The following is a 115343-nucleotide window of genomic DNA, read 5'->3' on the forward strand; positions in this document are numbered from 1 at the left end:
CCAGTGATGAACAGAGTACGTACTTTTGTAACCTTACGAAGTGCAACCAAGAGGATGTTGACACCGAAACCGATCAAGAGGGCTGTTGTTGCTGCTGATACGAAATCAGGAAACTCTTCAGCGATTTTTCCGTTTGCTGCTGCAAGACCGAAGTAAGGGTCGATAACTGCCGCATCAATTTGGAACTTGTGGTTCAAGGCTGCCAAGATTGGACGGAAGGTTGTTACCAAGCCACCAGCTGCTACGTTCAAGATCATGTAGCCGACCGTTGCTTTGATAAACCCTGCAAAGACATCATGAGGCTTTTTCTTTAAGAGGGCATAGCCCACCAATACCAAAAGACCTACGAAGAAAGCTGGATTCTGCAAGATGTTTTGCGAGAACCAGTTTAATGGGGTTTGAAGAAAATCCATTTTTCATTCTCCTTTTGAAATGATTTTTATGGTTTTATTATAAATCTTGAAAGCGCAAACAAAAAGACCAAATAAAACACAGGCTTGTGTTCACTCTTGGACTATTTGTCACTTATGTGTCTTTCTAGCTTAGAAATCGAATTAGTTCCTAGAAAAAGAGGAATTATATAGGAACTTAAAAACACCAGCAAAGCCAGTGTTTTCATTCTATATATCTTCTTTCTGAATGCGAGCCAAGAATTGCTTGGTTCGTTCTTCTTTTGGATGGTCAAAAATATCTTCTGGTCGGCCTTCTTCAATAATCTGCCCCCCATCCATAAAAATGACCCGATCAGCCACTGCACGCGCAAAGCCCATTTCATGCGTTACTACTACCATGGTCATGCCTTCCTTAGCCAGCTGCATCATGACAGCCAGAACCTCACCGATTAACTCGGGATCGAGAGCAGAGGTTGGTTCATCAAAGTAAATAACCTCTGGGTTGGTCGCAATGGCTCTAGCGATGCCAACCCGTTGCTGCTGACCTCCTGAAAGCTGGCTTGGGTAAAAATCATATTTGTCCGACAAGCCAACCTTGTCCAAGGCTGCCTTACCAATTATTTCAGCCTCCTGCTTAGCTACTTTCCGAGCCACAATCAGACCTTCCGTCACGTTTTGCAGGGCAGTCTTGTTGGCAAAGAGATTGTAGTTTTGAAAAACAAAGGCTGTTCGTTTGCGAATGGCAGCAATTTCCTTGTGGCTAATCTTAGCCAAGTCATAGCTGTCCTCACCGAAAACCAAGTGACCCGCGTCAGCTTTTTCCAAAAAGTTCAAGGAACGAAGTAGGGTCGTTTTACCTGAGCCAGATGGACCCAAGATGACAACCACCTCTCCAGGATTGACCTGAACATCAATCCCCTTTAAAACCTGCTGACCATGAAAGGCCAGTTCTATTCCACTTGCTTGAATCATCTGAACCTCCTAATAAACCGCCAGCTTCTTCTCACCAAAGGCTTGCAGTTTGGTCAAAATGGTTGAAAAGAGTAGGTAGATAAGGGCAACTTCACAGTAAAGAATAAAAGGCTCGTAGGTTCTAGCCGCAATCTGCTGAGTTGCCATAAACATCTCCAAGACTGTAATGTTGGCTGCTAGTGACGTGTCCTTGACCAAACCAATTAAAGTATTGGACAAAGGTGGAAAGGCCACTCGAAAGGCTTGGGGAAGAATAATACGGCGCATGGTCTGGGCAAAACTCATCCCGACAGAATAACCAGCCTCCAACTGCCCCTTAGGCACGGACTCGATAGAAGCCCGAATAGTTTCCGCAGCATAGGCACCTGTGTTAATAGAAAACACTAAGACTGCCGATGGAAAGGCATCAATGACTAGGCCCAAGCTTGGTAGACCATAAAAAATGACATAGAGCTGAACCAAGAGAGGGGTTCCACGGATAATCCAAATGTAAAAACGAGCCAGTTGTTTGAGTACTGGAAGATTGGCTACCTGTACCAAGGCGGTTCCAATTGCCAACAATAAGCCAAAGGCAAAAGACAGGATTGTCAGTGGAATGGTCACCAACAATCCTGGAACAAGTATCTGCGAAAATGAGTCAATCACTAATTGCCATACTCTATCTGTCATACTTTCTCCTGCTTACTTGGCTTTCGATACGTCTTCGCCAAAGTATTTATTTGAAATTTCAGCTAGTTTACCTTCGCTTGCCAATTCAGCCAAGGCTGCATCAATTTCTTTTACTAGGTCTTCATTTCCTTTAACCACTGGGAAGGCTGTTGTGGAAACATCGTCTGTCAAGGTCACAACCTTAATCGGTGCATCTGCGTGTTGCTTGAGGTAATCCAAGTAAACCAAGTTGTCATTGATGGTCACATCCACACGGTTTGTATTCAACAATTCAACCGCTTGTGAAAATCCATCTACACCGACAACTTCCGCACCGTTTTCACGCGCCAAATCTGCCCAGTTACTAGTCAAACTGTTAGCAGATTTTTTACCTGCCAAGTCAGCAAAACCTGTAATCTCTGTATTATCCTTATGAGCTACCAAGGCTCCATAAATGTAGGTATATGGTGTTGAGAAATCGTATTTTTCTTTGCGCTCGTCTGTCACACCAACCTGGTTGGCAATAGTATCAAAACGTGCTGCATCCAAACCAGCAATCATGGAATCCCACTTGGTTTCAACAAATTCTACCTTAACGCCCAATTTCTCAGCAACGGCTTCGGCTACTTCTACATCATAACCGACCAATTTTCCGCTCTCGTCATGGTAAGAGTAAGGAGCGTAGGCACCTTCTGTACCGATTTGAATGACACCTTCTTCCTTGATTTGTGCCAAGAGAGTTTGGTCTGTGCTGCTGGATGAGCTAGTTGATGTTGATGAGCTGCAGGCTGCCAAGGCAAAGGCTGCTAGGGCTATTGTTGCAAATAAAGCTAGTTTTTTCATGGTAATTACACTCTTTCTTTTTCAATTTGTACCATCATACCATGAAAAAAACTTATCATCCAATATATATTTTCTATCAAGGATATAAAAAATTTATAACGAAAGAATGGTGGTGAAAAAAGGTCTATTTCTAGACCTTTGCATTTTTCAGTTTGTCCTGCCAACTTATTCGTCCAAGCATTCCTCGGAGCGAAATAAGGCCTATCCCTAGACCCCAGCTGGAGGGTAAATATAGCTTACAGTTCCTTCGCTAGTGGTTGTTGGATCAAAGAAGCCACGTACATTGCTTGGGTAGTAGGCTCCGCCATAGTTTGATTCCATTACTTGAATAGTGCCATCGGCCGCTACATCGGTAACATAGGCAACGTGACCATAGCCACCGTCTGTCCAGACAGCGATTGCGCCAACCTTAGGAGTGGTTCCTACTTCATAACCAAGGGCTGCTGCACTGGCTGCCCAGTCGCCACCATTTCCCCAATAGTTGCCAACCCAAGGCGCCATTTCTTTTGCACCCCATGTACATTGACCAGCAGGATAGGTATTGGCTGTGTATTCTACAGCAACCTCTGATACCATATTCGTAGCAAGAGCTGCTTGGGCTGCGGCTTCCGCAGCTGCTTTTTCTGCCGCAGCCTTTTCAGCTGCAGCTTTAGCCTCTGCTTCTTGTTTCAACCGCTCCTCCTGCTCCACCTGAACCGTTAGGACGGATAGACTAGGACTATCTGTCAATTCTGTGTCCGCCATAACAGCTTCTTGCCCCAAAGCTAGCATTCCTCCCAACATGACAGTAGCAAGGGCAACTTTCATTGTTTTGTGAAGTTTGTGTTTATTCATACCTATTCAAATCCTTTCAAATTACTTCTGTATCTATCCTAACCAACTTTTCTTGCACAAGACTTAAAGAAATGTAACAAGTATGACAGCTGTTTTGCAGGTAGTTAACATTTGACTTTCAGCATGCTATAATAGAAATAAATGTCAGGAGTTTGTTTATGAAAGATATTGTGTTAATTCACGGAACCTGGTGTGACGGTTCGGTATGGGGAGATTTCGCTAGTAAGCTAGAAAAAATGGGCATGCGGGTTCATACACCTAGCCTACGCTACCACAACTTGCCCTATGATGAGGTTATGGAAAAGGTCGGTGCGGTTAGTCTGACAGACTATGCCGATGACTTGGTAACCTTGGTTGAAAGTTTGGAAGAGCCACCTTTACTCTTGGGGCATTCTCTGGGCTGTTTACTCGCTCAAATGGTCGCTGAACGCACACAGGTGGCTGGCATGATTCTCATGGGCCCCGCTCCGACAGCAGATATCTTCGCTTTCTACCCTACCATGATTCGTTGCTTCATCCGCCATTTCTTACGCTGGGGATTTTGGAAAAAGCCAATGCCACCTTACAAGGATGAGTTCTTCCGCTACTGCTTAAACGTTCAGGACCCTGCCCTCAAAGAAGATATTTTCAAGACCTTGGTACCTGAGTCTGGCAAGGTCTATACCCAGATGGCCTTTCCTTTCTTTGATAAAAGCAGAGCAGGTTATGTCGATTTCAGCAAGATTACAGGACCTGTTCTAGTCATCACAGGAAGTGAAGACAAGATGACCGTTTCTGCCATTGCTAGAAAAACAGCTAAAAACTACAAGGACTCCGTTCTGGTTTCTCTAACAGGGGCAGACCACATGTACGAGTCCGGTAAATTCCAAGACAAAACCCTCTCTGTTATTCACGCTTGGTTGAGCGAGAAGAAGTATCTATAGACAGCCAAAAACGACCTCCAACACGGAAGTCGTTTTCTTGTAATATCCTACTTTTTCCTACTTCTGAGAACACTGATTAATATTAAAACCAGACCAGAAATAATATTGAAATATTTATTTCCATATAATGGACTGATAGCAATCAGAAAGCAGCCTAGTGCTAGCAAAAACGGAGATTTATTTTTAGAAAACATTACTCCTCACCAGCCTTAACCTTGTTGGCTGCAATGACAAACGGGGTCCAAATCAAGAAGGCAACAAAGAGGTTGAAGAGCGAAACTAGGGCCGCCATAATGTTACCACCTGTTGCTAGATAAGCGTAGAGACCTGGTGGGGTAATCCATGGAACAGCTAGAAAGACTGGAGGTATCAAGCCTGCTGCTGTTGCCAAATATGCAATCGCTGCACAAACTGGTGGCACAATGAGCCACGGAATAACAAAGAGTGGATTCAAGACCATCGGAATACCGAAGGTAATCGGCTCGTTGATATTAAAGACTCCCATCGGAGCTGACAATTTGGCAACCATCTTGTATTCTTCCCGTTTGGAGAAGAGGAAAATTGCAATAATCAGAGCGAGGGTTACACCTGAGCCTCCCATCTGAGCATAGGCATCAAAAGAACCACGCGTCCAGAGCCAAGGGAGGTCTGCAACACTTCTAGTTGCCTCGTAAACCGCTGTATTTTCATTTAGAGCAATGCCGTAAATCCCATCCATGATTGGTGCCAAGACATTGTGACCATGTAGACCAAAGAACCAGAAGAGCTGGACGAGGAAGGTTAACAATACTACCGAACCAATCCCTTGAGAAAGCCCAAGCAACGGCATCTGAATATAGGTTGATACCACATCACTCAAGGACTGACCAGTTACTGAGAATACAAGATAGGCTACAATAGAAGATGCATAAATTGCTGCCGTACCCGGGATGATTGCTGCAAAAGCCTTGTTAACTGCGGGTGGAACCGAATCTGGCAATTTGATAATAATGTTCCGTTTCACCAAACTCGCATAAACAAAGGTTGCCAAGAATCCAATAAACATGGCTGTGAAGAGACCTGTTGCTCCACCATATTTCAGCGCAATCGCTCCCCATTCACTGGTTTCCAATATAGAAACACCGTCTGTGCTAACAATGGTCAAGCCTATTTCTTCTAAAGCAGTGATAACCGATTTATCCACACCTTCTAAAGCAGTTGAAATAGTGAGACTTTGAGGAATGGTTGAAATGAAGGATGCAAAGGAAATCAAGCCGCCTGCAAGTGGATTGACCTTGTACATCAAAGACAAGTTGTAACCAAAGGCAAAGGCAAAGACAAGCGCCATGATTCCAATGGTTCCAAAATAAACATAGCCGTTAATGTTAATAATTGGCTGCATAGCTTCTGCAAAACCTGTCCAACCCATATTGTTAGGAATGTCCCTCAGAAAGACATTCAAAAGAACGGCCACCGTACCTGCCATGGTAATCGGCATCATGGAAATAAAGGAATCACGAATGGCAATCAAATGACGTTGCGAGCCGATTTTTCCTGATATTTCCATAAATTTTTCAGAAATATTTGACATAATCTGTCTCCTTTTCTATTTTTTTATTGTTGTATAAACAAAATCACGATGTCGAAGCACCTTCTTTAGAATACCGAATCAGTGCTTCTAATTGAGCATCTGTCTGCCGTTTCAAACTCTTAGAGAAGACTTTCTCCATTAAAAAGTAGTTACCTCTCATAAATAAGTCTGCTGCTTCCATTTCATAAGAGTATTCAATCTCTGTTTGATTGTCCCCCAAAGCGTGCAAATCATAGCAGATATGCTCTTTTCCTCGATTGGAATGAAAGCAAACAGCATAACGATAGGGGGCAAGAAATTCCTCTACACGCACCTTGACACTATGCTCTCCTTTGTCTCCAAATGTTTTTACATAGGTCAAACCTTCCTGGATATCTTGATCAAGAAGAGGACGTCCAGTATTTTGCTGATAATCCTCTTTCAAGGACCGACCAATCGCAGCAAACAATTGTTCAATTGGAACCTGTCCTATTTTTTTGATTTTCATACCTGTCCTCCTATCTCTGCTATCCAACAAGGTAGCCTAGCCACAATTCTTTTGTTCAGCTAAACGCTTATAGAGCTCCACTACTTCCTTGGCCATATCAATAAATGTCAAGGCATTCATCAAGTGGTCCTGTCCATGCACCATTAGCAAGGACACGTCTACCGTTTGCCCACCAGCCTCTTGGGCTAGTAGACCTGTTTGTGACTTATGGGCAATATTTAGGGAGGTGTTTGCTTCTTGAAGCAAGTGCTCTGCCGTCTGGAAATCCTCCTGCTTGGCCGCTTGAATTGCCTGAACAGCATAGCCCTTTGCCTCTCCCCCATACATAATAAGCCCCATAATCGCTTCTAAGTATTCCGGAGAGTTCATACTAGTCCTCCATTAGTGCCAATGCAGCATCAAGCACCTTGGCACCGTTCATCACTCCATAATCCATCATATTGATTGCATCAACCTTGATCGCAGGCTCGAACTTAGCCTTGTAGTCATTTAGCAAAAATTTAACCTGTGGACCTAGCAAAAGGACATCAATCTCCTTTTGACTAACTTCACTATCAGCTTCTGACACAGGGACTGCCCAAATCGTTGCCTCTATCCCCTTTTCTTCTGCGGCTTTCTGCATCTTGGTCACCAACATACTAGTAGACATACCAGCATTGCACACTAACATAATTTGTTTCATAAAAAAACTCCTCCTACCCCTGTTTTTGAATCAAGGGAATAAATATATCGACTAATTCCTGATAGCTAGGATTTTGAACTAGCCTTTCTTGCAAAGACCTGTCTTGGACAAATTCAACCAGACAAGGAGAAATATACTTCAGATGCGGATTCCGCCCTTTTGACGGGGACAGAAGAAAGACAAACTGCACCTTCTTCCCCTCTTCCCATTCAACTGCTTCCTTACAAACTCCGACCACAATCTGCTCAGAGAAAGTCAGGGGAATAGCTGGATGCGGAAAGGCCAATAGTTCTCCAAAAACGACCGAACTATAGGACTCTCTCACATTTACCTGTTCCCTAAATTGTTCCACAAAGCCTGATTCCTTGGCTTCATCCAAGCACGCTATCAGTTGCAACATGGCCTTATCTCGACTTATCTTTTTTTCCAAAGAGACTATTCTCAAAGGTGAAAATACAGCCTCTGCAATCTGTCTCGCCTGCTCTTCCTCCATAGGTAAAGCCTCGTTCTGCTCAACTCGGACAGGTGTCACTTGTTGGAGATAGGAACGAATTGCCTCGATATCCTGCTCCGACAGAAATACACTGACGGTGATAACAGGTGTCAGGAAAATTAGATTGGACAGGCTAATTGAAGAAATAATCAGGTCTACATCTCTTAAACCTTCTTCCGTTACCTCGTAGTAACTCACAACATCTGCTATTTCCAGGCTTGTTGCAAATTCCTTTTCCAAACGATTTCGCAACATTAAAGCGCTTCCAATTCCAGTCGCACAGACGACCAATACCCGCAACTTTTTCCGACCCTCATACCGTTCAATCGCAGCCAATACATGCAGGGTCAGGTAGGCCCATTCGTCATCCGAAATACTATAGGCCAACAAGGTGGGCATAGAAGCAAAAGCTTGCTTGGTCAGCTCAAATACTTCTATATAATCCCTCTGGATATCAGCCACCAAGGGATTAGCCAACTGAATCTGGTGCTCCAACCGCGTCCGTAAGGGAAGCAAATGAGCGACAATCCCCTTGAAAAGCTGTCGATCTTTTAACAAATCCAGACCAGTCAACTGAGAGAGAGTCTGTAAACAAGTTTCAACTTCTTCCTCCAAACCGTCCTCCAAGTCTGAAATCTGACTGGGATTTCCTGTCAGCTTTACCTTCAGGTGTACGGCGATATAGTTGGCTTCTTCTACAGGAATCGCCACTTGAAACTCTGTTTCAATTCGTTCGATGATTCGTCCAGCAACCTGATACTCCTTGGAAGATTGAATCTGATCAGATATTGGAAATCGCTCTAAACTAGCTCCTCTCTTCATTCGTTGCAAGAGCAGAGCGATATGAAGAACCAGGTTTTGCATAACAAAATCAGACAGGCGAAGTTTGGCATCACGACACTCATCCAAGACAATCAACATCAGGTCCGTAAACCGAATGTCTGGCAGGAGCTGATTTTCCACCAAACCATAAAGAGACTGACCATTCCCTTGTCCAAAAAAGTAATCCATAATGAAGTGCCGAATAGCAGGCTCCTCCCCGCTTAATTCTACACCTCTCCGTGTGAACAACAACTCTAATTGGTAGGAAATAAATAACTTGCGAATATCCGCGATAATAGAATGTAGGGTTGTTTTTCCGATAAACAGCTCTCGTTGCAAACGATCCATGGACTGAATTGGATTTTCAAATAATAACTTACTTAAAACATACCGTTGTCGGTCCGTCGCTTCCTCCAGTTGCCGTAAGTCCGTCACCTGCTTTTTCAACCGTAGCTGTTCTTGCCAAAACATTTCAAATTCAACCGGTCTCTCCACCAGCAAACAGTAACCCTTACTTTGTTTGGACAAAATAGAAGCACCGCTAGCCTCTAGCGAAAGAGAGAGTTGCTGGATATACTTTCTTGCTGTTCGATCACTGACACCCAAAGCCTTTGCCAGTTCTGCACTAGATACAAAGTCCCCTTGTTTTGTCAGTAAATAATCTGCCAGACGAACTTCTTTTTTAGATAGCATACTCCCTCCTCTCCGCAAGATTTATACGAAATATAACAAGACTAGTAAGCTGGAGTCTGTTGATAAAAACATACTTTATATTTCTATTGTAGCATATCCTCAGGCTACAAGGGTTCTCTTTTTTTCCGTATTGTTAATGAAAGGAATCGGACGCAACGATTCGCAATCGAAAGGCTTGCCAAGGCTTGATAAAAACGAGCAAGGGCAGATAGTCAGGGCAAATTCGTCCAACCCGATTCACTTTTGAACTAACTGTAAACTCCCTCAAAGCTATTTGTAACTCTCCCTTGTAACGACCATATAGGTCATTGTCAATCAAGACATCCCCTCGCTGCACAAGTATTTCCCTATCTGTACGTGCCGGAATAGCAGCATCCTTGTAGACAATACGGGGCATAGTAGACCGAAGAAGGTAGGCTGAAATATCCCCACGATAAACATGATCAAACTCAATGATTTCCCGCTCCACAGCTGTCACTTGACCAGTAAGTTCTACAGGTAAACAAACGTCCTCTTCTTCCAAGATAGATTGAATAGACTGTAGCTCCTCCTCCGAGATGAACTGATTGGAAATGAGGATACAATCAATCAAACCTGTCGCCTTGAGCCAGGCAATCTGAAGAGGTAAGGTCTGGTTGCGATGCTCCTCCAAGGTAGGCAGGCCTTCTGATAAAGGCCACGGCCCTTCCGTTGCAGACTGGGCAGTCACAAAAGCTGCCGTCTGTATGCCTTCTTGGTGATAGAAAGAAGACATTTCTAAAAAATGCTCCTCTGATAGTCCTGTATAGGCGTGAGGATAGAAATTATGACAGGCAACAATATTATCCCTATTTGCCTCACTAGCTAGCAGTTTCGTCAGTAAGACCTTATCGGTACTCAGATTTAGTTCAATCTTGAGCCCATAAAGATTCTGTGTCAAGCTGACAATCTCCTCCAAAGGCAGGGCCTCGTCCAGACGAATCCCTGTCAGCCCTAAACCATGGGCTTCTTCAATGAGTGATTTCTGCCAGCCCTGTGCCTCTATAAAACTCGGGCTAAGATCTGCAATCACGACTATCCCCAACTGACGAGCATAGGCAATCAAGTCCCGATAGAGTTGCAAGGCTTCTTGGGTATCTCCCCCAAGTTGCAAGAGACTCATAAACATTCGCCGTGCTCCATAACGCCCCAGCAAGTCTATATAGGCCTTAGACTCTTCCAATGAATAGTTTTCTGGATAGATTGAAAAACCAAATTGAACCATTACTCCTCCTAACGACTGAATCCATTGGCATCACTCAGTGCCTTAAACCAACGACCTGATTTTTTAATCCTACGCTCCTGAGTCTCCAAATCCAATTCGACCAGCCCATAACGATTTTTGTAGGCATTGAGCCAAGACCAACAATCAATAAAGGTCCACAACATATAACCCTTGCAGTTAGCCCCTTCCTCAATAGCCCGATGTAACTCTATCAAGTGATCTTCAATAAATTCAATCCGATAATCATCCTGAATGACCTCATCTTGCCGGAAAGCCACTTCACCCTCTACTCCCATACCATTTTCAGTGACTAACCACTCAATATTGTTGTATTGGTCCCTGATATTGATTGCGATATCGTAGATTCCTTTTTCATAGATTTCCCAACCTCGATGCGGATTGATTTTTTTCCCTGGCATATCGTAAGGGGCGAAGAAGTGCTCTGGAGTCAAAACCTCTCCCTCTTTCCAGACCTTTGTCGGTGCCTGTACACGAAGGGGTTGGTAATAGTTGACACCTAAAAAATCTACCCGATTTTCCCTAATAATCGCCAGCTCTTCCTCGCTGGTTTCAGGACTCAATCCGTATTCCTCAATCAAGTCAACCAAGTCCCTCGGATATTCTCCCAATACAGAAGGATCTAAGAAGCTCTTGGTTTGGAAGAGCTCAGCTATTTTAGCTGCCTTGACATCATCAGGATGCTCACTTCGAGGATAGGCCGGTGTCAGATTCAGGACAATTGCAATTTTCTTCTCCGGATTTACTTCATGACAGGCTTTTACTGCCAAGGAACTCGCCAACTGAGTATGGTAGGCAACAGCAACCGCCGCCTTGGCATCTACCTTACAAGGATAATGATAATCCCCTAGATAACCACACTCAACTGGAACAATCGGCTCATTAAAGGTAATCCAACGATCTACTAGGTCGTCAAACAATTCAAAACAAGTACGAGCATAGGCTTCATATGCCCAAACAATATCCTTGTTCTCCCAGCCCCCTTGCTCCTGTAAAGCATAGGGAAGATCAAAATGATAGAGATTAACAAACAGCTGAATCCCTTTTTCTTTTATCAAAGAAAATACAGAACGATAAAAAGTCACAGCCTCCTGATTGACCTCACCAATGCCTTTGGGCAATAACCGTGACCACTGAATCGAAGTCCTAAATACTGTATGTCCAGTTTCGACCAATAACTCGATATCCTTTTTGAAATTCTTATAGAAAGTGGATGTCCTCTCTGGACCTATTTCCCCATGGAAACGTTCTGGCTCAATGCTGTACCAGTAGTCCCAATTATTCTGTCCTTTTCCATCGCCCAGCTCAGTTCCCTCACTCTGCGGACCCGATGTAGAAGTCCCCCACAAAAAACCTTCTGGAAAATGATAAACCACCTTATCCTCTGTCATAGCCAATTCCTTTCTTCTTTATCTGATCGATGACACTCTTAAATTGTGGCAAGTACGCCTCATGTGCCACTAGTAATTCTTGTAAGACACGCTCTGCCAATTCTCCATTCGGAATCAAAGGATTGAGAGCAAAAGCCTGTAAAGCCAAAGCATAGTCTCCTGTCATTGCAGCCCCAACAGTCGCCAACTCCATTTGCTTCATTTGCTGCAAGTATCCCCTGACCACCATCGGTGTTTTGGGACATACCAAAGGAAGCGCACCCTGGGCAGTAATGACAGACGAGACTTCGACTACGCAGTCCTCTGGTAAATACGGAATCACTCCCCTATTCACCGTCGAAACCGTCATAATTTCCTTGCTGTCGTTGTATATAGCACAAATGAGTTGACAGGCAACATCGCTGTAATAAGCACCACCACGTTGCTCCAGTTGCTTAGGCTTATGGTCCAAATTTGAATCCCTGTAGAGCTCAAACAACTCTTCTTCGACCTCTTGAACAACCTGAGCCCGCACCTTCCCTTGACGATACTGGTCTAAGGCATCTGCCAACATCTCTTTTTCTAAAAAGTAGTAACGGTGGTAATCGCAGGGCAACAAACCAATCGACTGCAAGAAGGGCAATGAAAAATCTAAATTAGTAATATTTTTTACAACCTCCCGATTCTCTCCTGATTCACCATACAAGGCTTCCATGACTTCACCAGTACGATTCTGGCCAGTCTGATCCCAAACTTCATGAAAATGGAAATGGTTTAATCCAACATGATTGGTTTGAATGGACGCCTCAGGAAGATTCAAAAGCTGAGCTGCCGTTTTTTTCTGACCAATCGGAATATTACATAAGCCAATCACCCTGTTCCACTGCAGTTCATTGATAATTGCTTCTGTCACCATACCCGCAGGATTGGTAAAATTGATTAACCAAGCATCTGGACATAGCTCCTTCATATCTGCAACGATATCCTTGTAGACCTCTATAGTCCGAAATGCCTTAAAGATGCCACCTGCCCCATTGGTTTCCTGTCCAAGTAGACCATGACTAAAAGGAATTGTCTCATCGATATAGCGTGCCTGTAACTGACCAACTCGGAACTGAGATGTCACAAAGTCTGCTCTCTTCAAAGCAGCCCTTCGATCCAGTGTCTCCTCTATTTTCCAGTCTAATCCAGCCTTTCTGACCATTCGACGTGCCAAATCAACAACTATCTTCTGCTTCTCAGCCCCGGCTTCAACATCTACAAACCACCATTCCCGAATAGGTAGTTGCTGATGCCGCAAAATCATCCCTTCAACTAGCTCAGGAGTATAGCTCGAGCCGCCACCGAGTGTGACTAATTTGATTGATTTCACGACCTGTTCTCCCTTCTTTGTTCATATATTCTTATTATATTCCTGTTTCTACCTTTTGTAAACGCGTACACTTCCTGTCTTTTTCCGTAATATAAAGGAAATTCCCCTCAAGACAAGCAAAAACGACCTCCAACACGGAAGTCGTTTTCTTATATGCATTATTTCGTAATGCTCTTCATCCAGTTAGCCACAATCGCCTACCTTACTAATCTCACTAACTACTCTTTCGGCTCGAACGCATCCCTCGAATCTGCTTCAAGGTTTCATCCTTCTCGAAAGCTTGGTATTCCTGAGACTCTCTGGGATAGAGAGCTAGTTTCCCTTCACTGTCAAAGTGAATACCCCAGCCATATCGCTTGCTGAGAGCCGAGCTACGCATGCAAGCTTGACCTTTGGAGAAAAATTCTTCCTCAGAGATACCCCTGCGAGCTCCATTGGACTCGTAAATCACTTGGTCGGAAGTATATTGATAGAGGCTGTCTTTGAGGCGGTCATATTGGATACGAACAGCTGATTTCGGCTCCTTCAAAGGAGGTTCTTGACCTATCTCTGCTGGACAATCCTCCGCCACAGCAAGAAAGGCATTATAATAATTAGTTGAATGTTTTTTCATAACCTATCCTGTAGGGAGTTCCTTACTTGGTAACGATGTTCACCAACTTATTCGGAACACTAATCACCTTCACCACTGTTTGACCAGCGATTTCAGCTTGGACTTTTTCGTCTGCCAGAGCTACTTTTTCAAGCTCTGCTGGTGCTAGGTCTTTAGCTACAGTCAAGCGGGCTTTTACTTTGCCTTTGATTTGGACAACGATTTCCACTTCGCTTTCTACCAGCTTGCTTTCGTCATATGTTGGCCATGCGACATAGCTGATTGACTGGCCTGTTGCTGCCAGACCCTGCCAGAGTTCTTCTGCCAAGTGTGGTGCAAATGGGGCAATCAATTGGACAAAGCCTTTGGCGTAGTCAACATAAAGCTTGTCTTCCTTGTTGGCTGCGTTGACAAAAATCATGAGCTGGGCGATAGCCGTGTTGAATTTCAGGTCTTCAATATGCTCTGTCACCGTCTTCACAGTTTCATTGTAAACTTTATCAAGCGCTCCGCTATTGTCCGAAGAAATTTCCTTCGTTGCAATCAAGCGGTAAACGCGGTCAAGGAACTTACGGCTACCTTCAAGGCCTTCTTCTGACCAAGCGATAGAAGCATCAAGTGGGCCCATGAACATCTCGTAAACACGGAGGGTGTCCGCACCGAATTGCTCGACCACATCATCTGGGTTAACCACGTTCTTAAGAGATTTAGACATCTTAGCAGGTGCCTGCTCCAACTCCTCACCAGTTTCGATGTTGAAGAAAGAACCATCACGTTTTTCAACTTTATCTGTCGCTACAAGGGCACCACGGCTGTCGCGGTAGCTAGTTCCCAAAATCATCCCTTGGTTAAAGAGTTTTTGGAAAGGCTCTTTAGTCGGCACAACACCGAGGTCGTAGAGGAACTTATGCCAGAAGCGAGCATAAAGCAAGTGAAGGACTGCGTGCTCGGCACCACCGATGTAGATATCCACTGGCAACCAAGCTTTGAGAAGCTCTTCGTCTGCCAATTTCTCATCATTGTGCGGGTCAATATAGCGGAGGTAGTACCAGCTAGAACCCGCCCATTGTGGCATAGTGTTGGTCTCACGGCGACCTTTGACGCCGTCTTCACGCACCACTTCCAACCAGTCTGTCAAGTTAGCAAGAGGTGACTCGCCTGTACCTGAAGGCTTGATGTCTGAGGTTTTTGGCAATACCAGAGGTAACTCATTTTCTGGGACAGCTGTGGAAGTACCGTCTTCCCAGTGGATGATTGGAATTGGCTCACCCCAATAACGCTGGCGGCTGAAGAGCCAGTCACGGAGACGGTAAGAAATTTTCTCCTGACCAACACCATTTTCTTCCAACCAAGCCACCATTTGGGCAATGGCTTCTTCCTTGTTAAGACCATCTAGGAAGTCTGAATTGATGTGGGCACCGTCCTCTGTATAAGGAGCTTCTTCTACATTGCCACCTTCCAGAACTGGAATGATGTCCAAGTTAAACTGCTTGGCAAATTCCCAGTCACGCTCGTCGTGGGCAGGAACAGCCATGATAGCACCTGTTCCGTAGCTTGCCAGTACATAGTCGGCAATCCAGATTGGAATTTCTTTACCGTTGACAGGGTTGATGGCATAAGCACCAGTCCAAACACCTGTCTTGTCTTTGGCAAGGTCTGTACGGGCAAGGTCTGATTTGAGAGAGGCTTGGCGTTTGTACTCTGCCACAGCTTCTGCTTGTTCTGCTGATGTGATACTATCTACCAAGTCATGCTCAGGAGCAAGAACTGCGTAGGTCGCACCGAAAAGGGTATCAGGACGGGTAGTAAAGACTGTGAAGTCCTTGTCTGTGTCCTTAATTTTGAAAATCACATTGGCACCTGTTGACTTGCCGATCCAGTTGCGTTGCATGTCCTTGATAGACTCTGGCCAATCAACTTCTTCTAGGTCGTTAAGCAGACGCTCTGCATAGGCAGTGATTTTCAACATCCATTGACGCATTGGCTTGCGAACAACTGGGTAGCCACCACGTTCAGACGTTCCGTCAGGAAGGACCTCTTCGTTGGCGATAGCAGTTCCCAATTCCTCTACCCAGTTAACAGGCACTTCTGCCTCATAGGCTAGGCCTTTTTCATACAACTTAGTGAAAATCCACTGAGTCCACTTGTAGTAGTTAGGGTCAGTCGTATTAACCTCGCGGTCCCAGTCGTAAGAAAAGCCAAGGGCGTTAATCTGACGTTTGAAATTGGCGATATTTTCCGCTGTAAAGTCAGCCGGGTCATTTCCCGTGTCCATAGCGTACTGCTCCGCTGGCAGACCGAAGGCATCCCAACCCATTGGGTGAAGAACGTTGTAGCCTTGGGCACGCTTGTAACGGCTGAGAATGTCCGTCGCCGTATAGCCCTCAGGGTGACCAACGTGCAAGCCTGCACCAGACGGATACGGGAACATGTCTAGGGCATAAAAGTTTGGCTTTTCTGCATCTGTTCCCGTCTTAAAAGTATGATTTTTCGCCCAAAATTCCTGCCATTTGGGCTCGATTTCCTTGTGATTGTAGAAGCTCATGTCATTTCTCCATGTCAATAAATTATCTTTACCATTATATCATGAAATCAGGAAAGAAAAAAGCAGGATTGTAAACCCTGCTAAAAATAGCTTTTTCATGTTTATTGAGTATTATTCACCCAGAACCGAATCCACAATGACTTCAAAGTCCGTCCGTTCATCACGCGCCTTGATGCCAGCCTTGACATCAAGAACATAGTCGGTGATAATACCGTCAACTTCCGAATTGACAAAGCGTTGGATGGATTCTTCCGTATTGACTGTCCAGACGATGACTTTCTTGCCTTGGGCTTTTAGGTCAGCAACCTTTTCTGGACTAGCTTCTGCCTCTTCCATAATCAGATAATCGCCCTGCAGGTCTTCTGTCTGACCGATAGAGAAGTAATAGAGATAGCCAGATACCATCTCAGGATAGGTTTCTTCGATGTAGGCAATCAGCTTGTAGTCCAAAGACAGCAGAGCCACTTCCTCTTCAACACCATAGGCCTTGACCATGGCAACAATGTCATCCACCATTTGCTTGTCTGCTGTTTTCCCCTTCAGTTCGATAAAGAGGCCAATTTTGCCTTTACTTGCTTCGATAACCTCCTCAATCGTGGGAACAGGCTGGGCTGGACGGCTACTGTCAAAAGCATCCGCAACCTGCAAGTCCTGGATTTCAGCCAGGGTCATCTCACTGGAACTGCGGCTGTCCCCAGCAACACGCTGGAAATCACCGTCATGGTTGAGGACGTAGTGACCGTCTTTGGTCCGTTGAATATCAATCTCAGACCAAGCCACCCCTTCCTCCGCAGCTGCTAAAATACCTGCAATCGTATTTTCAGCACCTAAGTCACCACCACCACGGTGAGCGACCAAGGCAATCTCACGATTTACACGGAAAATCGTGTCAAAATGCTGCACCAACAAGTAAGCAAAGCCAAAATTTCCTGCCAAGATAAAGAGAATCAATCCGGTCACCAAAAACTTGGTACGCAGACGAATGGTCGGCAAGATGTCCTCCCGCCACTTACTGGCCTTGGTCGAAAGAGTGACTGCAGGAGACCGTCCTTCAGCCGCTTCGTAATCATAGAAGGCATCCGTCACTCGATAAAGCATCATCGGCGGAAAGAGGAAGGTCAGAAAGCTGACAATATCCACGACTACAAGGAGGATAAACAAGAGATACAAACGACTTTGATTTGTCTGCTCTGCCTGACTGGCCAAAACATAGGCAAGCAGGGCTACCAAGGCAACAAAGAGAGGTAAAAAGTAGACAAGGCCATTTTTCACAAAAATCCCGACAAGTCGCTTGATGAGCGCTCGACCGTATTTCTTTGTCAGGTCAAGAGAGGAGCGAATAGCTGAACCAATCGCTTTCCCACCAATGAGAACATAGTGGAAGGTGAACATCAGTCGATAGCTCAGATAGGTCAATAGCAGGAGAACCCCTATATAAAGCGATAGATAAAGAGGGTTGGCATAAATCACCGAAGTGATAAAGTTGGGAATCTGGAACTGCCGCATAGGGCCAATAGTGACACCCAGTCCCAAGAGCGGGAAAATCAAGGATACATAAACCATGAGCAAGAGACCTGCTGGACTAAAGAGCGACTTAAGCGAGGTCAAGCCCAGCCAGAGCATGTGCCGGGCGGTCATTTCAATCTTTTCTTCCTTTACAAGAGCACTGGTCAAGATAAAGGTGTTGACATCTAAACCAATCAAAATCACCATCATGACCAAGGTCGCCAAAAGAAAGCCAAGCCCTTGGAAGCTCAAGAGAAAGGACACATAGTCCCCACTGGAAATCCCTGTCCGCCCTGATAAAGCTAAAAAAGTATCAATGGCAAAGGAATACAAGGGATAAATAACTAGAGCCAATAGTCCCTTACTCAGCAGTTGGTATTTAGTGAAAAGCCAGACGATCCGACCACGAAAGGCCCAGCTGGTTGAAACCTTCTTTCCTGTTTTCATATCTCCTCCGAAAAACATTTTTTGTTATTGTACCATAATTTATATTCTGTAACAATGCCGACTAGAGAGTGCTATTTCCCACAAGAAAAAGGGAGTGGGAAAGAACTCGACTAGTCAAAAAAAGAGTTCGTCTTCCCACCCCCGCACAGTTGATTAGGTCAGATTTGGAGTGTGAAACACGAACAAATCTGCCAATCAACCACTGCGCTGAGATGTTGACACGAACTCTAAGAAGCGAAGCTGGACTTTATGCCCAGCTTCTTTGTCTGTTTTACCAAATAATCACACGGTCTTCTTTTGCTCGCCACATGCCGTCGCCTTCTTGAACGCCAAAGGTTTCATGGAATTCGTCGAAGTTTGGTAGCTGGATGTTGGTGCGTAGGTGACCTGGTGCATGAACATCCACACTAGCCAACATCTGCATGAACTCAGGACGGGCCTTCATTCGCCAGATGCGAGCAAAGTTGGTGAAGAACTCTTCTGCGGAGAAGTCATCTTCTGACTTGGCTGCTTCTAAGGCTGCAGCAATCCCACCAAGATCGGCAATGTTTTCTGACACAGTCAACTTACCATTGATTTTGGCACCGTAAGAATCCTGACCTTCAAACTGGTCGATAACCTGCTGGGTACGAGCTTCAAAAGCTGCATAGTCTTCCTCTGTCCACCAGTTATTAAGGCTACCATGCTCATCGAAGGAAGCACCGTTTGAGTCAAAGGCATGGGAAATCTCGTGGGCAATAACCGCACCGATACCGCCGTAGTTAGCTGATGAAGACTGCTCCAGCGAGTAGAAAGGCGCCTGCAAAATCGCCGCCGGGAAGACAATCAAGTTCTTCTGTGGGTTGTAGTAGGCATTGACCATGTGAGCTGGCATGCCCCATTCCTTCATGTCCACAGGCTTGTTCCACTTGCTCCAACCATGAGCAATGTCAATCTTGTTTAGTTCGATAGCATTTTCCACCAAGGACTTGCCTGGGTCAACAAGCTTCTTGTAATAACGCTCTGGCAAGGCTTCTGGATAGCCTATGTAAGGCTTGATAACATTGAGTTTGACAATGGCCTTGTCACGCGTTTCCTGAGCCAACCAGTCAGCCGTTTCCAAACGAGATTTGTAGACCTCAATCATCTTGGCAACCTTTGCTTCCACATCCGCCTTAGCCTCTGGTGAGAATTTCTCCCCAGCATACCAAAGACCGAGGGCCTGGTTAAAGTAGCCTTGAGCTAGATTGTAGGCTGCTTTTTCTTGGTTTTGAGCCTGCGGCGTACCAGAAAGGGCACGGCTGTAGGCTCCTGCTAGAATACGGATTTCATCCGACAGGAAGGCTGTATAGGCGCCAGCTGCTTTCAAAATCAAGGTCGCCTTCAAAAGCTCCCAATTATCCGTACTGTAAATGTCCTTGGCAGCCTGCCAGAAACGTTCCTCAGGCACGATAATCTTGTCTGGCGTTTGACCTAAAATCGCTGTGAAGAAATCATCCAAAGGCAATTCTGGTGCCAAGGCAGTAAAATCTGCCCACTCGTACGGATGATAGAGTTTGGCGTACTCAGAACCTTCTTCATTTGACAGAACATACTTGGCAATCGTGGCATCTAGTTCCAAACGTTTATCCAAGAGGTCCTTGATTTCCTCATCGCTGAAACCAAACTTAGGTAGGAGGGCTTCTTGGCTTTCACGCCAGATTTTGAGCAATTCTGCTCCTTTTTCATGCCCTTCCTCATAGTAAGTTGTATCTGGCAGGATAATGCCTAGAGAATCTGCCCAGAGGACATTGGTGGTCGCATCCATAAAGTCAGGTGCTACGCCAAATGGCATCAGGTTTGGCTTACCTGCCAACTCGTATTCCGCCAATTTGCTGGTAAATTCTTCGAAAGAGTTGAGTGCCTTGTACTCTGCAATCAAAGCCTGGGCAGGCTCTGCTCCCAAACGGTCACGGGTTTCATAGTCAGCCACTTGCTTGTGGAAGGCTACAAAGTTTTGCAAAACGCTATCTTCTGGGACATTTTCTCCCGCCAACCATGCGTTTGTCGTGTCAATCATGAGTTTTTCAATATCATCCGCCAGGTCTGAAAAACCACCAGTTCTCGGCTTATCATCTGGAATGACGGCTGTTTTTGCCCATTCACCATTGACGTATTCGTAAAAATCATCTTGTAAACGTGTCATTATTTTCTCCTTTGCTTGTGTGATTACTTACTATAATAACAAAAAAGTCTGACAATTTCATTTGCCAAACTAGGTTTTTAGGGCATTTTTTAGGAAAAAGCTGACGCAGACTGTCAGAAGACCCATGACCGAACAGGTGCCAGACATGGTCAGGTCAAGCCAACTGGCAAGCCCAAAGCCTAGAACAATCATCAGAATGGCGCAGCATTGCCCCAAAACTAAAAACTGACAGAAATGCTTCGACCAAGGTAAGGCTGCCATACTGGGTGCTAGTAAGAAAACAATGACCGCCATAGAGCCGACCGCTTCAAAGGACGAGACCGTTGTCAAGGAAACCAGAAAAATCAATCCCAACTCCAGCCTTTTGGTGGCAATCCCTTGGAGTTTAGCCTGCTCCTTGTCCAAGAGATAGAGGGTCAGAGCTTGAAACTTAAAGGAAAAGAAGACCAGCAAGACCAGTAAGAGCCCGACAGACTTGACCAAGGCCAAGGGTAGCGATAGCCCTAAAAAATCCAGCCTGTTAAGAGGGGCAAAGAGCACCTCGCCCATCAGGACCATATCCAAGTCCAGATGGACATTACGGGCAAAGAGGGAGATGAGAATAACAGCTAGGGCAAAGAAAAAGGTAAAGAGCAGGCCCGTCGCCGCATCCTGAGCCAACTTGCGAGTGTGTAGTCCCTCAATCGCTAGAACTGTCAGTAGACCAAAAACCGCCGCCCCAAACAGTAGCAGGGGGGAATCTAGGCTGTGACTGACAAAGAAGCCCAGTACTATCCCCAACAGAACCGAGTGGGACAAGGCATCTGCCAGCATGGCCTGATTGCGCACCACCAAGACAGACCCAATCAAGCCACAAGAAGAACCAACAGCCAGTAAAATCAATAAGACCTCAAGCACCTGCATTCTCCTTTCTGATATAGGTCACATAAGCAAAAGCCACTAAAGAGGACAAACTCAAGCAAACAATAATAGCCGGTCCAGTCGATAAACCTGTCACCACCGAACTCACATAACTTCCAAGTAGGGCTGAAAATCCAGCAATTCCTGCTGCTAATGCCAAGGTCTGGCCATAGGACTTTCCTAGAAGCAAGCCAAAGACAGCCGGTGCTATCAAGAAACTACTCATCAGGATAGCCCCAACCACCTTCAAGCCAACCGTAATCAAACTCATCATCAGAAACAGGGTCATACGGTCAATCTTTTCCACAGGAATACCCACTAGCTTGGCAAACTGTTTATCAAACAGATAAAGCTTAAGTGACTGGTAATGCCAGCCAAATAGGAACAAGGCTAGCACGGCTACTAGGCAAATCAATACAACATCATCCAGTTGCATAAAGGCAGCCTGACCAAAAACATAGTTTTCCAAGCCTGCCTGGGCAGCTCCTTGAAAGGCCTCATTGCCCTGAACATACTGCTTGAGAACCAAGCCCAGTCCAAAAAAAGCTGCCGAAACCAAGGCCAAGGCATTGACACGACTGGTCCGCCCTCCTCGACAGAGCCAGCTGACCAGACCATAGGACAGGTAACCCGAAGCCACCGCTCCAATCAAGAGGAGCAGGGGCTGGCGTGATTGAAAGACCATATAGGACAGGATGATACCTGGATAGGCCGCATGCCCCAAGCTATCCCCGATTAAACTCTGTCTGGTCAAGACGCTAATGGTCCCGATTTGACTAGCCGCCAAGGCTAAAACAAGGGTTCCCAGAGCTACCGTCCAAAAAGAATAGTCCTGCAAGAGATCAAGCATGACCGAGCCCCTCCTTTAGAAACAAGGCTGGTTCCTGACCAAAGGCAGCTTGATAGGCTTGCAGCAAATCCACCTGATCCATAGCCCCCTCTGCCACCAAACGACCATTGAGCCAGAGGACATAATCAAAATACTTTTCCAAGGTCAAAAGGTCATGGTGGATAACCAGGGAGGTCTTGCCTTCTTGCTGGAACTTCTTCAAACAGTCCATGATGACTTGCTCTGTCACCTGATCAATCCCAGCCAAAGGCTCATCCATCATGTAGATTTCAGCTTCCTGGGCCAAGGCCCTAGCTAGAAAGACTCGTTGCCGCTGACCTCCAGATAGCTGGTCAATCTGTCGATTGCGTAAATCACTGATTTTCATCTCTTCCAGAGCCTGCTCTGCCTTTTCCTTATCTAAGGAACTTGGTCGACGGAAGAAACCACTGGTATGGGCAAACCGCCCCATCAGGACAATATCAAGAACCCTTGCAGGAAACTGCCAGTTGACCTGGCTGGCTTGGGGAATATAGGCAACATTTTTTTGAATAACTTGGTCCAGTTTCTCTGACTGACCTAGTAGCGAAACCTTGCCACTTACCCCCTTCTCCAATCCCAAAATCGCCTTAAACAAGCTCGATTTCCCTGCACCATTTGGTCCGACCAGGGCTGCACGACAACCCTTGGGCAGCTGAAAACTGACCCGATCTAGAGCCTTGACCTGTCCTGCACCATAGTGCAAGGACAAGTCTTCAACTCTCAGTATTTCTTCCATTCTTCCAACCTTTCTTACTGCAAATGCTCCACAATTAACTGGACATTGTGCTTGTACATATCGATAAATGTCGCTCCCTCTTCCCCTTCTGGTGCTAGGGAATCTGAGAATAGCTCCTTGCCTTCACCGCTTACAATCGCTACTTGACCACCCTTGGCCTTGACAGCTTCCTGCAATTTTTCCATGCGTTCTGGACTGGTTGTTGACTCGGTAAAGATGGCCTTGATACCATGTTCTAAAATCATATTGACCGTTTCAATCATATCGCTGTTGGCAACTTCAGACTCGGTACTAATGCCCTGCGGTGCATAGAGAGTAAAGTCATAGCTGGCTGCGAAGTAGTTAAAGGCATCATGTGGGGTTACCAGGTAACGGCTCTCAGCAGGCAGGACACTCAGCTCTTTTTCAATCCAAGTATGCAAGTCATCCAACTGAGCTAGGTAATTTTCCGTATTTTTCTGAATCAGCTCTGCTTTTTCCGGAAGAAGTTTTTGCAACTCCTCAGAAGCTACCGCTACCGCTGATTTATAGAGAGGAATAGAAAACCAGAAGTGAGGGTCCACAATCTGCTGACCATCCTCATCCATGGTAGTCAAATCCGACTGGGCAAAGTTCTTAGACACTGCTACCCCTGTCTTTTCCAAGGCTTCCACCATCTTGCCCTCAAAGTGCAAACCATGGTAGAGGACCAAATCTGCCTTCTGCAACTTGGACAGGTCGCTGGCTTTGGCAACATAGAGGTGCGGGTCTTCCCCTGCTGGAATTAGTAGATCTCGCTCCACCTCATCTCCTGCCAGCTGGTAGACCATGTCATTGAGGAAAGAGGTCGTGACCGCCACTCGCGGCTTGCTGGAAGCCTCTGGGCTTTGCGTTGAACGACAGGCTCCTAGTCCGATAAGGGACAATAGCAGAGCCAAACTAAGAATTAGTTTTTTCATGATAGGGTCTCCTTTGTATTTTGTTAGGTATACTTAATTTTAGTTTTAATATATATTAAAAAATTCTTTCTGTCAATGATTTTTATAAAATTTTGGTATAATGTTCTTGATTAGAAAGTGAGAGAATATGACACCAAACAAAGAAGACTACCTGAAAGTCATTTACGAACTAGGGCAGACAGAACAGAAAATCACCAATAAGCAGATTGCTGAAAAGATGAATTTTTCCGCCCCAGCCGTTTCCGAAATGCTGAAAAAAATGGTCACGGAAGAGTTGATTGAAAAAGATAAATCAGCAGGTTACCTCCTCAGCCAAGCTGCCTTGGAAATGGTAGCCAACCTCTACCGCAAGCACCGCCTGATAGAAGTCTTTTTAGTTGAACAGCTGGGCTATTCCCCTGAACAAGTCCATGAAGAAGCTGAAATTTTAGAACACACCGTTTCAGACCATTTCATCAACCGACTAGATAAACTCTTGGGTTATCCCCCAACCTGCCCACACGGTGGTAGCATTCCTAAAGAAAATCAGTTGCTTGTAGAACGCTACCAGACCCGGCTGTCCCAACTGACCGAAACTGGCAGCTACCAACTGGTTCGTATCCATGACTTCTACCAGCTTCTCCAATACCTGGAACAACATGAGTTAACTGTTGGCGATCAACTACTTGTGACAGCCTTCGACCAGTTTGCCCAGACCATTACCATCCAGTACAAGGACAAAGAACTGGCCATACCTGTAATCATCGCCCAAGAATTATTCGTAGAAAAGACTAATCGCCCAGCCTAAACAAGCTGAGCGATTATTTTTTCTTCATGTTACGGAAAATGGATCTGGTTGCAAAAAATAGTTGCCCTAGGATATATACCAAACCCAAAAAAGAACCTAAATAAAAACAACCCAAGAGAAAGAAGGGGTTATAGGTCAAGGGCTGGATGACAAACATGAACACGAGCACCAGGCCCCACCGCATGCCCCAGGTCATCTTTCTCTGAATCAACCATTCCCCAATCTTCTCTGGTTGAACTTCTGGTTTCCAGATATTCTTGATTGTGGTCTTGAAAAAATTTTCTCATATTTCTGCTCCCCTCATCCTATCTTCAAAACATACACTAACACTTTGTGACAAGATTATTATAGCACATTGTTTTCAAATAATAGTCGAATGAAGGGCTTTCAGACAAGGAACTGAGGCGCAGGCTGTACTAGAGTACGGCAAGTCGAAAGTGACGATGCATCAAAGCTAATTCAAATGACTAAACCAACACTGTCGAAAAAACCAGCCTACTCGGGCTGGTCTTCTTGTAGCCGCTCTTTGAGGCGACGACGGTATAAAATCTGCGAGGGAATGAAGTAAAGAAAGCTTGCTAGAATAATCCAGCGTTTATCTAAATCGCTAAGATAGATGGCTACTATCAAAACAAAGGCGAGAATTAAATAAAAGAAATGATTGGTCAATAACTTTTTCATTGGGCACCTCCACAGTTTCTTGATATTAGTATACCAAATTTACATATAGATATATAGAGGTCTAGCGATTTTTCGTATCCAAAACAATGGTCACCGGCCCATCATTGACCAGACTGACCGCCATATCCGCCCCAAAAACGCCCACTTCAACCGGCACAAAGGCTGACAGGGATTGGTTAAAAGCATCGTAGAGTTGGCTGGCTAGGGCAGGAGCTGCTGCTCCTGTAAAGGCAGGGCGATTGCCTTTTTTGGTGTCTGCAAAAAGGGTAAATTGGGAAATGGATAAAATCTTGCCCGCCACATCTTGAACAGACTTGTTCATCTTGCCTGCTTCATCTGAAAATATCCGCATATTGACGATTTTTCGAACAGCATAGTCCAGGTCTTCCTGGCTGTCATCTGGTCCCACACCGACTAGAAGCAAAAGCCCCTGATCAATTTGCCCATGGATACTTCCGTCGATGGTCACACTGGCCTGTGATACACGTTGTAATACAATTTTCATCTTATCCGTTGGTCCTTTTCACTGAGTAAACTTCTGGCACTGATTTGATCTTGTCCACCAGACTGGTCAAGGTTGCTAGGTTAGAAATACCAAAGGAAACGTGGATAGTCGCAAATTTCATATCCTTGGTTGGCTGGGCATTGACCGAAGAAATGTTCTTGCTGGCATTTGTCAAAACCTTGAGAACATCATTGAGGAGACCTGAACGGTTGAGCCCGTAGATGTCAATGTTTGCCATGTATTCCTTGGTCGAATTTTCATCCTCCCAACCGACATCAATCAGACGGACATCGTAGTTTTCCTGGCTCTTGAGGTTCATACAGTCTACACGGTGAACGGCTACCCCACGCCCCTTGGTGATGTAGCCGACAATTTCATCGCCAGGTACTGGATTACAACATTTGGCAATCCGTATCAGCAAGCCTGACGCCCCTTCAATGACCACACCACCTTCGTGACGGATTTTCAAACTATCTTTGTTGTCGTGTTTGACTTCGCCACCGTTGACCAATTCATCCGCAACAGCCTTGGCCTTAGCCCTCTCAGCTTCTCGGCGTTCTTTCTCTGTCAGACGGTTAAAGATTGACACGGCAGAAACTTCTCCAAAACCAACCGCTGCATATAAGGCTTCATCCGTTTTGTAACTAGTCTTTTGCAAGACCTCGTCCATGTGACGACGGTCCAGGTATTGGTTGGGAACGTAGCCATTTTCTTGGAGTAGGTTCTGAAGCATCTCCCGCCCCTTGGAAATAGATAGTTCCTTGTCCTGATTCTTGAAGAACTGCTTGATTTTATTGCGAGCCTTGTGGGTTTTAACCAAGTTGACCCAGTCACGACTGGGACCGAAAGAGTTGGCAGAGGTGATGATTTCCACCTGATCACCTGTCTTAAGCTTGGTCGTCAGAGGCACCATACGGCCGTTAACCTTGGCACCTGTCGCCCGCTCGCCGACCTTGGTATGAATTTCATAGGCGAAGTCAATGGGTACGGAGTCCTTAGGCAATTCACGCACCGCACCATCTGGCGTGAAAACGTAAATACGCTCTGTAAAAATATCGTCCTTAACCGAATCGACGAAGGATTGGGCATCCCCTGCTCCTTCTTGGAGTTCAATCAGGTTGTTAATCCATCGCAATTCTTTTTCGCTGGCAGTTGCCTTTCCGCCACGCTTGTAGGCCCAGTGAGCCGCCACCCCGTACTCTGCCACCTGATGCATTTCCACTGTCCGAATCTGGAACTCAATCGGTCCCTTTGGTCCATAGACTGTCGTATGAATGGACTGGTAGCCATTGGCTTTTGGACTGGCAATGTAGTCCTTGAAACGACCTGGCATGGGCTTCCATAGTTCATGAATGTAGCCTAGCATAGCATAGACATCGCTCGGTGTATCCATCAAGCACCGGATAGCAGTCAAGTCGTACAGCTCATCAAAGCGTTTTTTCTTGTCATGCATCTTCCGATAGATAGAGTAAATATGCTTGGGTCTACCGTAAATCTGACCATGTAGATGGCGCTCCTCTGTATATTCTCGCAACTTGTCAACAACTTCATTGACCAATTCTTCCCGCTCACGACGCTTTTCCCTCATCATTCGAGTTATCTTATAGAATTCAATCTCATTGAGATAGCGGAAGGACATATCTTCCAATTCCCACTTGATAGAAGAAATACCAAGTCGGTGGGCAAGCGGTGCATAGATTTCCATTGTTTCACGTGAAATTCGTTCTTGTTTGTCCTTGCGCAAGTGCTTGAGGGTCCGCATGTTGTGGAGACGGTCTGCCAGTTTAACCAGAATGACCCGCATGTCTTGGGACATGGCAATCAGCATATTGCGGTGGTTTTCAGCTAGTTGCTCCTCATGAGACTTGTACTCTACCTTACCCAGCTTGGTCACACCACCGACTATATGGCGAACCTCTGGTCCAAATTCAGCCTCCATCTCATCCAAGGTAACTTCCGTATCCTCAACCACATCATGCAAGAAGCCACAGGCAACAGTGACAGCATCAAGCTTAAGTCCTGCCAAAATTCCCGCTACTTGGATGGGGTGAACAATATAAGGTTCGCCTGATTTGCGAAATTGTGACTTGTGTGCCTCCGTCGCAAAGTCCAATGCCTTCTGAACAAAGGCAACATCTTCGGCTGGAAGATAGGTGGCAGTTAGCCCAACGACCTCTTCTCCTGTAAAATTAATTTCCTTCATTTACTTCTCTCCCTAACTATTTCCTATTATTTTACCATTTTCACTGAAAAAGAAAAAGGGAAGCGGTAAGAGTTTGCTAAAGTCTGGCTTTTCCAGTATACTACATCCATGAACATCAGCCCTAAACTATTCGACACTATTCCATTTATTGAACATTCAGCGTTTCGATTACGTACCATCCATGAGTCAGACCTCGAGGACCTGTGGGAAATCTATTCCAATCCCGTTCACTTTCAGATGACACCCAACACTTCCACTCAAAACAAAGAAACCCTCCGAAAACGCATTGGGCATTTCCAGAGGGATTTCAATAAGAAGAAATGCTTATTCTTGGGCTTGGAACATCAAGGGAGATTGATTGGCGTTTTGGAAGTTTTCGACCACAAGAAACGGTCTGCGTCGGTAACCATTGGCTATCGGATTCATCATGCCTTCTGGAATCAGGGTCTAGCTAGTCAGGCAGTCAGCCTGCTCTGCCATTTCCTAATAGAAGAATGTCTGATAAAAGCAATCGTTGCCTTTGTCCTGCCAGAAAACAGAGCCTCTCAGAAGGTGCTACTGAAAAATGGTTTTCAACAGAGTGGGCAAATCGAGGAGGTCTGGAAGGGCTTGGGGCAAGTCAGTCTGTTAGAATTTGAACGAAAATAGTAAAAACCAGGAAAATCCTGGTTTTTCTTATGCAAAGCAGCTCCAAACAACCGCGATAAGAATGGCAGGCAGCATATTAGCAACGCGAATCTTTCTGTCCCAGATGATATTGACACCGACACAGAAGATGAGGGCGGAGCCGATAAAGGAGAGATTGGCAAGGGCCTGATCCGTCATCAAAGGTTCAATCAGGCGGGCCAAAAGAGTCACAGAGCCTTGAAAGAGAAAAACGGGTACTGCTGAAAAGCCTGCTCCCTTACCCAAACTCGAGGTCATAATCAAAATGATAATAAAGTCCAAAATACTCTTTACGGCCAACAAACGATAATCACCCGTCAATCCATCTTGGATGGCTCCTAGTATGGCCATGGCACCGATACAAACGGTCAAAGAAGCTGTCAGGAAAGCATCTAAGAATTGCCCATCTTGACTATTTCCCGATTTTTCACGGAGCCAGATACCCAATCGTTCAAACCAGCCTTCAATATGCAGGACTTCTCCTAAGAAAGTACCGAAAGCTAGACTGAGTACAAAAAGCATGGTGTTCTGGGTGACCAGTTGACCATTTTCCACTCGTAAAAGTCCAGTCAGCGTTCCTGAAATCCCTAAAAAGAGAATGGCAACGCCGCTCGCTACCGTTAGTCCTGATTGATGGCGTTCTTTTAGTAAATGCCCAAACCAAGACCCTAGTACACCTGCTAGGGCAATGGCCACCGTATTGATAATGGTTCCTAATGCGAACATGAATCTAACTCAACAATTCCGTCGCGTAGCTAATGGCAGAAAGGGCGTAGAGGGGAGCCGTTTCCGCTCGAAGAATGCGAGGACCAAGGCCTGTCTTGACCGCTCCTGCTCCTTCAAATGCGGCTACTTCCTCAGGCGACACGCCACCTTCTGGACCGACGATGACCAGAACTGATTGGCCGATTTCTAAGCCAGACAAGATTTTCACCAGGTTGGCTTGTTCACCCTCTTTTGCAGCCTCTTCGTAGGCTAAGATAATCCGGTCAAATCCTGCCAGCTGGGATAGGAAATCAGCTTTTTTCTCAAACAAACGAATTGCTGGAATGCGATTGCGTTTGCTTTGCTCGGCTGCTCCTTGGGCGATTTTTTCTAACTTTTCTGCTTTCTTTGCCAGTTTTTTACCGTCCCATTTGACCACAGACCAGTCCGCTGGAAAGGCCCAAAGAGCTGCCATGCCTAACTCCGTTGCCTTTTGGGCGACAAATTCGAGCTTATCTCCCTTTGGAAAGCCCATGGCAATAGTAACGGAAACGGGTAATTCGACATTGTCTGCCAGTTCTTCGATGATTTCAACAGATTGGCTCTGGCTGTCCACTACACGCGCCAAGCGTTTAATCCCGTCGTCAAAGACTAGGACTATCTGGTCATCTGCCTGCAAACGCATAACAGAAAACATATGCTTGGCTGTGTCCTTATCGCTAATCTGGAACACGCCCTGCGGTGCTCTGCCATTGACAAAATACTGCTGCATCCTAGCCTCCAATCACACCTAAGCGGTCAGTCGTCTTCTTAAAGACGCAGCAATTCCACTCGCCCTGGATCATGTGGGTCTCAAGGAAGAAGCCAGCCGCCTCCGCAGATGCTCGCACCATGTCCCACTTGTCCGCGATGATACCGCTCATAATCAGGTAACCCTCGTCCTTGACCAGACGGTAGGCATCCTCGGTCAGATGGATGAGAATGTCCGCCAAGATGTTGGCAACAATGACTTCCGCCTCAATGTCAATGCCACGAAGCAAATCGCCCGCTGCGACATGAATATTGCTAGTATTGGCATTGAGGTCAATGTTTTCCTGGGCCACACGCACCGCCACTTCATCCAAGTCATAGGCGTAAATCTCCTTGGCACCCAAGAGAGAACTTGCAATGGAGAGAACGCCTGAACCTGTACCGACGTCGATGACCGTTTCACCACCACGCAGGACCTGAGAAAGAGCAAAAAGGCTCATCTTAGTGGTCGGGTGGGTTCCTGTACCGAAAGCCATGCCTGGATCCAGACAGATAATCTTCTCACCAGCAGTCGCCTCGTAGTCCGTCCAAGACGGTACAATAGTCAAATCGTGGGTAATGCGGGCTGGTTCATAGTATTTCTTCCAGTTGTCCGCCCAGTCTTCCTCTGCCAATTCCTGACTTTCTAAGCTAATCTGACCTGTCTCCAAGCCAAAACCTGTCAAATCCGCCAAGCGAGTAGCCAAATCTGCCTTAACTTCCTCAATATCCAAAGTGTCAGGATAGTAGGCCGTAATGGCAATCATATCCGACTGCTCCACCTCGGGATAGAGTTCACCGAAACGGTCCTCCTGTCCCACATAGTCAGCCGAGTCGCTAATGGCCACCCCCTGACTGCCCGTTTCAATCATGAGATTTGAAACTGCTTCTTCTGCATCACGATGCACGTGAATCGTTAATTCTTGCCATGAGTTCATGTTTGTTGTTCCTTTTCTTTTCTATGCGTCAATCACTGTATTATTGTACCGATTTCTAGCCCATTTTACAAGTTAATGTTACGCGATGGAGCCCTAATAATACTTTTTCGAAAATTTTCTAATCGTACTGCGAATAAATATGTGTAGGAAAGTTTGAGACGGTGGTTCCAAGTTTCTGAACGGAGGTGATGCCCATGAAAGTGGACAGCAAATCTGCTAGAAAGGAGGAATGCTTTTGTCCGTAGCTGATGGACTGATTGTCATGCTCACATTCGCAAGTCTACTTGTTGAAATACTGAGCTTGATAATCGTCATCATTTTAGCTATTCGAGATAAAAAATAACCGTCAGCAAACTTTGACACAGTTCTGACGGTTATTTAATCTAACGAACTGAACCACCGTTTAGCGGTCCTACTGGGCGTTGAGCTGGAACTCAACGCCTTTTCTATTTTTATAATAGCAAAAGTTTCACCTGCAGTCAAGCAAGAGAGAAAACAGAATGTCAAATAGAATCTATTACCCTCAATTCTATACCCACTGCACCATATTGTTCTAATTGTTCTCGCGAATAGTAAACTTCCATATCTTCTGGTTTCGCCTCTTTGATACTGCTTTGCGTATACCCACAAGACAATAAATCCAGTTCTTTGTATAACTGAGCAAAATTATCAAATATGTGAAGATCTAATACTTGCACCTCGATCGTTTGCGTCTGATTTTCTGTACAATAAAAACGGATAAAATCTCCAATGCGTATATACTTTCGCTTCTCATCATAAAGTCGTAGCTCAATGGTCTTCTGACCAGACTTCATCATTTCAAAAGGTTTTGGAGCCAGTAACATTTCATGAACCATCTCAATACCTCGGATATGGGTAAAATTCCCCTTCCACCAGGTCTACTCTGCCTTTTTCAAAAGCCTCTCCGTCCCAAGCAATCGCAAATTCTTGGGCTTCTGGGTCCGCCAAAAAGTCCATGAGGTCGTCTAAACCTTGGTCGGCGGTATCTTTGAGAAAACCTGCGAAGTAGGCCAGAAATTCTGCTGAAAAGCCCTTCTTGGCGTCAAATGGCAGAGCGACCAGGTAGTCTTCCTCGTCAAAGCGAGACTTGTCCTGATTGTAGAAAAGGACATACTCCTCCAAGAAAATATCATCAGAAGACGCATTGCCTTCGTCGTCCACCGTTTCAATCCCAGCCGCATTTTGTGCTTCCAAGATAAAAGCCAACTCAACAGCGTGGTTCTTCTTGTCCCAGTTGAGTTCATAATCGTAGGTAAAATGTTTGTCCAGTGCTGCTTCCAGCACATCTAAAAAGCCATGTTTTGCCATTCTATTTCCTCTTTTCTATATAGTCTTTTAGTTTACTTTTAGTACTAGGCAACGAGCTGTAGGCTGTACTGAAGTACGGCAAAGCGAGTTAACGACGTAATAAAAGAAAAACTAAATGACGATAAATTCCAATAAATTTATTTCTCGACCATATTTGACGGAAGCCCACTTGTCTTTCTCCAAAATGGACTTGGTTAAATCTAGTTGATTCACCGCTGCTAAGGCTACAGCATAGTGAATAACGTCAGCTAATTCTTCTGCCAGACGAGCAGAGCTGTCGTCTTCGCTATCCATCATCTTGCGGCCTGCACGTTGATTCAGTAGCTCTGCCACTTCACCAATTTCTTCCACTAATTTCATAAAGAGACTTTGCTCGGGAACTGTCGTCCCATAGTGGTCACGCAAGTATTCTTCCAAAACACTCACCGTCAACTCCGCCATCTTCGTTTCTCTCCAAATCCTAAAATTGTAGTATAATGATTATACCATAAATGTACTGAAAGGAAGCCTATGCCAGCCAATCTCGCCCTTCGTATGCGGCCCAAATCCATTGATGACGTCATCGGTCAGGAGCACCTGGTCGGTCCTGGAAAGATTATCCGCCGCATGATTGATGCCAATATGCTGTCGTCCATGATTCTCTACGGTCCGCCTGGGATTGGCAAGACCTCTATCGCCTCTGCCATTGCTGGCACGACCAAGTATGCCTTTCGGACCTTTAATGCCACGACCGACAACCAAAAACGCCTGCAGGAAATCGCTGAGGAGGCTAAATTTTCTGGCGGTCTGGTTCTCATGCTCGATGAAATCCACCGCCTCAACAAGACTAAGCAAGACTTCCTGCTTCCTCTCTTGGAGAATGGCAATATTATCATGATTGGGGCGACAACAGAAAATCCATTTTTCTCAATCCTGCCCGCCATTCGTAGTCGGGTGCAGATTTTTGAATTGCAGCCATTGGAAACCAGCCACATCCGACAGGCCTTGGAGCTGGCTTTGACAGACAGTGAACGTGGTTTTGACTTCCCCATTACCATTGAGCCTGAGGTTCTGGACTTTCTAGCCAATGCGACCAACGGCGATCTCCGTGCCGCCTACAATTCGCTGGAACTAGCTGTACTTTCTACCAAGGAAAGCGACGACGCTAGCCGCCACATTGACCTAGACGCTGTGGAAAATAGCCTGCAAAAGTCCTACATCAGCATGGACAAGAACGGTGATGCCCATTACGACATTCTCTCCGCCCTACAAAAATCCATTCGGGGCAGTGATGTCAATGCCAGCCTCCACTACGCCGCTCGTTTGATTGAGGCGGAAGACCTGCCTAGTCTGGCTCGTCGCTTGACAGTCATCGCCTACGAAGACATCGGCTTGGCCAATCCAGAGGCACAAATTCATACGGTGACCGCCCTTGAAGCTGCCCAGAAACTCGGCTTTCCAGAGGCACGGATTTTGATTGCCAATGTGGTGATTGATCTAGCCCTTTCTCCCAAGTCTAACTCTGCCTATCTGGCTATGGATGCAGCTCTGGCCGATTTGCGAAAAAACGGTCATCTGCCTATCCCAAATCATCTGCGGGACGGTCACTATGCCGGCAGTAAGGAGCTGGGAAATGCCATTGGCTACCAGTATCCCCATGCCTATCCTGAAAAATGGGTGGACCAGCAATACCTGCCCGATAAGTTACTGACTGCGGACTACTTCACCGCCAACGACACCGGCAAATACGAGCGTGCCTTGGGCATGACCCAAGAAAAAATCAACCATCTAAAACAAAACAAGAAAAAAAGTTGATAACGTTTTCATTTTTTGCCGATTTTCTCTTGATTTTTTTAAAAAATGTGGTAATATTAAATCATAAATAAGAACTGCTGTGGTATACGAATTCATACCTATGTGTTGACCGACTATTTTTGTATTACTAGGGAGACAAAGATCTTTTGGCAGTATGCAGGCTGGTACACCCAGAAGCAACTAAGTCAGAAACACGTCACCCACCTGCTTCTAGCGTGCGGGATCAATACAATTCATGAATAACCGGTACCAATACAGCATTTTTATTTTGCCCTTCCTTAGCTCAGCTGGCAGAGCAGCGGACTCTTAATCCGTGGGTCGTAGGTTCGATCCCTACAGGGAGGATTGGTTGATATGAGGAAAGTCTTGATTTATCAAGGCTTTTTCTCGTTTTGTTTATCAATATACTCTAACACAAAGAAAAAGAGGCTGGGCAAAAACTAGCCACTCATATATAAAAAAGCGAGCAATTCCAATTAGAAGGTGCTCGTTTTCCATTTCATGCTTTATAATTATAATAACGACAAAACAACTAGAAAGGCATGAAAATGTATAAACAATAGAGCCCGCATTTATGCCAAATGCAAGGTGGATGTCGAACCTGTATTTGATAGGATGAAGGGTGTTTTTGGCGTGCGCAGAGTGCATGTCAGAGGTCAAAAGGTGGTTGAAACTGAGATAGAATTCCTCCTAATGTGCATGAATTTAACAAAATTGGCTAAGAAATTAGCCCAAGATAATAGAGACAAAAATAAAAAACACAAATAGTTCGGCTAGATTTCATCAAAATTAGCTTGAATCTATCTGTGTTTTTTATTTACTGGCTAGTTTTTGCCCAACCTCTTCAATTTATTAGCTTCCATACCAGGCAATGCCTTCATAACGCCAGCCGCGTGTTGAAAGGATATCTATTTCTACTTCATTTGTGGTGTAGAGGTGTTTCTTAACCCCTTCGTGATAAAGACGATAAATTTCTTTATCCCCTTTGGAACGATAAGCTATACCTTCTTGGTTCCAGCCTCGACTGACTAAAACAGCAAATTCATTCACATCACGTGTGTATAGATGAACTTTTAATCCAGGATGATAGAGACGAAAAACAGGTTCTCCCTCCGTATTGTGTGATAACCATGCAACTCCCTCCTGCTCCCAACCTCGTGTAGCTAATACATTGTATTCATTGCTATCCTGAGTATAAAGATGGACTTTAAGATTTGGATTGTATAGGCGGTAAACCTCTGTACTTAGGGGATTCTCTGTTACTATAATATGAGTCTTAACATAATCAGGTACGACAGTGGGATAAATTCCAGCATTAACACGCACAATTCCATGCTTATCAAGTTCCGCTTCAAATTCTGGGCTTTCATTGTACTCAGATCGACCATGAACCCATAAGGTGACTTGACCAGGTCCGATAGTCTCCCAATTCCCTTTCTCATCTATGCTTATTACACCAAAATCGCTCAACTTATACTTAAAAGCATACTCAAAATCTTTAAATATACTATTTTGATTCGGACGAATCTGTCCTGAATCTCCAACAACTAAATTTCCCTTTGGAATTGTATTCCTATCAAAATATATTTCAGAAGGAAGATAGTCATAGGTCTGTTCATTGGCAAAAATAGATGTTGCATTCATCGGCGATAATCCTACTAAGGAAAAAATTCCTACTAGCAATAAAATAATTGTTCTTAATTTCATATTTATTTCTCCTGCCTTATTCAACATTCCATGCAACGCCTTCTTGCTTCCAACCATGTGTGCTTAAGACATTGTACTCATTTTTATCTGATGTATAGAGGTGAACTTTTAGTCCTGAATTATACAAACGATAAACTGGACGCTTACCAGAAGAATGGAAGATAACACCCTCATATATCCAATCACGGCCACTTAAAATATCTACTTCGTTCTTATCTTTTGTATATAGATGGTATTTCAAACCATCATTATATAGGCGGTATGTTGGTACAGAGGCTGATATACCATCACCAGTCTTTCTATTATGAAGTGCAACATCAATCAAGCGCATCGCATCCTGATCAATTTTTCTACCCGTATTAGCACCATACTTTTGTAAATATTCTTCTGTGTATCCACCTTCTATTTTAGGCTCAGCGACATTGATTGCGACAATTCGATTTTGTCTATCCAGTACTGGACCCCCACTATTTCCAAAGAGCGTATCATTTTGATAACCTATTATCTTTCCATCAATACTTTTAACTTTTCCTCCTGATTTGTGCATAACCACTCCTCTATCCTGAGGATAACCAATAACTGTGATATCATCGTTAATAGCTAAGATAGAGGTTACTGGGAGAAAACCTACAGAAGCAATCGAACTATCCAAAGTCACTACTGCAATATCTTCATTAGCTTTTGTACGTGTATAACCTAATTTAGCATCATCTAAATAACCAGTAAAAAAATGATAGGTAGAACCAGTAAACTTATTGTACGGATATTTATTACCATTTTATGCAGGAGCAACCATTATTTGGTCATACGTCTCATTTGTTCTAAAGTCTCGAACTACATGAGCTGCTGTCAATACCTTGTTTGGAGCAATCATAACACCACTTCCATTCCAAGTGGCCAAACCATTTACTACTTTATATACAGCTACAACTTTTCTATATGGATTTACTGTGGTATTTTCAATAGGAATCATATTATCTGAACCGAAAATCATAGTTGGAGCATTTGAACCGTCAACTTCATTAGTATCAGATACTCTCACAGAAGATTCCATTGAAGAAGGCGTTGTCTCCGAAAGAGATTCTACAGCATCGTTCTCAATCAATGACCTCCTTGAACTTGATTCTAGCCCCTGCTCACTTTCTTCTACTGTAACTTCCCAAACAACTGAAATCTCATTAACATATAGTTCAACTGGATTTATGACTAACTCTTCTTCAAATTCCTTCAAATGTTCACTAGATTCATTAGGAAAACTTGGATAAACCTTCGTTATTCCAGCTTTATGAGCTGTCCAATTACCTTGGCTATCAAACGAAAGAATAGAGGAATCCTCCACTTTCATATCAAAAGAATAGTTGAAATCTTTTAAGGGGGAATCTTGAGGACGACGAATTTGCCCACTTTCGCCAACCTTTAATGTTAGACGAAAAGTACCTTCTTCATACTCTGATCCTCCTTGACTTTCAAACTTAGATATACTCTATGTAGCATAAACTGGCTGACTGCTTGTTAAAGGTGATAAATTTTCCGATTCTACTATGATTGTGCCAATTAACAATATTAAAAACGCAATACTTCTCATTATCTTATAATGCATAGGTACCTCCATGTATCATCCCTTTGTTTATTCAAATGTTTGGTCTGCCAACGTATTTATTTATACTCTATCAATCCACCTCTCGAATCCTTTATAATAACATTATAACATATAAAAAATAAAAAGAAAGCGTTCTCTAATCTCGGTGTGCTTACAAAAGGAGGCTGAACAAATGCCTCCAATCGCCGAAGTAATGAAAGAGAAACTAAATGACAATCAAAACCACTAGTCAAACTGGCGGTTTGTTCTGCGGCTATAAGCCGCTTGATCCGGCCAGGGCCAAAGGCCCACTGAAATAGCTTCCTCGCGCACCACTTTCCCGATCAGGTGCTAAAGCACCATCAGTTTTTTCCTGTTGGTTTCCCCTGTAAATGGGGCAACCGTTTCAAACAAAGTGAGCTGGTCCGCTACCCTATCTTCTTGTAATTGGTTCTGTATGTATTTTGCTATCACTTTTCGATTGCGTCCTACCGTATCCACATAGTAGCCTCTACACCAAAACTTTCTATTCCCATAACTAACATGTGGATGTGATCAGGGCAAGCATTAGCTTCATGGATAGTGACGCCTTTTCATTCACACAAATCTCGGATAATCTTTCCGATACTAGCCTCTTACTTGCCGTAAATGATTTGACGACGATATTTAGGCGCAAAAACTAGATGATATTTACAATTCCAGCGAGTATGTGATAAACTTTCATTATCCTCTCTCATGAGGTACCTCCTATTTGATGTGATGTAGTGGCGGGGAAACCACTTCTATCTTATCACTTTGGGAGGATTTTTTAATACCTCGCTAGAAGCTCTACTGAACCACTAGCATAGCTAGTGGTTTTCAGGGAACAATAAGCCCGTACATGAGAACTGTACGGGTCATTTTTTTAATTTATTCCATAAAATTACTCGATTTTCCTGCAATGACTGCTGCACATCAATAATGCGTTGGTTGGAAGAGCCTCTAAATTGCAACATGAGGTTGCGTTTGCTTTTGTCATAGCGACCATCTACGAGAATGTCTAACTTGCTGAGCAGCTCCAGCTTGTCTGACGTTTCCAACATCAATTCTTCCCATGTGTAGCCTGTCCAGGACCAAATATCCTTGTCTGGCAATTCCGTCCGCACCCGCTTAACGAGAGGGAGGACGGTCCCTGTATTGAGAAAGGGCTCTCCGCCCAAGAGGGTTAGACCCTGCACATAGGGCTGGGCCAGGTCTGCTAAAATGCGGTCTTCCAGCTCCTTGGTGTAGGGAATGCCGGCCTTGAAGGACCAGGTGGCGACATTGTAGCAACCAGGACAGTGAAAGAGGCAGCCGCTGACATAGAGGGAACACCGCACGCCTTCGCCATCCACAAAATTAAAGGCCTTGTAGTCCATAATCCGTCCCTGACTGAGTTCTTCACTCTTCCACTCACCTGGCTTGGGATTGTTCCAAGTCTGTTCACCCATAGCTACCTCCTTTCTCATCCAATCCAGTAACGCTCTACTCCTTCTCGAACATCTTCTAAGCTACCACCACATGCTACAATCGTTTTGCGACTAGCCTCATTGTCTGTCGAGCAGGTCACGAGGACTTTGGAAATATTTTTGGTTGCGGCTTCCTGCAAACCAAGTCGCAGCTGGCCCTTGGCATAGCCCTTTCCTCGCTCGGTTGGGCGAATGGAATATCCGATATGACCGCCTTTATTGAGCAGGAAATCGTTGAGCCGTAGGCGTAGACTGAGAAATCCAAGGGCTCGACCTGTCTGGTCAAATGACACATATTGAATAGAGGGAACAAATCCTTCTGGCAGGTTGATGCCTGCCTCATAGTCTTGGTTTCTCAAAATCCAGTCTTCAAAGTCCATATCTTTGGAGATAAAGCCTCCGTCCATAGCTGAGCCTGCTTTTTCAAATTCTGCCAGCATCTCCAAAATCGTATCCTTATCCGCTATAGTCGGTCTTCTTAATTCCATACTAGCCTCCATATTGTCTCTTGAAAAATTCGCTGATGATGTCAATATCCAGTCCTAAATCCTGCACAATTTCTGCCTTGTGGAAATCGTCGTAATTGTCCTTGCCACTCCAAACAAAAGAATTGGTCACAATCTGATAGATCCTATCTGGCTCGACAGCTCTGCCATTGACCAAAAGATCCTCACCGCTTTGGATAATGCCCCACATCTGAGGGTGGAGACCTGTCTTGAGGCTAGCCACCAAATCGCTACCCTTGATAGCAACCAAGAGCACACGCTTAGAAAAGGGCAGGACCTTGACCAAGTCCGAATAGTAAATCGGTCCCGCCGACAAGGAAGCCCGAATGCCGAAACCGTTGATGACCGCACCGTCCGCCTGCAAGCCCAACTGGCAAGCCCGCTCAAAAAGAGCCTGACAGATGACAGGAGCTAGACTGGATACACCCTGACGAATGCTCTCTCGCTCCCCGTCTAATGTTTGCGTTAAGGTCGCTATCGGTTGGGAAAAAGCTGCGTCCCGTTCCGATTTCATCTGGTCGATAACGGCCTTAACCGCCCTGTCTTCTTGGGTCAGTTTTTCCACCTCAATCAAGTCATAAGCCAGGACCTCGTACCGTCCATCTACAAAACACCGCAGGGATAGATGACCGACAAAACGACCGTATTGACCTGCCTGGCAAATGCTGACGCTGCCCACCTGACTTGGTTCTCTCAAAATCGTGTGGGTATGCCCACCCAAAATCACGTTAAGCTCAGGGAAATCCTTGGCCAGGGCAAGATCTTCATCGTAGCCCAGGTGACTGAGCACGACCAAATGAGCCTGTGGATTGGCCTTCATAATCTGGTCCACCAGTCGTCGTAGAGCTTGTTTATGGTCTTCAAAAATCACATTCTCCGACGGTGACGCAACCTCCTGGGTTTCCAAGGTAGTCAAACCGAGGACATAGAGGCTTTTCCCATTTATATCAAATTCAAGGACATCCTCAAGCGGCACCAATTCATCAGCCGCCTCCTCGTCACGGTAGCGGAGATTGGAGGACACAATTGGAAACTGGGCATAGTCATCCAAACGACTAAGCAACTCATCTCCGTGGTCAAACTCATGATTGCCCAAGGTCATAGCCTGACAACCAACTTGATTCATCAACTCGATTTCCTTGACCCCTCGGTACATATTGAAAAAGATATTGCCCGAAAACAGATCCCCGCTATCAAAGACAAAGGTCGGAATACCTTTTTGCTCATTTCGAGCTCGAATATCCGCAATCAGCTGGGCTTTCTTTGGAAAATTCTCCATGTAAGAATGCATATCATTAGTGTGGAGAATGCTGATATCTGTAAAATTCATACTATTTCTTCTTATTCTTAGCTTGCTTGAGCAATTCCTGCACACGCGCCTTCTTGTCCTGCTTCACATTGGAATTCTTCTCGTGATAGCGTGCCACCAAGGCCTTGCCCTTATCGTCTAGTTGGTATTTTCCCATTGTTTTCTCCTTTTTTGAACATAGCAGAGCTATTACATTTTTCTCCCTATTATAACAAACTTCCGTAGTTCCTCAAAACCACGGAAGCCCTCATGTCCATTCTTTATAAACTAGACCCATTCATGTGTTTGACACGGGAAATAATTTCCTTGTGGCGGCCATTGACCATGGGTCTGGCCTGCGGATTGCCTAGGTAACCACAGGTCCGCTTGACAACATCAACTGTTTTGGGGTCGCTATTGCCACAGTTTGGACACTTGAAGCCACGCTCCGTTGGCTCGAAATCCCCCTCAAAATCACAGGCGTAGCAATGATCAATCGGGGTATTGGTCCCCAGATAACCGACACGGTCATAGGCATAGTCCCAAACAGCCTCCAGGGCCTTGGGATTTTGTTGCAGGACAGGATATTCGCAGTAGTGGATAAAGCCACCGCTGGCACCCGCCTCCACATAGACCTTTTCAAAATCCAGTTTTTCAAAAGGAGTGGGATTTTTCCGCACATCATAGTGGAAGGAATTGGTGTAATACTGCTTGTCGGTGATATTTTCCACCAAACCAAACTTGTCCGTATCCATTCGACAGAAGCGGTCCGTCAGGCTTTCAGATGGGGTTGAATAGACAGAGAAATGATAACCATATTGGTCAGACCAAGCATCTGTCAATTCCTTCATTCGTTTGATAATAGCAATCGTGAACTCCTTGGCTTCTGGATTGTCCTCCCAGTGACCACCGTAGAAAACTGCTGCTACTTCATAAAGTCCGATATAGCCCAACGAAATGGTCGCTCTGCGATGTTTGAAAACCTCATCCACCATATCTGTCTTGGCCAGTCGCTTGCCAAAAGCCCCGTACTGATACAAAATCGGTGCATTGGCAGGTGTCGCCTCCTTGACCCGCTCCACACGGTAAACCAAGGCATCCTTGGCAATGGCCATGCGTTCTGCAAAGATTTCCCAGAATTTTTCCTGACTGCCACCACTTTCGAGGGCAATCCGTGGCAGATTGACGGTCACAACACCCAAGTTCATCCGACCAGATGTCACATCCTGACCGTTTTCATCCTGCCAACCTTGTAAGAAGGAACGGCAACCCATTGGCACTTTGAAGGAACCCGTCAACTCAACAATCTTGTCATAAGACAGCATATCTGGGTACATCCGCTTGGTTGCACATTCCACCGCCAGCTGCTTGATGTCGTAGTTGGGTGACGTTGGCTCCAAGTTCAAGCCTCGCTTAACTGTGAAAATCAGCTTGGGAAAAATGGCCGTCCGACCTTCGCGTCCCAGACCCTTGATACGAATGTTGAGAATGGCCTTTTGAATCTCCCGTTCAAACCAGGAGGTTCCCAGACCAAATCCCAACGAAGTAAAAGGCGTTTGACCATTGGAAGTAAAAAGGGTGTTAATCTCATACTCCAAGGACTGCATGGCATCGTAGATATCCTTTTGCGTCTTGGCACGGGCATAGTCTTCCTGCTTGTCTGGCAAGACCCATTCTTTCGCTTCCTTCAAATGCTTCTGATAATTGAGTTCAGCATAGGGAGCCAAAACCTCATCGATACGGTCAGCCGAGCAGCCCCCGTACTGACTCGAGGACACATTGGCAATAATCTGCGAAATCTGTGCCGTAGCCGTCTGAATCGACTTGGGACTTTCCACATCCGCATTCCCAATCTTAAAGCCCTGAGCCAACATCCCCTTGAAATCAATCAAGCAACAGTTGGTCATGGGGGTATAAGGGCTGTAATCTAAGTCGTGGTAATGAATGTCACCTTTTTGGTGGGCATTGGCCACATGGGCAGGCAAGAGCTTGAGACCGATAGACTTACCAACGATACCTGCCGTCAAATCCCGCTGGGTGTTGAAAACATCCGCATCCTTGTTGGCATTTTCATTGACCAAGGACTGATCCTTGCTCAGCAGCTTATGGATTTCAAAGTTAATATCGGTCGCCTGATGACGACGAAAATCCCGCTGGGTCCGGTATTGGATATACCGCTCTGCCAAGTCATACAAATGAGCCTTGAGCAACTCCTGCTCTACAATGGTCTGAATTTCATAAATCTGAATGTCATCTGTAAAACGACGACCAATCTCTTGCAAGCTTGCCTTCAAAACCAGCTGCAAACCTACTTCTGACACAGGATGTTCCAATTCCTGATTGGCCCGTGAAAGAGCAGAAAAAATCTTTTGCTCATCAAAGGGCACCGTCCGACCATCTCGTTTCAAGACGACTAAATTCAGTTTTTCTACATCATTTTCTCGCTTCTTCATCTGACTGGCCTCCATTTTTCACTGCTATTAGTGTAACATTTCACAAATTAAAAATCAATATCTTGTGTCAAAAAATATAAAAATAGAAAATTTACACTAAATATAGTCTTCGTTTCTGAAAAACAAATGAAAACAAGAGCCTAATCTGACTCTTGTTTTCTGGTCCATAAGAAGTACAAATTGATGGCACAGGCCACTAAAATCACAGCAGGCCAAAGCAAGTTGATGACAGGAATTCTGCCAACATTCACCGCAAGAAAGAGGATATTCCACACCACTCCCAAGCTATAGACAATCGTCAGTATAATTTTCATAAAACACTCCAACAAAATGATAGTGCTATTATACTACAAACGACCGTTGATGTCCTTGATTTGCCGCTCCATTTTCCGATGGTTTAGGAAAAAGAGAGAAGCGTAGATCAAGACAAAGATAAACCAGAAAAAGAGAAGGGCCCCTAGTTTCACGGGAAACCAACCAGCCAAAATGCCCAGCGGTGTAAAACCTAAAACCGTGATAGCAAAATGCGTTGCCGTCATTCGTAGAAGGCTCCAGTCTTGTTCAAAAATTTTGTCTGCCAGCTGAAACAAGAGACCGATTGTCGCCCAAATGGCTACACAAATCAACATAACTGTAGGTTGATTAAAATGCTCTACATAGTAAGCACCCATGGTTGAAAAGGGATTGAGAGGAAGGTAGATTCCCTGTCCGAAGACGGCTGATGTGACGATGGAGATAATGGTTCCGATGGCAATGCCTAAACTAGCTGATAAGATGTATTTTTTCATAGTCCTAACCTTTCTTTGATAACTTTTAGATAGCGACGGGATGAGTAGGTAACCGACCCATTCTTCATGACCAGTTTGACCAGACCGTTGGCGGTCAGCTTGAGGTGGTCCAGTTGCTTGATGTGAATGATTTCCGACTGGGAGATTTGTAAGAAGTTTGATGGTAAATCTTCCTTGACCTGATACAAGCGTAGGTTGGAAGTATAGGTAGTTTCTAATGTTTCCACCTGTAAAATCTTATCTTCCAAGTAGAGTCTGACAATCTCATCATGCTCCACAAGATAAACCTGTTCCCCTTTTTTGACGGTTAGACTGGACCTCTGCTTATCCAAGTTTTGAATATAGGTCATCAAGTGACTAACCTGCTCAGACATAGCCTGTGCTTCAATAGTCACCAAATCTTCCAAAATTTCTGGTGAAATAGCTAGTTTTACTTTCATATTCTCTCCTTTCTCTTTCTGCCCCTATTAAACACCATTTCTTTACTGGTTTCAAGGGCTTTTGGCTATATGGTTGATTACTTAAGCTAAACGGCAAAAAAGCCAGAACAACTGTCCTGACTTTCATTGTCTTATATTTTTTTCTTCAACTCCGCCACAGCCATCATGACTTCCATCGGGGTCATATTGTAGATGTCTAGTTTTTCCAGTTCATCGAGGACTGGGTGAGAAGGCGTATCTGCAAAGAGGTCAATTTGACCAGACGGTTCTTCCACAATTGACGGAGCTGGGTTAGCTGGTGCAGTAGGGGCTTGGTTTTCAAGTGTCTGCAAAATCCTATCCGCCCGCTCCAATAACTCCTCTGGCATTCCCGCAATCTTAGCCACATGGATCCCGTAGGACTTGTCAGCTGGGCCTGGGGCAATCTTGTGGAGGAAGGTGACTTGTCCGTCCTCCTCCCAGGTCGATACATGGACATTTTCAAGGCCTGACAGGGTCTGGCTTAGCTCGGTCAGCTCGTGGTAGTGGGTAGCAAAGAGGGTCTTGGCCCCAATCTTGTCGTGGATGTACTCGATGATAGACTGGGCTAGAGCCATGCCATCGTAGGTGGCTGTCCCCCGCCCCAGCTCATCAAAGAGAATGAGCGAACGATCTGTCGCCAGACGGACTGCCTTGTTGGCCTCCATCATCTCCACCATAAAGGTCGATTGACCGCTGACCAGGTCATCTGCTGCACCAATACGGGTGAAAATAGCATCAAAGACTGGCAGGGTTGCCCGATCTGCTGGTACATAGGAACCCATCTGTGCCAAGATGACAATAACCGCCAGCTGACGCATATAGGTCGATTTACCACTCATGTTAGGCCCTGTAATCAGCTGCATAGTCGTCGCCTGATCCAGCTGAATGGAGTTAGGAATATAGGTCTGCTTGCCCATAACCTTTTCCACGACCGCGTGCCGTCCACGCTCAATGTCCAACAGCTTATCCGCATTGAAACTTGGGCAGACCCAGTGCTGCTGCTCCGCCACAACTGCAAAGGCCTGCAAGACATCGATGGTTGCAATGGTCCGAGCCAACTTCTGCAAGCGACTGATGTATTTTTCAACCTCTTGGCGAATCCGCATGAAAATCTCGTACTCCAAGTTAGACGACTTATCACGCGCTTCCAACATCTGCCCTTCGATTTTAGCTAACTCCTCCGTCCCAAACCGCTCCGAATTCTTCAAGGTCGCCTTGCGGAAGAAATGCCCTGGTACATTGCCCAGATTGGAATTGGTCACATGGAAGTAGTAGCCATCCTTTTTGTTGTAATCAATCTTGAGATTGTTGATACCAGACGCTTCACGCTCCTTGGCCTCAATCTCCGCAATCCAACCCGCACCCTCACGCATGACCAGACGGTACTGGTCCAAGGTTTCATCAAAGCCCGTGCGGATGATGTTCCCATCTGTAATAGCCCCTTGGGCTTCTGGGTCAATAGCAGAGCTGATAAGGGCGTGTAGTTCTGGGATTGGATCCAGACCTGCCACCAAGCTAGTCAGAGCAGACTGATCCATTTGTAGCAAGATATTCTTGATAGCAGGGACATTTCCAAGGGTCTGAGAAAGTTGCAAGAGATCCTTGGGCAAGGTCTTGCCAAAGGACACCCGACTGGCCAAGCGTTCGATGTCATAGACACCTTTCAAGGCTTCTACCAAATCACTCCGCTCAAAGAAGTAATCCAGAAAAACCTGCACAACAGCCTGCCTGCTTTCAATCCGCTTGAGGTCAATCAGCGGTCTGTCAATCCAAGCCCGCAAGAGCCGCATGCCCATAGCTGTCTTGGTTTCGTCTAACAACCAGTACAAGCTACCGTGCTTCTTGCCTGTCCGTCCATTTTCAAGTAAGTCCAGACTAGACTTGGTAGCATAGTCCATTTGCAGATAGTCCTTGATTTCATAGTGGACCACCTTCTGCAAGTGGCTCAAGTCCCGCATCTGTGTCCGATGTAGGTAGCTGAGGAGTTTACCCGCCGCGGCCTTTTCCAAGTCTGTCAGGGAATTGTCAATCAGCTGGACATCTTCCGTCACCTCATCCTCAAAAGAGAGCAGGAGGTTCATCTGGTTCGAAAAGACCTGCTCTTCTTCCTCCGACAGAGCGTAACCGATGACCAATTCCCGCGCCCGCAAGTTGCGAATTTCACCGCAAAGACTGGTAAAATCATCTAGACTGGTCACGAAAAACTGACCGGTTGACACATCCATGTAAGAAAGAGCAAATTGCACGCCATGACGGTCAACGGTAACTAGATAATTGCTGTCAGCTCCCATTTTAGAGGAATCCGTAACCGTACCAGGGGTGATGACCTGCACCACTTCCCGCTTGACCACGCCAACTGCCTGCTTGGGATCCTCCATCTGCTCAGCAATGGCTACCTTGTGCCCCAGTTCAACAAGGGTATCAATATACTGCTGGGCTGCATGATAGGGAACACCAGCCATAGGAATGGGATTTTCCGCATTTTTATTCCGACTGGTCAAGGATAGTTCCAAAATCTGTGCAGCCTCTACTGCATCCTCGTAAAACAATTCATAAAAGTCACCCATGCGAAAGAGCAAAAAAGCATCTGGATAGTTTGCTTTGATATCCAGATACTGCTGCATGCCTGGAGAAATTTTCTCTACTGCCATTCTTCCTCTCAATTCTACTCCAAATAATGATTGATCTCAGCTTCGACCTGCTGGGCTGCCTCTTCATCACGACAGATAACCAACAGAGTATCTGCACCAGCCAAGGTTCCCAAAATAGACGACGGCTTCTCTGCGTCAATAATATTAGCCATCAAGGCCGCTTCACCCAAGTCAGAATGAAGAACCAAAATAAAACTCGCCCGCTCAACCTTATAAGCATATTGTGCCAATAATTCAACGAAATTCACTCCCTCTTCTTCAATCGCTAAAGAATAGAAGGAACGACCATTCTCATGAATTTTGATGACACCCAATTCACGCAAATCACGGGACAAGGTTGTCTGAGTTACAATAATCCCCTGACTCTCAAGCCTTTTCTGAATATCCGTTTGGCGTCCAATCTTCTCTTGATGAATCATGTTTTTTATCAATTCATGTCGCCCTGCTTTATTCATCATCTTACCTCAGAATGTATATTTATAAAAATATTATAACACTTTTCACCGCTATTGACCTAGAAATGTGATAAAATAGAATCAATAACGTTGGAGGAAATCCTATATGAATCAAAAACAAGTGATTGCAGAAAGACTAGCTGCCATCCTTCCGAGTTTGGAAGTAGAAGCTATCTACAATCTGCTAGAAAAACCGAAATCATCAGAAATGGGTGACATCGCCTTCCCTGCCTTCTCACTTGCCAAAGTAGAACGAAAGGCTCCACAGGCTATCGCCACAGACATCGTTGAAAAACTAGACACTACTGGCTTTGAGAAGGTTGTAGCTACCGGTCCTTACGTCAACTTCTTCTTGGACAAGGCTGCTATCTCCCACCAAGTCTTGACAGATGTTATTACTGAAAAAGACCAATACGGTAAACTCAACATCGGTCAAGGACGCAATGTAACCATCGACATGTCTAGCCCAAACATTGCTAAACCATTCTCAGTTGGACATTTGCGTTCAACCGTTATCGGCGATGCCCTTGCCAACATCCACGAAAAACTAGGCTACAAGCCAATCCGTATCAACCACTTGGGTGACTGGGGCAAACAATTTGGTATGTTGATTGTTGCCTACAAACTCTGGGGTGACAAGGCTGCGGTCGAAGCTGACCCAATCTCAGAACTTCTTAAACTCTATGTCCGTATCAATGCTGAGGCAGAAGAAAAACCTGAGTTGGACGACGAAGCACGCCAATGGTTCAAAAAATTGGAAGACGGCGACCCAGAAGCGCACGAATTGTGGCAATGGTTCCGTGATGAGAGCTTGGTCGAATTTAACCGCATCTACGACAAACTTGATGTAACATTCGACAGCTATAACGGCGAAGCCTTCTACAACGATAAGATGGACGAAGGTATCCAAATCTTAGAAGAAAAAGGACTTCTTCAAGAGTCTAAAGGTGCCAAAATCGTTGACCTTGAAAGCTACAATCTTCCACCAGCCCTTATCATGAAGACAGATGGCGCTACCCTCTACATCACGCGCGATATGGCAACAGCTATGTACCGCAAGCGCACCTATGACTTCGTGAAAAGCATCTATGTCGTTGGTCAGGAGCAAATCAACCACTTCAAGCAGCTCAAGGCTGTCTTGAAAGAAATGGATTTCGACTGGAGCGACGATATGACCCATATCACCTTCGGTCTGGTTACCAAGGACAAGAAAAAGCTCTCTACTCGTAAAGGAAACATCATCCTGCTCGAACCAACACTTGACGAAGCTATTTCACGCGCCCTTACTCAAATCGAAGCTAAAAACCCTGACCTTGAAAACAAGGAAGAAGTGGCACACGCAGTTGGTGTCGGCGCTGTGAAGTTCTACGACCTCAAAACCGACCGTGACAACGGCTACGACTTCGACTTGGAAGCTATGGTTTCCTTCGAGGGTGAAACAGGTCCTTATGTCCAATACGCATACGCCCGCATCCAGTCTATCTTGCGCAAGGCAAACTTTGTACCAAACGCAGAAAATGACTACAAACTAGCTGACGCAGAAAGCTGGGAAATCATCAAGCACATCCAAAACTTCTCAAATCTTGTTGAACGTGCCGGAGACAAATTTGACCCATCACTTATTGCCAAATACGCTATCAACCTAGCTCAAGCCTTCAACAAATACTACGCTCACACGCGCATCTTGGATGAAAGCCCAGAGCGTGACAGCCGCTTGGCACTTGCCTACGCAACTGGTGTCGTCCTAAAAGAAGCCCTTCGTCTTCTTGGTGTAAAAGCTCCAGAGAAAATGTAATAACATTCTATCCTCAATCTTATTGGTTGAGGATTTTTTATCATCAGCGACAAAAAAATTCTCAAAAATTATCAGACAAGTGCGAATAGATGTAGCGAGGGGGAATAACCCCTACAAAAAATCATCAAAGGAGTCTGAATGACAAAAACATCTCTTACAGCAAACCAACCACGCTTTTCTATCCGCACTTATTCTCTCGGTGCCGCTTCTGTCCTACTAGCCTATGCCTGTCTAGCAGCTGGACCAGTAGCCCATGCCAACACGGGCACAAACACCAATACAAGTACAAACTTAAGAACCGTCCAGACCTCGACAAGTAGTTCTACAGGACAGGAAATACCTACGCAAATCACTCAGCCAACTACCCCACAAACAGGAACTGAGCAAACAACCACAAGCACTACAACTAGCCCAAACAACTCTGGCCAAACCGACCAAACTTCTCAGGAAAAGATTGAAACAGGAACAAGCACTTCATACAGTCAACAAACACAGCTGACCATTCCCGAAACTAATCAAGCTAAGACAACAAGTTCCCAAACAAGTTCCCCACAAACAACACCTACAACTAGGGACAACCAGACATCGACTGTCCCTGCAAGCAGTAGCCATCCCCAGACAAGTACGCCATCAACAAGTAGCTCTGCCATTTCCCCAAAAACAAACACCCAAACACAAACCAACACCACCAGAACTCGACCGACTACCCAAACTCGTACTGCCAGCACACGTTCTAGCTCCACCAGTGCCTTGGGGGATGATTATCCTTATACAGCGGTTGACGCTATTGACCCCTGGAGGCTCTACACCCGTCAATGTACTTCTTTTGTAGCCTTTCGCCTCAGTAAAGTCAACGGTTTTGAAATCCCACCAGCTTACGGTAATGCAGATGTCTGGGGATACCGAGCGCAGCGTGAAGGTTACCGCGTGGATATGAACCCTGCCGTGGGAGCAGTAGCTTGGTGGACCTCCCCTATGCATGTTGCCTGGGTATCTAGCATCCAAGGGGACATGGTAGAAATCGAAGAATACAACTACAGTCCTCGCTTCACTTACAGTAGACGACTGATTCATAAAAACTCTGTCAGTGGCTACATTCACTTCAAGGATCTAGCTAGCTCCCCTGTCAGTCAAACTAGCACTGCACCTACTCAGGCAGCTGGCTTAGCAAACAGCGGTGTCTATACCTTCACCCAACAAGCGCCAATTAAAAACGAAGCCAAACAATCTAGCACAACCCTAGATTACTATTATGCCGGTGAAAGCGTACGCTACGACCGGGTTCTAACAGCTGATGGCTACCAGTGGATTAGCTACCTCAGCTATAGTGGTCAAAGACGCTACATTCCTATCAAGCAGGTAGAAGCAAGTCCTGCACCACAGCAGCCTATTGGATCAACTCCTACCAAACCTCAGGGAACTATCCAGGTTACAAATATCAATCAAGCAGAAGGTAGTTTTGAGGTTCTTATAACAGGAGCTAAATCACCCAAAGAAATTACAGCTGTATCTGTACCTGTTTGGTCAGATCAAGGAGGACAAGATGATCTCATCTGGTATCCTGCTCAACGACAAAGTGATGGCAGCTACAAGGTGAAGGTCCTAGCTAGCAAGCATAAAAATGACAGCGGAAAATACCACATCCACGTCTATTTCACAGATGCTGCAAATCAGATTGATTTTATAGGAAGCACAACAACCCAGCTTTCTACTACGGCTGCAAATACAAATTCCCTACCATCGTCTGGAACCTATACCTTTAAATCCCGACTAGCCATTCGAAACAGTCCGAGTCTCTCTTCCCCTGTCTTATTCCACTATGGTATTGGACAAAGTGTCCGCTATGACCGGGTTGTCACAGCCGAAGGCCGTCAATGGATTAGCTATGTCAGCTATTCCGGAGCTCGTCGCTACATTGCTATCCCATAAAACAAAAGAAACTGCAGGGTCCATGTGAACCATGCAGTTTTTTGGATGATTAAATATCGGTAGAATTGATAGCTGTACTTGGCTGTTCCTTTGGCTTACGCAGATGGAAGAAAATGGTCACACCAAAGTAAATGGCAAATAGGACAATGTTGAGGATGTAAGCCCATAGCATACCTGCTGCTGTCACATCACGCAAGCCTGCATCTGAGTAGAGGTTGGCAATCCCTTTACTTGCTAGGTAGTTATAGGTATTCAGCAACAAGGTCGAAAAGAGATAGCCGATGTAAAGATAGGAAGCCAGCTCATTTTTCTTCATGAATAGGAAAACAATGACCGCAATCAATAGACCAAACATGACTAGGGCTGCAATCTTTTGAATGATACTATTCTGAAGATTGGCTGTTTCGCGCGAAACAAGAATTAACTCTTCCACATCAATCCCAACAGCTCCCTGCGTGTATGTGCGAAGTTGCTCCTCGTTAAAAGTCGAAACAAAGGCACTGAACAGCCTTAAAATACTAGCAATACTGGATAGTATCACAAAAATATACAGATGAATTGGTCTTTTCATATAAGCACCTCCTAATTTTAGTCTTATTCTACTCCAAAAAACATGCTTTGTCAATGTGATTTTGTGAACAAGTTGAAAAATATATATTAAAATGCTATAATAAAGTAAAGTAGTAAGGAGGAGAAGCGATGAAACATTTTAGAAAAAACTACTGGCTTTACTGGTATCTCTACCTAATCTTCTATCTATTTGCAAAAATGATTTTCCCTGACCTCACTAATATTTTGGCTGCTATCGGTTTTTGGAGCCTTGTTGCCGCCCTGCTCCACACCATCTACTACTGGATTAGCTACTGGCTCTATGTCCGTAAACAGAAGAAATAAGAACAATCTCCTCTAAGTTAGACCTAGAGGAGATGATTTTTATTTAGAGGCAAGATTTTGAAAAAGTTGAAAAGACAAATCAATAATGGCGACTATCTAATCATCAATCTCTATACCCATCACCAACCTTTACAAAAAACCACCAGCCTAGACTGATGGTTCTGTCATTTCTTCTTTTTTAGCCTTGACAATGGCGTTCTCACGGCGGTAGGTCACTGTCAAATCAAGCAAGTCCGCCTCAATGGCAGGGGTGAGCTGGTCGGCAGTCATCCGCCAAGTCCAGTTGCCACCAAGGGTATTTGGCAGGTTCATACGAGCTGACCCATCCAAGCCGAGCAAGTCCTGCATGGTAGCCACAGCCATAAAGGCAGGTGAGCCGAAAAGCAAACGGAACATTGCATGGCTAACCCTTTCATCCTCACGGCGATTGCTGTACTTGTCTAAGAATTCCTTGCCCTCGTCAGACAGTTCACTCTCATACCAACCCAGAATGGTATCATTATCATGGGTACCAGTATAGGCTACGACATTGTTGCGGTGATTGTGTGGCATCTCAATGCTGTCACCCTCAGGGTCAAAGGCAAACTGCAAGACTTTCATACCTGGGAAACCAGTCTTTTCACGCAATTGAATAACCTTATCTGTCACTGTTCCCAAATCTTCCGCGATGATATTCAGGTCACCCAAGTGGTACTTGATGGTTTCAAAGAGTTCGAAACCTGGTGCTTCCACACGGTAGCCATTGACCGCCGTTTCTTCCCCTGCTGGAATTTCCCAGAAAGAAGCAAAGCCGATAAAGTGGTCAATCCGCACCATGTCATAAATCTTGAAGGACTCACGCAAACGAGCCACCCACCAAGTAAATCCATCCTGCTTCATAGCTTCCCAGTCATAAATTGGATTGCCCCAGAGCTGACCGATTTCTGAAAAAGCATCTGGTGGACAGCCGGCAACCACACTAGGCTTGCCTTCTTCGTCTGTCTTGAAGAAGTGGGGATTGGCCCACATATCCGCAGAATCAGCCGCGATATAAATCGGCATATCCCCAACAAACTCAACACCTTTGGCATTGGCGTAAGCCTTCAAAGCATGCCACTGACTGAAGAATAAATACTGGGTGATACGGTGGTAATCCATCTGCTCCGCCAAGAGCTGACGGTAATACTCTAATGTATCATGATAGCGCAGGCGAGCTCCTTGATCCTCCCAATCAATCCAGGGCTTATTATCAAAATGCTCTTTGATAGCCATGTACTCTGCAAAAGTGTGCAACCAAAAACCATTTTCCTCAGCAAAAGACCAGTAATCCTCTGGCAAGCCTTCTGCCTTTATCGCCCTCACAGCCTTCTCTAAGACAGGACGTCGACCATAAAAGACCTTGGCATAATCCACTTCTGTATCCTTGTCGCCAAAGTCAATCCCAGCTAGATCTTCCTCGGTCAACCAGCCCTTTTCAATCAGAAAATCAAAGTCGATAAAATGAGTATTGCCCGCAAAGGCAGAGAAAGACTGGTAAGGCGAGTCACCATAACTGGTCGTTCCCAAAGGCAAAATCTGCCAGTAACGTTGCTTGGTTCTTTCTAAAAAATCAACAAAGTCATAGGCAGCCTGTCCCATAGAACCAATGCCGTATTTTCCAGGTAAAGATGAAATGTGCATAAGCACTCCACTTTGGCGTTCTTTCATAAAATCTTCTCCATATCTTTCTAGATAATCATAAATAAGATGCAAACGATTGCTTTTTATCATTATATAATGAAAACGGTAACAAATCAAGCTTTTTCACAATTATATCAGTCAATTTCAGCAATTTTTTCATGTTTCTACATTATATAACAAAAATTTATCCAACATTTTATATTGACCTAAAAAATTTTTTAAATTTTTTTATAAAAACGCTTGCAAACGGATTCATAATGGTGTATAATGAATTCAACTTAGGAAAACGTTTGCGTTAGCAAGCGTTTCACAATAAACCATTTATTCTTGGAGGGAAGAATATGAAACACAAACTTCTTAAGAGCGTTGCTCTTCTAGCTGCATCTACTGCTGTATTGGCTGCTTGCTCAAACTCATCATCAACTTCAAGCTCTTCTGCTGAAGCTGGTCAAGAGTTGACTATTTACGTTGATGGTCAGTACGAAGCATACATCAACGAAGCAAAAGCTGCCTTTGAAAAAGAAAATGAAGGCGTGACTGTTACCGTTAAAACTGGTGACGCTCTTACAGGTTTGGACAACTTGTCACTTGATAACCAATCAGGTTCAGCTCCAGACGTTATGATGGCACCATACGACCGCGTAGGTAGCCTTGGTTCTGAAGGTCAACTTTCAGAAGTGAAACTCGCTGAAACAAGCAAGACAGATGAAACGACTGAAACCTTGGTTACTTCTGGTGGTAAAGTCTACGGTTCACCTGCTGTTATCGAAACATTGGTTGCTTACTACAACAAAGACCTTGTTTCTGCAGCACCAAAAACTTTTGCTGAATTGGAAGAGTTGGCTAAAGATAGCAAGTACGCATTTGCTGGTGAAGAAGGTAAAACTTCAGCCTTCCTAGCTGACTGGACAAACTTCTACTATGCATACGGACTTCTTTCTGGTTACGGTGGTTATGTATTCGGTGAAAATGGTACAAATCCAAAAGACATCGGTCTTGCTAACGACGGTGCTATCAAGGCTATCGAATACGCTAAAACTTGGTATGAAAAATGGCCTCAAGGTCTTCAAGATGCATCTGCTGCTGGTAACTTGATTCAAACTCAATTTACTGAAGGCAAAACAGCTGTTATCATCGATGGTCCATGGAAAGCTTCTGCTTTGAAAGATGCAGGTGTCAACTACGGCGTAGCTACTATCCCTACACTTGCTGACGGCAAAGCATACTCAGCATTCGGTGGTGGTAAGGCTTGGGTTATCCCTGCAGGTTCTAAGAACCCAGACTTGGCACAAAAATTTGTTGACCACTTGACTTCAACTGAACAACAAAAAGCATTCTACGATGCTACAAACGAAGTTCCAGCTAACACTGAAGCACGTGAATATGCAGTCAGCAAGAACGATGAATTGACAACTGCGGTTATCAACCAGTTTGCTTCTGCTCAACCAATGCCAAACATCTCAGAAATGAGCACAGTTTGGGAACCAGCTGCTAACATGCTCTTCGAAGCTGTAAGTGGTAAAAAAGATCCTAAGACTGCTGCTACTGACGCTGTGAAATTGATTGAAGATACAATCGCTCAAAAATATGGCAACTAGTCATTTTTAAGTCAGACTGGGATTTCCTCCCAGTCTACTTTGTTACTACCAACCGAAATATATATTGATATTTAGGACTGACCTAAAGGAGATTACACTATGAAACAAAATCCAAGTAAGGCACTCCTCTTGTCCCTACTTCCTGGTCTAGGGCAAATCTACAACAAGCAAAAAGCAAAAGGCTATATCTTCCTTGGCGTAACACTAGCTTTCCTAGTCTACTTCATTGCAATAGCAGGTGGAGAAATTGGAAACTTGATTACCCTTGGTAGCCAACGTGGTCGTGACAACTCCCTCTTCATGTTGATCCGTGGTTCCTTCCACCTCATCATTACCGTTGTCTATCTTGCTTTCTACGCCTTAAACTTAAAGGATGCCAAAGATACTGCTCAACGTTGGAATAACGGTTATCCTGTACCGACAACTTTAAATGAAATGGTTAAAGGTGTGTATGAAAATGGTTTCCCTTATCTCTTGATAATTCCTTCATATATTGCTATGACCTTTGCCATAATTTTCCCGGTTGTGGTGACTCTCTTCATCGCCTTTACCAACTACGATTTCCAACATTTACCTCCTGGTGCCCTTCTAGATTGGATTGGCTTTACTAACTTTACAAATATCTGGAAACTCAGCACCTTCCGTGCAGCCTTTGGTTCTGTCTTAGGCTGGACAATCATCTGGGCCTTGGCTGCCTCAACTGCACAGATTGTTATCGGTATCCTGACAGCCATCATTGCCAACCAGCCATTTATCAAGGGAAAACGCATCTTCGGTGTTATCTTCTTGCTCCCATGGGCTGTTCCAGCCTTCGTGACTATCTTGACTTTTAGTAACATGTTCAACGATAGTGTCGGTGCCATTAACACACAAGTATTGCCATTCCTAAGCAAATTCTTGCCATTTATTGACAACTTCCTTATTCCATGGAAAACAGATCCATTCTGGACTAAGGTTGCCCTTATCATGATGCAGGCTTGGCTTGGTTTCCCTTATATCTATGTCTTGACCTTGGGTATTTTGCAATCTATTCCAAACGATTTATACGAGGCTGCCTACATTGATGGGGCAAGTGCCATTCAAAAATTCCGTAGCATTACCTTGCCAATGATCTTGGCAGTGGCTGCTCCTACTCTGATTAGTCAGTACACCTTCAACTTCAACAACTTCTCTATCATCTACCTCTTCAACAACGGTGGACCTGGTAGCGTCGGTGGGGGTGCTGGTTCGACTGACATCTTGATTTCATGGATTTATAAATTGACAACAGGTACTGCTCCTCAGTATTCAATGGCAGCTGCGGTTACCTTGATTATCTCTATGATTGTCATCAGTATCTCTATGATTGCCTTCAAGAAATTAAACGCCTTTGAAATGGAGGATGTATAAGATGAAAGTATCTGTGAAAACTAGACGCATACTCAATCAGACTTTTACCTATCTCTATCTGATTGCCTTGTCTATCATCATTATCTACCCTCTATTGATTACCATCATGACAGCCTTTAAATCAGGCAACGTGGTAGCTTTCAAGCTGGAACCAATCCAGTTTACTCTGGACAATTTCAAAGGACTATTTAGCGAAACTCTCTACGGTACCTGGTACCTCAACACGCTCATTATCGCAATCTTGACAATGCTTATCCAAACCAGTATAGTGGTATTAGCTGGTTATGCTTATAGCCGTTATAACTTCATCGCTCGTAAACAGAGTTTGGTCTTCTTCTTGATTATTCAAATGGTGCCAACAATGGCTGCCCTTACAGCCTTCTTCGTTATGGCCCTCATGCTCAATGCCCTCAACCAAAGCTGGTTCCTCATCTTCCTTTATGTTGGTGGTGGTATCCCAATGAATGCATGGCTCATGAAAGGTTATTTCGATACAGTGCCAATTTCTCTCGATGAATCTGCAAAACTAGACGGTGCTGGTCACTTCAGACGTTTCTGGCAAATCGTTCTTCCACTTGTTCGTCCAATGATTGCTGTACAGGCACTCTGGGCCTTCATGGGACCTTTTGGAGATTACATCCTATCCAAATTCTTGCTTCGTGAAAAAGAATTTTATACTGTGGCAGTCGGTCTTCAAACCTTCATCTCTGATGTGAAAAACTTGAAGATTGCCTACTTCGCGGCAGGTGCTATCCTCATCGCCCTTCCAATCAGTATCTTATTCTTCTTCCTACAAAAGAACTTTGTATCTGGTTTAACAAGTGGTGGTGACAAGGGGTAACCCTGTCCCACCTTTTCCCTTTTTAGACAGAGCCAAAATTTTTATGAAAGGTACAAGACATGATTACCTACCCATTCTCTTATTTTTCCAGTATTTTTTCTCCTAGAAAAATGTTTGCCAATCGCGGATGGATGAAAGTCTGGCAAGGTCTATTTACTACGCTCTTTTTAGTGTCCCTCCTTGTCATTCCCAGCTCTCTTCAAACTGTCAGCTTGGAAACCTATCCGCTGGAAAACTTTGTAGAAGGAGTGTATCAACCGCTCAATGAGGATGTCATGAATGACCTTAGCCAACATGTAGCTATTGAAAATGGACAATTCACCTATACAGGAAATAGTAGCTGGGAGCAGGTTACCTTTGGTGAAACAGTTCCTACAAGCTCTGATTTCTCCTACCAATTTGGCCAACAAATTCTGACCATTCGAAAAGGGCAGGATGTCTTAGCCCAGCTCAGCTACGATGGACTGACAAATGCTGATTTTTCAAGTAGGGAAAGATTGACCACCGCCCTTTCAAAGAATTGGTACCAAGCCAATCGGGCAATAGTTGGTCTGAGCATTACCTTGGTATCGACCATGATTTTGGCCACCAATCTCCTCTTTATTCTACTGGGTGCAAGTGGCTTTCTCTACCTGACTAAAAAATCCCGTTTCTTCCATTTTCATACCTTTAAAGAATGTTTCAATTTCTCCCTGCATTGCTTGGGACTACCAACCATTTTAGCCTGCTTGATTGGGATTTTTGGGCAGCCTGTTACAACTGTTTTGACTGTTCAAAATATCCTCTTTGTGATAGTATTGATTTGGGTATTTTTCAAAACCAAATTCAGAGATGAGATTTAGGAGGTTCCTATGCGTGCTACCATTAAAGACGTCGCTAAGTTAGCAGGTGTTTCACCTTCTACCGTTACCCGCGTCATTCAGAACAGCTCTGCTATTAGTCAAAAAACCAAAGACCTAGTTAGAAAGGCAATGGCGGACCTCAACTACCACCCCAATCTCAATGCTCGTAGTCTGGTTTCTAGCTACACACAGGTGATTGGCTTGGTACTTCCTGAAGATTCTGATGTCTTCTATCAAAACCCTTTCTTCCCGACAGCCCTGCGTGGCATTTCACAGGTGGCTGCTGACCACAATTATGCGATCCAGATTTCTACGGGAAAAAATGAAGAACAGCGATTGGAAGCTATTTCTCAGATGGTCTACGGAAAACGGGTTGATGGTTTAATTTTCCTTTATTCCAAGCCAGATGACCCACTGGTCCAGCTAGCCATTCAGCATAAGTTTCCCTTCCTCATTCTCGGTAAGGCAGATTCTCCATTTATCTCCTTAGTCGATAATGACAATATCCAGGCTGGATTTGAAGCGACCAATTACTTTATCAATAAGGGCTACAAGAATATTGCCTTTGTCGCTGGTAACAAGGAATTAGTTGTTTCTCAAGACCGTTATTCAGGCTATAAAAATGCCCTCAAATCTCATAATATCCCTCTTGACGAAAACAAGGTCAAGTTTGTTTCAGGCTTCCTATTGGAAGACAGTTCTTACAAGATTTCCAAAAAATTACTCAAACAAGAGATTGATGCTATCGTCACAACCGATACTATGGTGGCAGAAGGGATTGTCAAGTACCTCAACGAAGTCGGTACAAAACTCCCTATCATCTCCTTTGACTCTGTCAAACCAAAATTAGATATTGAAGCCTATGTTGATGTCCACGCTATCAAACTGGGACGCGTGGCCTTCAATACCCTGCACCAAATCATCAGCGACAATAAGGAAGACAAGCAGGTCTGCTACCGCCGCGTCATTCCACATACCATTACTGAACTTTAACTTAGAAAGGAGCCGTTCGGCTCATGGCATTACGACAATTTCAAGCATTTCTAGATGATGTAGCTACTATTCGCTTGGTTATGGAAAAACGATTTGATACCGAGCACATGAGTTTTTCCCTCGAGTCCGACGATGCCACATCTCAACTTTTCATTCATTCCTGTCTAGAGGTAGAAAACCTGGTTCTCTACTATCTGACCAGCCTACACGCCTTAAATTTGGACAAGGACTATTGTATTTATGACCAAGATCGCAACAAAACGGAGTTAGGCTATGGTCATATTGTCCGCTCTGCTATTTTCGAACAAAACTATACCTATGATGGCAGTGATTTGGGGGCAACTTATAGCCCTCAGTCCACAAGTTTCAAACTCTGGGCACCTATCTCCAAACAGGTATTTTTAGTCCTTGAAGGGACACCATATGCCATGACAAGGGGTTCAAAAGGTGTCTGGCAGGTCACAGTAGAGGGTGACTTGGACAGTCAAAGCTACCACTATCTCCACAAAGTCAATGGCGAGTGGATTGCTGTTCACGACCCCTACGCCCTTTCATCCAAGGCAAACTCTGGCGATAGCTATGTCATCAACCCAAATAAACTTCATAAGGTTCGTCGCGCCAAGACCCAACGACCGATTTCTCAAGCTATTGTCTATGAAATGAGTGTCCGCGATTTCTCTTGGCAGACAGAAGCTGGATTCAAACACCGTAGTCAATTCCTCGGTCTGACCGAATCACCTGTCTTGGACGGTATGAAACTGGGAATGGACTATATCAAAAATCTGGGCGTTACCCATATTCAACTTCTTCCTGTTTATGATTTTGGAAGTGTAGATGAAAATAAACCCCAAGCTGTTTATAACTGGGGTTACGACCCTATGCAGTACAACCTGCCAGAAGGCTCCTTCTCCAGCCTACCAAATGACCCCTATGCTCGTATTTTAGAACTCCAGGAAACCATTCAAGCCTATCACGATGCCGATATTTCAGTCAATATGGACGTTGTTTACAACCATGTTTATCATGCAGAGAAATACGCATTCGAGCTAATTGTCCCTGGTTATTTCTACCGTTACAACGAGCATGGTATGCGGACGGATGGTACTTTCTGTGGCAACGATGTCGCTAGCGAACGCAGCATGGTCCGCAACTACATCAAGCAATCCCTCCGCCAATGGACCAGTATCTATGGTTTTGATGGCTTCCGTTTCGACTTGATGGGGATTTTGGACAGCCAAACCATCAACCAAATCCAGGAGGAATTGTCAGCCATTCATCCAAATATCTATCTCTATGGCGAAGGTTGGAAGATGGCAACTGGTCTAGACTATGAAAAACTAGCCCACCAGTACAATGCAGACCAGCTTCCAGAAGTGAGTTTCTTCAACGATGACTATCGTGATACCTTTAAGAAACTCTTGCTCAACCCTACCCGTCTAGTTGACAAACAACTACACGAAAAAGTGCAGCATCTCCTGACTGGCAGCCGCTACAGCCACTTCATCACACCGCAACAGTCACTTAACTACATCGAGTGTCATGATAATGCAACGGCCTTTGATTACTTCCATATTGAACATCCAGATTGGACACCTCAGCAACAAAAACGAGCTGCAAGCTTTGGGCTACAATTGGTCCTCATTTCTCAAGGAATGGCCTTTATTCATAGCGGACAAGAATTCTTCCGTACCAAAGATGAGATTGATAATACTTACAATATTCCTGATAGAATCAATCGCCTAGACTGGACACGGGCTGTTCAATATAAAGAACACATCGAGTTTATCCAAGAATTGATTGCCTTCCGTAAAAACAATCCAATTCTCAGCCAAAACAGCTATGAAACCATTCAAGAAACCTGTGATTTCTACTGGCTAACCGAATACGTCCTCCGCTATCAAGTCACAAATGGCGATAAAACTATCCAGTTCATTATCAACTTTGCGGACAGCGATTTTGTTTTCGAAAACGAAAAAGAGCAAACCGTTCGTTTCAACTTCCCACCTGTTGACGATAATAAAGCCCAGCAAATCACCCTTGCTGGACAAAGTATTTGTATTTTGGAAGATAAATAGGACCTAAGACGGATGTTCGCGAAAGAAATATAGGCTATACTATAGTCACTCCTAAATATTTTTCATAAATCTCCTTAGAACTCATCAGTCATGCTGGTGAGTTTTTTGTGTCACAAAGAAAACAACCCAGCATAAAGCTGAGTTGAAACTCTTCACATCATTTCCATTATCTTCCGACCAATACGTTCAATGTCATTCTGCATACCACGCAATTCAAAGGTATCAATAACAGGGAACCCAAAACGCTCAGAATACTGCTTGGCAGTCAGACAATACTGGTTGTTGAAATTTCGATTGCCTGAACCAACAACACCCAGACAGAGCTCTGCATTATTCTCAAAAGCAATAAAATCACCTAAAGGATTGGTCAAAATCTCCACATCTCCATTATCCACTCCATTTCCACCTTCTAAATAAGTTGGTAGAAAAGCCACAAAAGGCGCGTCGAGTTGATAAAAAGGAATATCCTGCTTGACCAAATCTTTGACATGAACCAGTTCAAGGTCCCAATCTGTCTGAAATTGGAAAAATGACTTCAAACGTTTTACAAAACTTTCCGTATTGCCACTCAAACTGATATATACCAGGTAGATTTTTTTCTTCATCCTACTCACTCTCCACAAAATGCCCAATAATATTGACATTGTCCGCGACAGATACAAAAGCTCTTGGGTCTGCTTTTTTCATAATTTGCTTAAATTCACTAAACTCCGCACGAGTGATAATGGTAATCAAAACAGTCTTTTGCTCATGATTGTAGGCACCCTCCGCACCATTGATGATAGTCACACCACGATTGAGTTTCTTGTGAATTTGTTTAATAACTCGGTCTGGCTGATTGGTAATAATCATGGCCTGCATTCGCTTCTGCTTGACAAAAATAGCATCTGTCATCCGACTAGAGATGAAAAGTGCCACCATGGAATACAGGGCATACTTCCAGCCAAATGTCATCCCCGCTATCAGCATAATCATAATATTGACAATCAGAGAAATGGAACCAACTTGCCGTCCCGTCTTTTGCCGAATGATGATGGAAACAATATCAGTTCCACCACTAGATACATTATTCCTAAGTGCAAAGCCAATCCCTGTACCGAGCATAAGCCCACCGAAAATCGCATTGACCAGAGGATCAGTTGTCAGTGTGACCGGAGGCATAAACTGAATAAACAAGGAGCTAAGAGATACAGTGATAAAGGTAAAAATAGTAAATTTGTAGCCAATTTTATACCAGGCTATGACGAGCAAGGGAATATTGAGGGCATAATATACCGCAGCGATTGGTATATCCCAACCCGCATAAGAAGCAGCTAAGGCAGAAACTATCTGAGCTATACCAGTCACTCCCGATGAATAGACATTCCCTGGTCTAAAGAAAAAATTGACCGCAATACTAGATAGGAGCCCATAAATAATGGACCCCGATATCCGTTCTGCATATTTTTCTCGAGAAATCCCCGAAATAACTGACCAAAACTTATTCTTTCTGGCCTTTCTTAAGAAAAGAACACGCTGTTTTCTGAAAAATTTATTCATTTTCAAGTGTAATATCTAAAGCTAATTCCTCTAATTGAGCTGATGCAACCGTACTTGGTGCCTGTGTCATCGGATCAGATGCCTTGTTATTCTTCGGAAAGGCAATCACTTCACGGATATTGTCCTCACCTGCCAAGAGCATGACAAAACGGTCCAAACCGATAGCCAATCCACCATGTGGTGGGAAACCATAGTCCATAGCTTCTAGCAAGAAACCAAACTGCTCATGGGCATCCTCTGCAGAGAAGCCAAGTGCCTTGAACATCCGTTCTTGCATGTCTTTTTGGTTGATACGAAGGCTACCGCCGCCCAACTCATAACCATTCAAGACAATATCATAGGCAACTGCACGTACCTGCGCCAAATCACCATCCAAATGATGAGCTGTTTCTTCCGTTGGCAAGGTGAATGGATGGTGGGCACTCATGTAGCGTCCTTCTTCTTCTGACCACTCAAACATTGGCCAGTCCACAATCCAAAGGAAGTTGAACTTACTTTCGTCAATCAAGCCCTGTTCCTTAGCTAAGCGATTACGCAAGGCTCCCAAGGTATTATTAGCCACTTCCAATTCATCTGCCACAAAGAGAACTAAGTCCTTGTCTTCCAGTTGTAAACTTGCTGTCAAGTCAGCTGTAATGTCTGTCAAGAATTTAGCAACTGGACCAGCTAATTCTCCCTGGTCAACCTTGACCCAAGCTAATCCCTTGGCACCAAATTGCTTGGCGTACTCTGTTAATTTATCAATGTCCTTACGAGAGTAGCTGTCCGCCGCACCTTTGACCACAATAGCCTTTACAACAGGTGCTTCTGAGAAGACCTTGAAGTCAACTTCCTTGACAGTAGATGTCAAGTCTTGCAAGAGCATGTCAAAACGAGTATCTGGCTTGTCTGAACCATAGAAGTTCATAGCATGGTCATAGGACATACGTGGGAATGGCAAGGTCACGTCGATCCCTTTGGTATCTTTCAAGACCTTAGCAATCAAGCCTTCTACGATGTCTTGGATTTCAACTTCATTCAAGAATGAAGTTTCCAAGTCAACCTGTGTAAACTCAGGTTGACGGTCCCCACGCAAATCTTCGTCACGGAAACACTTAACGATTTGGTAATAACGGTCAAAACCAGCATTCATCAATAGCTGCTTAGTAATCTGTGGGCTTTGTGGAAGGGCATAGAAGTGACCTTTTGACACACGAGAAGGTACCAAGTAGTCACGCGCACCTTCTGGCGTTGACTTGGTCAACATTGGCGTTTCCACATCGATAAATTCAAGCTCGTCTAGGTAGTTACGAATGCTGTGGGTTACAGCTGCACGCAATTTAAAGTTGTTAATCATTTCTGGACGACGAAGATCCAAATAGCGATAGCGCAAACGTGTATCGTCACTGGCTTCAATACCATCCTTGATTTCGAATGGAGTAGTCTTGGCAGTGTTCAACACTGTCAAGCTGGTTACTTGCAGTTCAACAGCTCCTGTTGGGAGGTTGTCGTTTGCTTGTTCACGCTCCACAACCATTCCCGTCACTTCTATAACAAATTCACTGCGGAGGCTTTCAGCAGTTGCCATAAGGTCTTGGTCTACAAGTTCTGGATTGATGACCAATTGCATAATACCTTCGCGGTCACGCAAATCAATGAAAATCAAGCCACCCAAGTCACGACGGCGGCCAACCCAACCTTTCAAAGTAATTTCCTGTCCGACATGTTCCTTACGAACACGTCCAGCATACATAGAACGTTTCATTTTCTTCCTCTTTTACTGATTTTATACCTATTCATTCTACCATAAAATAGCTGATTTTTGGGAGAAATTGCCGAGAAAAAATCGAAAAACCAGCCCTAGTTGACTGGTTTGCTGTATAGCATATCCAAATGCGGAATATCATCCTCCAAATATACTTCAGAAACTGGCTTAAAGCCAAGCAATTGATAGAATTTTTCTAAATAAGCTTGGGCACCGATTTTAATCTGATTTTCTTTCCATTCATTTGTGATGTAATGGATAGCTTGCTCCATCATTGGCCGACCCAAGCCTTTACCACGATGACTTGGCTTGATGACCACACGACCGATGGAAACTTCATCATAGCTCAGACCAGCCGGTAAAATTCTCAAGTATGCAACCAACTCCCCGTTGTCTGTGCCTAAAAGATGAAGACAGTTTGGATCCTTTCCATCAACTTCAGGATAAGGACAGGCTTGTTCCACGACAAACACGTCGGTCCGAAGTGTCAAGATAGTGTAAAGTTCCTGTAAACTAAGTTGGTCAAATGCTTTAATTTCCCACTTCATACATTCCTCCTAAGGCAGAATGTTTCCTGCACTTCTGTAAATCTCGTACCATTCTTGTCTAGTCAAGGTAATCTGGCTAGCTTGAGCAATCTTGGTCAGGCGATCTGAATTCATAGAACCTACAATGGTTTGAATTTTCGCTGGATGGCGCAAAATCCAAGCTACGACAATGGTTTCATGTGAAACATGGTAGCGCTCTGCTATTTCCCCAATGGTCTGATTTAAAAGAGCATAGTCAGGATGGTTGGCGAAAATACCTCGTTGCAAATCAATCAAGAATGGGGACCAGGCCTGAATGGTGATTTTTTTGAGCTGGCAATAATCAATCAAACCTCCGTCCCGCATGGTCGCAGCATCGTCTTTCATGTTGACATGGAGCCCTGCATCAATCAAAGGAGTATGAGCTGGCGAAAGTTGGAGCTGATTTACCGCTAGGGGCTGGTCCAGATAGGACTGGAGTAACTCCATTTGGTAGATGTTCTGGTTGCTGACACCGGAATGTCGCACCTTACCAGCCTGCTTCAAGAGATAAAAGGCTTCTGCCACTTCCTCTGCTTCCATGAGGGCATCTGGACGGTGGAGGGCCAAAACATCAAGATATTCTGTATCCAGGCGCTTGAGAATACCATCCACTGTCTCCAAGATGTAGTCTTTAGAAAAATCAAAATACCCCTTACGAATACCGCATTTTGATTGGAGGAAAATATCCTCTCGCTTCAGTCCTGCCAATTTTGCACCCTGGGCAAAACGAATTTCAGATTCTCCCTGACCATAAATATCCGCATGATCGAAAAAGTTAATTCCTTGTTCAAGGACTGTTTTCAAGACCTGGGCTGTTTCCTTCTCGCTCAAACTTGCCATTCGCATACAACCTAGACCAATTCGTGAAACTTCTAATCCTGTTTGTCCTAATTTTTGCATAAGTTGCCTCCTCTTCTGACTTCATTATATACAAAAAAAGAGATTGTCGCCAATCTCTCACCCTCCTACAAGGTTTTCTTTTTCTGTGCCAGCTTGCTAATGCTGATCTCAATCGAATCATTGATACTGAGCAAGGTATCAATCACCTGTTTATCCGATAAATTCGAATCTAAATCAACATTATAGACAAGCTCCAAGCTATTGCTTTTTTTAATGTTCTTAATGCTAACCAATTCTACATACTTACAGGCATTGATAAAAGTAGCTTCAAATAGTAGTTCGTAATCCAACTCCCTTGGTACTCGAATGGTGATGTTCCGTCTGGTTTGACTAACTGTCGCAAAGGAAGAATTTTCCAAGAATAGCAAGACTAGACAAACAAAGAGCGTAAAAATGGTTGCTAGGATGATAAAGCCCATACCGCAAGCCAGACCAATACCCGTTGCGATAAAGACCATCAAGAGTTCCTTAGCCCCACCTGCCGCAGAGCGAAACCGAATCATCCCGAAGGTTCCCGCAATGGCCACACTGGTTCCCAAGTTGCCATTGACCATAAATATAATCATGGTCATAAGAACCGGAAGAACGGTCAAAGTAATCACAAATTCCTTGGAATATAGGGTCTTGTATTTATAAACTACTGCAATAATCAGCCCCAGAATCAGGCTAACGACTAAACTGGTTGCTAGCATAGACGGTTCTGCGGGGCCTGTATTGGTTTCAAAGATACTTTTAAACAATTGCTCTTTCAAAAATTATTTCCTCTTCTTGACTTTCTACTAACTTACGGTGGGCTGTCCCATATTTAGAAAATGACACGCGCTTCAGACCATACTGATCAATAATGGCTTGAAGCCATTCTGGGTAGGTTTCAGGCACCTTAATTTCCATAATTACTTGATCATCTTCTAATAAAGGATAGCCATACTTTCCTGCAAACAAATCCACATCGTAATGACGATAAAGGATATTTTGGTCAATAGTGATGCGAACCTTCTTATCCTCAATCCCTTTCATTGAAAAACGATCATAGTAAATGTACATCATGGGCTCAATCTTGCCGTAACGCTCTCGAAGCTCTGCCATTGTTTCCAAAAGCACTGGATTGTTGATGGTTTCATCAACTAGGTTATGGCTCATAAATTTCAAGACCGATGCTGGCTTTGAGGTCAAGCGATCCTTCAAGCCAACGCCATTTTCTTTTTTCTTGATTTCTAAAAAGACCTGGCTATCTGCATGTGGATGAGCATCGTAGGTCCGCATACGGATTTTCTCACGCTTCCACAGACGCTCCGCGGAATCTTGAATCATTCGATATTCATTTGTATCAAAATATATATTGGTAATAGTTGAAGTTGGGTAATCATCTTTGACTACATGAGCCTGAAGCTCTGCCATAACCGCTGCTAGTTGATGGCGATCAAGGATATATTTTGTTTCGATTCGTTTAAATTTGGTCTGTACTGTTTCTTTCATCTTACTCTCTTTTTCTACACTTGTCGTTCTAAGGGTTAAGAGAAGAGTGGCTCACTTCCCACTCTCCCTATCTATTACCAGCTTTTCTTTGCTTCTACTTTTTTCTTAATAATTTGACCTGTTGTACCGTTAATCTTGTAGTCAAATTCAGAGTTGTTGGCAAGGGCTTCAACCTCATAGATGCCTTTCTCAAGGTCAACCTCTTTAAAGCGAACTTTAGCTGCTGCCAAGCCTAAATCTTTCAAGACAATAGTCTTCACTTGTTCTACTGAAAGTGTTGGCACTACTGCCACTTTCTTAGGCTGTGTGACTACAACTGGTTTTTTCTGCGAAGTTACTGGTTTTACAGCGACTGCTTTTGTCTTTTTCTTGATAATCTTGCCTGTTAAGCCATTGATATCATATTCATATTCAAGATTATTTGCCACAAAATCCACTTCATAAACGCTCTTCTCAAGATCTACTTCTTTGAAGCGAACCTTATTAGCTGTCAAACCTGCATCCTTCAGGGCAATTGTTTTTGCCTGCTCCATTGAAATCGTTACGGCAACAGTTGTTTTCTTCGCTTGAGTTGGTTGAGCTGGTTTAACAGTAGTCTTTGTAGGGGCTAAGTTCTTTGACTTTTTCTTAATAATCTTTCCTGTGCTAGCTTGGACATCGTAGTCGTACTCCACATTGTTGGCAACTAGATCAATTTCATAGATCCCTTTTTCAAAATCTAGATCCTTAAATCGTACTTGACTAGCATTCAAACCAAGATCTTTTAATACGATTGATTTTGCTGCATCCATTGTTTTGATTTGATTGGCCGATACTGTTTGCTGTAAACCAAGTGTAGCGGCTACTAGTGCTGTAAATGTCAATGTTTTTAACTGTTTCATAATAAACTCCATTATTGTTTTCTTCTACATTTGTAGTATTTGATATTTTAGAATAGAGTGGTCTCCCACTCAATCTTCTACAGTTGTAGTATAATTACATTCTACACTTGTCGTTTTTAAATGTCAAGCCTAAAATCTCAAAAAAGTAAAATATTTTTAAAGACTCTTATCTACTAATGAGCGCTAGCATTTTACCTCATAATGATACTAGATGAGCAAATAAGAAAACACCTCCTATAAAGAGGTGCTCTATATTAGTCATCGGAATCATCTACATCATCTGTATCATCGCTGACATCTACATCATCACTTGTATCAACAGGAGGAATATAGGTTGTCGGTGGAGTTAAGGAGGTAGTGGAGCTAGCTGGAGTTTCTACTACATTGGACACAGGAGCTTGATATGTAGTCGTCGCAGAACCAGTTGAAGTATCTACTGTACTAGTTGCACTTGTCGTTGTCACAACAGTCGCTGAACTCGTAGTAGTAGTTTGAGAGCTAGCTGGTTGAGAAGAAGAGGAAGACACAAGTTTCAAGGTTTCTTTTTCAACTTTCCTTACTTGTTTCGTCAACTTATCAACTTGGATATTGTAGCCAGTTTCTCCTTTAGAAAATGCAACAAGGAAGTAGGTAGATTCTTCCGTCACTTTCACATCTTTGACATCTGACTGCTTGAAGTTTTGGTCTTTTAGAGCCGCTTCTAAGGCTTGCTTATCGGACAAACCTTCCTCTTGAATGACTTGATCCACTTGATTTTCTGTCATTGCTACAACAAAAATAGAACCTGAAAAGACCAAGGCCACGGTCATAAAGGTTGTGACCAACAGACCAAGTGAGCGTATAGGAAGCCGATTATCCATAATCGCAATAATACGACGCTTGAGATTAAACTTATTTGAATAGAAACAGCTAGAAAGCAGGACTGGCTGCTGACTCTTATGGATCATGGTGATAATGGTTTCACCATAAAAAGAACGGTAGGCTTGATCACGTTGACTGAGAACGCTGTGATCACAGTAACTCTCTGCAGCTTCCTGTACTTCCTTGCAGGCAAAGGCCACAATCGGGTTAAACCAGTGGGCAGCCTTCACAAGCAGAACCAATAAATTGGCATATATATCCCTATGTTTATAGTGGGTCAACTCATGTTCAAAAATAAGATCCAGTTCCTCATCTGTATAGTCTGTCGCCGGCAAAAGCACAATGGGATGACGCAGTCCAAAAATCATGGGACTGGAAACCTGTGGATAGTAGAACAGACGAATGTCCTTCTTGATACCAAACTCTTCTTTGATAATATGAAAATTCTCTAAAATCCTTAAGTCAGAAATAGGTGCTCCCCATCTCTTCAAAAGGTTGCTGAATTTCATATAGGCAAAGATTGAACGCCCCAGCACCGTCGTAAAACCTATTAACCAAATGACCAAGAAAATCTGTAGCCAAGGTAAGCCAAGGAAAATATCCACCAAGTTGGGTTGACTAGTGGTTGCTGAGCTAGCTACAGTACCTGTCGTTTCAATAGCAGTCGACACTGCCTTAGGACTGTGCTCAATAGTGACCAAACCCGAACCAAAACGAGGTCTAAAAGGAAAAAGCAGACTAGCCAACAAGGCCAACCAGGTCAGATAACGAACCCTAGCGGAAACCCTATTTTTTAATAAGATAAACAAGCCACTGACTACCAAAATCAATGCCGATGTATATAAACTCATTAGGAAAAAACGCAAGATGAGTGATGACATTTCAAATCTCCAACTATATATTATTTATTCAACAAGCTCCTTAACTCATCCAGTTCATCGGCTGACAAAGCATTGGAGGAGAAGAGGGTTTTGACCAGACCACCAAGCGAGTTCCCTTGGTAACGATCTAAAAAATTTGATGTTTCAACCGCCATATATTCTTCTTCAGACACAATGGCTGTATAGTGACGCTCTCGGCCACTTCGCTCACTCTTCAAAAAACCTTTTTCAGTTAAACGGGCAAGAATGGTCAATAAGGTTTGGGGCTTCCAGTGATTTTCTTCTCCCAAGTTACTAATAATTTGAGCTGAGGTCACTGGGTTTGGCAAGTGCCAAATGGTTCTTAAGACTGTAAATTCTGTATCGGGTAGACGTTTTAAATCATTCATACTTGAAATCCTCTCTTCTTTCTCTATTATTCTACACTTGTCGTTTTAAAATGTCAACTATCCTCACTTACTATTAACAAAGTATTCTGAACAAGAGAAAAACTCAGCCGAAACTGAGTTTTAGTTAAAACCATAAATTCTTTTAGCGATTTTATAGACGGCATTGGAAATTTTTCGCCCTGGGTAACCATAAAGATTGGTCAACTGCCCGAGTAATCCTTTGCGGACAATCTTAAAGAGTGCAGGATTATTATCACGAATATAGTGCCATAATTCCTGCTTTTTCATCATATGCTCAGCAGTACCAGCTCGATTAAGAAGGGCACAGGAGATGATAGTGGTAATTTCTACATGATTGAGCAGGTAACTTCGCAAATCAGTATTGTCAATGGCATTTAAATCCAAATTATCTACTAAAATTCGATTAACTTTTAACTGTTGGTCAATCCTCTTAATCATAACAGATTCATTGACAGACTGGTCATTTCGTCCAATAAAATACCGATAAAAATCTACAGGAAGATAGTACATGGTTTTCACTGCCTGTAAGGGGGTAAATACGAAAATATTATCCACATAAAAGGTATGCTCTGGCAGAGCTAGACCAACCTCCCTTAGCAAATCTGTCCTGTAAATGAGAGAATGCATCATCATGTATTGCCCCTTAGAAAAGGCACCCACATCCTCCCAACCGAAAATTCGATTTTCTGGCAGAACATCCTGATAGGACATGGTTTTCTTCCGAGATTGTCCTTCTTTTTCGTAAACAAAATTGGAAATGAAGGCATCAACAGGTGTACTTGCTTCTTCTAAGGCCTGTAGACTTTCCAAAATCTTCAGATAGGCTCTGGTATCCACCCAGTCATCTGAATCAACTACCTTAAAATACTTACCTTCAGCCTCACGAATCCCTGTATTGACAGCTCCGCCATGGCCTTTATTTTCTTGATAAATAGTCCGTACATTTGAAAATTGATTGGCAAGCTCCTCTGCGATTTCCTGAGTTCGGTCTGTTGAACCATCGTTAATAATCAGAATTTCAACCTTGTCCCCACCCATTACAAGGGAATGAACACAGTAATGAAGGTAGGCCTCCGAATTATAACTCGGTATGGCAATGCTTAGTAAGGTCATCTTTCTCTCCATTTGACACAATTTGTTACTATTCTATCACATTTTTAGGAAAGTTGCTTTTGATATTTTCTTTTTGCTTGATAGGCTCTCCATAGTTGGCCTAAGCCCTTGAAAAAATGGCCATTGACAATTGTTAGAATCCCTTCCACCATCGGTAAATCGAGCAGGTCACCTGTCATCTTTGCCATTGCCCTAAATGGCATATTATAAAGGAACAGCAGGTTCAAGTCAGGAGTCCCTTTCTGCTCTGCTTTTTTCAGTAAGCCAGCCAATAGTTTATGCACACCACGTGCCAAGCCACTCTTCGCAAATTGGAGTTTCAAAACTGGATCGTTCAGGCTCAGTTCTTGACCAATTTTCCAGGTTTCTTCTGGAACTGGACGTCCAAGCAATTGTGCAAAATCCTGCTCTGAAACAGCCTGCACTTGGGCTGTCAGATAAGTCAGAAGATGTTCTGAAGCAGGAAATTGGTCTACAGTGCCTTCTCGGGTAATCTCGCCAACTAAGCGAATATCCTGACTACTTGCACCTACATACAAGAGATAATTTCCAGCCTCTACTTCAAATTTGCCTGTCTCTTTATTAAAATAACGGAACGTATAGTCCTCAAAAGGAATAAAAATCTGTTTGGACTCGCCTGCTTTTATAAATACTTTTTTAAAGCCTTTTAACTCCTTTGCAGGGCGGTAAATCTGACTATCTTCTTTGCCTATGTACAATTGGATAATTTCAGCCCCATCTACCATTCCTGTATTAGTGATTGTGACAGAAACCCCTGATTCAGACACTTCTAATTGACTGTAAGAAAAGTCTGTGTAGGACAATCCATAACCAAAGGGATACTTGACAGCCTTGTCAAGGCTTGTAAAGTAACGGTAGCCTACATAGAGAGCTTCCTTATAGAGGGCAAAATCGCCTCCCGCTGGATAGTCATCCGAAGATGGAACATCTGCAAGATTAACAGGATATGTTTCACTTAGTTTTCCTGATGGGTTGACACGTCCTGTCAAGGTATCTAACATGGCTCTGGCACCAGCTTCTCCTGATAGATAGCCGTGAAAAACCGCATCTACATCCACATCCCAACTCATATCCACAACTGAACCAGCTGATAGGACAACAACGATTTTTTTACCTGTCCCTACCAAGGCATTCAGTAAGGATAACTGGTTTTTAGGGAGACGTATATGATGACGATCCAAGCCCTCACTTTCACTCATTTCATCTAGCCCCATATAGTAAAGAACAAGTTCCGCTTGGTTTGCAAGATTGATAGCCCTGTCAACTAACACCCTATCTTCTTTATCTACACGTTGATAGCCTTGTTCGTAACCAAGGACATTTAATGGATAATCTGCGATGCAATCCACTGTTTTATCTAATTGTCTTGTATTGATTAAAGAAGAACCTGCTCCCTGATAGCGAGGATTTTGGGCAAATTCTCCGATGAGAGCTATTTTTGTCTCACTAGATAAGGGCAAGATCTGATCCTTATTTTTTAATAGCACAATGCTCTCAGTGGCAGCCTGACGGGCCAATTCATGTTGTTCAGAATAATCTACAGCTTGTTTTTCAGCATTAGCCAACTCTAAAACTACATCAATCAGCTCATCCACGCGCTCATTCAATACCTGCTCGGATAGACGACCAGACTGAATAGCGTCAATGATTTCCTTTTGACCGACCTTCTTAGTACCTGGCATTTCCAAATGACTACCATTTTCAACACCGAGGACATGGTCATTGGAGCCACCCCAATCCGATACGACAAAGCCAGTAAAGCCCCATTCGTCACGAAGAATGTCACGCAAGAGGCGCTTGTCTTCATTAGCATAGACACCGTTTATTTTGTTATAGGCAGACATGATTGCCTTTGGATTTCCTTCACGCACAGCAATCTCAAATCCTGTCAGATAGAGCTCTCTCAGTGTGCGCTCGTCTACAATGGAGTCTGAAGCCATACGTCGCAATTCCTGACTGTTTACAGCAAAATGCTTAGGCGTTGCCGCAACACCTTGCGACTGCATTCCCCGAATCATTGCGGCCGCCAGTTTTCCCGCTTGATATGGATCTTCTGAATAATACTCAAAGTTTCGACCACATAAGGGACTGCGCTTGATATTAAGCCCCGGACCCAAAATGACATTGACACCCAAGCTGTTTGCTTCCGCGCCGAGACCTTGTCCGACACGTTCAACTAGATCTACATCCCAAGAATTTGCCAAGGTAGCAGCTGTTGGGAAACAAGTTGCAGGGACAGAGGCATTCAGCCCTAAGTGATCACCTTCACCTTCTTGCTTGCGAATTCCATGTGGTCCATCAGACAAAAAGATAGATGGAATTCCTTTTTCAGGATAATCCTTTGTTTCCCAAACAGATTTTCCTGACATGAGAGCTGCTTTTTCTTCCAATGTTAAACGATTAATAATCTTCTGATGCTTCATCATCTTTTCCTCATTCTATTTCTTTACCACTATCATATCAGACTACACAAGCAATTAAAACGCTTTCTTCATAATCTGTACGATTTTAGGCATAATCTGCTATAAAAAATCTCCCCAGAAAATACTAGGGAGATTGTGTTCATCACTTCTTATTTCATGATTACAAACTTCATCATCGGATAGTTGACAGCCACTTGGACAAAGATATTGACCCAGTTGGCTGCTGTCTGTGCCCAACCCAAACTCAAGCCCCATGATGTAAAAAGCTGAGTAGTGTAGGGTGGTAGCACAATGGACAAAATTCCTGCAACTAGAACAGTTATGATATACCAATGGAGGGTTTTGGAAATATCATTTTCTGCTCCAAAGACCAACTTCCTTTGTACAATGTAATTGACAACTTGCGCTGCTACATAGGCCAAGAGGAAGGAGAGAAAGCCGTTCAAACCGCCATTTTCTACGGAATAATGGAAGATGAACCAGTGAAATGGCTGACTTGACAAGGCTGTAAAGAGGAAATTTGTTGACAACCAAAGAACACAGAAATTTGTAATGGTCGCTATGTTTGATAACACATTAAACTTGATAAATTCCCACAAGTCTGGGTGTTTGGCAATCCATTCTTTCATACGGTCTCCTTACTTATTTTTCAAGCGATTAGCACGCATACGTTTCATCGACTTGATGATACCGCGAGTTGGGATAATGAATAAGAGAATTGCTATTAGCCCCAAGATTACAGTAGCGATATACAGCCAGTACATCCACTGTGGACGAACACGAGAAACTGTATCACCTTTTCCGAGACCGTTCATTGCATTACTATTAACAATACGGTATAAGATAGAACGGGTTGCATTTCTTAATTGATTTACTACAGTAGCATTGTATTCATCATCTTCCAACTTCCAAAGAGTTGAATCTGTATTCAACCATAAATTTGTTCCAGCTGCAAGTCCCTCGCGGTAATCTGCATAAGCAAAAGTTGCAAAAGATGCCTGGTCTGTTGTGGCAACACCATTGAAGCCCCATTCGTTGCGGAGTGTTCCAGTCATCAAACCATAGTGTGCACCAGCCCATTCTCCACCAATACGATTCATAGCCGTCATAACACCACTGGCATCTGCGTCACGAACACCTTGTTCAAACGGACGAAGGTAAAGCTCGCGAATAGACTGTTCATTTGCGAACATAGCTCCACCAATACGGTTGGTCTCTGTATCGTTCAAAGCATAGTGTTTCATGGTTACAATAACACCTTTTGATTGAACTCCCTTAATTTCACTTGCATTCAATTTTGCAGAAAGGAAACTATCTTCCGAGAAGTATTCAAAGTTTCGACCGCCAAATGGAAGTCTGTGCAAGTTCACGCCTGGTGCATACCAACCAGTTACTCCAATATGGATACTATCATTACCAATAGCAACACCTACACGCTCCATCAACTCTGTATTCCAAGTTGCCCCCATAACAACTTGGACAGGGTAAGCTGTTGCTGATTTTCCACCAACCAATGTACTTGAGAATCCTGCAGGCCCATCTTTAAATATTGTTGCAGGAAGGTTGATTTGCTCAATTGCTATTGTTGCATAGCCGCCATTACGCACGAGCTCATCCATATCCTCAACCGTTAATTGATTTAAGAGAGTATCCCAGAGAGGATCATCAAAATCCAGACCTCTCATATCAATAGCATCTAAATGTCCAATTTTTTCATCCTCAGTTCCTGTAATTGGCATTTCTGCATTCTCGTTTTCCAAATTTTTGATTGCCAAGAGTGCTAACAATTCCTTAGTCGCTTCCATCTCTCCTTCTGAATACACTTTTGGCCAAGTACCTTCCCAGTTACTTCGTGAAAGATAAATAGCCGCATCATCGTAAGTTTTAATATCCGCATCAGTAAATTGGTTAACAATATTTTCACCCGTGACTAATGAAACAGAATATGTCTTTGTATCCAAATCAGCTACTTCATGACGAGAAACCATATCAGCATTCCCGTTCTCATCCATACCGTTAGCTGTTGACTTTCCTTTAGCTGTAAGTATATTGTTTACAGCCTCATGAGAATCTTTAGCTACTGTAAAGTAGTAAGTCCCCGCATCAACGATATAAGTACCTACCCCCTTACTGTCGTAAGTTTTCAATTCTTCCTTGGGAACAGTAATTGTCACAGTTTCTGACTGACCTGCATCAAGTTCTGCTGTTTTTGCAAATCCCACTAATTCAACAGCCGATTTTTCAATACCATTTTTCTGGTCGTATTCAGTGTATGGTGATTGTTTATACAATTGAACAACTTCCTTACCAGAGACAGATCCAGTATTTTTTACAGTAACACTAATTTCAAATGCATCCGCAGTTTCATGTTGAATGTAGTTACTATATTCAAAATCTGTATATGATAAACCGTATCCAAATGGATATTGTACCGTTGAAGTATAATTATAATTACCTGAATTTTCACGCCCTAGAACAACATCCTCATAGCGTGTTTCATAATAACGGTAGCCAACATAGATCCCCTCACTATATACTAGATATTTATTCGCTTTGTCAACTTTAGAATTTGTAATACTATAGTCACCGAGATTAGCTACCGCTGGTGCAGAGAAAACATCATAAGCATAAGTATCAGTTAAATGCCCAGATGGATTGACATCACCGTTCAATACTTTTCCAATAGCATTTATCCCAGTTTGACCCACTGCACCAACCCAAATTGCTGCATCGATTTCGTAGGTTTCAAGAAAGTCTAATTCCATTGTATTTGTTGTATTTAAAATAACAACAACTTTTTCAAAATGCTCATTTGCCATTTCTAAAAGAGCTTTTTCATTAGAATCTAGCTCAAGATAGTGACTACCAGTTGATAGATTGGTAGTTGGAATATCTGCACTTTCACCACCTGTACGACCGATTACAACAACTGCAACATCGTCATAATTTTTGAAGGAGTCAATTACCTCATCCGTATAAACATTCACGGGAACCTCATTTACAGCAAATTCACCTTTTCCAAAAACATCTGGAGCTGTTTTACGATAATCTTTTCCTTGCCCAGTAGCATAAAAATCCCAAACAGTTTCATTTACCTCATAGCCAGCAGCCATCATGCTATCTTTCAAAGTCGGTAATCCTTCAGAACTTACTGAGCCAGACCCTCCACCACCATACACAAAATCTACTGAATTTTGACCTAAGAGGGTCACTTTAAGATTCTGAGCTAAAGGAAGAGCCTTAGATTGATTACGTAAAAGAACAATTCCCTCTTCCTCTACTTCTTGTGCTAAGTCTTGACCCGCTTTCTTCCACTCTTCTTCTGAACTAAAATCAGAAGTAAAATAATCTGTCGATTCTGAATTTTTAGCAGTATCCTCTATCTGACTTGAAGTATGTCCTAAAAAATTCGAAATAAGTGCCTGATAACGCGGTGTCACCAAATTGGCAGCAACTAGTACGCCGATAATAACAATTGCGAGAAGATATGAAATCGTTCTTCCAATACCTTTTAGAAATCCCAATAAGATTTTTTTCAATCCTTCCATTACTTCCTCCTAAACGCTACGGCTTTCATGTAAGCCTTTTCTTTTTCTTGAGTCCACTATATCAATTAACATACTCAATGAAAACTCTTTCTTCATAATCTGTCATTTAACCTTCATAATTTGTAAATTGACAAAAATAATCCTACTCTTGCTATTTTATCATTTGATTTTATAAAATATAACTAACAATTTCATTTTAATTTTGATATACTGATAGAAAATAAAAGGGGTGCTTTATGAAAATCGCGATTGTAGAAGATCAAAAAATCGAGCAAGAGAGATTGTCCAACTACATCAAAACCTACTGCCAAAAAGCTGGGATTGCAGTGGAAATCAGCTGTTTTAATGACGGTCTCCATATCACTAGTGACTATCAAAAACAATTTGACCTGATTTACCTAGATGTTGAGATGGAAATTATGGACGGGATGACCACCGCTCAAAAAATTCGGTCTGTGGATAAAGATGTTCTCATCGTTTTTGTGACCAATCATTCCCATGTCGCGATTCAAGGGTATTCAGTTGAAGCTATTGATTTTCTGCTCAAGCCACTGAGCTCCTTTGTCTTTGAGGAACATTTTAAAAAAGTTCTTAGAAAATTACCCGATAGCCAAGAGAAACAAAGTTTGTATATAAAAAGCAAGCAGTCCACTATAAAACTCTATCAAGAAGATATTGTTTACCTAGAAAGTCAAGGACATCAGGTTCACATCTACACAGTTGACGGTGGCCTAACGATTACCCATAATAGTCTCAAGAATCTCGAAGCCATGTTAGACAGTAAAGTGTTTGTACGAGCCCACTCGGCCTATATCATCAATTTGTCCCACGTTCAAAAAGTGGAAGGTAGCCTTGTTTACGTCACAAATACAGCCTTGCCGATTAGCCGGCCAAGGAAAAAGGAATTTATGATAGCTCTAACCAACTTCATCGGAGATAGCCTGCTATGATCAATTTCCCTGATATTCCACGTTTCTATACTGCACTAACAGAAAGCTTGGCCTGCCTACTGGTCTGTTCCTCACTTGTTTTGTCTGAAAAATGGTCACGCAAACAGGTACGCATCCTACTGATTTTCCTCATACAAATCTTACTCCAACTAGCGGCTGGCAAACTCCCCTTGCTCTTTTGGACTGTGGGAATGGGCATCAATATCGCTTGGATGTTTGTTTCCATTCGATTGCTTGGAGTTATCCACAAGAGGACTACTCTCTATTTGACAGCAAAAGCCTTTATCATTGCCGAACTAGTAGCCTCCATTACTTGGCATCTCTATTGTTTGACGATTTATCAACAACCTGTGGATAACTTGTGGACACAGGGGTTGTCTCTGTTGATAACTTCTCTACTTTCCTATTGGCTCATCTATCTTCAAAATCAAAAAGTACGCTTAGAAGAATTAGATAAATTCATTGAGCAGCGAGATGTTACTGTAGCCGTCTTTACAACCTTATCTATCTTTGTTCTTAGTAATATTGGTTTCATCCTCTCAGGCACGCGCCAATTTCAAGACTCGACCAGCATTTTCATCCTCCGGACAACCGTCAATCTCTCTGGTCTTCTACTCCTATTCACCCAAGAATCTCAACAATACGATCGCTATTTACGGCAGGAATTGACTTCTATCAATAATATCTTTCAACTTCAATACAAGCAATACCAAGCCTATCGTGAAAATAGTGAGATTCTTGACCGTAAGGTCCATGATTTAAAGCATCAACTGGCCATCATTCAGCAAGAATCGGATAAAACCAAAAAGGAGCAATACCTAGAAGAAATGAGCGAGGTAATCCAGACACTTGATGCCAAGATTGAAACAGGAAATCCCGTTCTAGATACCATTCTCAGCCAGAAAAATTACTATTGTTTGCAAAATGGAATCAACTTTACCTGTATTGTTCAGGGAGAACCTCTCCATTTTATGGATGTAATGGATATTTCAGCTCTGTTTGGAAATGCCATTGACAATGCCATCGAGGCTGTTGAAAAAATAAATAGCCCTGAACAACGCTTGATTACTTTAAAGGTTGCCAGCCATCAGCAATTTCTCATCATCCGATTAGACAACTACGATACTTCTTCACTTGACTTATCCACAGGACAGCTCCCAGAAACATCAAAAACAAATAAGGACTACCACGGATTCGGTCTTAAGAGTATGGAGTATGTTGCCAATAAATACGGTGGCAGTCTCACACTTAGCAAGGAAGATAATTGGGTTCAACTAAAAATCATTCTCCCTTTACGAGCATAAAAAATCCCGTTTAAATACGGGATTTTCTTAATGTAAGACAAAGCAAAAAGCCCACTGTTGTAGGCTTTCTGTAAGATATTTCTTAAAATTAGAGCATTTTGTTGTACAGTTAAGATTACTTAGCTTTACACGTTCTTTACACTCCCTAACCCCTGATTTGATGGGCTTTCTAACTAAATAACTTATAATTAGACAGTGTTAAATATCCCCCAAAAGTTCGCCAAAAGGGGAGCAAAAAAGGGCCTTTCAGTAGCCCTAAGTTATGAGTTCAGCAGGCAAGAAACTAGCACCGCCCCAAGGTGCTTTTTTAGTTCCCTGGTATCTTGCTGATACTATTGTATCAAAAAGCACGCGCTTATATTCTGTTATCTTCACAATTTGATACTTTTGTTAAGTTATCTTGCTTACCTTCGTTTCTATCTTCCAATATTGGCCGTTTTTCCAAGATAGCGCGTGATCATGTATTTTCAGACTCGCATAACCTTCCCAAAACCTTTACATTATCAAAACTTTTAAAAAGGGAAAATTGTACTCGAAAAAGTTCGGCGTTGTAGCCCCTTGGCCAAACCTACCCCCGTTCTAAAAATGAGGGGACTAATCACAACCTTTACTATATCCTACTGTGTTTTACTGTATCCACTAGTATTGTGTTACTAATCCTATGATTTTACAAAATCGTTTGCTGTTCGCATTATACGCTCTTTGAAACTAGCCAAAACGTAACGCTTTTTGTTAGGATTAACCCCATTTTGTTAGGATTGTGTTACCATTTGGGAGACTTACAACCCTCTAAAAACTCAATAATACCAAGGTTACTTTGAAAGCCTCTAGCCTCGTAAATTGCCACATTATCGCCCCTTTCTACGTTTCTTCTTCAGCTTTTTAAACCTTTGCTGTTCCTTTAGCTGGTCCAGGGTTGGCCTGCGGTCTTTGTAAAATTTTTCATCATGATACTTCCCGCCACCTTGTGCGGGGTGTACGCTATACCTTGCCATTCTCAACCCCCAAAAAAATCAAAATATCACTCACTCTATAGAAGATTTTCCTAGTGTCTTCTAGTGGGGGCTGGTAACGTCTTAGCCCATTATCTTCCCAACGTTTCAAGGTCTTATCCTTTATGCCTAGTTCATCTTTAACCTGCTGGGCTGTGATTAGCCCTATCTTGATAGCTCATGCCTAGGTTAATCATAGCTATGGCCATATCTTCCAAAGCTTGGTATCTCACTAGCTCCTTACTAGTTAGGCTATCAATGCCTGTCAGGCCCCCACGCTGGGCCACTAGTTGGCGTTTATTCAATCCGCTAGCACCTTTAAGCAATAGATTTGTAACCGTGCTGTGCGCGTGTTTAGGGGCTTGCTCCCAGTTCTCTATGCTATCATGTAAGGTTTTACGTTTTGGCTTTTCTAAAGCCCTCTGATAGCGAAACTCTGCCACCTCGTCACGCATTTCAAAGAATGCTCGGACTAGTGCTGACTTGAAAGCAATAACTGGCGCGGTGTTTCTCAAGAATGTAATGAGTAAAGTCGCTTGTTGTTCGTTTAGAATGTAGTCGCGTTTACTTTGTCCACTTTCTAAAGGTGTCATTTTAAATGCAACCTTTCCGAATTTTTCAAGCTCCGCTAAGTGCTTTCTAATTTGTTCTTTCACTGCGTGATGGGTTATTTCAGCATTATCTGAAATAATACTGCTCAATGTATACGGCTCTTTCCGTCCGTCCATGTAAACTAGTTCCATGATTGCTCCTTTCTAACTGTAAAATAGTTCATCAATGGTTATATCTGGCTTAACCTCTGCGACAATGGTCTTGATTGCTTTCTTTTCCTTGTCATTGAATGGCGTTTTGCCTGTTTCTTTATTGTTGTATGACTGTAAAGAAATATCTAGCTTGACCGCCATAGCTTGCTGGGTTAGTCCTAACATGACCCGATAGCCTTTGAGTTTACTCATGTCATTCTCCTTTCTTTGAAAAATCCCCCTCCATAGATTGAAAGTGTGAAAGGTCGTGGAGGGGGTGAAGTATCCGTTTCGGATAACTTTGAAAACGATTATATATCCATTTTGGATACTTGTCAAGCGTTTTTTTAAAAATTTTGTATCATTTCTTGATACTTTTTGCATTTTTGGTTATAATCAACCTTGAAAGGTCGTGAAATGTATGAATAGGTTGAAAGAATTACGCAAAGAAAAAAAGCTAACTCAGGAAGAATTAGCTAGTGAAATTGGTGTATCAAAAATAACTATTCTCCGTTGGGAGAACGGTGAAAGACAAATCAAACCAGACAAAGCCCAGGCACTCGCTGACCATTTTGGTGTGAGTGTTGGGTATTTGTTGGGATATGAAACAAATCCTAAAAAATATGACGACGAACTTGTTCTCACAAATCCTCGAACTAGCAGAATATTTACTCACTCATACAAACAGGAAAAAGAAAAGGTAAAAGATGCGTTCGATAACTTCGTATTAGAAAATTCACTTTTACTAACTGACGAACAAATTCAAGCATTTTCTTCCATGATTGCTGACTTACATACAGGAGCAGACTATAAATATTTTGGTCAATCAATACAAGCAGATGGACTATTTGAGCCTGTCGCTGACCTTGACAGCGTGCTAGAACAAATGAAAAAAGATGGCTACAACTCCATTTTTTCCGATAGTTAACCCACCAAGCTATTCCACGCGCCCAGGGGCTTTCTAGTGGACTGTGTGGAGTGAAAAAAAGTCACGGTTAGTCACTAGATGAAAAAAGTCGGATTTTGTCGGTTGCTGAAAATGTAGGTTTTTGTTGGTAGATGAAAAAAGTCAAGTTTTAACAAGTTAGATATTTTTGCAACCTTAGCAAACCATAGCTTCTATATCTGCTGTATGTTAGCATTTGTTAGCATTCTGCGCGTGCTTTCCTCGTGCTTCAGCAAGTCCGCTGACCTTGTATAAACCTTGTCACTTTTATAGGAGTAATACTCATGGATATTTTTAGTAAAGAATTTAAAAATGAACTTCGATTCATTGTGAAAGATACCGTTTCTGATATAGTCACAAAAGCCATAAAAAATGGATCATTTAATTCTACCTTTACGATTGACGTTGCTAATGACGCTTTTTTATCTCAAAAGTTTTGCATGTCAAAAAGTTCTGTTGGGGCTATTAGAAGAGAGATGAGAGATTTCCCTAGCTATGCTAAGTTTCTTAGAAATGGCGGATCTCTTGTAACTGTCAAAGGTTTTGATGAATATCTGCAATATCGCGGTAGCTGGGAATGGAAGAAAGAAAAAGCTAAATTAAGAACGAAAAAAAAGGATTCGTTAAGATCCTAAAAATTGTAAAGGAAAAAATATGAACGATTTACAACATTATGATGAATTAACTTTTGAAAATATCAAACGCATAGATGAAAACGGTGTAGAGTTTTGGTACGCTCGTGAACTACAAACCGTTTTAGAATACACTGAATGGCGTAACTTTAACCAAGTTATTGACAAAGCTAAATTAGCTTGTGAAAACTCTGGAAAGCGCGTGGTTGCCAATTTTGTTGACGTCAACAAAACTGTACAGCTTAATTTTGGAGCGCGTGAAATAGCAGATATAAAACTCTCTCGTTATGCCTGCTATTTGATTGTCCAAAATGGTGATCCTAGAAAAGAAGTCATTGCTTTGGGCCAATCATATTTTGCTATTAAAACCCGTCAGCAAGAGCTAGCTGATAATTTCAACAAACTCGATGAAGAGCACAAACGTTTAGCAATTCGCCAAGAGATGAAGGAACACAATAAATCATTAGCTGAAGCTGCTAAAATGTCGGGTGTCACTAACTACGGAAAGTTTCAGAATTTTGGATATAAAGGTCTCTATGGTGGAATGTCTATGCAAGATATTCATGATAGAAAAGAACTAGAAAAAGGACAAAGTATTCTTGATTATATGGGTAGCGCTGAATTGGCTGCAAACTTATTCCGCGCTACTCAAACTGATGAAGTGTTAAGAAATCGGCAGATACACGACGAAAATCTAGCTAACGATACACACTTTAACGTAGGTAGAACAATCAGAAAAACTATGCAGGAACTAGGTACAACTATGCCAGAAAATCTCCCTACACCTCAAGAAAGTATCCAAGATTTAAAAAGGAAGCATAAACAACTAGATAAACAACCGGATGAAAATCAACTTTCACTTTTTGATGATATGTGATAACCACCATATAAAGCCCATATTCGCATTCTACTCTTGATTGGCATATTTACCCTACCCAACCAAAACAAACGAAAATAGGGCTATTCTCGTAACTCTACACATGATAAAACCTTTATAGCTTGCCTGCTGATGGAAAGGATATATCATGAAAATAACTGAAGTTAAAAAGAAAAACGGTGCTACTGTGTACCGTGCTAGTGTATATCTGGGAGTTGACCAGGTAACAGGTAAGAAGGTAAAGACCAAAGTAACGGGTCGGACACAAAAGGAGGTTAAGCAGAAAGCCAAGCAAGAAAAAATAACCTTCCAGCAGGACGGCTTTACCAGGTTTCAAGCTACGTCAATAGCAAGTTATCAGGAACTATCTAGCCTATGGTGGGAAAGCTATAAGCATACTGTCAAACCCAACACGCAAGACAACGTTAAGAAGTTGCTAGATAACCATGTATTGCCACTCTTTGGGGTCTATAAGCTCGATAAGCTGACTACTCCAATCATTCAAAGCATAGTTAATAAACTGGCTGACAAGACCAACAAGGGGGAGCCTGGGGCTTATCTGCACTATGATAAGATCCACGCGCTTAATAAGCGTATTTTACAGTATGGTGTGACCATGCAAGCAATATCTTCCAACCCTGCGCGTGATGTCGTCCTACCTCGTAACACTCAAAAAGCTAAGAGAAAAAAGGTCAAGCATTTTGAAAATCAAGACCTAAAAAAGTTTCTCGACTATCTGGGAGGGCTTGACCTAACCAAGTACAGAAATCTGTATGAAGCCACCCTATACAAGTTCTTGCTGGCTACTGGTTGCCGTATCAATGAAGTCCTAGCGCTTAGCTGGTCTGATATTGATCTGGAGAATGCAACTATTAGCATTACCAAGACACTTAACCATCTAGGGCAAATCAATAGCCCAAAATCAAAAGCAAGCTATCGTGATATAGATATAGACCAGGCAACCATTGCCATATTAAAAGCCTACCAGCTTAGACAAATTCAGGAAGCCTGGAAGTTAGGGCAGACTGAAACGGTTGTATTTTCGGACTTTATCCATGACTACCCCAAAAATAAAACTCTAGCTACACGGCTAAGGACTCACTTCAAACGTGCTGGAGTATCTAACATTGGCTTTCACGGTTTTCGCCATACCCACGCTAGTTTACTGCTTAACTCTGGAATACCTTACAAGGAATTGCAACACCGTCTAGGTCATTCCACTCTATCCATGACAATGGATATTTATAGCCATCTCTCAAAAGAGAACGCAAAAAAAGCCGTCTCGTTTTACGAAACAGCACTAAAAGCACTCTAGGGGGAGCAAAAAGGGGAGCAAATCCAGAAATCAACATTTTAAGACAAAGCAAAAAGCCCACTCTTGTAGGCTTCTTACTATATAAAGTCTTATCTTAGAGCATTTTGTTGTAGAATTCTACGACAAGAGCTTCGTTGATTTCTGGGTTGATTTCATCGCGTTCTGGCAAGCGAGTCAATGAGCCTTCAAGCTTTTCAGCATCGAATGATACGAAAGCTGGACGGCCAAGAGTTGCTTCAACAGCTTCAAGGATAGCTGGAACTTTGATTGACTTCTCACGAACTGAGATAACTTGACCAACTTCAACGCGGAATGATGGGATATCAACACGTTTGCCATCAACAAGGATGTGACCGTGGTTTACGAATTGACGTGCTTGACGACGAGTAGTTGCCAAACCAAGACGGTAAACAACGTTGTCCAAACGACGCTCCAAAAGAAGCATGAAGTTGAAACCAAGAGTACCTTGTTTGATTTTAGTAGCTTGTACGAACAAGTTACGGAATTGTTTTTCACCCAAACCGTAAGAGAAACGCAATTTTTGTTTCTCAGCCAATTGCAAACCGTATTCTGACAATTTAGAACGGTTGTTTGGTCCGTGTTGACCTGGTACGTAGTTACGACGTGCCAATTCTTTACCTGTACCTGTCAATGACAAGCCAAGACGACGAGCTTGTTTCCAAGATGGTCCTGTATAACGTGACATGTGTTATGTCCTCCTAAAATAAAAAATAATTATTGTAGGAAATAACGTTTTAAGCAAACCTGATTCGTGCAGGAGGCCTTCATCGAAACAGCAACGATTACTCTTCTTGCTGACCTTCTGTTGACGAGCTTCATTTTGCCCTGCTGTTATTTCGCACAAAGGTTAGTATAGCACAAAAAAAAGGCTCTGTAAAGCCTTTTTCATCGTTCTTATTGCATTTCTTCCAATAATTCGACCAACTTATCTTTTTGAACTTGTCCTGCAAAAGAAATCTTGAGGGTTCCATCACTATTGATAAGGATATGGGTCGGAAAAGCAGCAATACCAAAATGTGTCATAGCCTGGTCTTTGGTATCAAATAAGACTGGATAGGTCGCTCCTAACTCACTGGCCTTCTCCAAAATTTCAGCCTTGCTCACATCGGATGGATTGGTATTCGCAAACTCAGCATCCTTAGGTGACGTGATAGACAAGAAAACATAATCTTCCTTATCCTTGTACTCTTGGTAAACTTCCTCCAATTCAGGAATTTCCCTCTGACAAGGACCACACCAGGTCGCCCAAACATTGATGTAAATCTTTTTCCCTTTATAATCTGCTAGATTGACATCCTTCCCATCCTTATCCTTTAAGGAAAAATCTAGCGTGACCGGTTGATTTGCCTGTAAAGTCGACTCAGTAGAAGACGGACTGACCAATGGTAAAAGGGAACAGGCAGTCAAAACAAAGCAAGAAACAAGTAAGCAAACGACAATTGATACCAACTTTTTCATAAACAAATCCTTTCTATCCTACTGGAAAAAACGAACAAGATGCTGGAAGAAACCTGTTAAAATACTCAAGCCAATCAAGAGCAATAAATAACCTGAAATACGCTTGGTCCAAGCCAAATAGTGCCGATTATTCTTGAAGAAAGCCAACATTTTCTGAGAAAAAAAGGCAACCAAAATAAAGGGAAGAATAAAACCAAGACAATAAACCAACAGCAAGATACCGCTCAACCAGCCCACCTGACTGCTAGCATAAATAAATACCGAAGCCAGAATCGGACCGATACATGGTGTCCAAGAAAAACTAAAGGTAAAGCCCATCAAAAAAGCTAAAAATGGAGTGACCTGTTTCCCCGCCTGATAGACCTTGTTTTTCGCAGAAAATTCACGCTCCAACATGGGAATATTGAACCAGCCCAACTGCAAAATCCCCATGAGAATAATCAGCAGACCACTGATGATTTGCAAGACTTGAGCATTGGCTTGTAAGACCCTACTCAGCAAACTAGAGGCAAAGCCTAATAAGAAGAAGGTCACAGCAATCCCCACCACAAAACTCAGCGTATTAACCAGGACATTTCTCTCCCCCTCTTTCCCTTCAGCTCCACCTGCCAACAAACCAATATAGATAGGGAGAATTGGCAGAACACAGGGAGAAAGAAAAGACAAAAGCCCCTCAGCAAACAGCGCCAAAAATGTAAACCATTGCAAGTCCATACAAACTCCTTTCTATCTCGCACACGAATGTTATTGAAAACGCTTTTATGTACTAATATTGTAACACACTGCTTTATCTTAGTCAATATATAGTTTGGTTAAAGCATACAAAAAAGCCTGCAAACACAGGCTCCCATTCCTAATCCAAATAATGAATTAAGATTTTCTCCGTCAATACATCCGAGTAGGTATAAGATTCTACAAAAGTATTGTTTGGATCTTCAAATTCAACGATAAACAAAGACTGATAAACTTCTGTAATCCGACCTTGCTTATTCTTCTCACGCTTCCGACCATTTTCAAGGGTCAACTCGACAATTTGTCCCTCGTGGTCTTTAATATCTTGTTTGATTTGCTTCATCTTAGCAACATCTGTAAATGCATCACTCATTCTCTATCCATCCTCTCTCTTGGAAATACTTGCAAATTTATTGTATTCTTTTTGGAACATCAATTCCACGGTACCACGCGCACCGGAACGGTTTTTCTCGATGATGACTTCAACCGTATTGTTAGGAATAGCACCCTCTTCCTGCTCACCACGCTCATAGTAATCATCACGATACAAGAAGGCAACGATATCCGCATCCTGCTCGATAGACCCAGATTCACGAATGTCAGACAAGACAGGACGCTTGTCCTGACGTTGCTCCACACCACGCGACAACTGACTAAGGGCGATAACTGGAACTTTCAATTCCTTGGCTAAAATCTTCAACTGACGGGAAATCTCCGAAACCTCTTGTTGCCGGTTTTCACGACCAGTTCCAGTAATCAACTGGAGATAGTCAATCAAAATCAAGCCCAGATTTCCAGTCTCCTGAGCCAACTTGCGTGACCGCGAACGAATTTCCGTAATCTTGATACCAGGTGTGTCATCAATGTAGATGCTTGCCCGAGCCAAATTAGCCTGAGCCACCATGTACTTGTTCCACTCTTCCTGTGTCAAATGACCTGTACGAATAGAACGCGAGTTAATGACCCCCTCTGAAGCGAGCATACGGTCAACCAAGCTTTCTGCACCCATCTCCAAAGAGAAGATAGCAACGGTCAAACCCAGTTTTGTACCAATATTTTGCGCAATATTGAGGGCAAAAGCCGTCTTACCAACCGCAGGACGAGCCGCAAGAATAATCAACTCTTCCTCATGCAGGCCCGTTGTCATAGCATCCAGAGCAGGATAGCCAGTCGCAATCCCTGTAATGTCCGAGGTCTGCTTGGCACGTGTCTCAAGGTTATCAAAGTTGATATTTAAGACATCATCAATCCGCTTGAAACCACTTCGACTGGCTCCCTCACTGACATCAATCAAGGCTTTTTCAGCATTGGCAATAATGTCATCTGAACCATCCGCACCCTCGTATGCCTGATTGACAGCATCTGTTAAACGGGCAATCAGTTTACGAAGATTGGATTTTTCCGCGACAATCTTGGCATAGAATTCCGCATTGGCTGCCGTCGGTACAGAACTGATAATTTCAGCCAAGTATGCCAGACCACCGATATTCTCCAAATCACCATGGTTGACCAAATAGTTGCGCATGGTGGTCGCATCAATAGCCTCATTCTTATCAGAAAGGGCAATCATGGCCTTGAAAATCAGCTTATGGGCATGCTTGAAAAAATCCTCTGCCTCGATATATTCACGAACAAAGACCAACTTGCCTTCATCCAGGAAAATAGCTCCCAAGACCGACTGTTCAGCCAAAATATCCTGCGGTTGCACCCGCAATTCATCTAAGTCTGCCAAGATTTCACCTCCTCACTGATGATGTTAATTCTTCTAAGCTTCCTTAATGCTCAAATTGATGACACCTGTCACATCTTGATAGATTTTGACAGGAACATCAATCAAACCAAGGGCACGAATTGGGTGGTCCAATTGGATATGACGTTTGTCAATCTTAATACCAAATTGTTTTTCCAACTCTTCAGCAATCTTCTTGCTAGTAATCGAACCAAATGTACGACCATCTGGACCAACTTTTTCGACAAATTTCACCAAAGTAGCCTCTTCTGCCAACTTCGCCTTGATAGCCTCTGCTTCTGCAACCATTTCTGCATGAGCCTTAGCTTTCGACTTTTCTTGACCACGTAGGGCGCTGATTGCTTGGGTTGTAGCTTCTTTAGCCAAATTTTTCTTAATCAAGAAGTTTTGGGCATAACCTGTTGGAACTTCCTTGATTTCGCCTTTTTTTCCCTGACCTTTTACATCTGCCAAAAAGATAACTTTCATTTGCTTCACCTAACTTTCTTTTATTTCCTCATAAATTTTACTGATGAGGTTTTCCTTAACTTGTTCAAGGGTTTGGTCATAGACCTGGGCTGCAGCCAGATTAAAGTGACCTCCGCCCCCCATTTCTTCCATAATCCGTTGGACATTGACCTTGCTGTGACTTCTAGCGGAAATAGCTATGTAACCTTTGGCATTTTTCGTAACTACAAAGACCGCCTCAATGCCCGCCATATCCAATATGGTATTGGCTGCCTTACTTGGAATGATTGTGTCATACTCTAACTCCTCATTACCGCAGGCAATCACGATATGTGACTCCAACTTCTCACCACGCAAAATCAACTCATTGATTTGACGATAGGCATCAAAATCTGTCGCTGAAATCTGCTGAATTTCAAGACTGTCACTGCCACGTGTGCGCAAGTAACTAGCCACATCAAAGGTCCGACTGGTTACCCGAGAAGTGAAATTCTTAGTATCCAGCATAATCCCAGCCATCAACAGACTAGATTGCAGACGATTGAGCTTATGACGTTTATCGTTTTGGAACTGAACCAACTCCGTCACCAACTCACTGGCTGAACTCGCACCGCTTTCGATATATGTCAAGACAGCATTGCTTGGAAAATCCGTATCCCTACGATGATGGTCCACAATCACAACCTGACTGAATTGCTCATAGAGATCCTGGTCCAAGGTCAAACCAATCTTCGAATGGTCAACCATAATGAGTAAGGACTGAAAAGTGACCATTTTCTTGGCTTCCTCAACAGTAATCAGATTCGAACAATTTTCATCACTCAACTTTTTAATGGCCCGTGCAATATCTGGCGCCATCTCATCAGGATTATAAACTGTGTAGGCATTGTTCATGATATTTTGAGCAAAATATTGCATACCGACTGATGAACCTAGAGCATCCATATCCAAATTACGGTGGCCAACAACAAAGACCGTATCCACCGATTTTAGCTTATCAGATACGGCTGTCATCATAGCACGCGTTCGAGTACGAGTACGTTTTACTGACGAAGCTGAGCCACCTCCAAAGAAAAGCGGTTGCTTGCTCTCATCATTTTCCTTGACAACCACCTGATCTCCTCCACGAACCTCGGCCATGTTGAGATTTTGAAGAGCTATCTGTCCAATCTGATAATGGTTGCCATCACCATAGGCCAAACCCATACTAAGCGTTAAGCCTAACTCCAATTTTTTAGCTTCCTCACGGAACTTATCAATAACGGAGAACTTATTTTCAATCAGCATCTCCAAGACTGCATAATCCGTGAAAAAGTAGAAACGATCCATGGTACCACGACGGTAATAGATACCGTAATCGTGGCAAAAATCAGAAACAAACTGAGCCAAAAATGAATTGACCTGACTAATCTGGGAATCCGTCACCGTATCCTCGAGTTCATCATAATTATCAACAGAAATAATTCCGATAACCGGTCGACTACCGATTAAGCTATTTGTCGCTGAATACTCTGATGAAGCATCAAAGAAGTAAAACAAACCGTGGTCGAAATCAACGTTAACCAGGTATCTTTTCCCAGAAAAATTAGCATAGACACGATCCTCATCCAGACCCACATCAATAATTTCACGCAGTTTCTTCTGGTCAAATCCCCCATTTTCCTGAGCAAAAATCAGCTCTGCAAAGGGATTAAACCACTCCACTTGATTGCTATCTGGCCGAACCTTAATCACTCCGACCGGCATCTTATCCAGAAGCATCATCAAGCCCGAATTGGCCTGATGATTGAGATATTCAATTTGTTCTAACTCACTAAATTCGTAAGAATGTTTTTGATAGATAAATAAGGCAACCAATACACTTAAACTCACTAGTAGAGCAAAAATTGTATAGGCACTTGTTGGAGAAAATTGATGGACCAATGCCACCATTCCAAACAAGATAACGCCTATCATGACAAAATGAATTGTCGAAAACCGAAATTTTTTCATCACTAACCTCTGCCTGCCATTTTACCACAAATCACAAGAAATTACTAGTTTTCTCTAGCACGCACAAGAAAAGAACAGCCTTACTGACTGTCCTTACTCTTGTTTTTAGAAATGGAACGACTACGTCCTTCCAAGTAGACCATGAGAATGGAGATGTCGGCTGGATTGACACCGGAAATCCGACTAGCCTGGCCAATGGTTTCTGGTGAAATCAGCTTGAATTTCTGACGAGCTTCAGTCGCAATAGAGTCAATATCATCCCAGTCGATGTCAGCTGGAATTCGTTTTTCTTCCATACGTTTCATCTTCTCCACCTGATCCAAGGCCTTGGCAATGTAACCTTCATACTTGACCTCTGTTTCAATCAATTCAATGGTCTTGGCATCCAAGTCCTCTGCCGCAGGGCCGATAAATGCTACCGCATCTGCGTAGGTCACATCTGGACGACGCATGAATTCCTTGGCGGTAAGGGCGTCTGTCAGAGGCTTGAAGCCCATAGCTACGACTTTTTCATTGGTTTCCTTGATTGGCTTGAGTTTAATAGACTCCAAGCGCTTCATTTCATTGTCAAACTGGTTTTTATGGATTTGGAAAAGCTGCCAGCGCTCATCATCCACCAAGCCGACCTGACGACCGATTTCCGTCAGTCGCATATCGGCATTGTCATGACGCAAAATCAAGCGGTATTCTGCCCGACTAGTCAAGAGGCGGTAAGGCTCCACCGTTCCCTTGGTCACCAAGTCATCAATCATAACACCAATATAGCCGTCGCTTCGTTTCAAAATCAGCTCTGGCTTACCCTGTACCTTGAGGGCGGCGTTAATTCCAGCTACAATTCCCTGACCTGCTGCTTCTTCATAACCTGATGTTCCGTTGGTCTGACCTGCTGTAAAGAGCCCTGAAATCTTCTTGGTTTCCAGCGTCGCCCGCAACTGATGAGGCATAACCATATCGTACTCAATGGCATAACCCGTCCGCATCATCTGGGCGTTTTCCAAACCTTTGATGGAGTGAATCAAGTCCTTCTGTACATCTTCTGGCAGACTGGTTGACAGCCCTTGAACATAAATTTCATCGGTGTTGCGACCTTCTGGCTCTAGGAAAAGCTGGTGGCGTTCCTTGTCGGCAAAACGGACAATTTTGTCCTCAATAGACGGACAATAACGTGGGCCAATCCCTTTGACAATGCCTGAAAACATAGGTGCTCGGTGAAGATTGCTGTTGATAATCTCATGGCTGGTCGCGTTGGTGTAGGTCAACCAGCAAGGAATTTGATCCTGTAAATAATCCTCATCCTTGGACAAGAATGAAAAATGGTTTGGCTTTTCATCGCCTGGTTGAATTTCCGTTTCTTCGTAGTTAATCGTGCGAGCATTGACACGCGGTGGCGTTCCTGTCTTGAAACGACCGATTTCAAGCCCCAATTCTTTCAGGTTATCCGCCAGCGTGATAGAAGCCAAACTATTGTTGGGCCCTGACGAATACTTGAGGTCACCGATGATAATCTCACCACGCAAGGCTGTACCCGTCGTCACCACAACTGCCTTGGCTGAAAATTTCTGGTTGGTAGCCGTGCGGACACCGATAGCCTTGCCGTCTTCCACTAAAATCTCATCAATCATGGTTTGACGCAGGGTCAGATTTTCCTGACGCTCCACCGTCCGCTTCATCTCTGCTGCGTACTCTGCCTTATCTGCCTGAGCCCGCAAGGCACGAACAGCCGGTCCCTTGCCCATATTGAGCATCTTCATCTGGATATAGGTCTTGTCAATGTTGCGACCCATTTCGCCACCCAGGGCATCAATTTCTCTTACCACAATCCCCTTGGCAGAGCCACCAATGGAGGGATTACAAGGCATAAAGGCCACCATATCCAAGTTAATGGTCGCAAGCAGGGTCTTACAGCCCATACGACTGGCTGCCAAGCCAGCTTCTACACCCGCATGCCCCGCACCGATCACGATGACATCATAATTTTCTGCAAATGTGTGTGTCATTTTTATTTCTCCTTTATGTTCATGATGTGTTTAACTTGTCCATTCCAGTTTGGCAATGCTTGAGACAGAAAAGCTGGTACTACATATAAGTTGACAAGGTTGTCAAGTGCAATCCATTCACAAGTTTGCTTCAACTTCCCTTCAATCATCTTCTCAGGCATTTCTCCAACAGGCTCCACGATAAAATGAAGCTCGATATTGTGAAAGTCTATGCTCTCGTGTGTAAACTGATTTTCGACAACAAAAGCCAGTTGATTGACACGACTGTCAACCCCTAATTCTTCTTTGACTTCTCGAACAGCCGCATCTGCTGCTACCTCATTGACCTCAACCGCACCGCCAATGGTATAATAACGGCCCTTAGAGTCCTTCGTGAGAAATATTTTCCCGTCTTTTATAAGCAATGCAGTCGCCCGAATACCAAAAATCTGATTGTCAATTCTAGTCCTAAAATCCATTCTTCCTTCTCTTTTCTAAAATTTCAACGAGATATGGAACTAAGTTTTTCTTATTTTTATCGCTAGGGGCTAACCATAGAAAATCTGTATGTTCTTCTGGGTCAAGAAGAATGGTTTTCGGTTGTTCAGGAAGTGTTACTTCATAGACTAGCCTTGTAAATACCGTCTGTTTTTCTTCATCAAACTGACTATCTTCATGGATAATGGTCAGATTTTCCTTTTCTATCGAAATACCTGTTTCTTCAAAACACTCTCTCACTGCAGCATCACAGGGTAACTCATTCTCCTCGACACGACCGCCTGGAATGTCCCAATGCTGCGGAAATACATTCGGCTCTCCACGCTTAGTCTGCGAACGCTGCATCAGCAAGTGGCTATCTTCAACAGTCAGTAAGACATGGGCAATCAATTTAACAGGCATGGTTTCCTCCGCTACTTTAGTTGTCTTTGTTCATAAAATGCTTTAGTTGTCCGTCCCAGTTGGCTAACTCGGTCTTAAGAAAGGCTGGATTGAGATCTAGTTTCTCTAAGTCCGCAAAAGCAACCCATTCACACTGGCGAACAGAATTCCCTTCTTCCAGATTGGGAGCAGGATTAGACAGTGGGGTAACTATATAGAGAAATTCAATCTGATGATAGGATTTCTCCTGTAAGGTGAACTGATTTTCAACGATAAATGCTAGTGGTCCAACCTCCACATCAATTCCGATTTCTTCTTTCATTTCCCGTTGCACAGCCTCTTCGGTTGTTTCGCCAAGCTGAATAGCTCCACCCAAAGTGTAGTATATCCCTTCAGGCGACTTAACGAGATAAAGTTTCTCATCTTGTACCACCAAGCCCGTTGCACGAACACCGAAGATTTGATTGTCAACTCTGGTTCTGAAATCCATCTTCTCTCCTCAATAGCAAAAATAGCCAAAACTCTAGAAAATTGTACGCCAAAAAAGCCTACAATTCCCATGAGCTTTGACCATCATAGTTCTTGTTAGAAATATTGTATCAAATTGTCCTGACAAGTCAAGTCAAACAATCTTTACAAACCTGTCAACTAAATATACTGACAAGCCTCTCCATCTTTATAGGCCATATCAATCATACCACCGCCCAAGCATTCTTGTCCGTCGTAGAAAACTACAGCTTGTCCTGGTGTGATGGCCCGCTGTGGCTCTGCAAAGATGACTTCTGCCTGGTCACCTTTTACCTTGACAGTTACTTGACTGTCTGGTTGACGGTAGCGGAATTTAGCTGTGCACTCAAGCGTGAATTCTTCGGGCATGTCACGTGTAAAGTGGACTTGACTAGCCTGTAAAGAAGTTGACATCAAGGACTCATGATAGAAGCCTTGACCGACATAGAGGATATTTTGGGATAGGTCTTTTCCGACAACAAACCAAGGCTCATTATCCCCACCGATTTGTCCTCCGATACCAAGCCCGCCCCGCTGACCAATGGTATAGTACATGAGGCCTGTATGCTCTCCCATGTCACGACCGTCAACGGTCATCATCCGACCGGGCTGGGCTGGCAAATACTGCCCTAAAAATTCTTTGAAGTTCTTTTCACCGATAAAGCAGATACCTGTCGAATCTTTCTTTTTAGCGGTCGCCAAGCCTGCTCGCTCTGCTATTTCCCTAACCTGAGGCTTTTGTAAATGGCCGAGCGGAAACATGGTTTTCTGCAATTGTTCCTGTGATAGTTGGCTGAGGAAGTAGGTCTGGTCCTTGCCATTGTCTGCCCCACGTAGCATATGGACGGTGCCGTCCTCGTCGCGTGACACCTGAGCATAATGCCCCGTCGCCACATAGTCCGCACCCAAGTTCATAGCGTAATCCAAGAAAGCCTTGAACTTGATTTCCTTGTTACACATGACATCTGGATTGGGTGTGCGGCCTGCCCGATACTCTGCTAGGAAGTACTCAAATACGCGGTCCCAATACTCTTTTTCAAAGTTGACAGAGTAGTAAGGAATGCCGATTTGGTCTGCCACTGCAGCCACATCCTTATAATCTTCTGTTGCTGTACAGAAGCCATTTTCATCCGTGTCATCCCAGTTTTTCATGAAGATGCCGATCACATCGTAGCCCTGCTCCTTGAGCAAGAGAGCCGTAACCGATGAATCCACACCGCCACTCATACCGACAACAACACGGGTTTTCGAATTGTCTATTGACATCATCTTCTCCCATCTTTTCGTTGAAATAACGATTTGAAGGTCGTATTCCAAAATTTTTTCAAAAAACGATTTGAAGGTCGATTTTGAACAACTTGTATTATACCACACAAAAGGGAGAAGAAACAGGAATTTGGTATTGAAACCCCATTCATCTAGGCATTCTATCCAAATCAAAAATTTGATATAATAGTATTAAGAAAAACGTGAGGATAATTATGACAAATTTAAAATTTCAATCGGTCTTTGATATTATCGGGCCAGTTATGATTGGACCTTCTTCCAGCCATACAGCTGGGGCAGTCCGCATTGGGAAAATTGTGTCTTCCATCTTTGGTGATGAACCAACCGAGGTCGAATTCCAACTTTACAACTCTTTTGCCAAGACCTATCGTGGACACGGTACAGATGTGGCCTTGGTAGCAGGCATTTTAGGCATGGATACAGACGACCCACGCATTCCTGACTCTCTAGATATTGCTCGAGAACGTGGCATCAAGGTTTACTGGCGTGTCAACAAGGACAGCAATACCCCCCATCCCAATACCACCCGAATTATCATTAAAAATGACAAAAAGTCTATATCAGCAACGGGCGTTTCCATTGGCGGAGGCAATATTCAAGTAACGGAGCTCAACGGCTTTTCTGTCAACCTGAATATGAATACTCCGACAATTATCATCGTTCACCAAGATGTTCCAGGTATGATTGCCAAGGTAACTGACATCTTATCAAAATACAATATCAACATTGCCCAAATGAACGTGACCCGTGAACAAGCTGGCGAAAAAGCTATTATGATTATCGAAGTGGATGCTCGCCAGTGTGAAAATTCTATTGCAGAAATCGAAAAAATTCCCCATCTGCACAATGTTACCTTCTTCAACTAGAAAGAGAAAGACATGTTTTATACTATCGAAGAATTAGTTCAGCAAGCCGAACAGTTTTCTGGCAATGTAGCTGAACTCATGATTGCGACTGAAATTGAGTTGACCGGTCGTAGCCGCGAAGAAATATTGACAATTATGTCAAGAAACTTGACAGTTATGAAAGCGTCGATTGTTGACGGATTAACAGAAAGCAAGTCCGTTTCTGGATTGACAGGTGGTGATGCTGCCAAGTTAGATGCTTATATGAAAAAGGGCAAGACACTGTCTGATTCCTCTATCCTATCCGCAGCAAGAAATGCTATGGCTGTCAACGAGTTAAACGCCAAAATGGGCTTGGTCTGTGCCACACCAACTGCTGGCTCTGCTGGTTGCTTGCCTGCCGTTCTTGGTGTTGCTATTGACAAGTTAAACTTGACAGAAGAGCAACAACTTGACTTCCTCTTTACAGCTGGGGCATTTGGTCTGGTCATTGCCAACAATGCCTCCATCTCAGGTGCAGAAGGAGGCTGTCAGGCAGAAGTTGGCTCTGCCTCTGCTATGTCCGCAGCGGCACTAACCCTTGCTGCTGGAGGAAGTCCCTACCAAGCCAGCCAAGCCATCTGCTTTGTCATCAAAAATATGTTAGGCCTCATCTGTGATCCCGTTGCAGGTCTGGTAGAAGTCCCATGTGTCAAACGAAACGCCATGGGAGCAAGCTATGCCATGGTGGCTGCAGATATGGCACTGGCAGGAATTGAATCAAAAATTCCTGTAGATGAGGTTATCAATGCCATGTACCAAGTAGGCTCTGCCCTACCAACCGCCTTCCGTGAAACTGCCGAAGGAGGTCTGGCTGCCACACCAACTGGTCGCCGATTGGCACAAGAAATCTTCGGCGAAAATTGACAAGGTTGTAAATGAAAGAGGCTGGGTAAAAAGCCCAGCACCGCTTCTCAACGTTAGTGTCAACATCTCAGCGCAGTGGTTGATTGGCAGATTTGTTCGTGTTTTACACTCCAAATCTGACCTAATCAACTGTGCGGGGGTGGGAAGACGAACTCTTCTATGAATGGTCGAGTTCTTTCCCACTCCCTTTTCTTATTGTTTGGTGAAAGTGAGTTTATCTAGAGTTGTATCATTGGCATCAATTTCTGTCAAGGTTAGAGTAGTACCATTCAGGGCATATGTATCTGCTTCCCCGTCAATATAGGCAAGTTTTTTATCTAAGTCGAAAATCACTTGTTCAATATCCTGGTCCCCATCATTGTCAACTTCTGTCAATGTAGCTTGATTTCCTTTTACAGTCAATGTATAGGTATCGTTGCCAGATGTTGCTGTATAAATGCCATCTAATTCAGAAGTGTCAACCAACTTTACACCGTAACTTGACGCAAGTTGACTAGCTGAAGCTGCATTTGTTACAGCTGTCGCAGTGTTTGTTGTAGCGGTTGATGAACTTACTGTAGATGATGAGCTTGCAGTTGCTACTACCTGCTGGTTATCGTCATCATAATCAACAATTCCAACCTGTTGCTCAATTTGGTTTTCCAAAGCCTCAAGTTTGTTTTCATACACCTCTGCAGCGACAAAGCCAATCGTAGTAAGTGCCAAGGCACCAACTGATAATAAGATAATCGATTTCTTGCTCATGCCTGCAACCTTATTTCTCACAGATTCCCATGCACCTGTTTTTTTATTCTCTACCACTTGGATAATTTCTTGTTGTTGATGTTTGTTTTCCATTTTGTATTCCTCTGATTAAATCTATTTCTCAGCTCCTGCTGATAAGTCTATTATAGAGAACAATCTTGAACACTTTAGGGAAACTTTATAAACAAATGTTAAACACTTTTAAATTAAGCATTAAGACGATAACCTGCTCCCCATACCGTTTCAATTAAATCGGCTCCCAGTTTATCTCGCAGACGATTAATGTGGACGGCCACTGTCGCACTATCTCCTACATAATCATAACCCCAAATGGTTTCAAACAGATGGTCTTTCGAGAAAACACGATTGGGGTGTTTGGCTAGGTAAACAAGCAGTTCAAATTCACGATTGGGTAGTTTTATTTCCTGACCATCCAAGGTTACCTTCCAATTGTCCAAGAATATGGTCACATTACCGACAGTCAGTTCATTACTGCTATCATCCTTTGTCAACCGTTGATAACGAGCCAAATGAGCCTTAACACGCGCCACCAGTTCCATAGGATCAAAAGGCTTACTGATATAGTCGTCTGCTCCCAAGCCCAATCCTCTGACCACGTCCATGGTTTCTTGCTTGGATGTAACCATCAAAATAGGGAAATCCACCTTATCCCGTAGATCGCGGCAAAGGTCGTAACCTGTTTTATTTGGAAGCATCACATCTAAGATGAGCAAATCATAGTCTTCTTTTTTGATTTGTTCCTCAACTAGTCCACCATCATGTACCAAGTCTACTTGGTAGCCCTGCATTTCCAGATAATCTCTCTCCAAATAAGCAATCTCTACATCATCTTCTGCGATTAAAATCCGTGTCATCTCATATCCTTCCTAGGTAATCTAAAGATAAATCGAAGTCCTGGAGTTGCCTCAACAGATACACTTCCTCCAAGTCTCTCAATAATATTTTTTACAATAGCTAAACCTAAACCATGCCCTTCTACCTGCTGACGAGTATCATCTTCCCTGTAAAACTCTTCAAAAATCAAGTTCAGCTTATCCGTTGCAGTCCCTTTTCCATTATCTGTAAAGGTCCAGACGATTTCTTGCTCTTGGACAGAACCTGCAATAGCTAGTTTCAATGGACTAACATCTGCGTATTTTCTAGCATTATCAACTAGATTATCTAAAATACGGCGGAATTGGATAGGGTCAATCTCAACCGGCAGGTTTTCAGCTACATCCAACTGGAACAGAATAGCCTCATCGGCTAACTCGGCTGATTTCTCTCTGACATAGGTCTGCAAAAAGGTTGCCAAATCAAGCTGCACATTATCAAACGGCATTTTATCTGTTTGTAATTGTGAAAAGGCAAATAATTTTTCCAGTAATTTCTCCATCACCTGAGATTTTTGGTAAATAACCGTTAGATACTGATTGCGTTTTTCCTCCGTGTTAGCAATGCCATCCAAAATCCCCTTGGAATAGCCTTTGATCGAAGTCAAGGGTGTTCGCAAATCATGTGAAATATCCGCAACCATCTGGGTTCGTTTTTGCTCATACAGTCGATTTTTCTCACGGGCATCCAACAAGGAAGTCTGCATCTGATTGAACCCTTTGGTCAATTCCTCAAATTCCTTATCCCCCTGATAGGTCAAAGGCACTGTATAATCTCCCTGCTGGATACGGTCTACACCGCTGTGCAATTCATCCAAAGGACGCATGACCACACCTAGAAGACGACGAGTAAAGAAGAAATTAAGCACCACTATGATGACAATACCTGCCCCACCAACCAAGAAAAGTTGCAATAGAAAGGCTTGAAAATCTTGGCTGTCCTGTTGCTCCTCTAAATCTTCTAGAATGGCATACAAATAATATATTTGACCGTTTGCTGCAATCTTTCGACTAATGACAACTTCACCATCAGCATAGGAAGTACGGGTCGTAGATGAAACGGTCACTTCTGACAACTCATCAGCATCATCAGTAAGGTTTGAAAATAAAATCTCCCCATTACTTTCTACATACAGTTGGGCTCCATGCAAGGATAAAGCTTCTGCTAAACTTGCAAAATCTGTACCCATAAACTTCTCTAGACTTTGTTGACTTGCTGCTGTCTTCTGACTGGTGGACTGCCAGGTTCCTTGGTTACGGTAAATACTATTCACCACATAGACACTGACGCCCAGCATGGCTATCAATGACAGGACCAGCATCATCATATTCAAGCGAAATATTCGTTTCTGTAAATTCATTGTTCTTCTCTTCTAGTCAATTTTTCCACATTATAAGCAAATTAACAGCATTTGTAAAGTTTAGAAACTTATATAACTAAAAAAGCCTAGCAAAACTAGACTTTCATAGATTTCTTAATACCAGCCATTTGCCAACCAGAAGGCTTTAGCTGCTGACCATGAACCATAACGTTCTGCTACATAGGCATCAGCCACACGCTCTTGGTTTTCTGGTGAGTAATCACCGTTCAAATATGTATTAGTCAACTGATAACGACCAATGTAGATACCATTTTGTGCATCATAGCTACCGCTTGATTCCTTCATAGCAATCCATTCTTTAGCTGCTGCATCTTCTGCACTCAAGTTTGAAGTATATGAACTCGTGGTAGTGGTTGTCGCTTCACTTGTTGTTGTAACTGTTTCAGCTGCTGGAGCTTGCTCCGTTGGTTTTTCTTCTGTAGCAGTAGAAGCTGTTTCACCAACTTCAATAGCCTGTCCAACATGGATTAGATTTGGATTGGAAATTTTATTTTGTTCTGCCAATTTCTCTACACTTGTATTGTATTTTGAAGCGATTGCTGATAAGGTATCACCAGATTGTACAGTATAGGTTTCCGCGCTAACAACACCAGCAGTCAATAAGGTTGCCCCTGCTACCAAGCCAGCGATTGTTGTTTTCAAGTTTTTCTTCAATGTAATATTCATAATAGTCACATTCCTTTCTCTTATGTATCTATCATACCCTCTGACTATTACTCTCACTTTGTAAATCTATTACAAATATTACAATGACATTGTGTTTACACTATAAAAGGTCTATTTTCGGGATTTTGGGACCCTTTTTATCAATATCATTTACAACATACTTTACAGAAATCCCTATCTTTTTGACAGTAGCTGTAAATAAAAAGGTCACAGTGGACCTTCTTTATCATGGGCACGGAAGTGAGAGAACAAATGAATGCCTAGGCTAAACCTAGACATCTCATTCCTATCAATACCAACCATTTGCCAACCAAAACTGATAGGCTGCTGACCATGAACCATAGCGTTGCAGTACATACTCATCTGCTACACGCTCTTGGTTTTCTGGTGAATGATCACCATTCAAGTAGGCGTTGCTTAATTGGTAACGTCCAATGTAAATACCATTAGTAACTGTATAGCTACCACCTGATTCTTTTTGAGCAATCCATTCTTTAGCAGTTGCATCGTCAACTGCTGCACCAGTTGAAACCGTAGCTACTTGAACCTGAGCTTGAGGAGTTGAAGTAACTTCAATTATAGATTCTTCCCTAGGGCTATCGTGATATACTTCTGTAACCTCTGTCTGCTCAGCCATTTTTGTCTCATCTACTGATGTAGGCGTTGCTACATCTGACGATTCAATAATTTGCGGCTCTTCAGAGGTAATTTCTATGGCTTCTACTTGTAGCGGTTGAGAGTCTGTTTCCGATTTTAACAATTTATCGTATCCTAACTCAAAAACAGGACTGACAGCAACATATTCTGTTGTAGACCCAGATCCACTACCAATCTTACTTATAGCATTGACCACATTATAGGGCGCATTTGACACCGCTCTTACAAGCTTGGTATAAGAATAGTTACCTGTCAACATCAGTCCACATAAAACAAGAACTGAAATAACAATAACCCCTGCTATACCTTTGATAAACTTACTTATAAAACTCTTTTTCATCAAAAAGAACTATCCTCTATCTATTTATCATAACTATTCCTATCTTACTACCATTGTATTACTTTTTATTTAAAAAAATATTACAATTTGGTAAAACGCTTACTATTTTAAGACTTTTTAAATAAATATAGAGTTCCTGCCAAGACAATCATAATCAGAATGGCTAGGCTATCCGCCTTCTTCCACGCTAAAACACGATACTTAGTTCTCCCATCTCCACCTTGATAGCCACGCGCTTCCATTGCCGTTGCCAGAGCATCAGCCCTTTTAAAGCTGGATGCAAATAACGGAATTAAAATTGGAATAAGGGATTTTACCTTCTGAATAAGATTGCCTTCGTTAAAGTCCACTCCACGCGCCCTTTGCGCATTCATAATTCGAGTAGTATCATCCATCAAAGTAGGCACAAAACGCAGGCTCATAGACAGCATCAGTCCAATCTCATGCACAGGAACCTTAAAGCGTTTCAAAGGTGCCAGCCCTGATTCAATACCATCTGCTAAACTGAGCGGTGTTGTCGTCAGGGTTAATAGGGTTGAGAAGAAAATAATCAAAACAAAGCGAACAAAAATAATACCCGCTTGTTGTAAACTTTCTAAGGATACTTTAAAAATCCAAAACTCCCACAGAATTGTCGCCCCGGGTGTAAAGAAAACCTGGAAAAAGGTTGTAAAGAGAATAATCCCAATCATTGGTTTTAAACCATTGATAAAGAAAGACAAACGGATACGTGATAAAACAACCAAGCCCAATACAAAACCAATCAATAACGCATTTGTTACCAGATTATTGGCCCAGAAAATCATTAAGAGAAAGCCAAACATGGCTAAGAGCTTGCTTCTCGGATCCAAGCGATGAAGAATGGAATTCCCTGGAATATAGCGACCCAAAATCAATTTATCCATGCGTCACCATCCCTGTAAATTCTTCGATCGTAATCGGAAGACGTTCAAATACAAAACCTCTTCTCTCCAGATTAGCCGCAAACTTGGTAATCTTAGGAACACCCAGTTGAATACTCTCCAAAAAATCAACCTCTTGAAAAATATCTGTTGGTTTACCAGAACCAACCAACTTTCCTTTCTCCATAATATAAACAAAATCAGCGTAATTAGCCACATCATCCATCAAATGAGTGACCAAAACAATGGTCATCCCAGACATATGAAGGGTCTTGAAAATAGCCATCAATTCTTGACGACCAGCAGGATCCAGACCAGCTGTTGGTTCATCCAAGACCAAAACGCTTGGCTCCATGGCTAGAATGCCGGCAATAGCTACCCGACGCATTTGACCACCTGATAACTCAAAGGGACTACGTTCAAACAAGCTCTCATCAATTCCAACCAAGGCCAGCTTTTCACGAGCAATTTGCTCAGCCTCTTCCTGAGAAACTCCAAAATTTTGCGGACCAAAAGCAACATCTTTTAAGACTGTTTCATCAAAGACTTGGCTTTCAGGAAATTGGAAAACAAGGCCAACTTTCTTCCTTACTTGCTTAATATCCTTATTTTCTGACGTCGCTGTAATCACAAAGTCATCAATAACTACTCTTCCCTCTGTCGGCACATTTAATCCATTCAAGAGTTGTAAAATCGTTGATTTCCCCGAACCCGTATGCCCAATAAGCGCCGTATAAGAGCCGTCAACAATCTCCAAATCCACACCAAATAGCGCACGTCCCTCAAAAGGCGTATCAGCTTGATAGGTGTAGCTTACTTCTTGGAGAGCAATTCCCATAAAGTTTCCTCTAATTCTTCCTCTGTAAAATAGCGAAGCGGTAAATCAAATCCAGCCTGACGTAAATATGTAGCCAGTTCTGTCGTGAAAGGCTTATCTAAATCCAAGTCTGCTAAATCCTCCCGCATAAAAAGCTCCGTCGGAGTGCTGACTGACTCAACCTGACCTCGTTTCATCACAATAACACGATCACTTAAAGCCACCTCATCTAAATCATGCGTGATAGAGATAACCGTCATCCCATGCCGATCCTTAATCTCCTGAACAATTTTAATCAAATCAAGACGACCTTCTGGATCCAGCATGGATGTAGCCTCATCCAAAATGATAATTTTAGGACGCAAGGCCACCACTCCAGCAATAGCTACCCGTTGCTTCTGACCACCAGATAAACGAGCAGGCTCACGGGTTTTAAAATCAGCCATTCCAACTAATTCCAAGGCTTCATCTACCCGTTTCCGCATCTCTTCCAAGGCTATTCCTTGGTTTTCCAAACCAAAAGCAACATCATCTTCAACTGTAGCACCTACAAATTGATTGTCTGGATTTTGAAATACCATACCAATCAGGCGACGCTTATCCCAGACATTATCAACTGTTAGGACATCACCATCAATGATAATATCTCCAGACTCAGCTTCCAATAATCCATCAATCAAACGAACAGTTGTTGACTTCCCTGAACCATTATGACCGATGATGGACAACCATTCACCCTGTTTCACGTGAAACGAAACATCGTTTAAGGTATAATCCTCATCATCTTGACTATATTTATACTTAAGATTTTTTACTTCAATAATATTTGTCATCACTTAAACGTATCTTTGAATAAGAAAGATGCACCCTTGAAATAGTCATAGCCTGAATAAAGGGTAAAGAAAAGTGCAATATAAAGCGTAATCTGACCCAACAAACTCCAATGCAAGAGCAGAAAAATCACCGCAAACATCTGTGAGAATGTCTTAATTTTACCTGGCATAGCTGCTGCCAAAACGGTTCCACCATTTTCAACCAAGAGCAAACGAAGACCGGTCACTGCCAATTCACGACAGATAATAATTGCTACCACCCATGCTGGAGCAAAACCAAGTTCCACCAACATAATGAAGGCAGACATAACCAAAATCTTATCAGCCATCGGATCTGCAAACTTACCAAAGTTTGTCACTACCTGCCACTTACGAGCCAAATAACCATCCAGATAATCCGTAATACTTGCCAGGGCAAAAATGACTGCCGCTAAAATATGGCTAATAGCTGACTGCCAGACAGTAAGAAGAAGGATAAAGATTGGAATAATCAAAATCCGTCCGACTGTCAAAGCGTTGGGAATATTTTCTTTTTTCATTGTATTTCCTTTTTATTCAAATACAAGTCCAATAGAACCTGTATCACTCGTTAATGCTTTCGTATCCAATTGTTGACCGGCGATAGTAATATCTACCCCTTTCACTACACCTAAAACAAGATAGGCTTCGCTGATGCCTTCTGGCAGGCTAGTCGTAACCGTCGGATTTTCAGGAGAAAGTACTACTCCCTCTGCCAATTCTGTTCCGGATAAACTAATCCAGCTAGTAGCATCTTTAACCGAAAGGGTAACTTCCACTGGATAAACAGTTTCTGTAACAGTCGCTACAATGTAATCTCCACTACCTGAAATGCTAATATTCTTAGCAGAAATGCTACTTGACGAAGTTGTGGACTGCTCTGGTGTGCTTGTTTCAGAAGACGTACTTGTAGCAGTTTGCCCAACAACAGAGTAGGAAGTTTCCGAAGTAGGCAACACTTGATTTTGCATACGGCTATATGCTATATAGGTCACAAAAATAATGATGAAAGCTGAAGCAAGCAAGAGATAAATCAAGGGAAGAAAGGATTTATGATCTTTCTTTTTTACCCGATAGCTTCTTTTCAATTCTGCCGCTAAGATTTCCTCCTCGCCTTCTTCACGATACTTTATCAAACTATTGCTATCGTAGGCTTCTAACAGAACATCTGCATCCAATTCTAAGGCATCTGCATAAACCGTTAAGACGTAATCAACATCCTCATCTTCAGAAATAGAATCAAAATCATTGTACTCCAATGCTTGCAAATACCTTGCATGGATTTTCGTCATTCTCTGCAAATCAACAAAGGTCCAACCTCGTGACTCACGCGCTGCTCTAAGTACCTCACCAATACTCTTTTGTCGCACTACTAACTCTCCCCTCTATTCACTAATATACAATACTCTATTCTAACAAAAATCTAAGGAAATTTCGATGAGTTAGGTCCTTTTATTTGGGAATAATCGTAAAATCAGTCATGTCACACTGACCAATAAAACGCCGGCCTGCCTCCCTAATATCCTCTAAATTGATTTCTTCCACCAATTGTGGCAAATCAAATACATTCTCAACATCCGAATACTGAGCCACAAAGTGACTAGCTGTAAATTCCAAGGAATTCAAGCTACGGATAAAATCGCCATACATTTCATTCTTCAGCAGTTGCAAATGATCATCATTGATATCCTCATCTCGTTCAAAATTGCGAACAGCCCTCATCAGCATACTCGACAAGGTAATAGGCTCCTGCGTATCACCAGAAATAACCAAATAATGATAGTCTGGAGTAACTTCTAGTTGAAACTGGAATGAGGAATCAATTTTCCCCTGTTCATACAGGTTCTGATAGCGTTTAGAAGTCCAACCGAACAACATGGCAAACAAAAGCTGTAAGCACAGGCGATACTGCTGCATTTCAGCAGGTTCAAATTCATCATTTCCCCGTAAACCAACTGCTAATTTTGGAGTAGATACTTCAAACTCTTCCATACGGTGCTGAAGAATAGGCAGTTTTTCAATTGCCTTTATATCAAACCTAGGCAGTTTTTCATCAAGTTGCGCTGCCTGATAGCTTGAAATCTGCTGCCATACCTGATCCAAATCAAAGTTACCAATGACGAATAAATTCATGTTGGACGGATGATAAAACAGATCAAAATTCTCATACAAATCATCTGCTGTAATCTGCTCAATCGAAGCAACCGTACCAGCAATATCATGAGCCAAGGGAGTTTGAGGGTAAAGTGACCCTAAAATTCCTGTAAACAATCGATAATCGACATCATCTTGATACATTTCGATTTCTTGCTCGATAATCCCTTGTTCTCGTGCCACATTTCCATCTGTAAAATAAGGTTGACGAACAAAAGATTGTAACAAAGCCAAGGCTGGCAAAACCTCTTGAGTAGTAGAAAATAGATAACTAGTCTGTCTAAAACTGGTATAGGCATTGGCACTGGCACCAAATTTCGAAAACTCATTCATGACATCTTCTCCATCTTCCGTTTCAAACAACTTATGCTCTAAGAAATGTGCGATACCAGCAGGATAGCTACTAGACCTACCATCTTCAAAAAGAATATGGGTATGTAAAGCTCCAAAATTTGTCGTAATCACTCCGTAAGTTTCATGAAAATCGGTCTTAGGCAAGAGAATGACTGTCAACCCGTTGTCAAGTTGTGTCTGATAGACAGGTTCTTTCAGATACGGATACTTTTTCTCGATTAATTTCATTCCTCTGTTCCCTCCATAAAGTAAACAGCCTGTAAATTTATCATCTTGCCCACTCGAACAATATCCTCAATTGACACCAACTTTACAGCTTCTATCCATTCTAACCATGTTAAATTACGTTCCCCCATACTTATCTGGTTGTAGGTCTGTTCTATCAAGTTATTCTGTCTATCTTGAGCAAGGGTTGCTGAATGAATAAGCATATTCTTTGTCAACTCTAATTCATCCTCTGTAAACTTTCCTCGTTTCAAATCGAGCAATTGCTTACTAATTAGTTTCATCACTTTCAAACGATCTCCGCGGCTGATGCCTGCATAAACCTTCATCATTCCAGAAAAAATAGACACCTGACTTCCGATTGTATAGGCCAAACTCTCCTTTTCACGAATATTTACAAACAATTTAGAATGTGAAAAGGCACCGAGTAAACCATTAAAAACAACTAAGGCAGGGTAATTTACATCATTGTAAAGGACTTGTAAATGATAAGCCAATTCTAAAATGGATTGTCTTGCCTGTTTGCGTTCGACCTTCTCGCGAGTAACCTTTGAATAGTTCTGCTGATATTCTAATTCTAACTTAGGTTTTCTATAAGTAAATTTGAAGGTTTCCAATTTTTCACGAACCAAGTCCTGATTGACAGTTCCAATGACAAAGATGTCAATCTTATCTACCCGCAACATATTCCGATAGATTTTAAATACCGATTCTGCTGTTTCCTTCTCAACTAAATCTAGACGACTAACTCGCGGAATTTGTAAGGCCTCATCTTGATAAAATAACCTATTTAATTCGACATCAGCATGGTAGAAATTATCTTCTACCTCAGACTCAAGAAAATTGATTAAATTCTTTTTCTCCACTTCAAAGATTTTCTGATCAAACCCCCGACCTTGCTTGAGAGGACGAAATAGGCAGGCATATAAAAAATCAAGAATTGCTAGGGTAATATCTTCATTATTAGGCAAATAACGTGGATTGACGTAAGAAATGGTCAAATCAACTAGATGTACACGGCCACGTTTAGCAACAGACGTTGAGAAATGTGCTCCGTATAGCTCTGCCAACCGCCTACGCATCGCCTGAGCCGTTGGATAATCTTGGTTGCCCATTTCCAGAATATTAGCAACTAGCACACGTCCTGCTACCGTCGCCTCATTCATCTCGGCTGCAAAACGCACTTTTATTCTATTTGTAGTAAACTGATCTGTTTCAATAAAATGCAAATCAATTCCTTCTTGTAATTTCATCTTCTTCCTCTTTCAAACATTGTACCTTCCATTATATCATTTTTCTGTGATATAATATTCTGTAACGAGGTGACTTATGAAATTTAAATTATTTGATGACTACATCACATTACAAGCATTACTAAAAACAACTGGTATTCTACACTCAGGAGGGGCCATTAAAGGTTTCCTTGAAGAAAATACCATCCTTTTTAACGAAGAAGACGAAAAAAGACGAGGTAAAAAAATCCGCATCGGTGATATTATCACGCTACCTGACCACAACATTAGTATCACAATCATTGCACCTAGTACAGAAGAAATACAGCAATACCAAGAAGAACAAGCTGAAAAAGAACGTGTGGCTGCAATCGTTAAAAAGTTAAATCAAGAAAATAAAAAGAATAAGAAACAGGTAAAAACTCCTAAAAAAGTAACTAAAAATACTGAAAGAAAACCTGTTCGTTTCCCTGGTATGTAAAAATGTGGCTTGAAACATTAGCATTACGGCACTTTCGCAATTACAGGCAACAAGATATCGAGTTCAACAAGGGGCTTAATGTCTTTTTGGGTGAGAATGCTCAAGGTAAAACCAATATTTTAGAAGCTATCTATTTTTTAGCCTTGACACGCAGCCACCGTACCCGAACAGACAAGGATTTACTACAATTTCAAGAAAAGGAATTGACCATATCCGGTTTACTCCATCGGAAAAATGGTAAAGTTCCACTTGACATACAGTTGACAGAAAAGGGACGGATAACCAAGGTCAACCACCTTAAACAAGCCAAGCTTTCCAACTATATTGGCCACATGAATGTTGTTCTCTTCGCCCCTGAAGATTTACAGCTGATTAAAGGTGCCCCTGCTTTGAGAAGAAAGTTCATTGATGTCGAATTGGGTCAAATCAAGCCCCTCTATCTTGCTGACCTATCGAATTATAACCACGTTTTAAAACAAAGAAATACTTACCTCAAATCTACAGATAAGATTGATGAGAACTTCCTATCCGTGTTAGATCAGCAACTTGCTGAATATGGTAGTCGTGTTATCCAACATCGTATTGACTTTCTAGGGAAATTAGAGGAATTCGGAAATAGAAAAGTTCAAGATATTTCAGATAAGAAAGAGGAACTAACTATCGAATATCAATCCTCTATAAACTTTACAAACACTGACAACTTGATTGACATATTCTTGACAGAACTAGAAAAGTCTCGTAAACGTGATTTGTTTAAGAAAAATACAGGAGTTGGCCCACACCGAGATGATGTAGCTTTCTTTATAAATGGTATGAATGCCCATTATGGTAGCCAGGGACAACATCGTAGTCTTGTTTTGTCGCTCAAACTTGCTGAAATCGAACTGATGAAGGAAATCACTAGAGAATACCCAATTCTACTTTTAGACGATGTTATGAGTGAGCTAGATAACAATCGACAAATCAAACTACTAGAAACCATTACAGATACTATTCAAACCTTTATCACTACAACATCTTTGGACCATTTACACAAGCTACCAGATAGTTTAAAAATCTTTCATATCCAGTCTGGCACTATCGTTGAAAGCAAGTAACTGATTTTATAGTCAGTTACTTTTTTATTACTTCGTAAACTGGCTTTCCCTAGCTCCAATTGTAGTTGCAGCTCTTCACATAGAACTAAAAAATTACAAATTTGTCAACTATGTTTACAAAATAGTAAAGACCCTGTCAATCAGGGTCTTATTCTTATTGTACTGAATAGTTTGGAGCTTCATTTGTGATTTGAACATCGTGTGGATGGCTTTCTTTCAAACCAGCACCCGACATTTCGATAAATTGAGCATTTTCATGTAACTCAGTCAAATTACCGGCACCTACATAGCCCATACCTGAGCGAAGTCCGCCAACCATTTGGAAAATCATATCTGCAACAGAACCTTTATAGGCTACACGACCTTCAATTCCTTCTGGAACCAACTTGTTAGCTTCATTGACAGATGCTTGGAAATAACGGTCTTTTGAACCTTGTTTCATGGCTGCAATAGAGCCCATACCACGATAGGTCTTGAACTTACGACCTTGGAAGATTTCTGTTTCACCGGGTGCCTCATCCGTTCCAGCGAACATAGAGCCAAGCATGACAGCATGACCACCAGCTGCAAGAGCCTTGACAATGTCACCTGAATACTTGATACCACCATCAGCAATGATGGTTTTACCATATTCACGAGCAACACCTGCCGCATCGTAAATAGCTGTCACTTGAGGAACCCCTACACCTGCGATGACACGTGTTGTACAGATGGAACCTGGACCAATACCAACTTTAACGACATCAACCCCTGCTTCATAAAGGGCACGTGCACCTTCAGCTGTGGCAATGTTGCCGGCAATCAAGGTACGAGTTGGGAAGTGTTCGCGGATTTCTTTGATCTTACGCAAAACACCAGCTGAATGACCATGAGCTGTATCGATGACAATCGCATCTGCACCTGCTTCAAAGAGAGCTTCAGCACGTTCAAAGGTATCAGAAGTAACGCCCACAGCACCTGCAACCAAAAGACGACCAAATTCGTCCTTGGCAGCATTTGGGAACTCAATCACTTTTTCAATATCTTTGATGGTAATCAAACCTGACAAACGACCATTTTCATCAATCAGTGGCAATTTTTCAATACGGTGTTTGTGAAGAATAGCTTCAGCAGTCGCAAGATCTGTTCCAACTGGCGCTGTTACCAAGCCGTCACTGGTCATATTGGTAGAAATTGGTTGTGAGTAGTCTGAGATAAAGCGCATATCGCGGTTGGTGATAATCCCAACTAACTTACGGTTTTCCATCGTTTCTACGATTGGCACACCAGAGATACGGTAGGTCCCCATGAGTTTCTCAGCTTCAGCAATGGTATGCTCTGGAGTTAAGAAAAATGGATCAATAATGACACCATTTTCAGAACGTTTTACCTTACGAACTTCTTCAGCCTGCTCTGTAATAGACATATTCTTATGGATAACTCCCAAACCACCTGCACGCGCCATAGCAATGGCCATTTTGCTATCCGTTACGGTATCCATAGCCGCAGAAATAATCGGAAGATTTAAAGTCAAGTTAGGTGCTAATTGTGTTTTTAAATCAATATCATGTGGCAATACATGACTTTCAGCCGGAATGAGTAATACATCATCAAAGGTAAAGCCTTTTTTCAAAAATTTAGTGTCCCAGTTTGACATTTTCTTCCTCTTTTCTTTTTTTGTTACTAGCTATCGCTATGATTATTTTATTTATGATAACATTTTGAAATCATTTGTCAAATATTATTCGCTTTAAAATAAGTAATAATAAAAATTCAGAAAATTCTTTACCACTTTCTTTTAGAAAATCGAACGTTTGTTTTTTACTTTATTATAAAACAAATGAAAAAAGCAACGTTTTTTAGACATTGCTCTTTTATTGTTAACCTTATTTAAAATAGTTAATTCCCATAGCATCCTTGACTTGATCCAGAGTTGTTGCTGCGACCTGACGAGCCTTGCGACTTCCTTCTTCCAACATAGCATACACTTGACCCATATCTTGTGCAAACTCCAAGCGACGCTCACGGATTGGACCTAGCTCCCGTTCCAAAATGTCCAAAAGATAGCGTTTGGTCTTGACATCACCCAAGCCACCACGCTGGTAGTGTTCCTTCATAGCCTCAATCTCAGCCTTGTCTTCTTCACGTCCGAAAACATCAAGATAATGGAAAACCATGTTTCCTTCAATCTGACCTGGATCTTCTACACGGATATGGTTTGGGTCTGTGTACATGGACATGACTTTCTTTTTAAGTGTATCCATGTCATCTGCCAAGTAAATCCCATTTCCAAGCGACTTAGACATCTTAGCATTTCCATCCAAACCTGGCAAGCGACCTGCTGCCTCATTTTCAGGATAAATCCCTTCCGGTTCCACTAAAATATCGGTTTGGTAAGCATGGTTGAAACTACGAACGATTTCGCGGGTCTGCTCAATCATGGGTTTCTGGTCATTTCCAACAGGGACAAAGTTTGCCTTGAAGGCTGTGATATCCGCAGCTTGTGAAACTGGATAAACCAAGAAACCTGCTGGAATTCCTTCGCCAAATCCCTTCTGAGCAATCTCGGTTTTAACAGTCGGATTGCGTTCTAAACGAGCAACAGATACCAAGTTCATGTAGTACATTGTCAATTCTGCTAATTCAGGAATTTGACTTTGAATGAAAATAGTTGTCTTAGCTGGATCTAGACCTGCCGCTAGGTAATCAAGGGCCACATTTCCAACGGACTCTACAATTTTCTGCGGGTCTTTGGCATGATCTGTCAACGCTTGCTGGTCAGCTAAAAATACAAAAAGCTCGTGCTGTCCAGCATTTTGCAGTAGAACACGATTTTTCAAAGAGCCTACATAGTGGCCGATATGGAGTTTACCTGTTGGACGATCTCCTGTCAAAATAATTGGTTTGGTCATCAGTTCACCTCATCTGATAAAGTTCATAGAAAAAGCCCCACACAGAAAAAACTGTGCAAGGGCGTCTTGGACACGGTGCCACCTTACTTAAGAGCAACTGCTCCTATCTTAATGCACATAAGGCCTGCTAGCCGAATCCTTATTGGTTCGAATTCCTTGTAAAATCAGTCCATTCACTAATCACCATTACCTGTTCACAGCAACCACAAGCTCTCTAAAAATGGAAGATTACCTACTCTTCTGATTGAATACCATTATACCTCTTAAAAATTAGAAAGTCAATACTTCCAAGCCTTGACGATAAGCTAGATTTTAGGGATAATATAAATTGCATTCTATGAAATCAAAGAAGGAGAAATAATGAAAGAACGGATTAAAGATTTTGCTTATGTGACCCTTGGTTCCATCGTTATGGCTATCGGTTTTAACAGTCTATTTTTAGAAAATAATATCGTTTCTGGGGGAGTAGGAGGACTAGCCATCGCTCTCAATGCCTTGCTAGGCTGGAACCCTGCCGAGTTTGTCCTCTATTGCAATATTCCCTTACTCATTATTTGTTGGATTTTTCTAGGGAAATCTGTCTTTGTCAAAACCGTTTACGGCTCCTTAATTTATCCATTTTGCATCAAGTTGACAGCTGGTTTACCAAACTTGACAGATAATCCTTTACTTGCTGCTATTTTTGGTGGGATTATCCTTGGATTTGGACTGGGACTTGTCTTTCGTGGAAACTCATCTACCGGTGGTACCGGTATCCTTATTCAATTGATTCATAAATACACTCCCCTATCACTAGGAGTAACAATGGCTATTATCGATGGCATTATCGTTGGACTTGGTTTCATCGCTTTTGATCCAGATACTGTCATGCATTCGATTATTGC

At 43.0% G+C, this 115343-nt stretch carries 113 protein-coding genes, 1 tRNA gene, 1 other RNA gene, 3 pseudogenes and 1 other annotated feature (2 of these 119 running past the window's edge); of the genes and pseudogenes, 28 read left to right on the plus strand and 90 right to left on the minus strand.

Translation table 11 applies throughout. The features are described 5' to 3' along the window. The 5 genes from PW220_RS09680 to PW220_RS09700 form a co-directional block, all read right to left on the minus strand. A protein-coding gene (locus PW220_RS09680) for a PTS sugar transporter subunit IIC (protein WP_248055716.1) crosses the window boundary here: on the minus strand, positions 1–413 show its 5' portion. Its footprint begins 1036 nt before the window's first position; only the first 413 of its 1449 coding nucleotides appear in the window; it begins with the start codon at positions 411–413; its stop codon lies off the left edge, out of view. Between the two features lie 207 nt (positions 414–620). Continuing rightward, a complete protein-coding gene (locus PW220_RS09685; RefSeq protein WP_248055718.1) occupies positions 621–1364 on the minus strand; it encodes an amino acid ABC transporter ATP-binding protein in 744 nt (247 codons plus the stop codon). A 9-nt stretch (positions 1365–1373) separates the two neighbouring features. Next, the gene (locus PW220_RS09690; protein ID WP_105118624.1) at positions 1374–2033 is read right to left on the minus strand and encodes an amino acid ABC transporter permease; all 660 of its coding nucleotides are present in this window, start codon (positions 2031–2033) and stop codon (positions 1374–1376) included. 12 nt (positions 2034–2045) lie between these two features. Beyond that, positions 2046–2855 (minus strand): amino acid ABC transporter substrate-binding protein, encoded by an 810-nt coding sequence (locus tag PW220_RS09695; protein WP_248055727.1) that lies wholly within the window; start codon positions 2853–2855, stop codon positions 2046–2048. Positions 2856–3062: 207 nt separating this feature from the next. Next, positions 3063–3662 (minus strand): CHAP domain-containing protein, encoded by a 600-nt coding sequence (locus PW220_RS09700; protein ID WP_398582940.1) that lies wholly within the window; start codon positions 3660–3662, stop codon positions 3063–3065. Positions 3663–3847: 185 nt separating this feature from the next. Here PW220_RS09700 and PW220_RS09705 point away from each other — a divergent pair, with 185 nt between their 5' ends. Beyond that, positions 3848–4612 carry an alpha/beta fold hydrolase gene (locus PW220_RS09705; RefSeq protein ID WP_248055731.1) on the plus strand — a complete coding sequence of 255 codons (765 nt, stop codon included), beginning with the start codon at positions 3848–3850 and terminating at the stop codon, positions 4610–4612. A 193-nt stretch (positions 4613–4805) separates the two neighbouring features. Here PW220_RS09705 and PW220_RS09710 read toward each other — a convergent pair whose 3' ends face one another. The 16 genes from PW220_RS09710 to PW220_RS09785 all read right to left on the minus strand — a co-directional run bounded on the left by PW220_RS09710 (position 4806) and on the right by PW220_RS09785 (position 24061). Then, positions 4806–6182: a PTS sugar transporter subunit IIC gene (locus PW220_RS09710; protein ID WP_105118628.1), complete on the minus strand. Its 1377-nt coding sequence runs from the start codon at positions 6180–6182 to the stop codon at positions 4806–4808. 43 nt (positions 6183–6225) lie between these two features. Continuing rightward, the gene (locus PW220_RS09715) at positions 6226–6669 is read right to left on the minus strand and encodes a DUF3284 domain-containing protein (protein WP_044689396.1); all 444 of its coding nucleotides are present in this window, start codon (positions 6667–6669) and stop codon (positions 6226–6228) included. A 36-nt stretch (positions 6670–6705) separates the two neighbouring features. Continuing rightward, entirely contained in the window at positions 6706–7038 is a 333-nt protein-coding gene (locus PW220_RS09720; RefSeq protein WP_099778135.1) for a PTS sugar transporter subunit IIA, read from the minus strand. Between the two features lies 1 nt (position 7039). Further along, a complete protein-coding gene (locus PW220_RS09725) occupies positions 7040–7351 on the minus strand; it encodes a PTS sugar transporter subunit IIB (protein WP_002939849.1) in 312 nt (103 codons plus the stop codon). Between the two features lie 13 nt (positions 7352–7364). After that, positions 7365–9359, minus strand: coding sequence for a BglG family transcription antiterminator (locus PW220_RS09730; protein ID WP_248055733.1), 1995 nt, complete (start codon positions 9357–9359; stop codon positions 7365–7367). Between the two features lie 133 nt (positions 9360–9492). After that, the gene (locus PW220_RS09735; RefSeq protein WP_248055734.1) at positions 9493–10602 is read right to left on the minus strand and encodes a DUF871 domain-containing protein; all 1110 of its coding nucleotides are present in this window, start codon (positions 10600–10602) and stop codon (positions 9493–9495) included. A gap of 8 nt (positions 10603–10610) precedes the next feature. Beyond that, positions 10611–12011, minus strand: a complete 1401-nt coding sequence (locus tag PW220_RS09740) for a glycoside hydrolase family 1 protein (RefSeq protein ID WP_248055736.1) — start codon at positions 12009–12011, stop codon at positions 10611–10613. Beyond that, positions 11998–13362 carry a 6-phospho-beta-glucosidase gene (locus tag PW220_RS09745; protein ID WP_248055739.1) on the minus strand — a complete coding sequence of 455 codons (1365 nt, stop codon included), beginning with the start codon at positions 13360–13362 and terminating at the stop codon, positions 11998–12000. The genes PW220_RS09740 and PW220_RS09745 overlap by 14 nt, the downstream gene beginning before the upstream one ends. Positions 13363–13576: 214 nt before the next feature. Then, positions 13577–13975, minus strand: coding sequence for a DUF6157 family protein (locus tag PW220_RS09750; RefSeq protein WP_248055741.1), 399 nt, complete (start codon positions 13973–13975; stop codon positions 13577–13579). Between the two features lie 22 nt (positions 13976–13997). Continuing rightward, positions 13998–16499, minus strand: coding sequence for a leucine--tRNA ligase (gene leuS / locus PW220_RS09755; protein ID WP_248055743.1), 2502 nt, complete (start codon positions 16497–16499; stop codon positions 13998–14000). Positions 16500–16610: 111 nt separating this feature from the next. After that, positions 16611–18452 carry a glycerophosphodiester phosphodiesterase family protein gene (locus PW220_RS09760; RefSeq protein ID WP_248055745.1) on the minus strand — a complete coding sequence of 614 codons (1842 nt, stop codon included), beginning with the start codon at positions 18450–18452 and terminating at the stop codon, positions 16611–16613. Between the two features lie 271 nt (positions 18453–18723). Then, on the minus strand, positions 18724–20616 hold the full coding sequence (locus PW220_RS09765; protein WP_248055747.1) for a M13 family metallopeptidase: 1893 nt from the start codon (positions 20614–20616) through the stop codon (positions 18724–18726). 69 nt (positions 20617–20685) lie between these two features. Beyond that, positions 20686–21513 (minus strand): metal ABC transporter permease, encoded by an 828-nt coding sequence (locus tag PW220_RS09770; protein WP_248055750.1) that lies wholly within the window; start codon positions 21511–21513, stop codon positions 20686–20688. Further along, a complete protein-coding gene (locus PW220_RS09775; RefSeq protein ID WP_248055753.1) occupies positions 21506–22366 on the minus strand; it encodes a metal ABC transporter permease in 861 nt (286 codons plus the stop codon). Before PW220_RS09775 ends, PW220_RS09770 begins: the two co-directional genes overlap by 8 nt. Then, a complete protein-coding gene (locus PW220_RS09780) occupies positions 22359–23123 on the minus strand; it encodes a metal ABC transporter ATP-binding protein (protein WP_248055756.1) in 765 nt (254 codons plus the stop codon). The genes PW220_RS09775 and PW220_RS09780 overlap by 8 nt, the downstream gene beginning before the upstream one ends. 14 nt (positions 23124–23137) lie before the next feature. Beyond that, a complete protein-coding gene (locus tag PW220_RS09785; RefSeq protein WP_248055759.1) occupies positions 23138–24061 on the minus strand; it encodes a metal ABC transporter solute-binding protein, Zn/Mn family in 924 nt (307 codons plus the stop codon). Positions 24062–24188: 127 nt separating this feature from the next. Here PW220_RS09785 and PW220_RS09790 point away from each other — a divergent pair, with 127 nt between their 5' ends. Next, complete coding sequence (locus tag PW220_RS09790) at positions 24189–24848, plus strand: metal-dependent transcriptional regulator (protein WP_248055762.1); 660 nt, start codon at positions 24189–24191, stop codon at positions 24846–24848. Between the two features lie 128 nt (positions 24849–24976). Here PW220_RS09790 and PW220_RS09795 read toward each other — a convergent pair whose 3' ends face one another. The 4 genes from PW220_RS09795 to PW220_RS09810 all read right to left on the minus strand — a co-directional run bounded on the left by PW220_RS09795 (position 24977) and on the right by PW220_RS09810 (position 28237). After that, positions 24977–25135 carry a hypothetical protein gene (locus tag PW220_RS09795; RefSeq protein ID WP_248055765.1) on the minus strand — a complete coding sequence of 53 codons (159 nt, stop codon included), beginning with the start codon at positions 25133–25135 and terminating at the stop codon, positions 24977–24979. Positions 25136–25343: 208 nt separating this feature from the next. Next, a complete protein-coding gene (locus PW220_RS09800; RefSeq protein ID WP_248055769.1) occupies positions 25344–25529 on the minus strand; it encodes a hypothetical protein in 186 nt (61 codons plus the stop codon). 61 nt (positions 25530–25590) lie between these two features. Then, positions 25591–26034: a D-aminoacyl-tRNA deacylase gene (dtd, locus tag PW220_RS09805; protein ID WP_248055772.1), complete on the minus strand. Its 444-nt coding sequence runs from the start codon at positions 26032–26034 to the stop codon at positions 25591–25593. A 1-nt stretch (position 26035) separates the two neighbouring features. Further along, positions 26036–28237 carry a RelA/SpoT family protein gene (locus PW220_RS09810; protein ID WP_248055774.1) on the minus strand — a complete coding sequence of 734 codons (2202 nt, stop codon included), beginning with the start codon at positions 28235–28237 and terminating at the stop codon, positions 26036–26038. A 108-nt stretch (positions 28238–28345) separates the two neighbouring features. On the opposite strand from PW220_RS09810, the gene PW220_RS09815 reads away from it, so the two are divergent. Next, a complete protein-coding gene (locus tag PW220_RS09815) occupies positions 28346–28885 on the plus strand; it encodes a GNAT family N-acetyltransferase (RefSeq protein ID WP_248055778.1) in 540 nt (179 codons plus the stop codon). A 27-nt stretch (positions 28886–28912) separates the two neighbouring features. Here PW220_RS09815 and PW220_RS09820 read toward each other — a convergent pair whose 3' ends face one another. From PW220_RS09820 to prmA, 3 genes are read right to left on the minus strand one after another with little or no spacing between them, the layout of a single operon-like run. Beyond that, positions 28913–29629 carry a DUF554 domain-containing protein gene (locus tag PW220_RS09820; RefSeq protein WP_248055780.1) on the minus strand — a complete coding sequence of 239 codons (717 nt, stop codon included), beginning with the start codon at positions 29627–29629 and terminating at the stop codon, positions 28913–28915. Between the two features lie 4 nt (positions 29630–29633). After that, positions 29634–30380 (minus strand): 16S rRNA (uracil(1498)-N(3))-methyltransferase, encoded by a 747-nt coding sequence (locus PW220_RS09825; protein ID WP_248055781.1) that lies wholly within the window; start codon positions 30378–30380, stop codon positions 29634–29636. A 1-nt stretch (position 30381) separates the two neighbouring features. Next, the gene (gene prmA, locus PW220_RS09830) at positions 30382–31335 is read right to left on the minus strand and encodes a 50S ribosomal protein L11 methyltransferase (RefSeq protein WP_248055783.1); all 954 of its coding nucleotides are present in this window, start codon (positions 31333–31335) and stop codon (positions 30382–30384) included. 229 nt (positions 31336–31564) lie between these two features. Here prmA and PW220_RS09835 point away from each other — a divergent pair, with 229 nt between their 5' ends. Further along, positions 31565–31678 (plus strand): putative holin-like toxin, encoded by a 114-nt coding sequence (locus PW220_RS09835; RefSeq protein ID WP_248055784.1) that lies wholly within the window; start codon positions 31565–31567, stop codon positions 31676–31678. Positions 31679–31838: 160 nt separating this feature from the next. On the opposite strand, the gene PW220_RS09840 is transcribed toward PW220_RS09835, so the two are convergent. From PW220_RS09840 to PW220_RS09850, 3 genes are all read right to left on the minus strand, one after another. Next, positions 31839–32192: an ASCH domain-containing protein gene (locus tag PW220_RS09840; protein WP_248055785.1), complete on the minus strand. Its 354-nt coding sequence runs from the start codon at positions 32190–32192 to the stop codon at positions 31839–31841. A gap of 1 nt (position 32193) precedes the next feature. Further along, on the minus strand, positions 32194–32664 hold the full coding sequence (locus tag PW220_RS09845) for a DUF3013 family protein (protein WP_248055786.1): 471 nt from the start codon (positions 32662–32664) through the stop codon (positions 32194–32196). A gap of 111 nt (positions 32665–32775) precedes the next feature. After that, positions 32776–33105 (minus strand): MazG nucleotide pyrophosphohydrolase domain-containing protein, encoded by a 330-nt coding sequence (locus tag PW220_RS09850; RefSeq protein WP_044676747.1) that lies wholly within the window; start codon positions 33103–33105, stop codon positions 32776–32778. A 69-nt stretch (positions 33106–33174) separates the two neighbouring features. Here PW220_RS09850 and PW220_RS09855 point away from each other — a divergent pair, with 69 nt between their 5' ends. The 4 genes and pseudogenes from PW220_RS09855 to PW220_RS10385 form a co-directional block, all read left to right on the plus strand. Further along, positions 33175–34458: a replication-associated recombination protein A gene (locus tag PW220_RS09855; RefSeq protein WP_248055788.1), complete on the plus strand. Its 1284-nt coding sequence runs from the start codon at positions 33175–33177 to the stop codon at positions 34456–34458. Positions 34459–34529: 71 nt separating this feature from the next. Further along, a non-coding RNA gene (ssrS, locus tag PW220_RS09860) (6S RNA) lies at positions 34530–34723 on the plus strand. Between the two features lie 7 nt (positions 34724–34730). Continuing rightward, positions 34731–34803 (plus strand) — tRNA-Lys (locus PW220_RS09865). 219 nt (positions 34804–35022) lie between these two features. Further along, positions 35023–35191: pseudogene (locus tag PW220_RS10385) on the plus strand (transposase); the annotation flags it as partial. Between the two features lie 119 nt (positions 35192–35310). On the opposite strand, the gene PW220_RS09875 reads toward PW220_RS10385, so the two are convergent. From PW220_RS09875 to argR, 14 genes and pseudogenes are all read right to left on the minus strand, one after another. Continuing rightward, positions 35311–36165 (minus strand): hypothetical protein, encoded by an 855-nt coding sequence (locus PW220_RS09875; RefSeq protein WP_153046711.1) that lies wholly within the window; start codon positions 36163–36165, stop codon positions 35311–35313. Positions 36166–36181: 16 nt separating this feature from the next. Continuing rightward, a complete protein-coding gene (locus tag PW220_RS10390) occupies positions 36182–36817 on the minus strand; it encodes a trypsin-like peptidase domain-containing protein (protein WP_398582927.1) in 636 nt (211 codons plus the stop codon). A gap of 126 nt (positions 36818–36943) precedes the next feature. After that, the gene (locus PW220_RS09890; RefSeq protein ID WP_105118660.1) at positions 36944–37510 is read right to left on the minus strand and encodes a trypsin-like serine peptidase; all 567 of its coding nucleotides are present in this window, start codon (positions 37508–37510) and stop codon (positions 36944–36946) included. A gap of 585 nt (positions 37511–38095) precedes the next feature. Then, positions 38096–38481, minus strand: a pseudogene (gene tnpA, locus PW220_RS09895) (IS200/IS605 family transposase). Positions 38482–38640: 159 nt separating this feature from the next. After that, positions 38641–39213: an anaerobic ribonucleoside-triphosphate reductase activating protein gene (gene nrdG / locus PW220_RS09900; protein WP_248055793.1), complete on the minus strand. Its 573-nt coding sequence runs from the start codon at positions 39211–39213 to the stop codon at positions 38641–38643. A 14-nt stretch (positions 39214–39227) separates the two neighbouring features. Beyond that, positions 39228–39719 carry a GNAT family N-acetyltransferase gene (locus PW220_RS09905; protein ID WP_248055794.1) on the minus strand — a complete coding sequence of 164 codons (492 nt, stop codon included), beginning with the start codon at positions 39717–39719 and terminating at the stop codon, positions 39228–39230. Position 39720: 1 nt separating this feature from the next. Beyond that, a complete protein-coding gene (locus tag PW220_RS09910) occupies positions 39721–41067 on the minus strand; it encodes a bifunctional metallophosphatase/5'-nucleotidase (RefSeq protein ID WP_248055796.1) in 1347 nt (448 codons plus the stop codon). A 1-nt stretch (position 41068) separates the two neighbouring features. Further along, positions 41069–41203 (minus strand): hypothetical protein, encoded by a 135-nt coding sequence (locus PW220_RS09915; RefSeq protein WP_014638808.1) that lies wholly within the window; start codon positions 41201–41203, stop codon positions 41069–41071. Between the two features lie 103 nt (positions 41204–41306). Beyond that, the gene (nrdD, locus tag PW220_RS09920; protein WP_248055797.1) at positions 41307–43478 is read right to left on the minus strand and encodes an anaerobic ribonucleoside-triphosphate reductase; all 2172 of its coding nucleotides are present in this window, start codon (positions 43476–43478) and stop codon (positions 41307–41309) included. A 140-nt stretch (positions 43479–43618) separates the two neighbouring features. Then, positions 43619–43792 (minus strand): hypothetical protein, encoded by a 174-nt coding sequence (locus PW220_RS09925; RefSeq protein ID WP_029179621.1) that lies wholly within the window; start codon positions 43790–43792, stop codon positions 43619–43621. A 33-nt stretch (positions 43793–43825) separates the two neighbouring features. Continuing rightward, on the minus strand, positions 43826–44266 hold the full coding sequence (locus tag PW220_RS09930) for a DUF3021 domain-containing protein (RefSeq protein WP_248055799.1): 441 nt from the start codon (positions 44264–44266) through the stop codon (positions 43826–43828). Further along, positions 44263–44706: a LytTR family DNA-binding domain-containing protein gene (locus PW220_RS09935; RefSeq protein ID WP_248055801.1), complete on the minus strand. Its 444-nt coding sequence runs from the start codon at positions 44704–44706 to the stop codon at positions 44263–44265. Before PW220_RS09935 ends, PW220_RS09930 begins: the two co-directional genes overlap by 4 nt. 131 nt (positions 44707–44837) lie before the next feature. Next, positions 44838–47378 carry a DNA mismatch repair protein MutS gene (gene mutS / locus PW220_RS09940; protein ID WP_248055804.1) on the minus strand — a complete coding sequence of 847 codons (2541 nt, stop codon included), beginning with the start codon at positions 47376–47378 and terminating at the stop codon, positions 44838–44840. A 14-nt stretch (positions 47379–47392) separates the two neighbouring features. Continuing rightward, positions 47393–47833, minus strand: a complete 441-nt coding sequence (argR, locus tag PW220_RS09945) for an arginine repressor (RefSeq protein ID WP_105125098.1) — start codon at positions 47831–47833, stop codon at positions 47393–47395. Positions 47834–47939: 106 nt separating this feature from the next. Between argR and argS the strand changes: the two genes are divergently transcribed. Both argS and PW220_RS09955 read left to right on the plus strand, forming a co-directional pair. Continuing rightward, complete coding sequence (gene argS / locus PW220_RS09950; RefSeq protein WP_172097858.1) at positions 47940–49628, plus strand: arginine--tRNA ligase; 1689 nt, start codon at positions 47940–47942, stop codon at positions 49626–49628. Positions 49629–49766: 138 nt separating this feature from the next. Then, positions 49767–51557, plus strand: a complete 1791-nt coding sequence (locus PW220_RS09955; RefSeq protein WP_248055806.1) for an SH3 domain-containing protein — start codon at positions 49767–49769, stop codon at positions 51555–51557. 49 nt (positions 51558–51606) lie between these two features. Here the strand turns inward: PW220_RS09955 and PW220_RS09960 are convergent, their stop codons facing one another. Beyond that, complete coding sequence (locus PW220_RS09960) at positions 51607–52128, minus strand: ABC transporter permease (RefSeq protein ID WP_248055808.1); 522 nt, start codon at positions 52126–52128, stop codon at positions 51607–51609. A 128-nt stretch (positions 52129–52256) separates the two neighbouring features. Here PW220_RS09960 and PW220_RS09965 point away from each other — a divergent pair, with 128 nt between their 5' ends. Then, positions 52257–52451, plus strand: coding sequence for a hypothetical protein (locus PW220_RS09965; RefSeq protein ID WP_172101165.1), 195 nt, complete (start codon positions 52257–52259; stop codon positions 52449–52451). Between the two features lie 147 nt (positions 52452–52598). Here PW220_RS09965 and malQ read toward each other — a convergent pair whose 3' ends face one another. Beyond that, complete coding sequence (gene malQ / locus PW220_RS09970) at positions 52599–54137, minus strand: 4-alpha-glucanotransferase (RefSeq protein WP_248055810.1); 1539 nt, start codon at positions 54135–54137, stop codon at positions 52599–52601. Positions 54138–54451: 314 nt separating this feature from the next. On the opposite strand from malQ, the gene PW220_RS09975 reads away from it, so the two are divergent. From PW220_RS09975 to pulA, 6 genes are all read left to right on the plus strand, one after another. Further along, positions 54452–55708, plus strand: a complete 1257-nt coding sequence (locus PW220_RS09975) for an extracellular solute-binding protein (protein ID WP_248055812.1) — start codon at positions 54452–54454, stop codon at positions 55706–55708. A gap of 99 nt (positions 55709–55807) precedes the next feature. Continuing rightward, positions 55808–57097 carry a carbohydrate ABC transporter permease gene (locus PW220_RS09980; RefSeq protein ID WP_105118823.1) on the plus strand — a complete coding sequence of 430 codons (1290 nt, stop codon included), beginning with the start codon at positions 55808–55810 and terminating at the stop codon, positions 57095–57097. Between the two features lies 1 nt (position 57098). After that, on the plus strand, positions 57099–57938 hold the full coding sequence (locus PW220_RS09985; protein ID WP_105118824.1) for a sugar ABC transporter permease: 840 nt from the start codon (positions 57099–57101) through the stop codon (positions 57936–57938). Between the two features lie 59 nt (positions 57939–57997). Next, a complete protein-coding gene (locus PW220_RS09990) occupies positions 57998–58780 on the plus strand; it encodes a DUF1189 family protein (RefSeq protein ID WP_316716434.1) in 783 nt (260 codons plus the stop codon). A gap of 9 nt (positions 58781–58789) precedes the next feature. Then, positions 58790–59773, plus strand: a complete 984-nt coding sequence (locus PW220_RS09995) for a LacI family DNA-binding transcriptional regulator (protein ID WP_105118826.1) — start codon at positions 58790–58792, stop codon at positions 59771–59773. 23 nt (positions 59774–59796) lie between these two features. Next, on the plus strand, positions 59797–61848 hold the full coding sequence (gene pulA / locus PW220_RS10000; RefSeq protein ID WP_248055815.1) for a type I pullulanase: 2052 nt from the start codon (positions 59797–59799) through the stop codon (positions 61846–61848). A 152-nt stretch (positions 61849–62000) separates the two neighbouring features. Here pulA and nrdI read toward each other — a convergent pair whose 3' ends face one another. The 14 genes from nrdI to PW220_RS10070 form a co-directional block, all read right to left on the minus strand. After that, positions 62001–62453, minus strand: coding sequence for a class Ib ribonucleoside-diphosphate reductase assembly flavoprotein NrdI (gene nrdI, locus PW220_RS10005; protein ID WP_248055818.1), 453 nt, complete (start codon positions 62451–62453; stop codon positions 62001–62003). 1 nt (position 62454) lies between these two features. Beyond that, positions 62455–63393, minus strand: a complete 939-nt coding sequence (locus PW220_RS10010) for a YitT family protein (protein WP_398582928.1) — start codon at positions 63391–63393, stop codon at positions 62455–62457. Continuing rightward, positions 63380–65131, minus strand: a complete 1752-nt coding sequence (gene aspS / locus PW220_RS10015) for an aspartate--tRNA ligase (RefSeq protein ID WP_248055821.1) — start codon at positions 65129–65131, stop codon at positions 63380–63382. Before aspS ends, PW220_RS10010 begins: the two co-directional genes overlap by 14 nt. Before the next feature lie 95 nt (positions 65132–65226). Beyond that, complete coding sequence (locus tag PW220_RS10020; RefSeq protein ID WP_248055822.1) at positions 65227–65679, minus strand: GNAT family N-acetyltransferase; 453 nt, start codon at positions 65677–65679, stop codon at positions 65227–65229. A gap of 9 nt (positions 65680–65688) precedes the next feature. Next, positions 65689–66600, minus strand: coding sequence for an aldo/keto reductase (locus PW220_RS10025; protein WP_248055823.1), 912 nt, complete (start codon positions 66598–66600; stop codon positions 65689–65691). Between the two features lie 65 nt (positions 66601–66665). Next, positions 66666–67352, minus strand: a complete 687-nt coding sequence (locus PW220_RS10030) for a DUF4956 domain-containing protein (RefSeq protein ID WP_238139155.1) — start codon at positions 67350–67352, stop codon at positions 66666–66668. Further along, positions 67333–68076 carry a polyphosphate polymerase domain-containing protein gene (locus PW220_RS10035; RefSeq protein ID WP_248055824.1) on the minus strand — a complete coding sequence of 248 codons (744 nt, stop codon included), beginning with the start codon at positions 68074–68076 and terminating at the stop codon, positions 67333–67335. The genes PW220_RS10030 and PW220_RS10035 overlap by 20 nt, the downstream gene beginning before the upstream one ends. A gap of 74 nt (positions 68077–68150) precedes the next feature. Then, positions 68151–68957, minus strand: a complete 807-nt coding sequence (locus PW220_RS10040) for a PepSY domain-containing protein (protein WP_248055826.1) — start codon at positions 68955–68957, stop codon at positions 68151–68153. Between the two features lie 254 nt (positions 68958–69211). Next, entirely contained in the window at positions 69212–70699 is a 1488-nt protein-coding gene (locus tag PW220_RS10045; protein ID WP_248055827.1) for a M56 family metallopeptidase, read from the minus strand. A gap of 20 nt (positions 70700–70719) precedes the next feature. Further along, positions 70720–71088 (minus strand): BlaI/MecI/CopY family transcriptional regulator, encoded by a 369-nt coding sequence (locus PW220_RS10050; protein ID WP_105109261.1) that lies wholly within the window; start codon positions 71086–71088, stop codon positions 70720–70722. 120 nt (positions 71089–71208) lie between these two features. Beyond that, entirely contained in the window at positions 71209–72222 is a 1014-nt protein-coding gene (locus PW220_RS10055; RefSeq protein WP_248055829.1) for a glycosyltransferase family 2 protein, read from the minus strand. Positions 72223–72266: 44 nt separating this feature from the next. Then, positions 72267–74666: a glycoside hydrolase family 3 C-terminal domain-containing protein gene (locus tag PW220_RS10060; protein WP_248055876.1), complete on the minus strand. Its 2400-nt coding sequence runs from the start codon at positions 74664–74666 to the stop codon at positions 72267–72269. Between the two features lie 149 nt (positions 74667–74815). After that, entirely contained in the window at positions 74816–75295 is a 480-nt protein-coding gene (locus PW220_RS10065; RefSeq protein WP_024411042.1) for a GtrA family protein, read from the minus strand. Between the two features lie 9 nt (positions 75296–75304). After that, complete coding sequence (locus PW220_RS10070; protein ID WP_316716435.1) at positions 75305–78214, minus strand: glycoside hydrolase family 3 protein; 2910 nt, start codon at positions 78212–78214, stop codon at positions 75305–75307. Positions 78215–78450: 236 nt separating this feature from the next. Between PW220_RS10070 and PW220_RS10075 the strand changes: the two genes are divergently transcribed. After that, positions 78451–79164 carry a LytR/AlgR family response regulator transcription factor gene (locus PW220_RS10075; RefSeq protein ID WP_024398029.1) on the plus strand — a complete coding sequence of 238 codons (714 nt, stop codon included), beginning with the start codon at positions 78451–78453 and terminating at the stop codon, positions 79162–79164. Further along, positions 79161–80468 (plus strand): ATP-binding protein, encoded by a 1308-nt coding sequence (locus PW220_RS10080; protein ID WP_248055832.1) that lies wholly within the window; start codon positions 79161–79163, stop codon positions 80466–80468. Before PW220_RS10075 ends, PW220_RS10080 begins: the two co-directional genes overlap by 4 nt. A 981-nt stretch (positions 80469–81449) precedes the next feature. Here PW220_RS10080 and PW220_RS10085 read toward each other — a convergent pair. The 3 genes and pseudogenes from PW220_RS10085 to PW220_RS10095 form a co-directional block, all read right to left on the minus strand. Further along, a pseudogene (locus tag PW220_RS10085) lies at positions 81450–81629 on the minus strand (XRE family transcriptional regulator); the annotation flags it as partial. Further along, a complete protein-coding gene (locus tag PW220_RS10090) occupies positions 81601–82203 on the minus strand; it encodes a Rha family transcriptional regulator (protein WP_248055833.1) in 603 nt (200 codons plus the stop codon). The pseudogene PW220_RS10085 and the gene PW220_RS10090, both read right to left, overlap by 29 nt. Positions 82204–82215: 12 nt before the next feature. After that, the gene (locus PW220_RS10095; RefSeq protein ID WP_024394573.1) at positions 82216–82416 is read right to left on the minus strand and encodes a helix-turn-helix transcriptional regulator; all 201 of its coding nucleotides are present in this window, start codon (positions 82414–82416) and stop codon (positions 82216–82218) included. Between the two features lie 208 nt (positions 82417–82624). On the opposite strand from PW220_RS10095, the gene PW220_RS10100 reads away from it, so the two are divergent. The 4 genes from PW220_RS10100 to PW220_RS10115 all read left to right on the plus strand — a co-directional run bounded on the left by PW220_RS10100 (position 82625) and on the right by PW220_RS10115 (position 85973). Further along, the gene (locus PW220_RS10100) at positions 82625–83131 is read left to right on the plus strand and encodes a helix-turn-helix transcriptional regulator (protein ID WP_228477041.1); all 507 of its coding nucleotides are present in this window, start codon (positions 82625–82627) and stop codon (positions 83129–83131) included. A gap of 302 nt (positions 83132–83433) precedes the next feature. After that, on the plus strand, positions 83434–83784 hold the full coding sequence (locus PW220_RS10105) for a hypothetical protein (protein WP_248055835.1): 351 nt from the start codon (positions 83434–83436) through the stop codon (positions 83782–83784). Between the two features lie 19 nt (positions 83785–83803). After that, a complete protein-coding gene (gene dinD, locus PW220_RS10110) occupies positions 83804–84658 on the plus strand; it encodes a DNA damage-inducible protein D (RefSeq protein WP_044686385.1) in 855 nt (284 codons plus the stop codon). A gap of 148 nt (positions 84659–84806) precedes the next feature. Next, positions 84807–85973, plus strand: a complete 1167-nt coding sequence (locus PW220_RS10115; RefSeq protein WP_248055838.1) for a tyrosine-type recombinase/integrase — start codon at positions 84807–84809, stop codon at positions 85971–85973. A gap of 94 nt (positions 85974–86067) precedes the next feature. Here the strand turns inward: PW220_RS10115 and rpsD are convergent, their stop codons facing one another. The 12 genes from rpsD to mnmA form a co-directional block, all read right to left on the minus strand. After that, entirely contained in the window at positions 86068–86679 is a 612-nt protein-coding gene (gene rpsD, locus PW220_RS10120; protein ID WP_024407736.1) for a 30S ribosomal protein S4, read from the minus strand. Positions 86680–86888: 209 nt separating this feature from the next. Beyond that, a complete protein-coding gene (locus PW220_RS10125) occupies positions 86889–87452 on the minus strand; it encodes a TlpA family protein disulfide reductase (RefSeq protein WP_248055839.1) in 564 nt (187 codons plus the stop codon). Between the two features lie 18 nt (positions 87453–87470). Beyond that, positions 87471–88166: a cytochrome c biogenesis CcdA family protein gene (locus tag PW220_RS10130; protein WP_248055840.1), complete on the minus strand. Its 696-nt coding sequence runs from the start codon at positions 88164–88166 to the stop codon at positions 87471–87473. Positions 88167–88305: 139 nt separating this feature from the next. Then, a complete protein-coding gene (locus PW220_RS10135; RefSeq protein WP_105114079.1) occupies positions 88306–88557 on the minus strand; it encodes a Veg family protein in 252 nt (83 codons plus the stop codon). A 3-nt stretch (positions 88558–88560) separates the two neighbouring features. After that, entirely contained in the window at positions 88561–89916 is a 1356-nt protein-coding gene (gene dnaB / locus PW220_RS10140; RefSeq protein ID WP_105118840.1) for a replicative DNA helicase, read from the minus strand. A gap of 33 nt (positions 89917–89949) precedes the next feature. Further along, positions 89950–90402: a 50S ribosomal protein L9 gene (gene rplI / locus PW220_RS10145; RefSeq protein ID WP_044754897.1), complete on the minus strand. Its 453-nt coding sequence runs from the start codon at positions 90400–90402 to the stop codon at positions 89950–89952. Between the two features lie 9 nt (positions 90403–90411). Beyond that, a complete protein-coding gene (locus tag PW220_RS10150; RefSeq protein WP_248055841.1) occupies positions 90412–92373 on the minus strand; it encodes a GGDEF domain-containing protein in 1962 nt (653 codons plus the stop codon). A gap of 80 nt (positions 92374–92453) precedes the next feature. Further along, the gene (gene mnmG / locus PW220_RS10155) at positions 92454–94370 is read right to left on the minus strand and encodes a tRNA uridine-5-carboxymethylaminomethyl(34) synthesis enzyme MnmG (RefSeq protein WP_248055842.1); all 1917 of its coding nucleotides are present in this window, start codon (positions 94368–94370) and stop codon (positions 92454–92456) included. Between the two features lie 2 nt (positions 94371–94372). Further along, positions 94373–94828, minus strand: a complete 456-nt coding sequence (locus PW220_RS10160; protein ID WP_248055843.1) for an NUDIX hydrolase — start codon at positions 94826–94828, stop codon at positions 94373–94375. Next, positions 94818–95249, minus strand: a complete 432-nt coding sequence (locus PW220_RS10165; protein WP_248055844.1) for an NUDIX hydrolase — start codon at positions 95247–95249, stop codon at positions 94818–94820. Before PW220_RS10165 ends, PW220_RS10160 begins: the two co-directional genes overlap by 11 nt. Before the next feature lie 16 nt (positions 95250–95265). Beyond that, positions 95266–95718, minus strand: coding sequence for an NUDIX hydrolase (locus tag PW220_RS10170; RefSeq protein WP_248055845.1), 453 nt, complete (start codon positions 95716–95718; stop codon positions 95266–95268). Positions 95719–95876: 158 nt separating this feature from the next. Further along, complete coding sequence (gene mnmA / locus PW220_RS10175; RefSeq protein ID WP_044753768.1) at positions 95877–97001, minus strand: tRNA 2-thiouridine(34) synthase MnmA; 1125 nt, start codon at positions 96999–97001, stop codon at positions 95877–95879. Between the two features lie 215 nt (positions 97002–97216). Here mnmA and sdaAB point away from each other — a divergent pair, with 215 nt between their 5' ends. Beyond that, positions 97217–97888 carry an L-serine ammonia-lyase, iron-sulfur-dependent subunit beta gene (gene sdaAB / locus PW220_RS10180; RefSeq protein ID WP_024379555.1) on the plus strand — a complete coding sequence of 224 codons (672 nt, stop codon included), beginning with the start codon at positions 97217–97219 and terminating at the stop codon, positions 97886–97888. Positions 97889–97900: 12 nt separating this feature from the next. Beyond that, a complete protein-coding gene (gene sdaAA, locus PW220_RS10185) occupies positions 97901–98773 on the plus strand; it encodes an L-serine ammonia-lyase, iron-sulfur-dependent, subunit alpha (RefSeq protein WP_044767841.1) in 873 nt (290 codons plus the stop codon). A gap of 192 nt (positions 98774–98965) precedes the next feature. Here sdaAA and PW220_RS10190 read toward each other — a convergent pair whose 3' ends face one another. The 12 genes from PW220_RS10190 to yfmF all read right to left on the minus strand — a co-directional run bounded on the left by PW220_RS10190 (position 98966) and on the right by yfmF (position 110011). Beyond that, complete coding sequence (locus PW220_RS10190; RefSeq protein ID WP_248055846.1) at positions 98966–99610, minus strand: hypothetical protein; 645 nt, start codon at positions 99608–99610, stop codon at positions 98966–98968. A 113-nt stretch (positions 99611–99723) separates the two neighbouring features. Continuing rightward, entirely contained in the window at positions 99724–100392 is a 669-nt protein-coding gene (locus tag PW220_RS10195) for a response regulator transcription factor (RefSeq protein ID WP_105109286.1), read from the minus strand. Further along, positions 100389–101771: a HAMP domain-containing sensor histidine kinase gene (locus PW220_RS10200; protein WP_248055847.1), complete on the minus strand. Its 1383-nt coding sequence runs from the start codon at positions 101769–101771 to the stop codon at positions 100389–100391. The genes PW220_RS10195 and PW220_RS10200 overlap by 4 nt, the downstream gene beginning before the upstream one ends. Positions 101772–101885: 114 nt before the next feature. Further along, a complete protein-coding gene (gene apf, locus PW220_RS10205; protein ID WP_248055848.1) occupies positions 101886–102458 on the minus strand; it encodes an aggregation-promoting factor in 573 nt (190 codons plus the stop codon). 289 nt (positions 102459–102747) lie between these two features. Beyond that, on the minus strand, positions 102748–103455 hold the full coding sequence (gene apf / locus PW220_RS10210; RefSeq protein ID WP_248055849.1) for an aggregation-promoting factor: 708 nt from the start codon (positions 103453–103455) through the stop codon (positions 102748–102750). Between the two features lie 107 nt (positions 103456–103562). Beyond that, on the minus strand, positions 103563–104360 hold the full coding sequence (locus tag PW220_RS10215) for an energy-coupling factor transporter transmembrane component T family protein (protein WP_248055850.1): 798 nt from the start codon (positions 104358–104360) through the stop codon (positions 103563–103565). Beyond that, positions 104353–105195 carry an energy-coupling factor transporter ATPase gene (locus PW220_RS10220; protein ID WP_105118853.1) on the minus strand — a complete coding sequence of 281 codons (843 nt, stop codon included), beginning with the start codon at positions 105193–105195 and terminating at the stop codon, positions 104353–104355. The genes PW220_RS10215 and PW220_RS10220 overlap by 8 nt, the downstream gene beginning before the upstream one ends. After that, entirely contained in the window at positions 105171–106007 is an 837-nt protein-coding gene (locus tag PW220_RS10225; RefSeq protein ID WP_248055852.1) for an energy-coupling factor ABC transporter ATP-binding protein, read from the minus strand. The genes PW220_RS10220 and PW220_RS10225 overlap by 25 nt, the downstream gene beginning before the upstream one ends. Continuing rightward, on the minus strand, positions 106007–106546 hold the full coding sequence (gene pgsA, locus PW220_RS10230; protein WP_105118855.1) for a CDP-diacylglycerol--glycerol-3-phosphate 3-phosphatidyltransferase: 540 nt from the start codon (positions 106544–106546) through the stop codon (positions 106007–106009). Before pgsA ends, PW220_RS10225 begins: the two co-directional genes overlap by 1 nt. A 12-nt stretch (positions 106547–106558) precedes the next feature. Beyond that, a complete protein-coding gene (locus tag PW220_RS10235; RefSeq protein WP_172090561.1) occupies positions 106559–107395 on the minus strand; it encodes a helix-turn-helix domain-containing protein in 837 nt (278 codons plus the stop codon). Between the two features lie 82 nt (positions 107396–107477). Continuing rightward, entirely contained in the window at positions 107478–108761 is a 1284-nt protein-coding gene (gene yfmH / locus PW220_RS10240; RefSeq protein ID WP_248055853.1) for an EF-P 5-aminopentanol modification-associated protein YfmH, read from the minus strand. Continuing rightward, positions 108758–110011 carry an EF-P 5-aminopentanol modification-associated protein YfmF gene (yfmF, locus tag PW220_RS10245; protein ID WP_248055854.1) on the minus strand — a complete coding sequence of 418 codons (1254 nt, stop codon included), beginning with the start codon at positions 110009–110011 and terminating at the stop codon, positions 108758–108760. The genes yfmH and yfmF overlap by 4 nt, the downstream gene beginning before the upstream one ends. Before the next feature lie 76 nt (positions 110012–110087). On the opposite strand from yfmF, the gene PW220_RS10250 reads away from it, so the two are divergent. Next, entirely contained in the window at positions 110088–110471 is a 384-nt protein-coding gene (locus tag PW220_RS10250) for an RNA-binding S4 domain-containing protein (RefSeq protein WP_248055855.1), read from the plus strand. A 2-nt stretch (positions 110472–110473) separates the two neighbouring features. Further along, complete coding sequence (recF, locus tag PW220_RS10255) at positions 110474–111568, plus strand: DNA replication/repair protein RecF (RefSeq protein ID WP_248055857.1); 1095 nt, start codon at positions 110474–110476, stop codon at positions 111566–111568. 154 nt (positions 111569–111722) lie between these two features. Here the strand turns inward: recF and guaB are convergent, their stop codons facing one another. Together guaB and trpS are read right to left on the minus strand one after the other, a co-directional pair. Next, entirely contained in the window at positions 111723–113204 is a 1482-nt protein-coding gene (guaB, locus tag PW220_RS10260) for an IMP dehydrogenase (protein WP_099809805.1), read from the minus strand. 229 nt (positions 113205–113433) lie between these two features. Further along, the gene (gene trpS, locus PW220_RS10265; protein ID WP_248055859.1) at positions 113434–114459 is read right to left on the minus strand and encodes a tryptophan--tRNA ligase; all 1026 of its coding nucleotides are present in this window, start codon (positions 114457–114459) and stop codon (positions 113434–113436) included. A 54-nt stretch (positions 114460–114513) separates the two neighbouring features. Further along, positions 114514–114717, minus strand: a binding site (T-box leader). A 102-nt stretch (positions 114718–114819) separates the two neighbouring features. Between trpS and PW220_RS10270 the strand changes: the two genes are divergently transcribed. Further along, positions 114820–115343: the 5' portion of a YitT family protein gene (locus PW220_RS10270; RefSeq protein WP_248055860.1), read on the plus strand. Its footprint extends 349 nt past the window's final position; only the first 524 of its 873 coding nucleotides appear in the window; its start codon is at positions 114820–114822; its stop codon lies off the right edge, out of view.

The sequence above is a fragment of the Streptococcus sp. 29892 genome, from assembly GCF_032594935.1.
In the GTDB taxonomy this organism is placed as follows: Bacteria; Bacillota; Bacilli; order Lactobacillales; family Streptococcaceae; genus Streptococcus; species Streptococcus hyiners.

Excerpts from the sequence above, each read along its gene's own strand:
- pgsA (WP_105118855.1), bottom strand. The coding sequence starts at position 106,546 with ATGAAAAAAGAAAATATTCCCAACGCTTTGACAGTCGGACGGATTTTG.
- PW220_RS10020 (WP_248055822.1), bottom strand. The coding sequence starts at position 65,679 with ATGAAGTGGGAAATTAAAGCATTTGACCAACTTAGTTTACAGGAACTT.
- PW220_RS09790 (WP_248055762.1), top strand. The coding sequence starts at position 24,189 with ATGACACCAAACAAAGAAGACTACCTGAAAGTCATTTACGAACTAGGG.
- PW220_RS09735 (WP_248055734.1), bottom strand. The coding sequence starts at position 10,602 with ATGGTTCAATTTGGTTTTTCAATCTATCCAGAAAACTATTCATTGGAA.
- PW220_RS09915 (WP_014638808.1), bottom strand. The coding sequence starts at position 41,203 with ATGGGAAAATACCAACTAGACGATAAGGGCAAGGCCTTGGTGGCACGC.
- PW220_RS09890 (WP_105118660.1), bottom strand. The coding sequence starts at position 37,510 with ATGAAAGTGGAGGATTCCTCTATTCTTTCGTTTGATAGCCAAGGTAAT.
- PW220_RS10250 (WP_248055855.1), top strand. The coding sequence starts at position 110,088 with ATGAAATTTAAATTATTTGATGACTACATCACATTACAAGCATTACTA.
- PW220_RS10225 (WP_248055852.1), bottom strand. The coding sequence starts at position 106,007 with ATGACAAATATTATTGAAGTAAAAAATCTTAAGTATAAATATAGTCAA.
- PW220_RS09990 (WP_316716434.1), top strand. The coding sequence starts at position 57,998 with ATGATTACCTACCCATTCTCTTATTTTTCCAGTATTTTTTCTCCTAGA.
- PW220_RS09760 (WP_248055745.1), bottom strand. The coding sequence starts at position 18,452 with ATGAAAACAGGAAAGAAGGTTTCAACCAGCTGGGCCTTTCGTGGTCGG.
- apf (WP_248055848.1), bottom strand. The coding sequence starts at position 102,458 with ATGAATATTACATTGAAGAAAAACTTGAAAACAACAATCGCTGGCTTG.
- PW220_RS09730 (WP_248055733.1), bottom strand. The coding sequence starts at position 9,359 with ATGCTATCTAAAAAAGAAGTTCGTCTGGCAGATTATTTACTGACAAAA.
- PW220_RS09955 (WP_248055806.1), top strand. The coding sequence starts at position 49,767 with ATGACAAAAACATCTCTTACAGCAAACCAACCACGCTTTTCTATCCGC.
- PW220_RS09690 (WP_105118624.1), bottom strand. The coding sequence starts at position 2,033 with ATGACAGATAGAGTATGGCAATTAGTGATTGACTCATTTTCGCAGATA.
- PW220_RS10100 (WP_228477041.1), top strand. The coding sequence starts at position 82,625 with ATGAATAGGTTGAAAGAATTACGCAAAGAAAAAAAGCTAACTCAGGAA.
- PW220_RS09825 (WP_248055781.1), bottom strand. The coding sequence starts at position 30,380 with ATGCAGCAGTATTTTGTCAATGGCAGAGCACCGCAGGGCGTGTTCCAG.
- PW220_RS10195 (WP_105109286.1), bottom strand. The coding sequence starts at position 100,392 with ATGACACGGATTTTAATCGCAGAAGATGATGTAGAGATTGCTTATTTG.
- PW220_RS10160 (WP_248055843.1), bottom strand. The coding sequence starts at position 94,828 with ATGGATTTTAGGACTAGAATTGACAATCAGATTTTTGGTATTCGGGCG.
- aspS (WP_248055821.1), bottom strand. The coding sequence starts at position 65,131 with ATGAAACGTTCTATGTATGCTGGACGTGTTCGTAAGGAACATGTCGGA.
- PW220_RS10095 (WP_024394573.1), bottom strand. The coding sequence starts at position 82,416 with ATGAGTAAACTCAAAGGCTATCGGGTCATGTTAGGACTAACCCAGCAA.
- PW220_RS09740 (WP_248055736.1), bottom strand. The coding sequence starts at position 12,011 with ATGACAGAGGATAAGGTGGTTTATCATTTTCCAGAAGGTTTTTTGTGG.
- PW220_RS09750 (WP_248055741.1), bottom strand. The coding sequence starts at position 13,975 with ATGAAAAAACATTCAACTAATTATTATAATGCCTTTCTTGCTGTGGCG.
- PW220_RS10090 (WP_248055833.1), bottom strand. The coding sequence starts at position 82,203 with ATGGAACTAGTTTACATGGACGGACGGAAAGAGCCGTATACATTGAGC.
- PW220_RS10050 (WP_105109261.1), bottom strand. The coding sequence starts at position 71,088 with ATGAATGATTTAAAACGTCTACCCGATACAGAATTTACAGTCTTAAGA.
- leuS (WP_248055743.1), bottom strand. The coding sequence starts at position 16,499 with ATGAGCTTCTACAATCACAAGGAAATCGAGCCCAAATGGCAGGAATTT.
- PW220_RS10220 (WP_105118853.1), bottom strand. The coding sequence starts at position 105,195 with ATGGGAATTGCTCTCCAAGAAGTAAGCTACACCTATCAAGCTGATACG.
- PW220_RS10035 (WP_248055824.1), bottom strand. The coding sequence starts at position 68,076 with ATGAAAGAAACAGTACAGACCAAATTTAAACGAATCGAAACAAAATAT.
- sdaAB (WP_024379555.1), top strand. The coding sequence starts at position 97,217 with ATGACAAATTTAAAATTTCAATCGGTCTTTGATATTATCGGGCCAGTT.
- PW220_RS09960 (WP_248055808.1), bottom strand. The coding sequence starts at position 52,128 with ATGAAAAGACCAATTCATCTGTATATTTTTGTGATACTATCCAGTATT.
- PW220_RS09785 (WP_248055759.1), bottom strand. The coding sequence starts at position 24,061 with ATGAAAAAACTAATTCTTAGTTTGGCTCTGCTATTGTCCCTTATCGGA.
- PW220_RS09720 (WP_099778135.1), bottom strand. The coding sequence starts at position 7,038 with ATGAACTCTCCGGAATACTTAGAAGCGATTATGGGGCTTATTATGTAT.
- malQ (WP_248055810.1), bottom strand. The coding sequence starts at position 54,137 with ATGAAAGAACGCCAAAGTGGAGTGCTTATGCACATTTCATCTTTACCT.
- PW220_RS09875 (WP_153046711.1), bottom strand. The coding sequence starts at position 36,165 with ATGAAATTAAGAACAATTATTTTATTGCTAGTAGGAATTTTTTCCTTA.
- sdaAA (WP_044767841.1), top strand. The coding sequence starts at position 97,901 with ATGTTTTATACTATCGAAGAATTAGTTCAGCAAGCCGAACAGTTTTCT.
- PW220_RS10165 (WP_248055844.1), bottom strand. The coding sequence starts at position 95,249 with ATGCCTGTTAAATTGATTGCCCATGTCTTACTGACTGTTGAAGATAGC.
- PW220_RS09710 (WP_105118628.1), bottom strand. The coding sequence starts at position 6,182 with ATGTCAAATATTTCTGAAAAATTTATGGAAATATCAGGAAAAATCGGC.
- prmA (WP_248055783.1), bottom strand. The coding sequence starts at position 31,335 with ATGAACTCATGGCAAGAATTAACGATTCACGTGCATCGTGATGCAGAA.
- PW220_RS09985 (WP_105118824.1), top strand. The coding sequence starts at position 57,099 with ATGAAAGTATCTGTGAAAACTAGACGCATACTCAATCAGACTTTTACC.
- PW220_RS10125 (WP_248055839.1), bottom strand. The coding sequence starts at position 87,452 with ATGAAAAAGTTGGTATCAATTGTCGTTTGCTTACTTGTTTCTTGCTTT.
- PW220_RS10170 (WP_248055845.1), bottom strand. The coding sequence starts at position 95,718 with ATGGATTTCAGAACCAGAGTTGACAATCAAATCTTCGGTGTTCGTGCA.
- PW220_RS09845 (WP_248055786.1), bottom strand. The coding sequence starts at position 32,664 with ATGGCAAAACATGGCTTTTTAGATGTGCTGGAAGCAGCACTGGACAAA.
- PW220_RS10040 (WP_248055826.1), bottom strand. The coding sequence starts at position 68,957 with ATGAAACAGTTAAAAACATTGACATTTACAGCACTAGTAGCCGCTACA.
- PW220_RS10115 (WP_248055838.1), top strand. The coding sequence starts at position 84,807 with ATGAAAATAACTGAAGTTAAAAAGAAAAACGGTGCTACTGTGTACCGT.
- PW220_RS09705 (WP_248055731.1), top strand. The coding sequence starts at position 3,848 with ATGAAAGATATTGTGTTAATTCACGGAACCTGGTGTGACGGTTCGGTA.
- PW220_RS09855 (WP_248055788.1), top strand. The coding sequence starts at position 33,175 with ATGCCAGCCAATCTCGCCCTTCGTATGCGGCCCAAATCCATTGATGAC.
- yfmH (WP_248055853.1), bottom strand. The coding sequence starts at position 108,761 with ATGAAATTAATCGAGAAAAAGTATCCGTATCTGAAAGAACCTGTCTAT.
- PW220_RS09800 (WP_248055769.1), bottom strand. The coding sequence starts at position 25,529 with ATGAAAAAGTTATTGACCAATCATTTCTTTTATTTAATTCTCGCCTTT.
- PW220_RS09780 (WP_248055756.1), bottom strand. The coding sequence starts at position 23,123 with ATGGAAGAAATACTGAGAGTTGAAGACTTGTCCTTGCACTATGGTGCA.
- PW220_RS09935 (WP_248055801.1), bottom strand. The coding sequence starts at position 44,706 with ATGAAAGTAAAACTAGCTATTTCACCAGAAATTTTGGAAGATTTGGTG.
- PW220_RS09930 (WP_248055799.1), bottom strand. The coding sequence starts at position 44,266 with ATGAAAAAATACATCTTATCAGCTAGTTTAGGCATTGCCATCGGAACC.
- nrdD (WP_248055797.1), bottom strand. The coding sequence starts at position 43,478 with ATGAAGAAGCGAGAAAATGATGTAGAAAAACTGAATTTAGTCGTCTTG.
- PW220_RS09695 (WP_248055727.1), bottom strand. The coding sequence starts at position 2,855 with ATGAAAAAACTAGCTTTATTTGCAACAATAGCCCTAGCAGCCTTTGCC.
- PW220_RS10060 (WP_248055876.1), bottom strand. The coding sequence starts at position 74,666 with ATGAAGCATCAGAAGATTATTAATCGTTTAACATTGGAAGAAAAAGCA.
- yfmF (WP_248055854.1), bottom strand. The coding sequence starts at position 110,011 with ATGAAATTACAAGAAGGAATTGATTTGCATTTTATTGAAACAGATCAG.
- PW220_RS09975 (WP_248055812.1), top strand. The coding sequence starts at position 54,452 with ATGAAACACAAACTTCTTAAGAGCGTTGCTCTTCTAGCTGCATCTACT.
- rpsD (WP_024407736.1), bottom strand. The coding sequence starts at position 86,679 with ATGTCACGTTATACAGGACCATCTTGGAAACAAGCTCGTCGTCTTGGC.
- PW220_RS10080 (WP_248055832.1), top strand. The coding sequence starts at position 79,161 with ATGATCAATTTCCCTGATATTCCACGTTTCTATACTGCACTAACAGAA.
- PW220_RS09725 (WP_002939849.1), bottom strand. The coding sequence starts at position 7,351 with ATGAAACAAATTATGTTAGTGTGCAATGCTGGTATGTCTACTAGTATG.
- PW220_RS09850 (WP_044676747.1), bottom strand. The coding sequence starts at position 33,105 with ATGGCGGAGTTGACGGTGAGTGTTTTGGAAGAATACTTGCGTGACCAC.
- PW220_RS10190 (WP_248055846.1), bottom strand. The coding sequence starts at position 99,610 with ATGGAAAACAAACATCAACAACAAGAAATTATCCAAGTGGTAGAGAAT.
- argR (WP_105125098.1), bottom strand. The coding sequence starts at position 47,833 with ATGAATAAAGCAGGGCGACATGAATTGATAAAAAACATGATTCATCAA.
- mnmA (WP_044753768.1), bottom strand. The coding sequence starts at position 97,001 with ATGTCAATAGACAATTCGAAAACCCGTGTTGTTGTCGGTATGAGTGGC.
- PW220_RS10025 (WP_248055823.1), bottom strand. The coding sequence starts at position 66,600 with ATGCAAAAATTAGGACAAACAGGATTAGAAGTTTCACGAATTGGTCTA.
- PW220_RS09810 (WP_248055774.1), bottom strand. The coding sequence starts at position 28,237 with ATGAAGGAAATTAATTTTACAGGAGAAGAGGTCGTTGGGCTAACTGCC.
- PW220_RS09795 (WP_248055765.1), bottom strand. The coding sequence starts at position 25,135 with ATGAGAAAATTTTTTCAAGACCACAATCAAGAATATCTGGAAACCAGA.
- dinD (WP_044686385.1), top strand. The coding sequence starts at position 83,804 with ATGAACGATTTACAACATTATGATGAATTAACTTTTGAAAATATCAAA.
- mnmG (WP_248055842.1), bottom strand. The coding sequence starts at position 94,370 with ATGACACACACATTTGCAGAAAATTATGATGTCATCGTGATCGGTGCG.
- PW220_RS09910 (WP_248055796.1), bottom strand. The coding sequence starts at position 41,067 with ATGAATTTTACAGATATCAGCATTCTCCACACTAATGATATGCATTCT.
- PW220_RS09840 (WP_248055785.1), bottom strand. The coding sequence starts at position 32,192 with ATGGTTCATGAAATGTTACTGGCTCCAAAACCTTTTGAAATGATGAAG.
- PW220_RS09685 (WP_248055718.1), bottom strand. The coding sequence starts at position 1,364 with ATGATTCAAGCAAGTGGAATAGAACTGGCCTTTCATGGTCAGCAGGTT.
- recF (WP_248055857.1), top strand. The coding sequence starts at position 110,474 with ATGTGGCTTGAAACATTAGCATTACGGCACTTTCGCAATTACAGGCAA.
- PW220_RS09835 (WP_248055784.1), top strand. The coding sequence starts at position 31,565 with ATGCTTTTGTCCGTAGCTGATGGACTGATTGTCATGCTCACATTCGCA.
- PW220_RS09820 (WP_248055780.1), bottom strand. The coding sequence starts at position 29,629 with ATGTTCGCATTAGGAACCATTATCAATACGGTGGCCATTGCCCTAGCA.
- apf (WP_248055849.1), bottom strand. The coding sequence starts at position 103,455 with ATGAAAAAGAGTTTTATAAGTAAGTTTATCAAAGGTATAGCAGGGGTT.
- trpS (WP_248055859.1), bottom strand. The coding sequence starts at position 114,459 with ATGACCAAACCAATTATTTTGACAGGAGATCGTCCAACAGGTAAACTC.
- PW220_RS10055 (WP_248055829.1), bottom strand. The coding sequence starts at position 72,222 with ATGACCTTACTAAGCATTGCCATACCGAGTTATAATTCGGAGGCCTAC.
- PW220_RS09715 (WP_044689396.1), bottom strand. The coding sequence starts at position 6,669 with ATGAAAATCAAAAAAATAGGACAGGTTCCAATTGAACAATTGTTTGCT.
- PW220_RS09925 (WP_029179621.1), bottom strand. The coding sequence starts at position 43,792 with ATGAAAATTATACTGACGATTGTCTATAGCTTGGGAGTGGTGTGGAAT.
- PW220_RS10135 (WP_105114079.1), bottom strand. The coding sequence starts at position 88,557 with ATGAGTGATGCATTTACAGATGTTGCTAAGATGAAGCAAATCAAACAA.
- PW220_RS09700 (WP_398582940.1), bottom strand. The coding sequence starts at position 3,662 with ATGAAAGTTGCCCTTGCTACTGTCATGTTGGGAGGAATGCTAGCTTTG.
- PW220_RS10130 (WP_248055840.1), bottom strand. The coding sequence starts at position 88,166 with ATGGACTTGCAATGGTTTACATTTTTGGCGCTGTTTGCTGAGGGGCTT.
- PW220_RS09815 (WP_248055778.1), top strand. The coding sequence starts at position 28,346 with ATGAACATCAGCCCTAAACTATTCGACACTATTCCATTTATTGAACAT.
- guaB (WP_099809805.1), bottom strand. The coding sequence starts at position 113,204 with ATGTCAAACTGGGACACTAAATTTTTGAAAAAAGGCTTTACCTTTGAT.
- PW220_RS09905 (WP_248055794.1), bottom strand. The coding sequence starts at position 39,719 with ATGGAATTAAGAAGACCGACTATAGCGGATAAGGATACGATTTTGGAG.
- PW220_RS09995 (WP_105118826.1), top strand. The coding sequence starts at position 58,790 with ATGCGTGCTACCATTAAAGACGTCGCTAAGTTAGCAGGTGTTTCACCT.
- PW220_RS10075 (WP_024398029.1), top strand. The coding sequence starts at position 78,451 with ATGAAAATCGCGATTGTAGAAGATCAAAAAATCGAGCAAGAGAGATTG.
- PW220_RS09765 (WP_248055747.1), bottom strand. The coding sequence starts at position 20,616 with ATGACACGTTTACAAGATGATTTTTACGAATACGTCAATGGTGAATGG.
- PW220_RS10045 (WP_248055827.1), bottom strand. The coding sequence starts at position 70,699 with ATGTCATCACTCATCTTGCGTTTTTTCCTAATGAGTTTATATACATCG.
- PW220_RS09980 (WP_105118823.1), top strand. The coding sequence starts at position 55,808 with ATGAAACAAAATCCAAGTAAGGCACTCCTCTTGTCCCTACTTCCTGGT.
- PW220_RS09965 (WP_172101165.1), top strand. The coding sequence starts at position 52,257 with ATGAAACATTTTAGAAAAAACTACTGGCTTTACTGGTATCTCTACCTA.
- nrdG (WP_248055793.1), bottom strand. The coding sequence starts at position 39,213 with ATGGGTGAACAGACTTGGAACAATCCCAAGCCAGGTGAGTGGAAGAGT.
- PW220_RS10215 (WP_248055850.1), bottom strand. The coding sequence starts at position 104,360 with ATGGATAAATTGATTTTGGGTCGCTATATTCCAGGGAATTCCATTCTT.
- mutS (WP_248055804.1), bottom strand. The coding sequence starts at position 47,378 with ATGGCAGTAGAGAAAATTTCTCCAGGCATGCAGCAGTATCTGGATATC.
- dtd (WP_248055772.1), bottom strand. The coding sequence starts at position 26,034 with ATGAAAATTGTATTACAACGTGTATCACAGGCCAGTGTGACCATCGAC.
- PW220_RS09775 (WP_248055753.1), bottom strand. The coding sequence starts at position 22,366 with ATGCTTGATCTCTTGCAGGACTATTCTTTTTGGACGGTAGCTCTGGGA.
- PW220_RS10200 (WP_248055847.1), bottom strand. The coding sequence starts at position 101,771 with ATGAATTTACAGAAACGAATATTTCGCTTGAATATGATGATGCTGGTC.
- PW220_RS10105 (WP_248055835.1), top strand. The coding sequence starts at position 83,434 with ATGGATATTTTTAGTAAAGAATTTAAAAATGAACTTCGATTCATTGTG.
- PW220_RS10150 (WP_248055841.1), bottom strand. The coding sequence starts at position 92,373 with ATGAAAAAATTTCGGTTTTCGACAATTCATTTTGTCATGATAGGCGTT.
- argS (WP_172097858.1), top strand. The coding sequence starts at position 47,940 with ATGAATCAAAAACAAGTGATTGCAGAAAGACTAGCTGCCATCCTTCCG.
- rplI (WP_044754897.1), bottom strand. The coding sequence starts at position 90,402 with ATGAAAGTTATCTTTTTGGCAGATGTAAAAGGTCAGGGAAAAAAAGGC.
- nrdI (WP_248055818.1), bottom strand. The coding sequence starts at position 62,453 with ATGAAGAAAAAAATCTACCTGGTATATATCAGTTTGAGTGGCAATACG.
- pulA (WP_248055815.1), top strand. The coding sequence starts at position 59,797 with ATGGCATTACGACAATTTCAAGCATTTCTAGATGATGTAGCTACTATT.
- PW220_RS10065 (WP_024411042.1), bottom strand. The coding sequence starts at position 75,295 with ATGAAAGAATGGATTGCCAAACACCCAGACTTGTGGGAATTTATCAAG.
- PW220_RS10070 (WP_316716435.1), bottom strand. The coding sequence starts at position 78,214 with ATGGAAGGATTGAAAAAAATCTTATTGGGATTTCTAAAAGGTATTGGA.